We start from the raw sequence: 115,343 nt of genomic DNA, 5'->3' as shown, positions 1-115,343 counted from the left end.
TTCGCCTACCGCCACGATAATGAGAAGAATGCCTGGTACATTTCGCTTGATGTGCAGAATTTCATCTCCCGTCAAAACCAGGATGTGCTCAACTACAACTTTGACCCCATCCTCGGGGACTGGGTATTTGGCACCTTGGGGAGCATTGTGCCTGTCCTGACCTTTCAGCTCGACTGGTAGCCTGACCGCTTCCTAAGACGTGGGGTACTGTGACGAATTAAAGCGGCCCGGAATCTAGATTGGGGCCGGGCGCGGGCACCATTTTTCTTTTCTTTGTAGTGGCAGAAGTGCCATTTGAGCGACAACTTTGCAATAAAGGGAATGCAGGTTGTCCACCCACTATAAAACGTTGCCGGAAATTATTACCTTTATTACGTATTAATCCCATTTTACAAATTTTTTAAAGGTAAAATTCCATGAACATGAAACAAAAAAACGGCAACAGCGCGTGGACGGAAACGACGGTTTTAACTGCCCAACCCGAGCCACCGTAAGGGTACACCACCTGTAAATGGTGTGATGTACGGTATCCGCCAAAGGCTGAGCAACTTCCGGGTTGTTCAGCCTTTCGTCTTTGGGCTTGCGCCTGACCTGCCCCTTTTTGCCCCCCTCTGCCTAAAAGATCCGGTAAGCAATCCCGACGTAGAAAACGCTTCCCTTGATATCTAGTGGTCTGTCAAGTGTTAATTTATGGGTTGAGTGGGAGCGAATTTTGAGGCTAATCAAGGCGGATGTTCCCGCGCATAGCAGCGCTACGTAAGGGGTTATCCAACGAAGAGTAGCCTCAAAAGTCGCCGCAGGCAACCCCTAGTTTTAGCCTTGACAGACCACTAGGCCTTCGATAAGGTTCGTTACAGCCTGTGAATACCGAAGGCCGATCGTCCAGTCTTCAAAAACCTCGTATCCTATCCCCGCATTGACTGCCAATTCAAAGGTCTCGAAATTATCCAGGGCCAGCGATTCCGGTACAGACTCCGTTGAAGATATGGTTATGATGCCCAGTTGCGGGCCGAGTTCACTGTAAAAGTCCCCCTCCACCCATTTCAGCATCACCGGAATGTTGATGTACGACAATTTAAAACGGCCATTGCTTTTGGACTCTTCTCCCTGCAAAGACCAAATGACTTCCGGCTGCAATTTCAAAGATTTGGAAAGTTTGAAATTCACATAGCCCCCTATGGAATAGCCTTCTTTCCGGTCGCTTTCGGGGATCGCATCATCGCCAATGAGTTCGGCAAAGTTGATGCCGGCTTTGATGCCATACTGAGTTTTGTCCGGGTCCTGAGCGAAGCCCTGAAAAGCGAGGCCTAAGAACAGCAGAGTGGCGATGAGCGGTCGTGTTTGCCGCTGGAAAGAGGCGGGGGTGTGTTTTTGCATGTGTTGGCGTTTTTTGTGAGTAAATATACGGCACCTTCGGTTTTCTTTGCCAGACTTTTTGATGCCAACTGAACGACACGCCCTACTTTAGCGACCAGGAAATATTTGTACAATCCAAGGGTAATAAACTACAACGACACCGCCTACTTTGCCGGGGCAGCGATCTCAGAGAACAGCCGCTTTCTTTACATTTCTTCTTATCGCTATATTTATCAGTATGACTTAGAAGCGGAAGATACAGAAGGGTCAAAAGTTCTTGTTGCAGAATACGATGGGTTTGAATCTCCTGCTAATTTTGGTACCCGTTTTTTTTAGCACAGCTTGCACCAGATGGCAAAATTTACATTTCGACGCCGGGTGCTACGGACCGGCTCCATGTCATTCATCAGCCTAATAATAAAGGGGCCGGGTGCCAAATAGAACAGCATGGCATCCAACTGCCTGGCTTGAACTTCAGGACCATGCCCAACCACCCATATTATGGCCTTGGCCCTGAGGATGGCGGTGCTTGTGATACATTGGGCATAGACCTTCCGCTTCCGGAAGCCGAATTCAGCTATGTCGTTACGGACAGCAGCTTGCAGGCTATCGACTTTTATGATGGCTCTAAATTTCAGCCCTATGCCTGGCATTGGAACTTTGGTGATGGAGCGGTCAGTAATAGCCGCCATCCACAGCACAGCTATGTTTTTCCAGCTTTATATGAAGCCTGCTTAACGGCTACAAACGCTCAAGGCAGCCATACGTCTTGCCAGGAAATTGACCTTAGGACAACGAGCACTACTACCCTTAACAACGACGGTATTTATTGCCGGGCATTCCCTAACCCTGCCAGTACAATCTTGCGAGTTGAATGTCAAATACAACATACCGGGTTACTTCAGGTATTCAATATGCGGGGGCAGGAAGTTTATCGGAAATCTATAGCACATAATCCAGAGGGTAAGCTAATTATTGAAAACCTATCCGGTCAAATGCTTTACACAGAAGACCTGAACTTGAGCCCGGCACCCCGTAGCTGGCAATTAGATGTGGGAGGCTGGCCGAGCGGCGTATATGTGGTTCGCTTGCAAGTAGGAGCGGAGCAAATGGTGCGGAAGTTTGTAAAGGAATGAATCGTCAAAACAAAATCAACCAGGCAATAACCAGAAAACCTGCCCCCTGTAGAGGATAAGTACAGTAGCCTTTAAATGATCGGCCGTGCGTCAACACCGGGGACACGCTCTGACCGCCATAGTCTTGACGTAGGCAGTTCCTTCCCCCGGTGTTCTTGAATAAGCCTTAGATAGGATGCCCGGCGGAAGGAGAGCGCCGGGCCCCTAACACCGGGGGCTTTCCCTTCCCCCGGTGTTCTTGAATAAGCCTTAGATAGGACGCCCGGCGAAAGGAGAGCGCCGGGCGTCAGCACCTTTGGCTTTCCCTTCCCCCGGTGTTTTTAAACAAGCCTTAGATAGGACGCCCGGCGAAAGGAGAGCGCCGGGCCCCTAACACCGGGGGCTTTCCCTTCCCCCGGTGTTCTTGAATAAGCCTTAGATAGGACGCCCGGCGAAAGGAGAGCGCCGGGCGTCAGCACCTTTGGCTTTCCCTTCCCCCGGTGTTTTTAAACAAGCCTTAGATAGGACGCCCGGCGAAAGGAGAGCGCCGGGCGTCAGCACCGGGGGGCGGTCCCTTCCCCCGGCGTTCTCAAATAGCCTCGGAGAACACGTTGTGGATAAAATATACCACCCCTCCGGTTTTCAATGTCCCGGAATGTTTTATTTTTGTGGGCTATGAGATTGAAGCAGCTGGAAATAAAGGGGTTCAAGAGTTTTGCCAACGAAACGGTCATCAACTTCGAGGAGGACGTTATTGGCATAGTGGGCCCCAACGGTTCCGGCAAGTCCAATATCGTGGATGCCATCCGCTGGGTACTCGGAGAACAGAAAAGCCGGGAACTCCGCCTGGACTCCATGTCGAGCGTGATCTTCAACGGCACCAAACGGCGCAAAGCGGGCGGCGTGGCTTCGGTCTCCCTGACCTTTGAGAATACCAAAAACCTCCTGCCTACCGAGTATCATACGCTTACCATCACGCGTATGCTTTACCGCAGTGGGGACAGCGAGTACCGGCTCAATGGGGTCACCTGCCGCCTCAAGGACATTACTTCTCTTTTTCTAGATACGGGCATTGGCTCCAATTCCTACGCCATCATCGCCTTGGGGATGGTGGACGACATCCTGGCCGATAAGGATAACTCCCGCCGCAAGATGTTTGAGCAGGCCGCCGGTATTTCCAAGTACAAAGTCCGCAAGCGCGAGACCCTCAATAAGCTTAAGCATACTTCGGAAGACCTCGACCGGGTGGAGGACTTGCTCTTTGAGATTAACAACAACCTGAAATCGCTGGAAAAGCAGGCCAAACGTGCCCGCAAGTACTTCGAGCTGAAGGAAAAGTATAAAAGCTACAGCACCGAGCTGGCCATTCTCAAAATTGGCAGCCTCAAACAACAGCAGGAAGAACTGGGCAGGAAGCTGACACAGGAGGAGGACAACTACCGGCAGTACGATGTGGAAATCAATACCCGGGAAGCCGCCCTGGAACAGGAGCGCAAAGCCAATCTGGACAAAGAACAAGCATTGTCCGAACGCCAACGAGAGCTGAACAACCTGGTGGGGAACATCCGCGGTATGGAGAACGACAAGCGGATGCAACAGCAGAAGCAGCAGTTCCTGGAAGACAACCTGCAAAAGCTCAATCAGGAAACCGCAAACGCGAAAGTCCGCATCCGGCAGCTGGAGGAAGACATTGAACAGTACCGCTCCGAGCTGAATGGCGAAAAGCGTATCGAAGCCCGCCTGGAAGAAGAGTTGAATCAGGCAGAAGAACGCCTGGAGACCATCAAAAAAGACCATGGGCAATTGAAAGCAGGATTGGACGAGGTGGTCAGCCAACAGCAAGCCCTGGAGCGGGAAACCTTCGAGCTGGAGAAGCAGAAAGCCATCAATACCAATCAGATTGAAAGCAGTCAGCGTGAGCTCAAACGCGGATTGGAGGAAATCGACCGCTGGAAAACGGAGATTGTTGGACTACAGGACAAGATGAAAACCCTGGAGGCACAGCAAGCCGAACGGCAGGCCGCTGTGGAAAGCCTGGAAAAAGCCGAGGAGGAACGCCAACAGCAGCTCGAAAAAACCGATCAGGAACTCGACGACCTAAATAAACAACGCACCAAGGTCAACCGTACGCTCGATGCCCGCCGCAATGAGTATCAGCTGACCAAAAGCATGGTCGAAAGCCTGGAGGGCTTTCCGGAGTCGATTAAGTTCCTGAGCACCGCCAAATCCAAAGAGTGGAATTCGGAAACGCCCCTGCTGTCTGACCTCATCTACGTTAAGGAAGACTACCGGGTCGCCATCGAAAACTACCTCGAGCCCTACCTGAACTACTACGTGGTGCCGGACCTGGAAGCGGCTTATAAAGCCATCCGCCTGCTCAACAGCACCCAAAAAGGCAAGGCCAATTTCTTCCTGCTCGACGCCTTCGAGCGCTACGTGCCCCCGATGGCGATGCTGCCCGATACCCAACAGGCTTTTGATTTGGTGGAAACCGACCCGGCTTATCGCAAACTGGTGGCTCACCTGCTGGAAAATGTGTTGGTGACCGATCAGGAAGAAATTAAGGGCGCCATAGAGGACAGTGATTATGTGTTGCTCTCCAAAAGCGGGCGGTTCATTCAGCGGCGCTATAGCGTGTCGGGCGGGTCTATCGGCCTGTTTGAAGGCAAAAAAATCGGCCGCAAGAAAAACCTGGAAGTCCTCGAAAAGGAGATCCGGAAGCTGGAACGGGAGGAAGACAAGCTATCGTCTGCCTACTACAGCCTCAAGGACCGCATGGATCAGCTCAAGGCCCGGCGTACCGAGCGGGAAATTCAGGAAGCCCGCCGTCAGCTCAATCAGCTGATGCAGGAGAAAACAGCACATGCCACCCGCCTCGAAAACTTCGAGTCCTTCATCAAAGAAGCGGAGGATAAACTGCAGGGGCACACCGACCGGGTCACATCCCTGGACCGCGAAAACGAGGAGATGGATGGCTTGCTCCGGGTGAAAAAACGGGAAGTCAGCCTGCTGAAGGAGCGCATTGCCGACACCGATATCACCTACCGGGATGTAGCGGAGAAAATGAGTGCCGCTTCCACGGCCTTCAATGAAAAGAACATTGAGTTCATCCGGCAGCAGAACAAAGTATCGGCCCTACAGCGCGAACTGAGCTTCCGCGAAAAGCAACTGCAGGAAGCCACCACGACCGTTTCCGGCAACGCCCAAAAGCTGGAGCAATCGCAGCTCGAAATCCGGGAATTGCAGGATGCCACCGATGCCCTCCAAAAGCAGCTGCTGGAATCCTACGACCTGCGCAAACAGCGGGAAGCCAAACTCACGGAGGCGGAACAGACCTACTACAAAGCCCGGGGTGGCATTAACGAACTGGAAGATCAGCTCCGCAAGCTCAACAAGCAGCGGCAGGACGCACAAATTTTGGTGAATACGCTCAAGGATAAGGTCAATGATGTCAAGTACAAGGTAGGTTCCGTGGCTCAGCGCCTGCGCATCGAATTCAATATTGAGATCAACGACATCATCAATGAGGAGCCGACCCTGGGCATGCCGGAGGAGGAAATCGCTCTGAAGGTAGACCGCCTGCGTGGCCGTCTGGAGAACTACGGAGAGATCAACCCCATGGCGGTGGAAGCCTTCGATGAGATGAAGGAGCGGGCGGAGAACATCACCAAACAGCGGGACGACATCCTTCAGGCCAAATCAGACCTGGAAACCACCATAAAGGAAATCGAGGAAACGGCCACCCTGCAGTTTTTGGAGTCCTTCGAGAAGGCCCGCTTGTACTTTATCGATGTTTTTCGCAGCCTGTTCACCATAGAAGACACCTGCGACCTCATACTTATGGACCCGGACGACCCGCTCGAGTCCAAAATTGAAATCGTCGCCAAGCCCAAAGGCAAGCGCCCGCAGACCATCAGTCAGTTGTCGGGTGGGGAAAAGACGCTCACGGCCACCGCACTGCTCTTTGCGCTGTACCTGCTTAAGCCCGCCCCATTCTGTATTTTCGATGAAGTGGACGCCCCCCTCGACGATGCCAACATCGAGAAATTCAACAAGATCATCAAGAAATTCTCCAAAGACTCTCAGTTCATCATCGTCACCCACAACAAGCTGACGATGGCCGCTGTGGATACCATCTACGGTGTCTACATGGCCGAGCAGGGCGTATCCGGTGTCAGCGCAGTCGACTTCCGGGATTTCGAGCACTCCACCACCTTCGAGGTGAAGGAACAAGCTTAGTGGATTCCAATGTGCAATTTGGCTTTACACCCCTGTATTAAATTCCGGAAGACTTCGTAGAACCTGTCTGCCTGGCATAGCCAGGTAGAGTCACACCTTAGTATTCCCCTGCAACACTATGGAAGAAGGACTTCGTAGAAGTCGCACGTTCGTAACCCTTGCAATACCAAAGAAGATCGACTTCGTAGAAGTCGCATGTTATCCCCCGATCCCTGCAATTTTTAAGCATGCTAAAACCAGCAGTTTGTATAAAACTCCGGAAGACTTCGTAGAACCTGTCTGCCTGGCATAGCCAGGTAGAGCCACACTTTAGTATCACCTGCAACACTATGGAAGAAAGACTTCGTAGAAGTCGCACGTTCGTAACCTTTGCAATACCATAGAAGATCGACTTCGTAGAAGTCGCATGTTACCCCCCGATCTCTGCAATTTGTAAAAACGCTAATCAATCTTATCAATCACCTGCCGTTCAAACTCCGCCTTAGCCAGGGGGCGCCGCTGCTGATCATCCGTACAGTAGTATAGCCCAATGACCTGAAGGTTAGTAAGGCTATCATTGCGCGGGATGAGAATAATGTCCGCCCATTGGTAGCCCCCACAGTGGGCCGCGTAGTAGCTGATGTTCACCGTATCCGGTTCCAACCCTTCGGAAAGCGGCAATCCATGCTCAATGAACAAGCTGTCGGCAGCATCCACCCGCGGCACGAATTCATTTTTCCCATAGGGGAGCTCATAGGTCTCATCCAGAACCAGGAAAAAGTCATACTCATCCGGTGTGCTCGTAGCCAGGAAGGCAAAAAGGGCCACAGAAAACGGAATCGCGTAGGGGACCCGGACCTTCCAGTCAGGTGCGTACGCCAGGCTATAGTGGTAGGCCAAAATCAGGACCGGCAGCGCCAGATAATCCGTGTAGTCCACCACCCGGGCATAATGCAGCCCGGTCAGGCTATTCCAGCCTTCGATCAGTGGTTGGCTGAATGGCGTTTTCCAATACAGGAAAAACAAGGCGATGCCCCAGCAAATGGATTTGCGGTAAGCAGGGAAAAGCGCGATCCAAAACAGCGCAAAGGCAAACAGCCCGGCAAAATCGGATAATTTACCGGCAAGTAAGCCCGGAAAAGCGCCTTTCAGGAAAAAATCGTTGAGGAGTAACAAGCCCAGGCTCAGGAGGAATGCCGGGGACTGCAGGAGAGAAAGCTGCCGCGTCATAAGGTTGAGGGTTTGGTTACACCACTATAACGCGGCAACAGCTTAATTCGATGCTTTACTCCTCAGCAAAATGCGCCCTCACCTCCGCAGGAATGAGCTGCTGCGTCATTGGATTTTGGGCATCATTTTCGATGAAGTGCCAGTTCTTCGTCCCCTCGTCGGCAATCGCATACATGACCTTATCTACCAGGACTGTAAAGGTATTGGTGGCGCCATCGTAGGAGACGGCGTCCGTGCCATGCGTGCCTTCGAGGTTGCCTTTGATCATGCCCACCGTTTCCGGGGTTTTGTAAGCCTCTGAGGTGAATTGGATGGTCATCGTACCCATGTAGCTGACGGGGGCGTATCGCTCCGATTCAAAGGCGAACGGAGCACTGATGCGCTTGATGCGGTAGCCCGACATATCCACTTCCATCCCGTTGCCACTCATGTCGGCAAACATTTGCACCATCTCTTCTTTGGAGACTTGCTCAAAAAGCCGCGGATATAGGAAATCGACCACCGTCTCCCAGTCTTTGTCTTCGGTAGCGGTGAAGTATTGATTTAGCCGGGATTTGATATCCTGTACATCCTGAGCTTGTGCCTGAAGGCCCGTGGAGGCAGCCAGCAAAGCGATCCCAAGCAATAGCGTTCGCATGTTTATAATGTTTTAAGGTATTCAATAACAGCGGTGCGTTCACCTACTGATAATTTATCGCCAAATTCGTGGCCTTCATTGCTGTAGCCGGGGCGGTTGGTGTCAAATGCCCAGTCGCCTTTGGCTTTGTCCAGCTCCGTGTAGGCCCAGCCGAGTTTCTCGTGATCGTAATCCCGGCTGTCTCCTGACCGCGCCCAGATATCGGGCCGGTTTTTGCTGTCAAGCAGGGCAGCCACTGTAGGGACCGAGCCATTATGCAGGTAGGGCGCGGTCGCCCAAATGCCATCCAAAGGTGGTGCCACATATCCCAGCTCGGGCGCAAAGTACGACTTCGGCTCTGATTGCGCAAACCAGCTGCTGTTGTACCATTCCACGATGCCGCTGTTTTTGGCGTAGTTGGCGTACATGGGATCGGTTTTAACCAGCGCCAGAGAAACCAACTTATTGGGATAGGTCTCTTCATTGCCGTAGGTACCGTGGCATTTGCTGCAATTTTTTTCAAAAACCACCTGCCCTTCCGCAGCCAGTGCCTGATCAACCGGGCCGGGATAAGCTGGGGGCTCCAGGGTTTGCAGCCACGCCAGGACATCTTTAAATCCATTGATGGCTTCCCGTGCCGCCGTGCTGTCGGGGATGCCCAGCACAGAAGCCTGGAAAAGCAGCTTGGTGAAGTCGCCCCGCCCAATGCCGTTGTAGTACAGGGCGTTCTTTTTCTTAACATGCCAAAGAGGCGGGACATCGGTGGCGATGGTGTAGTCCATCATGTCGTAGTTGGGTGCCTCCCGGTAGGTCAGGTCAACCGGGTCGCGGTGGCGCATGCAGGCTTCTGCCAGGCGGAAAGCCGGATTGGCACCGGGCTGATTGGTCTGAATGTAAGGCGCCATAGCGTTGAAGTAGCGGGAGAAGTCCTCATAGGCCTCCCACTCGGGCTCGTCCTTTTTGTACTTGAAGTCTACACCCACCCGGATCACCTTGCCCATCGGCTTGAAGCTCTTTTGGTAGTCTGAGAAGCTGTTGCCCAGCCCCGGTACAATCTGCCCGTTGACTTCCCCGGCGTGGCAGGTGAAGCAATTGCCGTTCATCACGAGTGTTCCGCCTTTAGCTGCTTCGAAGGCACTAACAGGGTAGGGCAGGTTGGCATTGACACCACCTCGCCTCAGCACGGTATCGGTGGTGCCGGAGAGGCGCTTTTTCATCATCTCAAAGGGCACTCCGGAGCCGATGTAGGAGCCCCCTCCGATGAAGGCATAGCCCGCTTCCGGGTCGCCATCCATTTGTTGCGGGGAAGCTGGCAGGGGCTTTACTTTCCAGTCGTTGTCGGTGGCTGTGCCGGGCAGCGTACTATAGCGCTGACAGGCAGCAAGGGCGGCAAGCCCAAGGATAAACCAAAAAAATCTCATAGCACTTGATCGGTTTGAATTGCGTTGAACGGAGACAGAAACGACCTATGGTTTCTGTTGCTTCCGTCAAACTATACATGACGCGTTTTTCGTTTGGCCGAAGCCCAGACCAAAACGGTCAGTATATACTGCACTCGATGTCGGTTTGGATTCCCAAACCTCATCGACTACAGTATACCCAACGGTAAAGGTGCGGCCTTGGTTGTGGAATTATTACCTTTGTCTTTTTATTGACCCACTTATGTTGAACCCTCGCCTCACTTTAAACTGCCGCGGTACACTGCTGAGCCTCCAATCGCCTCAGGTAATGGGGATATTGAATGTGACGCCGGACTCCTTTTTTGACGGTGGGCGGTATACCCGTCAGGATGCCTTGCTGCGGCAGGCAGAACAGATGTTAAAGGAAGGGGCTGCGATTCTGGATATCGGTGGCATGTCCTCCCGCCCGGGCGCTGAGCTCATCTCGGTGGAGGAGGAGCTGCAGCGGGTAGTGCCAGCGATTGAAGCCCTGCATCAGGCTTTTCCGGAGGCCATTCTCAGTATTGATACCATCCGCGGACGGGTAGCGGAGGAAGCGGTGGGAGCGGGTGCTGCCATCGTCAATGATATTTCCGCCGGTGCTTTCGACGAATCGATGTACCCAACAGTAGCCCGCCTGCAGGTGCCTTACATCCTTATGCACATGAAGGGCAGCCCGAAGACCATGCAGGACAACCCGGATTATGAGGATGTGGTGCAGACGGTGCTGGACTTTTTTATTGCGGAGGTAGGCAAGCTGCGGGCCCTCGATGTGCACGATATTGTACTGGATCCCGGATTTGGGTTTGGAAAAACCGTGGAGCACAACTATCAGCTGCTCAAACAAATGCACCTGTTCAAAATTTTAGACTTACCGTTACTGGCCGGGCTGAGCCGAAAATCAATGATCAATAAAGTGCTGAAAACCAAGCCGGAACATGCGTTGAACGGAACCACTGCTTTAAACATGGTCGCCCTGCAGCAGGGCGCTAAAATCCTTCGGGTGCACGATGTCCGCCCGGCCATGGAAGCCATTAAGCTTTGGCAGCAACTCGAAATGGTATAGGCGTATGGAATGGCAATCTCAAACGCTTACCGAAACGGACATCAAGTCTGCAACCTTGCGCTACCTGAAGCACCACTACCGCTTTCGGCAAAGGCAGGGCGGCTGGGAATTGTCCTCTGATCTCCGGGGCAAGGGCGGGATTGTAGCGGATGGTTTCCTGTCCTTTGTGCAGCCTTCCGGCGAAGTGTTCCGGGCGACTTTCGAGGCAACTTCTTACGATACCAAGGCAGAGGTACGCTACCGCAAGCAAAAAATCCTGCTTTATTGGGATGCTGCAGCTGTGGCGGCTTGTTTCGCCTGTGGTTTGCTGCTGCTTGGTTTGTTCCGGGCCTGGTTTACGGTGGAAGCCCTGACGCTGACCGGGGCGATTGCTTTGTTCATTGCCTTTTTTACGTTTGGCTTTTTCGGGTTTTTGTTGCTGTTCCGTGGCTGGAGGCGGTACCGGTACATCTACGCCATTGAGCAATTTAAACGCTACCATGCTGATGAGCAGTGGGTGGCGCTGGGGGAGGATGTATTCGCCAATCTCACAAGCGATCCCTACTATCTGGAGCTGAAAAAGCAGTGCATCTATAACGGCATGGGACTGCTGATCGTGCGCCCGGATAAATCCATCCTGATGCAGCTGTCGCCTGCCCGGAAAGATGTTTTTGGAAAGAAACGCAGCAACATCGACTTCCTCAGGCAGGACGACCTCCAACGCATGTTAGACGAAGGGCGCTACCCGGAATGGATGGCTACGCTTAAGCCGGAAAACCTGCTGCGGTTCCAGCGGCGCTACAAATATCAAATGCTGATTGTAGGGATATGCCTCGCGATTACATCGGGCGTACTCTATCAGGAAATGCAGGAGCTTAAAACTATTGAAGAAGAATCCCCGGAAGCCTACCTCAGACGAATGGCTGATGTGCGGAAACGCAACGAAAGCTACACTCAGCCCATCACCTTTGTATTGGATACCCTGATTACCTGGCCCTATCCCATTCGGAAAGATATGGAGCCCTACCTGTCGCTGCAGCCTGCACAGCCGGAATCGGTGACCGTGCCTCCGGTCGCGCGTTCGGGGGCTTCCAGCGAGGGTTTTGTCGGGCATCTGGACGATGCTGCGCCTTACACCTACGATTGTTCCCGCCTGCGGCCCCTAACTTCGACCGGCTACATCATTCAGGAAGGGGTATACCAAAGCTACAGCGCCGTGACGGCCCGTATCCGGGAGCTGGAAGGCTTCGGTTTTACGGCAAGTGCCGTTTGGCTGGGCTGCTTTGACGAGCTGGAAAGCGGCTATGCTTTGTACTTCGGGCTGATTTTTGATGACCCTACTTCCGCCCGGTCCAGCCTGGAAAATTACCAGCAACGTTTGGGGGATAACGTCTTAAACCTAAATTTGCAGCTGCGATCGCTCACTCCATTGGAATAACTTATAAATTGAAATGCCTTTGATCACTACATCTTCTTATCGTCCAAGACCCTGGTTTCGCAACCATCATGTTAATACTATTTACCCGGCCTTTTTCCGTAAGGTCCCGGAAGTGGCCTACGAGCGCGAGCGCCTGGAGCTCCCCGATGGCGACTTTCTGGATATTGACTGGTCCTGCACGGGCAGCGACAAGCTCATTATCGGGCTGCACGGTTTGGAAGGCTCCGCTGACCGCCCTTACATCAGGGGCATGGCTCGCTACTTCAATGAACGGGGCTGGGATGCCCTGGGCTTGAATTTTCGGGGTTGCAGTGGTGAGCCCAACCGCTTGCTGCGTTCTTATCACATTGGCGAAACTGGAGACCTTCGTCAGGTGATTGATCATGCGCTGAGCCTTGGCCGTTACCGGCATATCGGTTTGGTAGGGTTTAGCCTGGGTGGCAATGTGATTCTGAAATACCTGGGCGAAGGTGGTTTCCACCCGGATGAGTTGGTGGGAGGCGTGGCCTTTTCGGTACCCTGCGATGTGAAGTCAGCCAATACCGAAATTGACAAATGGCACAACTGGCACTACCGGCAGCGTTTTATGCAAACCCTCAACGCCAAAATGGTGGAGAAAGCCAACCGGTTTCCCGGGCAGTTAGAGATTCCGGAGCGTATGCCCCGGGATTTCCGCGAATTTGATGACCAGTTTACCGGGCCCATCCACGGTTTTAGAGATGCGGAAGATTACTGGACCAGTTGCAGCAGTATCTACTTCATCCCAACGATTGAGCACCCGGCCTTACTTGTCAGCGCGCAGGACGATACCTTCCTAAGTGAAAGCTGTTACCCCTTTGATCTGGCCCGGGACCACAAATACTTCCATTTTGAAGCGCCAAAACGGGGTGGCCATGTTGGTTTTGTCACTGTCAACCGGGATGGGTACTACTGGACAGAAAAACGGACATTTGATTTTCTGAACCAGCATCTGGAAAATTAAAAAACCAGTCGGCCGGAGGCAAGAAGTAATCCGGCCGACTGTTATCATCAGGCCTGTTCCGGAGCCCAGCCTTTTTCGTAATCCCGGCCCCAGTACTTTTTCATTATTTTTCTGTCGGTGTACTTACCGGTTTTGGGGTCAATTTTCAAAATGGCGTCGCCCTCTCTTGAGGAGGTATTGGCATAGTGGCAAAGGTTGGTGCTGATGGAGCCCTCATCGATCGGGCAGGCGAGCTTGGCTTTACCGCGAATGGCTTCAAAAAAGTTGCGCACGTGTCGGTCGGTCAGGCTGCCGCCGCCGCCCAGCGCTGTACCCGCTTCATCTCCACCAGAGACTTTCTCCGTAACCAGTTTGCCATCTCTGTCATAATGTTTGTAATGGCCCCGGTCTACAAATACAGAGCCTTCCGTACCATAAATGACGGTTCCCCGCCCACCGCCGTAGGTCGGATTAGCGTTTCGGCTCTTGCCATCCCAGTTGATGACCTTACCCCCCGGGAATTTAAGGGTGGCGTACATGGTATCATACATAGTCCAGGGGTCGTCCCTGAAATGATTCTTGGCAGAGTTGACCCGTACTTCTTCCGGGAATTTCACCTGCAGCGCCCAGCGGGCGATATCGAATTCGTGGGTGGCATTATTGCCGGTTTCTGCTGTGCCCCAGCGCCAGTACCAGTGCCAGTTGTAATCGCCAACGATATCAATAAAATCGGTGCGTGGTGCAGGGCCCTGGAACAGTTCCCAGTCCAGATAGTCCGGTACAGGGATCTTATTAGCATCAGGCACCCGCCCCCGGTTGTTGGAGTAGAAAGCGGTGGCATGGTAGGCTTCCCCAATCAGCCCCTCGTGGATAGCCTGTATGATCTCCTGGCTTTCCAGTGATGACCGCTGCTGAGCACCCATTTGGACCTGCAGCCCGGTCTTCTTTTGCCAGGCGATTAGCATTTCCCCTTCAGCCGGATTGTGGCTGCAGGGTTTCTCAACGTAAACGTGCTTGCCACCCTGCATGCTGAGAATGGAGCCGGGAGCATGCCAGTGGTCAGGCGTGGCGTGGAATGTGGCATCCACCTCCTTGTTTTCCATGATCTTGCGCATGTCCTTTTCACCCTGCGGCTTTTGCCCCATCACCTTCGCCACTTTTTCAATGGCCTTATTCTGTCGTTGCTGATTGACATCTGAAACAAAAACGACCTGCGTATTTGGGGTTTTCGAAATGCTATCCAGCAACCCACCGTATCGACGCTGGCAACCAATAATGGCAACATTAATACGCTCATTGGCGCCAATAATCCGGTTGTAGCTCTGAGCCGTAGCCGTAAGCCCGCCCAGGGACAGCGCCGCTGCACTGGCGGAGGCTTGCTTGATAAAAGTTCTTCTCTGCATGATTTATCTGTTTTTTCTAATCTTGTTCACTTCCGGCCATGGCATCACCCCAACGCTGTCTGCCCAGGACTCAAAAGCCAGGCGCATTTCCTCTGCTTTTTCCGGGTGCTGGCCGGACAAATCCTTCAGCTCAGACCGGTCTTCTTTCAGGTTGTACAGCGCCCAGTCTTCCGGCCCGCCCCAGGATGGCAGCACCAGCTTCCAGTCGCCTTTGCGGATCGCCTTGCTGTCATTGTGTTCCCAATATATTAATTCTCTGTGGGTTTGGCGCTGTTCGCGGAAGACGGGGACCAGGCTTTTGCCTGGAGTAGGGTTGATGATGTTGCCCTGAAATTCCTCCGGGTAGGTGGCATTGGCAAGGTCGAGGCAGGTTGGCATGAGGTCGGTAATGTGCCCGAGTGCATTACTCTTCTGTCCGCCCTTGATCATGGCTGGGAAGTGGGCAATGAGCGGGGTGGAAATGCCCCCTTCCATCGTCAGAGATTTGAAGAGGCGGAAAGGGGTGTTGCTGACATTCGCCCACGCAAAACCGTAAGCGTCGAAGGATTTGGGCCCGCCGGTTTCCCCGCTTTGGTCGTAGGCAATATTCCAGTTGTAGACTTCCTCGTGGCACCCGCCGTTGTCGGATAAAAATACGATTAGGGTGTTGTCGAGTTCGCCCTGTGCTTCAAGTTGTGCCACCACTTTGCCAATCCCCTGATCCATGCGGTCAACCATCGCCGCGTAAGTGGCCATGCGCAGGTCCCAGAGGTCTTGTTCTTCATCAGAGAGCGTATCCCAGTCCGGTACCTTTTTGAGGTCCGGGAAAGCCGGGGATAAAGCCCATGCCGAATCTATAATGCCCAGTTCAAGCATGCGCTCGTAGCGCTGCTGCCGGATCTTAGCCCAGCCGGATTTGTACTTGTTGCGGTATTTGGCAATCTCTGACTCGGGAGCATGCAGTGGCCAGTGGGGCGCAGTATAGGCCAGGTAAAGGAAAAATGGAGCCGTGCTGTCTTTTTGCGCTGCGATAAAGTCTGTGGCATAATCCGAAATAGCATCGGTCATATAAAAGCCTTCACCGGGCGTGTAGGGCTCGCCATTCAGGGTCATTTCCAGTGGCGCTCTGCCTGGCCGGTAAGGGTCGAGATTGTAGTAACTCGAGGCACCATTAATAAAGGCAAAATACTGATCAAAGCCCCGGTCGCCCGGCCAGTGGGGGCGGTGTTCGCCTACGTGCCATTTGCCGGACAGGAGGGTGGTGTAGCCGGCATCTCCAAGCGCCTCTCCAAGGGTCACACAGTTTTGGTTCAGGTAGCCCTGATAAGCTGGCAGCTCGGGCAGATCCAAGGTCATGGAGCCCATCCCTGCCTGATGCGGGTATAACCCGGTGAGCAGGGAAGCCCGGGTGGGGCAACAGCGCCCGGCGTTGTAAAACTGCGTCATCAGCAGCCCGTTGCCGGCCAAACGGTCGAGGGTAGGGGTATTGATTTCTGAACCCATACAGCCGAGGTCGGAATAGCCCATGTCATCGGTCAGGATGATGATGATGTTCGGGCGCTCGTCGGTTTGTGTGGTATCGGAGGCCTTTTCCTGACAACTGCCCAATAACAAGAAAAGGCCTGCAATCCAGCAAAATCTATAGTGCATCGGTTCCGGTTTTTAGTTTGTGGGCACCAGCAGGAGGGCATCAGCGGCAACGGGCCCGTTAGCGGTACCGGCATTTAGCGTAAGCTGGCATTGCCCGCCCTGCTCAAAGCTGTAGTTGCCTAAATCGACCCAGTCTCTTTCGTGTGCCTGAAGATCAATCGTTTTTTGAGTTTGACTCTCCTGATGAGTGATGGTGACGGGCAGCGTGGTTGCCCATTCGGCTTCCATGCCACGTGGCCGGCTCGGAACATAGAGATACAATTGGTATTTCCCGGGCCTTTCCACAGGGGTCTGAAAGGAGAATTGAGATGCCTCACTCTCTTTCGGGTCCGTCATGGCGTAGTTCGTTTTGTACTGTCCCATCCACCGGCTTGTGTCCTGCCAGGTGCCCACTGCTTCCACCTGACCGGCATCAGTATTGTCCACCAGGATGTCCGGGCGGGTACCGTTGAGCAAGGGATCGGTATTCATGAGGTCCACGATCTTTTGATGGTCGACTTCCTGCACGGTTTTTTGCCCTTCAATCGCGAGCTGCGCAGCAATAGCCGTGACCTGCCCCATAACCATGAAAACCGGCTCCATCCGGATAGAGCCATAGGCGATGTGGGAAGCAGACAGGGCAACCGGAACCAGCAGGTTGGTGCATTCAGAGGCTTTCGGCGTTAGTGCGGAATAGCCGATGGGGAAGGGCGGAAAACCACCGACTTCCACATTGCCTTCGTTCTTGACCATCGCCTTGCCATCTTTGTGGATGACTACGCGATCACAATTGTGGGAGTCCATGGTGTAGGCGGCCAGCCCGATAGGATCCTGAAGGACTTCATCCCCCAGGCAATGGTGTTCGGTCATGACTGTTTCTCCAATCATACGTCGCGCTTCACGCACGTACATCTGATGGGGGAAATTTCCGTTATCGGTAAACTCATCCTTGGCCCAGCCCCAGGTATTCAGGTCGTCCTGTACGCGCTTGGGAACCCTGGGATCGGTAGCCAGGAAGTAGCAAAGTCCTTTGATGTAGTCCTCGTGGTCCTGCCGGATAGCTTCGCGCGCTTCGTAGGAGGCTTCGGGGTAGTCCCAGTTGCCGCCGATATGATCGGTGGAGAAAGCACCCCGGTTGTTGATGTCGGTTTTGTGGTTGGGCATGCGGTTGATGATGAAATAGGTACCGGCATCGTGCCGCTTTTTCCCTTTAGCTTCTCTCGATTCCAAAAGGCGAAGGAGCAGCGCATACTTTTCCGGATCGTAATCATCCGGTCGGGTCTCGGAAAAGGGTACCTGATTGTCGGGGTCATCCGACCAGCAGAGGCGGAAGTTATACGCCTGTACTTTTTTATCGCCGGTGCCATCGGGGGACAGGGGCTCGTCATTAATGCCCCAAAGCAGCCCGCTTGTGGAGTCGCCAGGCACTACATAAGGATCAATGCCATCCTCAAACTGATGGTATTTACGGAGCTGAACGCCATTCAGGGTCTCGTTGTAGGTGCTGTTGGCTTCTCTGCCAATCGTGTAGGAAACGCCCGCCGCTGCCAGCAGGTCGCCCTCATAGGTGCAATCAATGAACATCCTGGCGGAAACCTGCTTGCTCGCGCCACCGGCTGACAGGTCTTCCACGGTGATACGTTGGATGTTGGTCCCTTCTTTTGCAGCAGATTGCAGGCGGTGCTCCCGCCATACGTCCACTTCCACCTCAGCGATGTATTCCTCAAAGGTTTTTTCAGCCAGAGAAGGCTCAAAGGTCCAGGCTTCAAAGATGCCGTAGTGATCGCCCAACCTGCGGTAGAAATCGCGGCTCAGCCCGGTGACGGCATGCTTGTTGCCAATATCCGTGGAGCCCAGACCGGAGGACGAGAGGCCTCCCAAATGTGTGCCGGGCTCAATGAGCAGGGTTTTGAGTCCGAGTTTGCCGGCAGCATGAGCGGCAATCACCCCGGCAGAAGTACCGCCGTAGATACAGAGGTCATATTCCGGAGATTCAGCAGTGGGCTCATTGCTACAGCCAAAGAGCAGCAGGCCCATAATTGGAAGGAGAAGAAGGAGTCGGTTCATCGCAATGGTTTTTTCTACTATCAAGTGGTTTGCCTGCGGGGCTTGTAACCTGAATAGCTGTAATTTACGGTTACCCTTTTGAGTTAGCATTAACCTGTAAAAAACAAGATCTATGTATAAAATAGGTATCGTTGGTGCCGGGGCAGTCGCCGACCTGCATGCACAAGCCATTGCCTCCCTGCCCAATGCACAACTAACGGGCTGCTGCGACGGAGGCTCCGGACGTGCTAAAGCGTTAGCAGATCAATATGGGGCTGTTGCCTTTGCCAATTACCAGGCACTGATCGAATCGCCGGAAGTCGATGTGGTGCTCATTGCCACCCCCAGCGGGCTTCACCTGCAACCAGCTATTTTGGCGGCCGAGGAGGGCAAGCCTGTTCTCTGTGAGAAGCCACTCGAAATCACCACCAACCGGATTGATGAGATGATTGCGGCTCATGACAGGGCAGGTACCATTCTAGGCTGTATTTTTAACTACCGGTATGATGCGGTTGTTGGGCAAATCCGGCAGGCTTTATCACTGCAACGCCTGGGTAAAGTTACCTACGCGGCTGTCCGGGTACCCTGGTGGCGCGATGAGGCTTACTATGCCGGTTCCTGGAAGGGCACGCAGGCCCTCGATGGTGGTGGCGCATTGATGAATCAGTCCATCCACATGGTCGACCTGCTGCAGCATTTGATGGGCCCGGTGCGGTCCTTGTTCGCCTACACCGATACCCTCGCGCACGATATTGAGGTGGAAGATACGGCCGTAGTGACCCTGCGCTTTGCCAATGGCGCATTAGGGCAAATTTACGGCAGTACCGCTGCCTATCCCGGGCAGCCCCGCCAACTAGACCTGATGGGGACTAAGGGTACCATTCAACAGGTGGAAGACAGCTTATCAGTCTGGGCTTTCGCCGAAGCTTTACCGGAGGATGAAACCGTCCGCTCTAACTTTGGTCAGGCCGGCACAAGTGGGGCTGCCGACCCGATGGCCATCCAATACGCGAATCATGCCCGCTGCATCGCTGAGTTTTTGACGGCTCTGGAAACAGGAACACCTTTTTCGGTTGATGGAAGGGAAGCCCGGAAGTCTGTGGAAATTTTGGAAGCGGTTTACCGGTCTCAGGCGGAAAATAAGCCGGTTCAGCTTTAGAGGTATGTCAGGACTTTGCCCTTAGGACTGCATCTGTCAATCTGTTGCATAATCGGAAAAAGCTCTGAGCTCAGAAGAGAGAAAGCCGATAACAATATTTTTTCTTGGAACGCCTTGATCCTCTAACATTTTCGCAACGTCCCATTCTGTCATATTCTGTTGCACCCACACTTTGTCACCTATTATGTCAAAGTGCAAGGGGCAGTCATGTACATAACGGTCCTCATCCCACCCAAGGGTGAGCACCTGATAATGGCGATTTTCTTTATCAACTATGAGTTGGTTGCCTCCTTTAATATTTGCGTATTTTATGGCAGCATATTTTTTTAGAATAGTGAGGATAGCAGATTCGTATTTTTCTATTTTATCCATGAATCTATGTTTTGAAGTTTTTCATTGTAAATAACGAGATTGACTTCCTCTTCCGTGATGACTTGTTTAAGTACAGGCTCTTCGAAAAACCGGCCATGAATACTTTTTGGAACGGCCAGATAAAGTTTTCGGTTTGGATCTGTTAATTTTAAAACGTTTTTGTAAACTACATACTTACCGATCGCTTCGTAGAGTGCAGTTATGAATGAAACATTGACGAAGGTCTTTATCTCAACTGCAATCCTTTCCTGGTCTTTTTGGGCTGCGATCAATCTTTCTGCACCCAGGTCTATTTGTACATGAACTTTACCGATTTTAAATGTCAGTGGGTCATCTGTAACAATCCATCCGTCATCCTCTAGGGCTGATCTAAACAAGTCATGAAAACTATCTCTAGCCATTGTTTGTAAAGCTTGCCTAATTTCCCAGCAATTCTGGTAAACCATAAAAAAGGAAAACCAAGTATTGCTTATCTAAGCTAATAAACGAAAAACTTGAAATATTTTTAAAAAGTTCCATTATCGACGCATTAAAGCCTGACTGATTTGTGCCCGTCGTTGTGAAATAGTGTACCTGTTCATTGAAGGACAAGACTGCTTTGATTTTGTGGTGGGCTATGAATTGTATGGAAAGAACAGGGAGGGAGTAATCCTTCAGTCGAATCTGATTAATCTTATTCCGGTCGCGGCACCACTTCATACAGCCCCACCTCCGGCCAACCTGCTTCCGTAATCGCCTTATAGTAGATGTCAAATGACTCCCGGTCACGGTGCCAGCGCCACTGTCCGAGGGGCGTGTGGACGGGGTAATTGTCAATCTCTTCCAGCATAGAAGCAGTCTCCTCCAGCCCGTCGTAAATCTGCCGTTGCAATTCCGGGGTACGGTATTCCGGTCCTTTGCACCAGAGCCGGTAGCCGAAGACGGCCTGTGCTGCGCCCCTCCTTTCTTTGGCAACAATCAGGGTACGGTTGAAGGTGTGGTAGAGCCGTTGTGCGGCGGCTGTATCGGGGATGAGCGGCAGGGCTTTTTCCACCCTTTTCAGGGTCTCCTTAGCTAGCTGGATACCGTACGCTTTTTCCGTAAGGATGTCCTGATAGTATTCGGGAGTGAGGTCTTCATTTGGCGAAAGCCAGGCGCTGTCTACTACCCAGGAGAGGTCTTTCCGCATGCCGGCAGTATCGGTTTTGTAGGCGGGGAAGGACAGGGCGTTGAGGATGTCTTTGTAATGGTGAAGCCGCTTGTTGACGTCATGCCCAATCCAGGTGTACTGATCATCCGGTGCAAACCATTCTCCGGTGGTGTGGGTCTGATAATGCCCTTTTCGGTGGTAGTTGAGGCGGGAGTGGTTGGCGGTGTGGGTGCCCAGGGTGTAAAAGGTGGAGAGGACGATGGACAGGGCGCTGTCAAAGGCTGGCTTAAGCAGTGGGACCACTTCTGCACCGTAAGTTTGCGCGATAAATGCGGTGGTCAGGCTGTCTGTATCCGTGCTGAGGTCTTTTGACAATTGGGAAAGGACGAACAGATTAAGCTCGCCTGGCGTGCCTACGGCTGCCGTTTCCTCAAAACGGTCGGTACGGGCACAGTAGCCCACTACGTTGTCAAACTGCGCATAGTGCCGGAAAGCATCGGCGAAATAATGCGGAAAGGTATTGGCAATCAGGTTTTCCCCGGCGTATTCCATACCGCAGTCGTATTCAATGACAACCGGAAAGGGAATATCCGTGACGTAATCCTGGTAAGGATAGGTCAGGAACCAGTCATGAGGCGTCATTTTGATCATGACGGTGATGTCGTCGCGCTTGATCTGCTTCAGCGCATCGAGGATGATGTCCCGTTCGAACTGATTGTAGATGAAGGTGCGGATGGTCAGCTTAAGCCTGCGCTGATCGATGAAGTAGCCGCCCAGGGAGTCGACCAGGGCCGCCAGCTTTTCGCTTTTGGTTTTCAGCTTTTCGGAATGCTGGTAAATCACGTAGCTGCCGGTTTCGATGAAGGTCAGTACGATTCCATCCAGGTTTGGGGACAAGTCCAGCAGGCTATCGTAATCCTGATATACCCACTGCCAGAATTTGGGGTCGTCGAGGTTCAGTTGTTGCTGCAGCCCGCCCTCAAATTTGGTAGTGTGATGAGTGAAGTCTTCATTAGCCTGTGCCTCCACCTTGAAGCGGTCGGGGTAGTAATCCAGGGGATAAAAAGCGTGGTCCCAAACGTAGACATTTTCAATGCCGCGTTCGTGGGCCGCATCAATGAAAAAGTTGGTGGCTTCCCGGTTTTCCGGCTTGCGAAAGTCCTTCAGGTCATGCACCAACTGGTAGTGGGACAGTTCGATGTGGTTGATGCCATATTCTACGGCTTTGTCCAGGGTCTTCAGTCCGTTCTCCCGGTGGGAAGACAGGATGTTCCAGCCCCGGTAGGAAAAGCGCTCCCCGGACTGCCCGTTTTCCGGGGCGGGCCGACAGCTTTGGAGCAGGGTTAGAGCCAGTATTATCAAGCTAAAGAACAGGATTCTTGGATTCATTGCTTTTTCTTTTGAGCCATGCGTTGTTTTAGGGTGGCTGGGTCGTAGGCGCCTACACTATCCGCCCAGGTTTGGTACTGCCGAGCCATGGCTTCCACTTTTTCAGGGTGTTCTGTGGCGAGATTATTGATTTCTGTGGGGTCCGACGGGAGGTGGTAGAGTTCCCATTCCCCTTTTGAGTCTTGTCCGGGCAGCCGGCGGGCGGAGACAAGCTTCCAGTCGCCGTCCCGGACTGCCCGGTTGAACTGATGCTCCCAGAACAGGATTCTGCCGGCGTTATCTGGTATGCCTTTGAGCACATTGGACAGGGAGTGCCCGGCAGTGGGCGTAATGCTGCGCTGACCAATCTGAGTAGGGTAGGGAGCCTCTGCGATATTCGCTAAGGTTGGCAACACATCAATAATATGCCCCACGGAAGTCCGGTCGATTTGACCTGCTTGTATCTGCTCCGGCCAATGCGCAATAAATGGCGTGCGCATTCCACCCTCATGGAGAAAAGATTTAAACAAACGATAAGGGGTATTACTGACATTCGCCCAAGGCAATTCATAGGCGGGGAAGGAAAAGGGGCCACCAACCTCCCCGTCATTTGGGTAGGTGATCCACGGGCCCAGGGGGTCTTCCTGACAGGCGCCGTTATCGCTGAGGAAAAGTATGAGGGTGTTGTCGAGCTGGCCGCTTTCGCGTAATGCCTGCACCACTTTCCCTACGCCGAGGTCGAGCCGGTGCATCACTGCCGCATAGAGTTCCATTTTGTCTGACCATTCACTTCGGGCGGCTCTGGAAAGGGTATCCCAGTCCGGAACGGTAGGGTAGGGCTCGGTCAGTTCCACCTCAGACCCAATGACCCCCAATTCCTGCATCTTTTTTAGCCGGTTTTCGCGGATCGGCGCCCAGCCATCATCGTAAATTCCATCGTAAAAATCCCGGTCTTCCGGGCGCACGTGCAGGGGCCAGTGTGGGGCATTGTAAGCCAGGTACATGAAAAAAGGGTGTGCCCTGTCGTGCCTTTGGATGAAAGCTGCTGCGGTATCTGAAAACGTATCAGTGGCGAAGAAGTCGGGTGAAGTTCGGTAGGTGCTGCCGTTGCACCGCATTTCCAGCGTATCCTGATTTTTCGCCCAAGGCCAGTCATTGAAGTAGCTCATCGCGCCCTCGACGAGCGTGAGGTACTGATCGAAGCCCTTATTGCCTGGCCAAGAAGGTTCGGTATTGCCGACGTGCCATTTACCAACCTGATAGGTGGCGTATCCCCGTTGTTGCAGCACTTCGGCAATGGTCGTAGCATTTTCATTGATCCGGCCCCGGTAGCTGTCTAGCCCTTTGTCCTGATTCTGATGCCCCATGCCCGCCTGATGCGGGTACAATCCGGTAAGGAGGGCAGCACGGGTAGGACAGCAGCGTGCGGCATTGTAAAACTGGGTGAGCCGAAGCCCGTTGTACGCCAGGCTGTCGATGTGCGGGGTGGCGATCTCGCTCCCGTAGCAACTAAGGTCAGAATACCCCATGTCATCCACCAGGATGAGCAGGATGTTGGGGGGAGAGGTTACCGTTTCTGTTGCCGGTGTGCAGGCATTTAGCAACAGCAAAATACTGCTGAATGCAAAAAGCCGATTTGATCTTCGAAGTTTTTCATCCATGAATTTTAGTAGTTTTGATCAGGGCAACCCAGTTACTTTGACGGTGATACGACCCTTTTTCTTTTTGAAGGCTTGTGACTGCATGCGGACTTCAGCCCGAAGTTATTCTTGGTCAGCAGGTCCCAGCGGGGAGAATTCTGTGCCCGGTTCCAGAGTGCATCCACCCCAATGGTACGCTCCAACTCGTAGTAGTCCTGATTGCCCAGGTCAATGGCAAAGCGGGTTCGTTTCCACTCCAGAATAAAGGAGCCGGCGTCCATATTGGCATGATTGTCGTTGGCACTGCCGCCTTTGGCAGCCAGGTAGAGCCCATCGGGTTGCCTTGGGGCAAAAACGACCAGTGGGGCATCGCCCTGGGCCAGCCATACAGGCTCCCGCTTGATTTCGGGCGCATCTTCGGACAGGCGTAACAGATTGAGCAGGTATAGGGTGGAAAACCGGCCCTTTGATTGCTGCTCAGGTGGCGGGATGTCCGCTATCGCCTGCTCAAGGGCTTCTTTCGGAGGTCGGAATCCTCCCCGTTGTCCAAACCAGCTTAGCAGGCCGATATGCTGAAAGTTATGGTACCCTTTAGTACTGGCATCAAAGTAATTGTAGTAATCGCCGGAGGGTCCGGCGGTCATTTCGCTGAATTCGGCACTGCGGGCGACACCCGGCACTTCCAAAAAGTCGAACCCGGTGCCCACGGCTGATTCAAAAGCGGAAATCGTAAGGGTCAGGTAGTTAGTGGCGTAAAACCAATAACCGGGGCCCTCGTTGTAGGCACCATCGGGCTGATAGGGCAGGAGGCCAAGCGGAAAACGCTCCACAGTTCTGTTCAGGGTATAGGAAGCCAGGTCGGGTTCTTCTTCAAAAATAGCCAGCGCTGCTATAGCCAGTCCACCGTGGCAAACCAGGTTCCAGTTGTGCTCCGAGACCCACCACCAATTTTCCCAGGTGATGCCTATGCCGGGCTTGATGGCTTTTTCGAGCAGCGCATTTTTAGAGGCTTTCAGAATATCCGGAGCCATATCTTTTCCGCACCAGTCTAGGGCGAGCCCCACGGCCGTGGCCATCTCGGCGGCATCCAGAAAGTGGCTGGGATTCCAGTCAGGGAAGTGGGCCACGGTCAGGAGTTCGGCTTCCAACCGGTGCAGGTATTCCGGTTGCTGCTCCATGCGGTAAGTCATAGCGAGTGCGAGCATGCGCTGAAGTGCTTCCCGGGAGACACTGAGCAGCCTTCTGCCTCGTTTCTGATAAGTCAAAGGCGGAAGTTGAAGACAATAATCTGCATAGGCTTTGATGTGTTGGTAGATTTGCTGAATGTGGGCATCGGTTGTCAGCTTTTCAGCGAGCAACTGCTCCGTTTCAATATCGAAAATGAGTCTTGGCGTCTGAGGTTGGAGGTGTTCCCGCAGCCACGCTTTGCTAATGGACTCATCGGTGACGACTTGGCCGTGAACGGTGGCCGTGCAAAGACTCAGTATCAGGCTTAACCCGATACCGAAAAGGCAGGAAAAATAGCGTTTTACAGCTTTATGCATCATCTTTGGCAGAACTTCGCTTTACTGAATATTTTGGTTTTTGAACTTCGGGATGTGTTTCCGGATGACGTCCATTTTGTACTCTGGCGCCTCATCGTAGAACCCGTAGTAATAGTAGAGCAACAGGTCTACGTCCATATTCAGGATGTCGGGCAGTGCAGCGTCCATTTTGTCGACTTCGGCTTGGCTCATGCGCTGATTTTCTGCCAGCATCATGGTTTTAAGGTCATTTTCCCGCCCTGCTTTGAGGTAGCGCTCCCCGTATTCAGGTAGTACTTTGGTGTCCCGGTTAGTGATGTTTTCGGTCTTGGTGAGGGGGTAGGGTTTGCCATCGGTGCCGAAGTAGTCGAGGTGGCGGATGGTCGCCGAAACGTTGACAACAGTATCGTCCCGGCAGGCCTCATCGAAGTGGACGATGGTGAGGTCGGGTTGCTGCGCCTTTAGTTCAGCATTGATATCAGAAAAGAAGTCCGCAAAGTCCTCCATGTATTTGACGTAGTCGCGCCTTCCGGGTTGTCCTTAAGTGCCAGTTCGGAAAAATCCTGCCATTCCCACCAGGTGGATTTGGGCTCATCCCAGATGATGCCGTCCAAGTCAAACTGTTCCAGCATCTTTGAGGTGGTTTCGATGAAGTAGTTTTTGACTTCCGGGTGGTAAAAGCTGCTGAGTATGCCATGCGTTTTGCGCACAACGGGGGTGCCGTCTTTCCTGAGCACCGCTGTTTCCGGATGATGATAACCAAAGAGCGGCGGTTCGATCGGCTGCCCGGCGGTAATGCCTGCCATGCGCGAAGGTACGGCAAAGACCTGCATGTCCCGTTGATGAGCTTCTTCGATAATGAAGCGGATATTGCCTTCATTGTATTTGATATCACTTTCGGTGATGCCAATGCATACAATATCGGTGCCGAGGCCTTTCATCTCATCCAGATCGTGGCGTATATTTTTAGCTACGATCGTGGCTTTGGCAGTGAGCACTTCCGGCAAAGTAGTTGGAAATTGGGCGCTTTTTATATCTGAGCCTGCCGCTGTAGGGTCTTCCACAAATGGATAGCGAAGGTGCAGGTTCCGGATGCGGACATCAGAAATGCGGTCTGGTTCAATGGAGGTAAGCAGGATGCGGCCATCGGTTTCGCAGCTCACCTGATTAATGCTGACGTTACGGATGCGCCCCACTGGAGATTCGGGCGTTCTTTTGGCGATCATCAGCTGAATGGGGCGGTTCAGCACCAGTGGAGCTTTGGTACTCCCGGTGATATTGCTAACCAGCACATCTTCCACCGTGCCTCCGTCCCGTACGTAAATAGCAAATAGTCGGGAAGCGGTCCGTACAGCGCAGTTGCTGAAGGTGATCCGGCGATAGTCGGCGTAGGATTCGGTGCCGAGCTTCAATGCTGCGCAGAGCGTTTCCAGGGTGCAGTTGGTTACGGTCACGTCCTCGCAGGGCTGCCCGTCTTTCCAGGTTTTCAATACAATTGCATCATCGCAGGTGGTAATGTCACAGTTGGTGACCCGCACCCTCTGACTGCCGGTAATGTCGATCCCATCGGCATTAGGGGCAAAAAGGTCATTGATGATCCGTATGCCGTCCACCACCACGTCCTGACTGTGCATAATATGGCAGGTCCAGTTGGGCGAATTGGTCAGGGTAATATCGCGAATGGTAATATTTTCAGAATCGGCGACCTCCAGCAGGGCATTGGGGCGGGGCGTTTTGGCTTTGATCCACTGAGGTGGTGGAGCGGCCGGGGTTTCCCAATAGAACTTCCCCTGTCCATTGATGGTGCCTTTGTCTTCGATGAGCACGTTTTTTACTCCAGTGACGGAAATGAGGTGCCTCCGCTGTATGACCTTCCCATGTTGATCAGTCCCTTCGTGGGTGGCGTAGGCATCGAGTTGGTCGGTGCCAAGGAGGGTGGCACCACCCTGGAGTTCGAAGATGATATTGTCGCGCAGTTCTATCCCGCCAGTGAGGTATTTGCCAGGTGGTACGATCACCCTTCCGCCCCCGGCTTCTGCAGCTGCATCAATGGCAGATTGAATGGCCAGAGTGGTCAAAGTTATGCCATCGCCCACTGCGCTGTAATCGGTAATGCGGAAAGCACCATTTTGAGCCCCTGCCTGATTGAAAACCGTTGTAAGCAGCAGGGCAATGAAAAGGAATAAGTGGGATCCGGGGAAAGTATGGGGGCACTGTCCATTACACGTTGGCATATTGTAATTTTTTCTAAGGTATAATTCGTTACATCTTTAGTTGACCCGGTGGATCAGGTTTGATGAACACAGTTTACCTCAGAGTGACCTTTTTTAGCCTCCCTTGTAATGCCTGCCATGCTAGTGGTCTGTCAAGGCTAAAACTAGGGGTTGCCTGCGGCGACTTTTGAGGCTACTCTTCGTTGGACAACCCCTTACGTAGCGCTGCTATGCGCGGGAACATCCGCCTCGATTAGTCTCAAAATTCGCTCCCACTCAACCCATAAATTAACACTTGACAGACCACTAGGCTGCCCTCTTCAATTCATAAACGAAACAAAGGGAATCCTCAAATTGCCGTTCTTCCAAAAACTCAAACCCAGCATAGTTGTACTTTCTGCTCAACCGGGGGGTACGACTTTGTCTGTACATCTCAAGAAACACTATAAACTAGTCCTCTACCACCTGACTTCCCCACCAATTCCCACCGTCAAAATCCGGGGAAAGGATTTGCAGCCGTTCCTCCTCCAAACGGGGCAGGAGCTCGTTTTCGATACTTTGCAGGTAAGCTTGCTCATTTTGGGCATCGTATAGCGGGTCTTTTCTGGGGAACAGTGCGCCTACGCTGTTTAAGTAATCAAACAACTCTTTGTGCAGGCGTTCTGCAATTTCAGGATGCTTCATCACCAGTCCTGTTAGCACTTTTCCAACCGCTTCATCCATGGTTGCCACCAGCCCGGCGTAGATGGGGTTGTCCTGCACTTGCCGGATGGGCAGGAAGTGGCCCGTTTTATAGCCGTTTGGTTTGATGCCCTGCTCCTCGGCTTTTGTCCGGTATTTTGCCCACCTTTCCTGTGTAGTTTGAATAGGGGAGTGGACGGCGTAAAAGGACAGAAAAGCGAAGAAAGGCTTACCCGGTAGTATCGGGATGATGGCTGCTCATGAAGGCAACAGTCTCGTCTGCGAGGCGTATGGAGAGATTTTCACCATCCTTTTGGTTGTCAAGGTTAGGATTGGTCCAGGGCGAAAAGTACCCGCCGATGGGCGAGCCTTTTTCCCAGCCGCCTTTGTTGATGTCGAAACCGTGGTCTTCCGGCCATGAACCCTTGCTGCCCAGGTGCCATTTGCCAGCGAAGAAAGTACGATAGCCTGCCGTTTGCAATACCTCTGCAAGGGTCGTATCTGCCGAATTTAGCGCCTGATCATACTTGGCCGGCAAAAGAGCAGTAAAACGCCCGGCGCCCCTCCATATCGTATCTGACCACGCTCCTATATAATCAGTAATGCCATGCCGTGCCGGAAACTTCCCCGTCATGATACTGGCCCGGGAAGGGCTGCAGACCTGACAGGTAGCATAGCCATTGGTAAACTTGAATCCTTTCTTCGCAATCCGGTCAATATTTGGCGTTTCATAGTATTCAGAGCCATTGTAACTAGCGTCTTTCCAGCCAAAATCGTCGGCGAGGATAAAAACGATGTTGGGTGGCGTCTCTGATGCGTTGGTAGAGTTTTCCTGATTGCAGGCGACCAGGACGAGCCCTGCAAATACCAGGAGCCATAGGTGAGATCTTTGTTTCATGCCTGAGTAGTTTTGCTATGTTTGGTAAAAGGTACTTAGATTTTCCCAAAACGGCTCTTCAAAAGACGGACAATGAGCCGTTACTCTCACCAGGTGATGGAGTCCCGCCGCTCCCGCTGTGCATATTCAAATTCAATGAAGTCTTCGAGGACCACCCGGGTGTGGTTCATGATGCGCCAGGTGTTTTCGCCTCTTTCCTCCAGCACCCGGGCCACATCAATGTAAGTCTGGCAAATGGCGTGGTCATCAGCGTGGGTAAGCCTCAGCCCCGGGCGCCAGTCGACGCGTTGGCCCATATCCAGCAGCGCCTGGAAAATAGCCTCGTTCCGGGTCGTCTCATAAGCGGCAAATATGCCGGCGTAGAACGCGCCATTGGTCCAGTCGTAATCCTTGTTTTTTGGATTTTCCAGCTGCCAGAATGTGGCTTTTTCCATAGTGCCTTTGATGTGTTTCACATCGAAAGAATTTTGGGCCAGCAGAGGGGGAGAGAAAAGGAGGAAAAAAAGATGGAATAGGTAAGTTTTGTCTTTCATAAGTAATGTTTCATCAAATTGGAAAGTGCTCTTGTGTTTCTATTTATACTCTAAAAATGCTGAGACTGAAGTATTTTGATCCGCCATAAACCGAATCCATCTAGCTTGGAACTCATCGGGGAACTCATGGGTGTACGTTTCGCCGGGTGCTACCGTGACGCGCTGATATTCCATCCAGGGACCATGGCCAATGGGCTCCACTTCAATGGTAAAGGTAACAGGCTCAGCCGATTGATGCGAAAGCTCAAGGCTGCGGCGGTCGTAAAAACCGATGAGGTAGGGGTCGGATGGGACTCCAGCCTCAACTTCGGTGTTTTTCCAGGGACCGCCCTGCCCCGTGGGCTTGCCCAGTTGCCAAAGGTCGTCAATGGCGCCGGCCCAAACAGCGGCTTGCTCATCACCCGAGACGATCATATGCTCATTGCCTTTCCCGGCTGCCGGGTCAATTCCTGTCATGACCAGTAAGCCCCGGTAGCTGGCGTAATCGTGGATGCGGAAGTTATGGGATGCCACTGGCCGTACCTTGGCAAAGCCATCGGCGTTTTCAGCCGGAAGTTCGTAGAAAGTGCCGTGGAGGTTGAGCAGGTCACGTTCGGTGGCAACCTCCCGGGCGATCCTTAAGACTCCCGCATTCGTTAATTCAGAAAATTTGGGGTCTCCGAGTGGGAACTGCCATCGCCTTCCGGAATCGTCGACCACCAAAACGGAGCTTTCCTCCACCATAACGACATTTTTGGGGATGGCAAATTGCCCGGTGATAAAGTCCAGCGTCTTCGGATCTTCTTTAGGTTGCAGCTCCAGCTTTTCGTTGAGTTCGTAGTAGCGGTAATCATCAGCCTGCGTGCCTGAAAAGTTGGTGGCGGCCACGCCCAGGCTCCTGCTGTTGTCGCCCAGCCCGTAGAGCAATCCGCCGAGCACATTGGATTGCCCGGGGCCTTCAATGCCACCCTTTACTTTTCGTTTATTGAGAAACTCTTTTTTGGCCGAATCATCGCACCCAAAAACCAGTTGGTCTTTCCAGCGGGCAAAATCGCCGATGACTTTCAGGTAAGCCGAACGCGGTCGTACTCCTGCACTGTTACCAGCCGTGAAGGTCTTCGGAAAGCGCCAGAACATCCCGTGCATAGTCATCAGGTAGTCGGGCTGCCCTTCAGTGCCCACATCGCGTATCCGGGGCCATTCGGTATTCCAGCCGTGCGCGCCATCGTAGCTGTGGCTGGCTTTGGGCAGGCGGTAGAAGCTCCACCCGGTTTTAGCATCGCGTGTACCGAGGAGGACAGACTTGTGGTCCCATCCGGTAGCCCAAATAGGATCAGTCTCAGGATTTTCATTGCCATTAATGCCACCCGGACCGGTCACTTCCACAAATTGGGCTCTTCTAACGGTTTTCCAGTCTTTGCCATTCCACTCCGCGAGGACGCCGGAGGGAATGTCAAACTGCTTCAGCGCCTCTTCTGAGGGCTCCCCGTTATTGGAGTAGACCAGGACGCCTTGTCCGGAGTACAGTCCTTTGCCGTGGGCACCGGGCAGTAAAGTGCTGTATTGGTCGCCTTTCAGCCCATTCGCATCTTCGTAGAGTTCTTTCACCTCCAGGGAGTGGACATCGACTTCGTAGAACCCTTCCTCCATAGTACCGTAGTAGATTTTATCTTCCGGCTGCTCCAGGTGGCGCGCATTGCCGGTATGCCTTCCCGGCATTTGTGGGTAAGGAATCGTCCTGACCTGTCCTTGCTGGTCAATCGCATAGGGCCCGATGAACAGCTGCTGGCTTTCGGGATGGATCATACGGTTGGCGGGGGTACCACCGATGCTTTCTTTGCGAACGATCTGCTCCAGGTCGGGCGTAATTTCGTAAAGCTGGTCCGATGAGCCATTGGGCAGATGAGGCCCGTAGGTGATGACCCATAGCCGGTCGGCCCAGGGGACAACTGCTCCGGTGCCGCATTCGCCTTCGTTGTTGTAGTAGGCGAGGTGGGGGTAGATGCCGCTGAGTTGAGGCAGTGGACTAGATTTCTTAGCCTCCTCCGTGCAGGAATTAAGTAGGAATAAAAAAAGGAGCAGTGTTGTTATCCGGTAGGTCATATTCATTCCATTATTTGGTCACAATAGTTTTTCCTGTCTCTCCGAGGTTGGTTACTGATCCAATCTGTAATGTACCGGTATGACTAAGAATAATAGGGGCCTGGGATCTTCTTTGATGCTGAAGGTGAGGTTGTTTAAGAGCAAGCCTTCTACCTGGAGTTCGCATTTTTTCTGATGGGTTTTTGATCAGCAGACCGTTCAACTGTTTCATGGATTTATTTCAAAAGTCAATCTATTACCCTCACCAACGGTTTGAACCTCCTTAAAGCGTTTCTTTAACCCTTCTCCTAACTGAAAGGACTTCAAGCTGGCCTCCCCATGCAATACTTTCAGGTCTACCACCCAGTTCCCATGCTCATTTGAAATAAGGCAAGTGCCCCAGGCAGACCCGTTCGACCAAAACCACTTACCGGCCTTGGGATGGAACTGCATCGACTGATCCACCGCTGAGAACTGAAAACCACTCTGTGCCAAAATACCTGCCCAGGAAGCCATTGCCCGCGCGTAGTGGTGTCCGCATTCTGCCTCATCAAAGGGGTTGCGTTTGCTGCCGTCGTAGCGGCTTCTTATATTCCGGATTACCTCCAGCCCTTCGGCTTCCATTCCTTCGTAAAGCATGCCAATAGCGGTCGTGTACTCAAAGCCGGTCATCACTTCTGACCAGTAAGGGAAGGGCACTTCAGGGCGGCCACCTTTGGGGTAACTCACCATCAGCAGGGCGTTCTCATCGCCCATAGCGTAGGACCGCATATTGTTGAAATGTTCGAACAGGGTTTCCCGCTGATTGTAGTGCAGGATACTTTGCAGGGTTTTGCGTATGTTTTCGGGCTTTCCGAGATAGCCCAGCCCCACCACATGTGCCATATACTGCCTCACGAGTTGGTCAATCAGACAGCCTTCTTCCAGTTGGTACTTTGGGTGTTCCAGATCTTCACTGCCCATGCCGCCCATTAACCCTTTGGCGATGTCATCGAGTGATTTCGGAACTTGTAGCCGGTGGATATAATATTCTCCGTTGAACAGATTTTCGTCCGTCCATTGGCTGCCGTATTCGAAAAGCGTTTGGCACTTTTTCGCTAAGTCTTTTTCACCCAGGTAATCCGCCATCTCCTGCATGGCTTTGAGCGCACCGAGGTACCAGAACTGCATCTGCGGATTGGGGCCGAAGTACTCCACATCCATGGTGTTATGCTGCACGCCTTCCATCACACCATCCTGATCGCCGTCCCAACCTCCTTTTATCCAGGCAAAGGTAAAGGCAGACTTCACCTGTGACCAGTGCCTTTTGAGGAAGGCGTCATCTCCGGAGAGTTGCCATTCCCGGTAAAACTTCATAATCGTACCCATTTGCCCGTCGGCAGCGGCTTTGCGGTAGAGGTGGGCACTGTCAAGGGATAAATTCACCCGAAAGCTCATGAAGCCGTCTTCACGCGTGGCATGCCCAAACTCCACTTCCCGCATGCTGCGTGCCAGATCTGCAAAAGTAAAGGCAGTGGCCTGTTCATAATTCCAAACGTGGGTGCAGGAACCGAAGCAGGAACCAAAGCGGTCGAATACCCCTTCCCAGCCAAACATTTTCCCATCTTCAGTCCGGAAGACCGTTTGCGAGCGCAGGGTACTTAGGTTAAATAGAGCAGCTTCCTTCACCGTTTCGCTATAATCGCTTGCGATCAGCGCCTCCACAAAAGCAAGGGTTTTGTTGGTGAGCTGTGGCAGTCGGGGCAGGGTTTGTTTGATAACCGCCCAGGCGTCCGCGTACTGCGTGGTGTAGTAATTCCCGACCCTGACCACGGGCTGCACCTCGCTCCAGCTGCCCCAGGACTGCCGGTTGGGGAAGTGCCAGGTGAGGTAAAAACGGAAGACCCTGGTTTGCCCGGCTGGCACTACCTGTTTTACGGCTAAGGAAGCCATGGGATCGGGGTCGGCAGATACTGTTTTTTCCGTTAGCATTCCATCAGCACTGAAATCATCCCAAAAGTCGAGGATGCCGCGGTTCCAGGCATTCTTCGCGGAACTGGTCCGATAGCTGACCTGATCCATTGGTGCGGATGTAGTCAGGGCCATTGTGCCCCAGGCCGGATGGAGGGTGTCTACGTCATTGGAATGCATAAAAATACCTGAAAATCCATCAGCTGTCCGGTAAGTGTTGGCATTACTTTTAGCACCTGTCGGGATATAATCACCTTTCCAATCGGTACTGTACTCCCTTCCGTCTTTGCCGATAAAGTTTCGAATACTTCCTGCAATGGCCACTTCCATATCCTGTCCGGTGGGATTGTGTACTTCCATTTCAAAAACGGCCATTGGGATGCCCGAATCATCGGAATCGCCCGGGATGAAGGGATTGTAGCCCACGATTTTGACCGTGGCGGGAAAAACGCTGTCTTTAAGGTTGACGATGCCGAAGGGGTAGGAGGCTTCAAAGGAGGCTTCGCGGAAACGGGGCAAGCCGTGGTGGTTAACGGGTCGCCCTTCCGCATGTTGGTACTCCGAATCGTAGAGGGGGCCCATTAAGCCTTTGGTTATGGCTTTCCCTCCTTCGGGCTTGGCGTAAATAGCGAAAAAAGGCGCATCATTCCCATCGGTAACGGTACTGTAGCCCTTCGCAGGCACATTCATAATCTCCCAATCACGCAGTTCCCTGCGGCCACCAAGGGATATGGTCAGCAGGATGATGGTAAGCTACAGGAATTATTCGCAGAACTATAAAGCAGAAAGATAGCCTGGTTTTCAATCTCGGTTTCAACGAATGTGATACGGCCCAATTAAGGGTTTTGATTAGTGATGATTTTGAGTTTTACCATGACCAAAGCGGACTCCTGGATTCAAAGGAAAACTTCATCCGGAACATCCCCAACCTGTGTAATATGAACTACAAGCCCACTCGGGTTTTGGTGGATGGAAGCATGGAGGTTTTTCCATTGTATTCCAAGGGGGAGCTGTACGGTGCCATACAAAAAGGGGTGCATGAGTTCTACGGAGAAGAGCCAGGCAAGCCTAAATATTTGACGAGTACGGCTAAATTTAGCCATGTTTGGATCCTTGAAAAGGACCAGTGGAAGTTGAAACGGGTACTGAGTTACGACCATAAATCCCCAGGGAAGTAAAACAAGCAGATCATCTTGTAAATCGTAAACTTATAACCTTTCCCTTTCATTTCACTTTTCAAATGAACCGTTAACGCTATGATTAAAACAGAGCACTTCGAAAAAGTGGAGGTCAAATCATCGGAGGAACTAAGGCAGTGGCTACTGAAAAACTACCCTCAAAGTGAAAGCGTTTGGCTCGTAACCTACAAAAAATCAGAAGTTGGGAAATACGATTCACGGGAGGAGGTGCTGGATGAGCTTTTATGCTTCGGCTGGATTGATGGCATCCGCAGAAAGCTCGATGAAACACGTACCATGCAGCTTATCGCGCCCAGGAAAGCGCAGCATTGGGCAAAAACATATAAAGATCGTGCGCAAAAACTAATGGATGAAAACCGTATGCACGAGGCAGGCCTTCAATCCATTCAATCTGGAAAAGAAAGCTGGCTTTGGAATTTTATGGACGATGTGGATAATTTGGTAATTCCAGACGATCTGAATGCTGCATTACAACAATTAGAGGGAGCAAAAGGCTTTTTTGACCAAATCAATGACTCAAGTAAGCGGTTCGTCCTGCGGTGGATCAAACTGACTAAAACGCAGAAAACCAGAATGAACAGGATCAATAAAATTGCACATCTTTCCTCCATTGGAGAAAAACTGCCTGGGAGTTGATTTCCTGCCTGTTTCAAGGTTGCTTTAAGTTTAGAATTTGCCCTCTCTCTTCCAAGTCAACCTTAATTTTGGCATACTCCACATCCTGCACATCAATGTTGTTTTCAATGGCATGTTCAGCAATCACCGCAGCGCTCTGACCCAGATATTTCTAAAGCTTACCAGATCGCCGTGATCCTGGAGCATGATAGGTGCTTCGCCATGAGGGATGTAATAGGGCGTGCCTTTGTAAACTGTACTACCATCAAGTTCAACGGCGTTCTGCACGACGATCCCGTTATGGATTACGGTCAATTTGGCTTTGTTTTCAACAGCGCCGTTCTTTTTGAATGTGGGAGCCGTAAAGATGATATCGTACGTTTGCCATTCCCCTTTTGGACGCGACGCATTGACCATTGGAGAGTACTGCTTATAGACCGAGGCCGCTTGACCATTACTATAGGTTCTGTTCTCATGGGAATTCAGTACCTGTACTTCGTACCGTTCCATAAGAAAGATACCGCTGTTGCCTCCTGCCTGACCTTCTTTGTTATTATCAGCCGGAGCGCGCCATTCAATATGTAACTGAATACTCCCAAATTTCTTTTTGGTGGAAATGTAGCCTTTTCCGGGGTTTACAGTCATCGCCCCTTCATCCAGCGCCCATTCTACCTCCCCACCGTCTTTTGAAAGCCATTCTGAGAAATCTGTTCCATCAAAAAGGATAATTGCATCCGAAGGCGGAGCGCCGTATGTTTCTCCGGGGGTAACAACTTCGGGTTCATTGTCCCAGAATTCCGTCATTGCCGGTTTGACTTCTGATCTGTCGATTTTTTGGGCAACGGCAGCTACCGAAAAGAAAATGGTGGGAACGAGAAAAATAATAAACTTGATCCGCATGGTTTGCTACTATTTTAAATGGTGAATCGATAACCACATGGTTTCTAATCAATGATAACTTTAGGTTCTTTCAGGGGGGGGCATGATTTAGCAAAGCTGTCAAAATACTATTTTTTTGAGCTTACCGCTTTTTTTCTCCCCTAATTGGCCAAAAGGGGCTTGGCTCATGCTCCTCTAAAATAATGGCTTCAAACTCTTCTACCAAATCCGCACGCTCGTAGTGCCAGTTGTACAACTCTTCGGGGTCTTCTTCGAGGTTGTAGATTTGCAAGGGGCCACCCATCCATTCCTTTACCCCTTTCCATTTGCCCATGCGCACCGCAAATTTAGCATTAGGCTGGTCCATATAGGGAAATTCCCAGTATAGGAATTCACGGGCCAGCGTATCGGCTTTGCCTGTAAGCAGGGGCACCCAACTTTTACCATCTGTTCTTTGGGGTGGATTTTCTGCCAATTCTCCCGCCGTAGCCATGAAGTCGTAGTAGGCCACAGGCTCTGCACTGACCTTTCCAGCCTCAATAACACCTTCCCATTGGGCGATGAGTGGCACCCGAATCCCGCCCTCAAACAAGTCGCGCTTCATACCCCGAAAAGGGCCATTGGAGTTGAAAAATCGCACATCGTGGTAGAAATGGCGCTGCCCGTTGCCACCCCCGTTGTCGCTCATAAACACGATCAGTGTATTTTCGGCAATGCCCAGGGAGTCTACTAAATCAAGCAATTGCCCCATTTGCTGATCGATGGTGTGGATCATGGTCGCCCAGCGTTTGTCGCCAACGAGCCAGGGCTTATCCTTATAGATTTCCGCCGGTTCGTAGGGCATGTACAGGTGGGGTAATTGGGTGGGGATGTAAGCAAAAAAGGGCGCATCCGTTGTTGCCTCTTTCCGAATAAAGTCCCTGGCCTTATCAAAGTACCAGTCGGCGGAGCTGTATTGCTGTGCTTCGGAGAGTGGTACAGGGATTTCCTGCTCATTTTCCCACAGGGAATCCACATAATAATGGTGTGCCTTACGCTGATCAAGAAAGCCGTAAAAAGTATCAAACCCCTGCTGGTTTGGGATGCCTGAAGTGCCTGCCTCCGCCAGGCCCCATTTGCCAAACAGCCCGGTGCGGTAGCCAGCGTCTTTCAGCAGTTGCGCCACGGTGAAGGTGGAGTCGTTAAAATTGACCAGCTCGCGCTGCAAAGAGCGATTATTGCGCACCAGGGTGTGCCCGGCGTGCAGCCCTTCCATCAGTGTGGAGCGGTAGGGCGCACAAACGGGTGAACCGGTGTAAGCATTAGCAAACACCAACCCCTGGCTCCCTTTTGTGCAGATATCGAGAACGCTTTCCTGACCTCCTGCTAAATGAAATTCTCCGATTGTCCTTGACTCGGAGGGATGCCAGTCCAACTCCTGTAAGCCTTCAATGGTCATGATCCGCACCCGAAGCATTTCAGTGGCTTCCTCGCTGTAGGGCAAGGTAGGGTGAGCATCGGGATGCAGTGAGATAAGGTATCGCCCCGCTTGCAGATCGGGCTGGTAGCGGGCGAAGCCTTGTGCTGCTGTGCCTGCCCACATGCGGTAGCTGCCATGCCCTTGGAACCATGGTTGTCTTTAATGAAGTCCTCAATATCATTCACGGCATCGAAAAAGATAGTAACACCATTGATGTGATAAGGCTCGTAGTACGACTGCTGTGCCGAAACGATGCGGTGCAGGGTGAGGGGCTGGCCTTCGCAGAGTAATGAAGCTTGCATGCGGTATATGCATCCGTTCCGCCACTGGTTCTCGGGAAGATCATAGATATAAACGGGTTCGGCTGCTGTCTTTTTCAGTACAAAGGTGCGCACCTGGCCGCTTTTCAATTTGTACACGAGTGTATCCTCCAGTCCATTTCCACAGCTTTTAGGTAGCCGTCTGATACGTAGGAATAGGTATGAGCTACGGACACGCAGGCAAAAGAACAGAAAAGGAAGATTAGGGTAAAATACCTGCTTTGTGTAAAAAGTATTTTGCCCATCTGTTCCGGTTTTGAAAGTTGCATGTAATTGATTTTTAATGTTTTGTAAGATTTAGCCTGTTGGTTCCGGTCGTAAGTTCGATGGCGCCCGTTTCCGTAATCAATTCGCCAGTGGTGCCTGCTGGTAATTCGATGGTTCCACGTAGCTTTCCATCTTTAAGAGTGAGTTTCAGGCCGATGCTTCCCCTGGGGTGGGGGTGGGTGCACTGTAGCGTTTGGTCTTCTCCCAGCTGAGGCGCGACCCGTACGGCCTCAAACCCGGGCGCAGCTGGCTTTACACCCGCAGCAATGGCGTACAAATGGTAGTTTGGGCTCGCCCCCCATGCGTGGCACTCTGAGCGGCTGCGCAAGGTGGTTTCCGGCCAGGTGGTGACCCCGGCGCGAAGCATCGTTTTCCAAATGCCCAGATTATCAAGGTATTCCTGCCCTAATCCGGCGGCCCGTAGGGCTTCAAACTGATAGAATTGCCAGTAGACTGTGGGTTGTGTCAGAGTGGTGTCGGTCAGGGCGCGGCGCATGAGCTGAGCGGCGGCTTCCCCTTGTACAATACCGGTGAGTATAGCAAGGTGGTTGGTATGGGTAGAGTAGTGGATGCCCTCCGGGGTGTCGGTATAGAGTTGACGACTGCTGTTCCAATAGTACTTCGGGATTGCTTCTATAAGGCCCTCGGCTGCGCTCTGATACTGATTGTAATAGTGGAAGTCGCCGGCGTAAGTTTCCAGCTCCATCGCCCACTGCAAGGCAAGTAATAAATGGAGGTCGACCAGTGCAGCATAGCCGTTGTCATCAGAGGGCGCTTCGCCTCTTGGGAATGCCCAGTCCACGAAGTTGTGGTAATCAGGCCGCCGGACGGTACCATCCTCTCGCAGCCGGTCCAAAAAGTAGCCCAGTAAAATGCGGGCAACCGGCAGCTTCTGCCGGATGAATGCCTGGTCGCCCGCGTACATCATATAGTCGTGCAGCATCCCAATCCAGTACAGGCTGTAGTTGGGGATGTAGTAGGTGGAATTGGTCGGGTAGCGGGCTGACAAAAAGCCCTCGCTGTTGAGTGACCAGGAAAATTGCTCGATAGCGTTTTTACCCAAACGGGCATCCCCGAACAGCACATAGCTGATCAATGCCTGCACCCGGGTGTCGCCTCCAAACTGACTCTCCTCGTAGTAGGGGCAATCCATATAGGTATCGTGAGCACAAAGGCAGATGGTCCGCTCTCCAACCTCAAGAATCTTGTCGAGTGTATCCTGCTTCCACTTTTACGCGCTTGCAGGAGATGAGGCGCATGCCCAGCGGCTTGTCCCGGTCATGCTCGGCGGCTTTGAACTCCGGAGCATAGCTATTGCCGTGTATCATGCCTCGTCCGGTAAGGGCGATGTCGGTAGCGCTCTCGGCGTAGATAAACGCTTTGCGGCTGTAGCGTTCCGTGTAGGAACGGATGGTCCGCTGTTCCATATCCGGATAGTCCCGCAGATAGGGGCTGCCAAGTAAAGTGTCTCCGGCTGTAACGTGGATTTCAACGCCACTTCTGAGGACAAGCGTCCCGCTTAAAAAGGTGCCGCCGCTGATGAGTACCCTTCCGCCGCCAGCTTCGTGGGCTGCGTTAATGGCAGCCTGAATGGCCTGGGTATTCACCGTGGCTCCGTCTCCTTTTGCACCATACTCCTGTACGGCAAAAATCGTCTGTGCCTGAGCCAAAAGGGAAAAGGGCAGGGCGAGGGTGGTAAGTAGAATCAGAGTTCTGAATCGCTTCATGATCAGGTGTTAAAGTCCGCGAATGGCAATCCCGCTCAGAAAAGTGGTGCCGATTTCCGGTTCCAGTTCAATCCTCAGTCCTTGTTGCCCGGTGGCTTTCGCCTGAAAGGTAATAGCGGTAGCCTGAACGTCTTCCAGTTGCACAGCAGAACGTACCCTTTCTCCGTTGGCGCTGATGTGGAACAGGCGATCTGCAACCACTTCGGCTTCATTCCCCTCAGCGCCAAGATTGTAAGCCAGCTTTTCCCGGCCGGACTTGCTGTACACCTCGGCAAAGTGGAGGGTGACTTTGTACCAACCATCCGGCACATCTGCCCGAAAAGTAGTGAAGGTATCGCGGTGGGTCTGGTAAACGGGCTCGTTATCGGAACCGAAAATCTCTTTGTCACTGCCCACCCGGAAGCCTTTCCAGCTCATCAGCGCAGCACCATCCACAAACCCGAAGGACCCCGGCTGATAGGCACGCTCGGGGAGCCAGGTTTCTTTGGTGAGCATATCCGTGTAGTGAAAGTGCGCCCCCAGGTTCATACGCAGGTCAATATCCTTGATGGAAAGATTGCTGAGGTTAGACGGGATGGCCTGTGCATAAAACTCACTTTGCCGGGACAAGCCTTTGCCTGCGCTGACCTCAATAAGGTTGGTGCCTTCCCGGAAAGGGACCCCTACCACGGTGTGGTAATTGTCGGTTTCGAAAGTGCCCAAGACATTACCATTCACCACCACTTCAACGGCCGGCTGATTGGAGAAAATCCAGACCGGTTGGGTGAAGGTGTTGGTTTCATCCGCAAAACCGACTCGGTAGCGCCAGTCCTGACTGCCAATTTGCAGGTAAGGCTGTTGCGATAAAGCTGCCTGATAGTAAAGGTAACTGTCTTTTGGAGTACGGTCATGGTGCAGTATGCCTTTGCTGTTGATATGAGGCACCGGGTCTTTTCTGCCCTCGGATCCAAAGTCGGCAAAGTTCCAGATTGCTCCGCCCATCACGTGCGGGCGGGCGATGATCTGCTGGTAATAGCTGGCGTGGATCATCGTTTGCCATTCCACGGTAAAGTCAAAGCGTTTGGGGTTCGCAGCGTGGATGCGTGGGTCACTGCCGCCTCCGTATTCGGCCACGATAATGCCCTTGTCCGGATGGTCTTCGTGAAAACGGTCGAGGAATTCACCAGCCTTGGGCATATTTTCGGAGTACCAGCCGTAGTAGAGGTTCCAGCCTACCACATCCGTGATGTCATTCATGCCCGCCTCTTCGTACAGCTCATAGTTGCCATGATGGGCGATAGTCGTCCATCTGGTGGGGTCTTCTGCTTTTGCGACGCCATTGAGATGGTGGGTGAGCTTTTCCACTGCTTTCAGGTAGTCGGCTTCGGTAATACCGGGATTGCCTTTTAGCCCGTTTTTCAGGCGGAGCAGCACCTCATTCATAAAGCCCCACATAATGACACTTGGATGGTTATGGTGCTGCCGGATCATCTCCTGCAGGTTGCGGGTGCTGACTTTAGTAAAGTCTTCGGAAACGGTGATGGAATTGACGATGGGGATTTCTTCCCAGACCAGAATGCCGAGTTCGTCACAAGCCTCAAGCAGGGCCGGGTCTTGCGGATAATGCGCAATACGAATAAAATTGCCGCCCATGGCTTTCAGGATTTCCATGTCCCGGCGGTGGAGCTGGTCTGGTAGGGCATTGGCCAGTCCCGGATAGTCCTGATGCCGGTTGGTGCCGATAAGGTCAAGCGGCTCCCCGTTGAGTAGAAAAGCCCGGTCCTCGTTCATCTCAAACCAGCGGAAACCGTATTTGCTGGTGTAAAGGTCAATGTTTTTCCCTTTTTCATCGAGGAGCGTGACTTCCACCCGGTACAAATTAGGCTGTGCCGGCGACCAAAGATCGGGCTGACTGACCATGACCTCCATTTCTGCAATGCCAGGGCTGTTGCTGCCTAGTTTAATCGGTGTTTCTGCTTTCGCGACCAGTTCCCCGCTCTTATCGAAAACCAAGGTTTGGAGAGCGAGCTTGGCGCTTTTGGCTGACTTATTAAGGACACGGGCTTTTACCTTTAGGGAGGCCGATCGTTTAGACACCTTCGGAGCGCTTAGGTAAACCCCCTTTGTACTGCCATCCATCCGGTCGAAGTGCCGCTCTCCTTTACGGATGAGGTAGACATCCCGGTAGATACCCCCGTAGAAGGTGAAATCTCCCGACATAGGCGGAATAGCCGGATCGTGCCGGCTGTCTACCCGTACGGTGATGGTATTCTCCGCATTCAGTTGGACATAGGGCGTGATATCCACCGCAAAAGCCGTATACCCACCTTTGTGCTCGCCTGCCAGTTGATTGTTGACATAAACCTGGGCCCATTGATAAGCACCTTCAAACTTGAGCAATAGTTGATCCTGCCCGGTTTTCGGCAGGAAAACCCGCTTTTGGTACCACCCCACTGACCTTAGGTAGCCGTCCGCATCGTCGAAGGCGTCGAGCCGGTTCCAGGTGTGGGGCGTATTGACGGTAGTCCAGGCACCAGAGTAGTCCGGCAGGGCGCTAATGCTTACATTTTCCTCCAGCAGAAACTTCCAACCTGCATTGAAAGTGGATTCCTGGGCAGAAAGAAGGGTAGTCAACAAAAGGCTGCTCAAAAGCCCAAGCCAGGTATATTTCATCTTGAATTGTTTTTCGGTGATTGGTTTAAAATGATCAAGCAGACCGTCAATCTCTGGGTGCCGCTTTCCCCGCCGGCCAGTAAATGGAAGGGGAGCGGGCTTCTGCAAGATAGGTCTCTATGGTTTTGACAATTTTTTTGTTTTTCCGGCTGACATCGTTGTTCTCCGTTGGGTCATCGGTGAGGTTGTACAATTCCAGTTTGCCATTCAAACCGTGCCGTACTGCTTTCCAGTTCTTCCATCGCACCGCCTGGTCGAAGCCTTTCTCATGAAACTCCCAGTACAGGAAGCGGTCGGAAACCGGCATGTCTTCCCCAAACAAAACCGGGGCGATATTCATGCCGTCAATGTCCTTAGGTGCTTCAGCGCCCGAGACAGCCGCCAGGGTAGGGAGTACATCCGGGAAATACCACGGATAATCGCTGACCTTTCCTTCCGGGACGCATCCAGGCATCCAGGCAATCATTGGGGTACGAATGCCACCTTCGTACATGTCGCGTTTGCGCCCCCGCAGCGCGCCGGAGCTATCGAACAGACCGTCGTAGCGGTTGGCGGCTCCGTTGTCTGAGCAGAAGAATACCAGGGTGTTTTCTGCAATGCCATGTGCTTTGAGCAGGTTCAGCACGCGGCCCATATCGCTGTCGATCATGCTAATCATACCGGCAAAGTGTTGCTGTTTGTCTGTCCAGTTTTTGTCTCGGTAAAGATCAACGTATGGCTGTGTGGCGGCGATTTCGCTATGCGGCAGACAGTAGGGCAGGTAAAGGAAGAAAGTGGTATCATGATGCCGGTCGATAAAGTCCAGTGCATAGTCCGTGAACAATGGGTGTGTATGCTGCTCCCGTTGCCCATTGGTATTGCCGGACAGCTTCAGCGTGTCCTGATTTTCCCAAAGGAATTCCGGATAATGGCTGTGTGCCCGGCGCTGATTGAGAAAGCCCATCCATTCGTCAAAACCCTGTCGGTTGGGCTCGCCGGTGGTGGTTGCCTCTCCCAGTCCCCATTTGCCAAACATCCCCGTGATGTAGCCGGCCTGTTTGAGCACTTCTGCAACTGTTGTGTCTTCAGGCCGTAGCGGAATCCGCCTGGGCTTAGGGAGCTCAGGGACTTCCACCGCTGAAAAGTTGCCCCGGATTAGCGTATGCCCGCTATGCTGACCGGTCATTAGTACGGATCGGGAAGGTGCACATACCGGCGCACCAGCATAAGCCTGCGTAAAACGCGTGCCTTCCCGTGCCATTTGATCCAGAAAGGGCGTGGGGATGACGTCCTGCCCGTAGCTGCCCAGGTCCCCGTAGCCCAGGTCATCGGTCATTACAAAAATAATGTTTGGGCGGGGCTTGTCCGGCTGAGCTGTAGCGGAAATACTCAGCAAAACAAATAGTGGAAAGATCAGTCTGCTCAAAGCTTTCAGTTTTTTAGGAGGTAGATTACAAATGGCTGGTGTCATCTTCCTGTCTGCCAACATTACAATTTCTTAGTATTTTGACCTCAAAATAAAAGAGTATGAAACAGGACTGGATAGCCGGTAAGGGCGCCATCGTTACCGGTGGTGCTTCCGGCATTGGGCGGGGCATTGCACTGGAAGCCGCCAAAGCGGGCGCCAAAGTGATTATTGCCGACCTCAATGAGGCCATGGGGCAGGAAACGGTGCAAATGATTGAAGAAGAAGGCGGGCAGGCGCTTTTCATTCCCACAGATGTGACCGACAGCCGGTCCCTGGAAACCTTTGCCACTCAGGCCGCTGCCTATGCACCGGTCTGCTACCTGGCGAACTCGGTGGGATTGCAAACTTACGGCACCGTAGATACGACCTCTGAAGCCGATTGGGACCGCACTATCGATGTCAACCTGAAGGGGATGTTCCTGGCCACCAAAGCTATCCTTCCGCTCATCCGCAAGAATGGAGGCGGAGGCATCGTACACATCAGCTCCATACAGGGCAAGCGCTGCCAGAAAAATGTGCTGGCGTATTCCACATCCAAAGGTGCTGTGATCGCTATGACCCGGTCTATGGGCATCGACCACGCCGCCGAGGGGATTTACATCAATTGTATTTGCCCGGGCTCCATTGATACGCCTATGCTGAGGTACGGTGCCGGTGAGCACGGCCCGGCAGACGAGGTCATCGCTGAATGGGGGCGCAATCATCCCATAGGCCGGGTAGGGCAGCCGGAGGAGGTGGCTAGAACCACGCTTTTCCTGTGGAGCCCGGATTCTAACTTCATCGTCGGGCAGGCCCTGGAGGTAGACGGTGGTTTGGGTAGTGTAATATTTTGATTTTTCATTCACTTTATCAGAAGTATAGTCTTTAATAACGGGCAGGCCCTTAACATAGACGGTGGGCTGGGCAGTGTTATTTTTTAAGCCTTCAGGAACTTCCGCCGGGGATCGTTAGTTTGGTAGAAAAAATTAACTTTGCGCCAAACGAATCCAAGCTCAAATGGACTTTCTTAAAGAACTGGAATGGAGGGGGATGTTACACGATGCGACCCCCGGCATCGAAGAGGTATTACAATCGGGTAAAGTTGCCGGCTATATTGGCTTTGACCCCACCGCCCCTTCACTGACTATCGGCAATTATGTGCAGTTGATGCTGCTGACCCTGTTTCAGCGCTCCGGGCATCAGCCGGTTGTGCTTATGGGGGGCGCTACGGGCCGGATTGGCGACCCTTCCGGAAAAGATAAGGAACGCGAGCTGAAGTCTTACGATGAGCTGGACAACAACCTGCAGCATCAGGTACGGCAGATGGAAAAATTTATCAACTTCACAGAAGGCGATAATAAGGCAATTCTGGTCAACAATCTGGACTTCTACAAGGATATGAATATCCTGGATTTTCTGCGCGATGTGGGGAAGACCCTGACCGTGAATTACATGAGCTCTAAGGAGTCCGTAAAGAAACGCCTGGAGACCGGGCTATCCTTTACCGAATTCAGCTACCAATTGCTGCAGGCTTACGATTTTCAGCTGCTGTTCAATAAGCACAACTGCATCCTGCAAATGGGCGGTTCTGATCAGTGGGGTAATATCACGAGTGGTACGGAGTTCATTCGCCGTAACCTCAATGAGAAAGCTTACGCCGTGACTACGCCATTGCTGACTAAAGCTGATGGCAGCAAGTTTGGCAAGTCCACCGAGGGTAATATCTGGCTGGACGGAGAGCTGACCACGCCTTACCAGTTCTACCAGTTCTGGATCAACGCTGCGGATACCGATGTCCCTAAATTTACCCGCTACTTCACCTTGCATACGCGGGAAGAGATCGAAGCCCGGGAAGCCGAGCATGCAGAGAATCCACAGGAACTCAAGCGCCTGTTGGCTGAAGAGCTGACCATCCGCATCCACTCTGAGGAGGCCTACCGCTCGGTGCTAAAGGTGACGGAACTGCTTTTCAACCGAAAGGCAGGCAAGGAGCAACTGCTTGATTTGTCGGAAAGCGAGCTGAAGACCGTAGCCGCAGAGATTCCAAGCTTTACCTTGCCGAAGGATGCTTTGGCAGGCGGAGCCAATATCGTAGACTTACTGGCAGAGCACACCCAGGTGGTGGCTTCTAAAGGAGATGCCCGCCGCGCGATCAAAGGCAATGCCATCAGTGTGAACAAGGAGAAAGTGAGCGATCACGATGTGGTTATTACCCATGAGGCACTGCTGCATGGCAAATACCTCATGGTCGAAAACGGTAAAAAGAATAAATTTATTCTTGAAGCAGAGTGATGGAAAGCACTGGGGTTGAGTAGGTTAGCTTGACCCCGTTTTGCCTTCGCTCTGATCCTGAAATCCCAAATTCATATGCTATGCCTGGTCCAGGAAAAATTCCGATTTATCAGATTGATGCTTTCGCCAGCCAACGTTTCAGAGGAAACCCCGCTGCCGTTTGCCCACTGCCTTCCTGGCTGCCGGATGCTACCCTGCAGGCTATTGCTGCTGAGAATAATCTATCGGAAACGGCTTTTTTCATTCCCGGAGGAGAAGCGGACTATGAACTGCGTTGGTTTACCCCGGCTATTGAAGTGGACCTGTGCGGGCATGCGACCCTGGCTGCCGCACACTGTTTGTTTACCCACTTAGGGCACCCGCATAAAAGTATCACCTTCGGTTCCCGCAGCGGCTTGCTCACGGTGACCAGGGAAGGGGAGGAGTACATGCTCGACTTCCCGGCAGATAATATTGAAACCGTGGTAGCCCCTCGAGCCCTCAAAGAGGCACTGGGCACGGAGCCCGTGGAGGTGCTAATGGGGCGGGACGATTTTCTGGTCGTCCTCGAATCAGAAGCAGATGTCGCTCAGCTTGCTCCCGACCTGCGGTTGCTGAAAGAAGTCCGTTGCAGGGGCGTAATTGTGACGGCACCCGGCAGTACCACCGATTTTGTTTCCCGCTGTTTTTATCCGGCTGCGGGCGTTGACGAAGACCCGGTTACCGGTTCTGCACATACGACGATGACCCCATACTGGGCAGAACGGCTTTCGAAGCAGGAGCTCACTGCCCGTCAGCTGAGCAAAAGAGGCGGTCATCTGCGCTGTACTATGCTGGGAGAGCGGGTGGCCATTTCCGGTCCGGCTGTTACCTATATGGAAGGTGAAATTTTTATTTAGAAAACCGCTGATGCTATGCACCTGAGCGAAATCCTTATGCACCTTGGCGAGGACCGCCACAACTACTTTAACGCGGTTTCTCCGCCGGTCATGCAGACCAGCAATTTCGCGTTTGATTCACTGGATGATTTTCGGCAGGCTATCGCTCAGGAGGCTCAGCAACCGGTCTACTCCAGAGGGGTTAATCCTACTGTTGCCATTTTGCGCAAAAAGCTGGCTGCCCTGGAGCACGCTGAGGATGCGCTGGTTTTCGGCAGCGGAATGGCCGCCATTTCGGCTGCAATTCTGGCACATTGCAAGGCAGACGGGCACGTTGTATGTGTAGCCAAGCCCTATTCCTGGACCCACAGTATACTGGTGAACTACCTGCCCCGGTTTGGAGTGTCCCACACCTTTGTGGATGGCACTGGCCCGGAGCAAATCGAAGCCGCTATTCAAAGCAATACCACTTTGCTTTACCTGGAAAGCCCCAATTCCATGACTTTCGAGCTGCAGGATCTTGAGGCTTGTGCGGCTATCGCCAAAAAGCATGGCATTCCTACCTGCATCGACAACAGCTATGCTTCGCCGGTATTTCAAAACCCCATCGACTTTGATATCGATATGGTCGTCCACTCCGGCACCAAATACCTCAACGGGCATAGCGATGTCGTATTTGGAGTGCTCTGCGGCAGCTATGAAACCATTGGGCGAGTCTTCGCCGGAGAATACATGACCCTGGGCGGCATTCTTTCCCCACACGATGCGAGCCTGGTCATCCGCGGGCTGCGGACCCTTGAGCTTCGCATGCAGCGTACCCACGAGAGTGCTTTGGAAATCGCCCGTCAGCTGGAAGGCCACCCTGCCGCAGGCAAGGTCCTGCATCCCTGGCTGCCCTCATTTCCTCAGTACGAACTGGCCCGGAGGCAGATGACCGGAGCCGGAGGCTTGTTTTCCTTTTATCTGGATGCTGATACTTTCGGTCAGGCGGAGCGCTTTTTTGAAGGCCTGGAGCGTTTCCTGCTGGCGGTTTCCTGGGGCGGGCACGAGTCGCTTGTCATGCCAGCTACTGCCTTCTACGGCGTGCCGGGACGAGAGGACTCCACCACGCCCTGGAACCTGGTCCGTTTATACATCGGATTGGAAGACCCAGCCTGGCTGTGGGAGGGGCTTGAAAAAGGCTTTCAGTATATGAGAGGGTAAGCCTGTAACATTTTGGCAGGTTTATGCGTAAACTTTTGCGGTGGGGTCATTACCTTTAGATGACCCAAGCAAAGAAAATACTATGAAAAATCTACCCTCTATCTGGTTAGCCCTCCTGGTGATGGTTGGACTGGTCAGTTGTTTCCCGGACCGATTTGAAGTGGCAGAGCCTGACAACTGGAACCCTGCCTTCGGGGTGCCACTTATTAATACTTCATTCAGTATCAATGACTTGCTCGATGATCTTGATGATGGTAGCCTGATCCAAACCGATTTTGGTAACCGGCTTACCATTGTCTACCAGGACCGTATCGAAGCGAGACCGGAGTTTGAGTTAGACCCACTACCAACTATCCCTGTACCCATCGCCGAAAAAGAACAAACGGTGGAGTACCAGGCACCTGGCAACTACCGGTATGAAATCATCCGATTGAAAGCCGGTCAGTTTGCCTATACTGTGCTTAATCCATTCCCTGAATCAATTGCGTTTACCCTCACTTTCTCAAATTTACGGCTGGACGGCAACAGCCTGTCAGTGGCGGCTACGCTTCCTCCCGCCGATATGAATGGCGCTTCGGAAACAGTTGGCACGCTGGATTTGACAGGCTACGAACTGATTCTGGATGAAGACATTGAGACTACGTATACCGCCAACCGCATCAGCGATAACAGCCCGGTTGACCTTCCGCCTTTTCTAACGTCCATCAGCGGGATGGACTATAGCTACATACAGGGTTACTTTGGGAAATTTGATGTAAGCCTGCCCGGGGATTCTCTGGAGTTTGCCTTTCTGGACAACTGGGAAGCAGGCGAACTCGAGTTTCTGGAGCCGGTTATCAGCCTGACGTTTTACAACACTATGGGCATCCCTCTGGAGCTGCGGTCAGACACTTTCGACCTGCATACTTACCGCAATGGCATTGTAGCGCTCGACAACCCCATGCTTAACAGTGGGCTGCTGTTTGCCTTCCCCTCTATTGAGGAGGTAGGAGAAGCCAGGCCTACGATGCTCCGTCTGGACGCTGAAAACTCTAACATCGTATCTGCTATATCCGGCGTGCCTTATCAGCTGGATTATGCGTTCAGCGCAGTGGCTAACCCTTATGAAAACAACCTCATTACCAATCACCTTACGGATTCCGTTAAGGTAGGTATTGATGTTGAAGTGGACATCCCGCTGTACGCCCGCGCCAGGGGCTTCCGGATTGTCGACACCTTTGAAGTCGACCTTTCTGACCTTGAAGATTTGGACCGCCTCGGGTTCAAAATGGTGGCTGACAATGGCTTTCCGCTTGAGTTAGGTATGCAGTTACAGTTTATGGACGGCAGCGGAATGGTGTTTGATTCCCTTTTTCAGGAAGGCCCGCGCCTGGTGGCAAGTGGCAACCTGCGCCCCGATGGCACTGTCTCCACGAGTAAAGAATCTATCCTGGAAAGTGACCTCAGCGGCACTCAGCTGGAGCAAATCCTGAGGCGGACCACCGACGCCCGGATCATTGCTACACTCGAAAGCCCCAATGAAGGCGCTGATGCTGCCCGTATGCTGAATACTTATATCCTTGGCATCAGGCTGGGTATCCTTGCCGGGCTTTAACCTCAAAAACCCCTCGTTATGTATCGTATAATTATCACGGCATTACTGCTTTTGATGGGTTGGGCGCTTCCTGCCCAGGAATACGGGCTGTACCAAATGCGCGATGTTTGGAATGCCAGCCATCTCAATCCCGGCTTTTTCCCCCGCCAGGAATTCATTGTATCACTGCCGTCTGTGCATACCAGTTTGAATGCGATTGGCATCAATCAGGAGCGGTTATTCGAGTACAACAGTGCAGAAAATACTAATTACCTGAACCTGGATGGTGTGGTAGGCGAGCTGGAGCGCGATTTGGTCCTGAAGAACTCTACTATAATTGATGGATTGGGCGTAGGCGGCAGGGTTGGCAAATTATTCGTCAGCCTGTCCACGAGTAGTGTGCTGGACGCTGAGTTTACCCTTCCGGAAGCCCTGCTGCAAACCGTATGGGAAGGGACTGAGCAATACCTCGATCAGCCCCTCAATATCGGTCCATCAGTTGATATGATCGCGTATCAGAAAATCGGATTGGGGCTAAATTATGAAGTTAACCCCCGCCTGGCTATAGGCCTGCGTATCAACCGTTTGATGGGTGCTGGAAGTTTTGTGACCAATCGAAGCGGTCTGACCCTTACGCAGAGCAGCGATATTTACCAAACTACAGCAGAGTTGGACTATGAAGCCTTTTACTATGGTGCCGGGCAATTCAACCTGCTCGATCAGACCATAGAAGGATTTGAAAACTTTGGTGATGCGCTGGACACGGATGGCGTGGAGCCGGAAGGCGGTGCCGGGCTGCGGCGATTTACCAATGGGAACACTGGCTGGTCATTCGACCTGGGCGCTGAGTATCTCATGGGCGACCGGCTGACCCTGTCTGCATCCTTGCTCAACCTGGGCAGTATCCGGTGGGAAAATGCCACACAACAAGTTAACCTGACCGGCACTGTCAACTTTGAAGGCGTAGATGCGGCTAACCTGGACGAGGGAGAAGACTTTGAAGTGGTGCCTGGTATTGATACGGTGGGCACCTTTGAAGCCACCTCAAATGTCGCTTACACGCAGGCGCTTGCACCCCGCACTTACCTGGGCGCGAATTATCAGCTTTTTCCTTTTTGGGATGTCGGTGGGTTATTGTACAACGAGTTTTTTACCGGTGGTACCTTTACGGCATTGTCCCTGAGCACCCGGTTCTCCTTAGGGCGTATACTCAGCGTAGGCGGCGTTTACACTATGCAAAACGGTACTTTTAACAGCCTGGGCGCCAATGCAGCCCTTAAACTGGGACCGCTTCAGGTTTATGCCATTGCTGACAACCTGTCTGCTGTGACCAACGAGGAGCGCCTCGACGGGGCAAACTTCCGGGCAGGGCTCAATCTGACGTTCGGGCGCAAGCAATCAGATTTAAAACTGGCTGCTGCCCGTGGTTTGGATTCAGAAATGCCTGATCCTGTCCATGTACCTGCCGCCACTCCGCCGGCTGAAGCACCAGTAGCTGCTGAATCTGAATCGCCCGCCAAGGCAATAGTCGACGAGACACCGGAAGAGGTCTCTGCGGTTAATGGTAATCAAGTCGCTTCGGAAGAAGGAGCCACACCTGCGGAGCCTGAGCCCGCTACAACCGAGATTATAGCCACCGATAACCCTGAGCCATCCGCACAGTCACCGTTGCTCACCTACCCTGATGAAGAAGACAACTACCCGGAGAACCACCCCGCTAACGCAGACGGGCTAAAGCTATTCCCCTTCAGGCTTGAACTACGGGACAACCAGGACCTGGGACTGGTCGAAGCGGCAAGCGTAGATGTTTACCGGATAGAACAAGGAGGCTACTACAAACTCATCCAAACAGAAGAAGCCTTTGGTGGACGGGTGAATATGCAGCTTTCTGCCGAACGTGCTCCGTACCAGGCCGTAGTGAAATCTGCCGGCTACGATAGCCTGACTGTAGACTTCCAGCCGGAGCGGAAGTCTTCCCTAAATCAGGTTGTTTTCCTGATTGCCGCCGAAAAAGAAGCGATAAATGATGTGCCAGGCTCAGAAGCGCCGGCAACTCCTGAGCGCCCCGAAATGCCTGCTCAGGCTATGCCTGAAGTGGAAACAGAGGCGCCCGCTCCCAAACCTGAACTCCGGGAATCAGCGCCCGAAACCCTTGTCCCTGAAGAGATGGAAACACCGGCACCCGAACCGATGCCCGAACAGGCACCGCTAATGGAAACAGCGCCTGAGCCCGAAATGCCAGCAAATGCATCGGAGCCTGCCGTTGATAGTGGACCAGAAGCAGCTGATACTGCCTCTGATGGAGCAGAGAGCGGGTACCCCATCGCCTACGAGCCACCCTACGCTACTTACCTACTGACACAGCGGACGAGTCTGCGGGAAGCCCCCAACTCCAGTTCGGGAGTGATTTCCCGTATGCCGGTATACACCGAGCTGAAATTGCTGGAAAAAACAAATGAATGGTGGTGGAAAGTTTCTATGGGTGGTTGGGATGGTTATGTAAAGGCGGCCCTGCTTAAGTTACGGGATTAGTTTTTACAGTCTGCACCGATTGTGTATCTTTAGGAACATAATTTTCAGTGCAAACGATATGGACAAACTGGTAATATTGACCGGCGCCGGCATGAGCGCCGAAAGCGGCATAAAAACCTTTCGGGACGATGACGGTCTTTGGGAAGGGCATGATGTCATGGAAGTGGCTTCCCCTCAGGGCTGGCGCAAGAATCCTGAGCTGGTACTTGACTTTTACAATCAGCGCCGGCGGCAACTCCATGAAGTGGAACCTAATTCCGGACACGAAGCCCTCTCTGCTTTGGAGGATATTTTCAACACCACTGTGGTGACCCAAAACGTAGACGATTTGCACGAGCGGGGCGGCAGCAGCAACGTACTTCATTTGCATGGAGAACTTTTCAAGGTGCGCAGCACACAGCATCCGGAATTGGTCTACGACTGGAAAGAAGACCTGAATATTGGCGACACCTGTGAAAAAGGCCATCAGCTCCGCCCACATATTGTTTGGTTTGGAGAAGCTGTTCCTATGCTGGAGGAGGCTGCGCTGGAAGTTCTGGATGCAGATATCATTTTGATCATTGGCAGTTCCATGCAGGTTTATCCTGCTGCCGGGTTGGTCGGTTTCGCTCAGAAAGCCCGGAAAATCTACTACGTTGACCCTAACCCTTCCATCAATTATGAACTGAGCCTGATTGCCGATCTGAAGGTGATTGATGCGCCCGCTACACAGGGGGTGCCTGCTGTGGTGGAAGATTTGATGAGGGTATAATCTATTGAGTTTACCGACGAAATCCAACTAAATATATGAAATCCTATTGGTGCCTTCCTCTACTGGCTTTGGCTCTCCTGGCCGGCTGCTCAAAAGACAAAGAAATGGACAAAATACTGGAAATCTCTTCTCCAGGTGGCGACCTTCAGTTACAGTTTACGCTTACTGAAGAAGGGGAGCCGGTCTACTGGGCCCGGTATAAAGACACCGCCATTTTGGACACCTCTGCTTTGGGATTTGAGCTGGTAGATGCACCAAGCCTGCGCACCGGCTTTGAAATGACAGACTATTCCACCCGGGCGCTGAATGACGTTTGGGAAATGCCCTGGGGCGAGCAGCGGGAAGTATCCAATCACTACAACGAGCTTACCGTGGAGGTCCGTGAAATGCCGCCGCCCAATCGCAGGATGCGTCTGATCTTCAGGGTTTACGATGACGGCTTTGGCTTCCGGTATGAAGTCCCGGAACAGGAAGGATTGGAAGCCCTGGAAGTTGCGGAGGAGCGTACCGAATTTCAGCTCACCGGCAACCACACGGCCTGGTGGATTCCCGGCGACTGGGATATTTACGAACACCTGTACAACGAAACCTCCATTTCCGGTATTGATGCGCTGAGCAAGCGGGACCATCCCAATCTGGCGCAAACCGCCATACCTGTCAATGCGGTGAATACCCCGGTGACGATGCGGACGGCTTCCGGCCTGCACCTCAGCTTCCACGAAGCGGCCCTGACGGACTACGCAGGCATGACGCTTATGGTGGACAATGACGCCTATAAGCTCACCAGTAATTTGGTCGGTTCTGAGCGCACGCCCTATAAAGTAAAGCGGAAACTGCCCTTCCATACCCCCTGGCGCACGGTACAGGTCAGTCCCGATGCCGCCGGCCTGATTGAGTCCAACCTGATTGTAAACCTCAATGAGCCCAATCAGTTAGGCGATGTGGAGTGGTTTAAGCCTACCAAGTACGTGGGAATCTGGTGGGAAATGCACCTCGGCAAGTCCTCCTGGGACATGGCAAGTGGCAAACACGGCGCCACCACCGAAAATGCAAAGCGCTACATCGACTTTGCTGCTGAAAACAACATCGGAGCCGTCCTGGTGGAAGGCTGGAATACCGGCTGGGAACACTGGATCGGCTTTGAAGACCGGGAGGGCGTTTTTGACTTTGTGACACCTTACGAAGACTATGACCTGGAGGAGGTGGTGCGCTACGCTAAAGAGAAAGGTGTGGAAATGATCATGCACCACGAAACCTCAGCCGCCCCACGTACCTACGAGCAGCAGCTCGATACCGCTTACGCGCTTATGCAACGCCTGGGCATTCATAGCGTAAAAACCGGCTACGTGGGTAAAATCATCCCGGCAGGAGAATACCACCATGGCCAGTGGATGGTCAACCATTACCGCAAGGTGCTGGAAACGGCAGCCGAATATGAAGTGGCCGTCAATGCCCATGAGCCGATCAAAGCTACTGGCATACGGCGTACTTTTCCGAATGCGACTTCCCGGGAAGGCTTACGTGGGCAGGAATTCAATGCCTGGTCGGTGGAAGGCGGTAACCCTCCGGATCATCTGCCCACGGTTGCTTTCACCCGGATGCTGGCTGGTCCAATAGATTTTACGCCGGGGATTTTTAATATGAAACTGGCACCTTACAAGGAAGAAAGCCAGATCAACACCACTCTGGCCCATCAGTTGGCGCTCTATGTGGTGATCTACAGCCCGGTACAGATGGCGGCTGACTTGCCGGAGCATTACGAAGACCATCCGGCATTCGAGTTCATCCGGGAGGTTGGCGTAGATTGGGAACAGAGCAAAGTGCTCAACGGTGAGGTTGGCGACTACGTGACTATCGCCCGTCAGGAGCGCGGTACTGATCGCTGGTTCCTGGGCAGCATTACCGATGAGCAGGAGCGTTCCCTTGAAGCTTCACTGGATTTTCTGCCTGCGGGGTCCAATTACAAAGCGACCATCTACCGGGATGGAGAGGGCGCTCACTGGGATGAGAACCCCTCTGCTTTCCTCATCGAGTCCTTTCTGGTAGACCGGAGCACAACCCTGAAGCTGGACTTGGCGCCGGGTGGCGGGACAGCTGTTTCGCTGGAACCCGCTACGGCGGAAGACGAAGAGCGTTTGCAGACTTACCGCTGAAGGGCCCGGCTCCGCAAGGAGTAATCTCTTCGTGCCCCGGCAATTACATTTCGTACCGTATTTGTCAAAGAATCGGTTATCTTTGGCCGTATATGAATTTCCCGTATTTCATAGCAAAGCGTGTTGCCGGCTCCGGTCAGGCATCCTTCTCCCGATTGATTATTCGGATCGCAGTAGTGGCTATCGCTCTGAGCGTAACGGTCATGATTTGCTCTAATGCCCTGATTGCTGGTTTCAAGCAGGAAATCCGGGCTAAAATCTTCGGCTTCTGGGGGCATATCCATATCACCGATACAGACATTAACCGGTCCATGCTCGAAGCTTTTCCTATCAAAAAAGATCAGGATTTTTATCCGCATCTGGATACAATCAAAGGCGTTTCCTACCGCATGCAGGAACCCTTCATGGGCAAACGGGTGGAACGGACGTACACCACAAAGGGTGGTATCCGGCACATTCAGGTGTTCGCCATCAAGCCAGGGATCATCGAGGCGGGCAAGGGAGAAGATCAGGATATCGAAGGCATTATCCTTAAAGGAGTGGGGGAGGACTTTGACTGGGCTTTTATGGACCAGTACATTAAACGAGGGAAACGGTTGTCGCTCCCTGAGGATGAAATGTCTCGGGACATCCTGATTTCTGCCCAAACGGCCAAACGCCTGCAGATCGATACCGGGGATACCTTTATTGTACACTTTGTGGAGAAGGGCGAGCAGTTGCAGCGCCGTTTTTACGTTAGCGGGGTTTACCGGACCGGGCTGGAAGAGTACGATCAGAAGTTTGCTCTGGTGGACATCCGGCAGATACAGCGCCTGCTGGGCTGGACAGAAGATCAGGTTAGTGGCTTTGAAGTCTTTATTGATGATATTGATGACCTGGAGGCCTATACCGATTACATTTACTACGAAGAACTGCCACCTGACCTATACGCTGAAAGCATTCGCCGGAAACTACCGGAGATATTCGACTGGCTGGACCTGCAGGACATCAACGAGGTCGTCATCTTATCACTGATGGTAATTGTAGCGATCATCAATATGGTCACAGCGCTTATGATCCTGATTCTGGAGCGTACCAATATGATTGGCACCCTTAAGGCGCTGGGGACTTCCAACTGGAGCATTCGTAAAGTGTTCCTGTATTATGCTGCCTACATTATCATAGTGGGGCTTTTTTGGGGCAACCTCTTCGGCATAGGGCTGTGCGTATTGCAGGATCAGTTTGAGCTCATCCGGCTTTCAGAAGAAAACTACTACCTGAGCACGGCTCCGATTGCACTGCAGGCACTGCCGATTTTGCTCATCAATTTAGGGACGCTCATCATCACCCTGGTCTTTTTGCTGTTGCCGTCCTATCTGGTCAGCAATATAAGCCCTGTTAAAGCCATTAGGTTTAAGTGATGAGAAATTGTATGTTTGTGGATGAAGTCCGATTCCTCAAATTGACCAAGAGCAGCCATGATCCGGTACTATACCAAAGAGGACAGAACGCTACGGGAGCTTGAAGAGCCGCAGTATGGCTGCTGGGTGAACATCTCCCCGCCATTCAGCCACGAGGAACTGGAAGAGCTTTCCCAACAATTTGATATTCCACTCGACTTCCTGACCGACTCCCTTGATATTGACGAACGGTCGCGCTACGAGCGGGAGGATGACATCCGCCTTATTGTGGTGAATACCCCTATCCTGAATGAGATAGAGGAAGAGAACGACGCCATTTATATTACTGTACCGATCGGTATCATTCTGACACCGGATCAGTTTATCACCATTACGGCCTACGAAAATCCGGTCCTGCAGTTGTTCCTGGACGGAAAGGTCCGCGGCTTCAACACCAATGACGAAAGTGCGTTTGTGCTTCAAATCATGGAGCAGAACGTCTACCGCTTTCTGACCTGCCTGAAAAAACTCAACCTTAAACGGAACCTCATTGAGAAAGAGCTGTACGACTCCAGCCGAAACAAAGAACTCAAGCAGCTCCTCAGCATCGAAAAAAGCCTGGTTTACTTCGTGAACTCCCTCAGCGCCAACGAACTGCTGAAAATGAAGATGAAGCGTACGGATTTCCTTAAAATCCGGGATGACGAGGACAAATCAGATCTCTTTGAAGATATTATCATCGATAACAGTCAGGCCCTTGAAATGGCAAACATCTACACCAATATCCTGAATGGGACGATGGATGCCTATGGATCGATTATCTCCAACAATCTCAATATCACCATCCGGCGGCTCACGCTGATTACCATTATCCTGATGGTACCTACGCTGGTTGCTTCCTTTTACGGGATGAACATCCCCCTGCCTCTGGAGGGACAACCCTACGCCCTCCCCATCATCGTCGCCGTTTCGATCAGCCTTAGCCTGCTTGTCACCTGGTACTTTCAACGCAAGCGGCTGTTTTAGTGCCCGATAGAATCTTGTTAATTCTTATTCGTTTTTTTGGTATGTGATGCATTAGCCGTACCTTGTGTGGTAGATTCACCCCCCTTCACAGAAAGAACACCCAGATACCCCATTTCGGGGGCACATCCATCCATTCGACCAGCATAAACAGCATTAAGGCCGTTGCAAATGTGACGGAAAAACGAGGTATAAGCCGGAGGGAGTTTTCCGGTATATTGAATTCGATAAACAATGAGGCTACACACGATTTACTTCACAGCCCTGGCTGTTCTGTTGCTGGGGCAGATGCAGGCACAACCTGCAAAATGGGAAGGTGGCTTCCTGGCTGGCCTTTCGGGCTATCAGGGAGAGCTCACCGAAACGATATTCCCGGAACTGGACGAAACGGGAGGACTGTATGGATTCCTTGCGCGGTACCATCTGCATCCGGAGTGGGCCATCCGTACTCATCTTACCTACACTGAACTCAGCGGGGTAGATCTGCCCCGTTTCACCAACAGAAACTATAGCTTTCAATCCTCAATAGGCACCGCAGCCCTCGCGGTAGAGTGGGAGCCCTTTGGGCAACGCCGTTATCCGGGGCCACGGCAGTTCAAACGGATTTTTTCTCCCTATCTGTACATCGGCGGCGGCTGGGCAGGATATACGGCAGAAGCGAAATTTGACCGTGCCAACACGGAGTTTAAATCAGAGGAGATTGCCAAAGATCAGGCTGAGGGCTATCCGAAACATGCTTTCCTGCTTCCTGTGGGCGTAGGGCTTAAAGCCGATGTGACCCGCAGTATGGTGGTGGGCTTTGAATTTGGCACGGCCACGGCATTCTCTGACTATTTAGATGGTATTAGTGAAGCCGGGAACCCTGCCACTCCGGACTGGTTGCCTACGGGGGCGCTTACCGTTACCTTCCGGCTGTTGCCCAAAGATCAGGATAAGGACGGAATTGCCGATGAAGAAGACAATTGCCCAAAGATCAAAGGCAACTGGTCGGCATTTGGCTGTCCGGATGAAGATGGCGATGGCGTTGAGGACCTCGAAGACTTGTGTTTGGGCGAGCCTGGCCCTCGAAATCTCAATGGCTGCCCGGACACGGACCTCGATGGTATAGCAGACCGGGAGGACCGGTGCCCTAATACCCAGGGCAGCAAACAAACCCAAGGCTGCCCGGACTCAGACAGCGATGGGTTAGCAGATTTGGACGACCACTGCCCAAAGTTATCAGGTTCTTTGGGGCGTTTGGGTTGCCCAGTGCTGGATACGGATGCTGATGGCGAACTAACCGATGAACCGGTGGTTTGTCAGGGCAGCGTTGAAACTGAACAGCTTAAAAGTCTGGACGAAGCCTACAAGCCACTTTTCGAATGGCTAAAGCAACTGCGTATTCCCGCCAAAAAGCCTCTGCCTGAAAACCTTACCGTACCTGCAATTACACCCTCACCTGCTACCGGAGTGTTCAACTTTTGAATAATTTTTCAAAAGAATTTGTACCTTTCCCGTGACAGAAATATGCCCGGAGCAGTTTCCCTTGACCAAGTATTAACCAAAACGCATATGTCTTCCAGAAGAAAATTCATAGAAAAAGTGCTAGGGGGCGCCATTGGGCTAACCGTTGCCCCTTCCTTGCTTCGGGCTGAAAGTGAGAAAAAAGCCGAAGCCCCGGTTGTAATCTCTACCTGGAATAATGTCAATGCGAACCGGGCAGCCTGGGCGGCCCTGACTGCCGGGAAGTCCGCTTTGGATGCGGTGGAAACAGGCGTGATGACCGTAGAAGCGGACCCTGAAGACATGTCTGTGGGGTATGGAGGACGGCCGGACCGGGACGGGCGAGTTACACTCGACGCGAGTATTATGAACGCTGCGGGAGATTGCGGTTCGGTTTGCTTTCTGCAGGATATCAAGCATCCCATTTCAGTAGCGCGCAAGGTCATGGAGGAGACGCCGCATGTCATGCTTGCAGGCGCAGGTGCCCGTCAGTTTGCACTGGAGAATGGCTTTCAGGAAGAAAATCTGCTCACACCGGAAGCGGAGCAAGCCTGGAAAGACTGGCAAAAAGAAGCTAAATACCAACCCATTATCAATATTGAAAACCACGATACGATTGGTATGCTTGCTATGGACAAGCAGGGAGATATCTCCGGAGCCTGTACCACTTCCGGGCTCGCCTTCAAAATGCATGGCAGGGTAGGAGACTCGCCGATTATCGGCGCAGGCTTATTCGTCGATAATGAAATTGGTGGTGCGGTGGCTACGGGTATGGGAGAAGCAATTGTCAAGGTGTGTGGCTCTTTTCTTGTCGTGGAACTGATGCGGCAGGGCCGTACAGCAGAAGAAGCCTGCAGGGCAGCGGTGGAACGCGTGGTAAAAAAGCAGAAAAACTACGAAGAATTCCAGGTGTGTTTTCTCGCCTTGCGGAAAGACGGCTCTTATGGAGGCTATGCTTTGCATAAGGGCTTTACCTATGCGGTCTCCAATGAGCCCGATCCAAAGATTACCAAAAGTTCTTCTTACTTATCCCGTTAAACGTAGTTTAGGATTTTTTTTCGGGGCTGCTTGTTTCCGTGCAGCCTCTTGCTGCTTTATGCCATGTCGTCGCTTACTTCAATCATTGCACACTTCGGGGAGATTCGTGGATTCTTTAGGTATGACCAATTTTCAATGTTGTATATAAGGCTGATTAATAGTGTGTTGTGTTGTGTTGTGTTGACCAGGGTGATAAAAGGCACCCTAATGTCAGCTAAAATTATCATAGATAAAATACACTAATCTAAAACCAAACGCCTAAATTTGGTCTCGCTTGGAAAACCCGGACATTTGCTGTGCGCAAAGGTGATGGTCTGGGAGTAAAAATCTCCTCAGTGGATGTTTTTCTTTCAAGCGTTAGTGGTTGTGCAGAACTACAGGAAATAAGAAGGCGTACTTTACGTTTTGGATTATGACCTGCTGTTGACGTTCAGCCACCAAGAGCTTTAGAGGTACAGAACTACATATTGTTGGATTGAGGTTGGAATACCGGGGCTCCCGCCATTTCCTTATGACCTTATATGTGCGCTGTTTATTCACCGTTATTAGTGAATAGCACGCTACCCTCACCTGTTCAATTGTTTGTACTGCACTTCCTTACGCATCTTGGACTTTATTATATGTTATTTTTTATAATTAATGACAGATCATTCGTTTTTCGAGCGTATAAATTTTCTAAATTTGCGCATCTCAAAAACTCATCCCATGACGCGACTTAAGTACAAGCTATTGTTCCTGGTTCTCACAGTGGCTGCCAGCCTTAATGCTCAGCAGCTTTCCTTATTTACGCAGTACCGTGAGAATGCCACGGTGATCAATCCTGCTGCTGTTGAGAGCGACTTCCTCGCCTTTGGCCAAAACATTTCCTTCGGCGCTTCCTATCGTGCCCAGTGGGTGGGTCTGGAAAATGCGCCCACCACTCAGACCCTGCGAGGTTCCTATATACATACACGCGGATCAGGCGTTACGTTCATGGCCGGCGGCCATGTGATCAATGACCAAACCGGGCCAACCGGGTTTACCGGGGCCTATGGCCGTATTGCCGGTATTGTTTCCGGTGATCCGGAGACGGGTGGTTTTGTCGTGGGGCTTAGCGCCGGCGCGGTGAATTTCCGCGTTGATGCTTCCCAGATTCGCTTGCGCGAACAGGGAGATATCGTGGGCACGACTGATCAGTCCCAGTTCTTCCCGGACGTTGGCGTTGGTCTTTATTACTACCGGATGGTAGGCCGTAATGACAATATGATCTACGGTGGATTGTCTGTCCCTCAGGTGTTCGGTCTCGACCTGACCTTTCAGAATGAAGAAGGGGAGTACAGTACGAAGCGGGTGCAGCACTATTATGGTATGTTCGGCTTTTATGCCTTCCTGAATGACAATAGCTTCCTTGAGCCTTCGGTATGGATTAAATACACTGAGGGTGCGCCGACAAACGTAGATTTTAACCTACGCTACTTTACCCCGGTCAACTTTTGGGTAGGCGCTGGTGCTTCAACAGCGGGTAATGCTCACCTTGAAACAGGTGTGATGCTGGGTGACCTTGCTGGTTACGAGAATACCTTCAGAATCGGCTATGGTTTTGACTATTCCTTCAGCTCCTTTGGGCCCTCGGCAGGTGCCACCCATGAAATCAACCTGACGATGTCGCTTTATCGCTAGACCTAATGGCCGAACAACAACAAACACTTATACTGCTATACTCTAACGGACCAACACCAGGTATGGTGGCCCACTAAAAATTGTGAAAGTCCCATGAATTTTCAGATCATACTTCCCAATTTCCATATCCTCATGAAAAAAAGACTTCTTTCCCTTGCTTTGTTTTTCTTTTTCGGGGGAGTACTTGCGTTGCAGGCCCAAAATGTGGCTTACACGATGTACTTTGAACAGCCGGAAAATCCGCCATGTCTTGATGAAGAGATTTGCATTGATGTCACGGTGCAAAACTTCTCCAACATCGCTACAACGGATTTCAACATTCTCTGGGACTCCACCGCTTTCGAATTTGTTCAGGTCACAGGGTTTAACCTGCCCGGTCTGAGTGCGGCCAACTTCACCGAAACCAGCGCCGGTTCCCTCAATATGATGTGGGAAGTTGAGGATTGCAGTACGATTAACGATGGCGAAGGGGTGACTCTCGACGATTGTGACAATACCTGCCGGCCGGTTATCTTTCAACTTTGCCTCCGGGCAATTGGCACCTACGGCAGCTCTACAACAGTAACCGTTGGCCCCAACCGCTACACCACTAAAGACAACAGTAACTGTGTCAATACACAAACTTTTGTGGAGCCGGCATTCGTATCTACATGCGTTCGCCCCTTTATCATTGATATAGGCAGCGGGCAGGGTAATGAGGGCGACCTCGTCTGTATTGACTTCTCCGTAACTGGTCTCGACAGCTTGTCTTCCTTCCAGTTCCCGGTGGTGTGGGACTCCACGCTGGCTACTTTTGAAAGCGTGATTATCCCGCAAAACCTGCCTAACTTCGGGCCAGGCAATATTGGCAATCCGGAATCGGCTATGGGGGTACAGGAAGGCAGCATTACAGTTTCATGGGGGGCTCCACCTCCCGCCAACCTGCTTTCCCTGGCAGACTCCACACTGATATTCCAACTGTGCCTCCGGCTTAAACCGGGGTCTTGCTCCAGAGATATTGATGTGTCCATTGCTGACGTGCAGCCCGGACAGCCTTTCTTCCGCCCGGAAGCAACGAATGATTTTATGAACGGCTTCTCCAACATCCAGGTTGGCCAAAATCCTGGAATTATCGAGGTGGGGACCTGCAATCCTGAGGGTGTGCAGGTGGTCGCTAACTGCGGCGCACCGGTAACCGTTAATGATCAGATTTGTGTAGCCGTAGAAGCAGGCAGCAACTTTCAAAACGTAACCGACCTGGGCTTCCTCATGCAGTGGAACACCAGCATTCTGGAATATACCGGCGTACAGGGCTTTAACCTCCCTGGGCTTAACGCTACGGGCTTTAATGAACTGAATACTCAGAATGGTATTTTAGGCTTTGAGTGGGATGGCTCTGCTCAAACCCGTAATGAGGGTGATGTCATTTTCGAGGTTTGCTTTGATGTGATCGGACTCGGTGGCAACAGCCCTTTCCAGTTTATCAATAATAATGCGGATGTTGGGCAAATCAGCAACGGCCCCAATATCGGGATCAACCCTACCAACTGCGAAGTAACCGTTAATCAGCCTCCGGGCATAGTGATGGAACTTACCGGTGGGCTGGAAGGACAGCCAGGGGATACACTTTGCTTTGACTTCACTGTAACTAATTTCACAGATGTGGAGGACATGCGGTTCAGTATCGTGTGGGAACCTGAAAACCTGGAATATCTGATTGGAGTTGGCCCTCAGAATGTTAACCTTCCCAACGGTGCTGCGGCACTGAATGCCCTGGGCTTCGGTAATGGTCAGATTCTGTTTGACAACTGGAACCCTCCTTCGCCTGTAACCCTGGCAGATGGGACCTCTATTTTTACCCTTTGTTTCCAAATTCCGGATGATGAAAACCTGGCTGGTACTTGTGACCTGGTTCAAATTGCCAGTGACCCGCTTGTGGCCGAGGTTATCACTTCCAGTTCCAATAACGAAGATGTCGGATTGACTGGCATCGGCGGCGACTACTGTATTCTCAGCCCTGATGGTTTCTGGCTGGTGGGAGGCCAGGTAGAAGGGGACCTTCGGGATACCGTTTGTGTACCCTTCCAGGTCGGGCAGTTTGAAGATATCACGGGGGCAAGCTTCTGTATCAACTGGGCGCCAGGCTCCCTCAACTTTACTGAATTTATTGATCCCGGGCTCATCCCCAACCTGAACTTTGATCTGGATGCTGAGCCGGTAGGTGCTGCCTGTATAGACTTTATGAGTGCAGAGCCATTGTTTGCAGTAGATTCAGCCATTATCTTTGAAATGTGCTTTGAACTGCTTGGGCCTGCCGATACCTGCTACTCCATAGCTGTCAATGAGATTCCCAACCCAACGGTGACCACCGCCAATGGGCCAGGCAGCCTGCTGGATTTACCCGCAGAACTCTGCATCAATGATAAACTTTTCCTTGATACCACAATCATTACGGCAGTAAGCTGTCCTGGTGTTTGTGACGGAGAAGTACAACTTGTCGTTTCCGGTGGCGTGCCTCCGTACACCTTCAGCTGGGAAACGGCGCCTCCGCAATTTGGCAATACCGCACGATTCCTTTGTGCAGGTGATGTGGTGGTGACCATCCTCGATAATTCCGGGCTCTCGCTTACCGACACCATTACTGTACCGGTGGGAGGAGCCGATCTTTTTGTAGATGTTGGCCCTGACCGTATCGCAAATTGCGGGGATTGCAGCACTGCCAACTTCATCAGTGCGATGGCTACACAGGTGTCTGAAAACCCGAATGTGGTATACGAATGGACCGCTTCTCAGGGCGGGCAAATCTGCGGTGCCACAGATAGCCGCTTCCTGCTGGCCATCGGGCCGGGGGTATTTACGTTTGAGGTTCGGGATGACAGCAGCGGCTGTTTTATTACTGATACGCTGGAACTGCTGGCACCTGCACTGCCATTAGTCGAGTTTGAGCAGGCAGATCCAGGACAAATTGACTGTAACAACCCCTCCATTATGCTCTCCGTAGTAGAGGAGGACAACGTGGATTATAGCTGGACCGGGCCAAATAGTTTCACTGCAGATACCAGGGAAATTATGGCCTCGGATTCCGGTACTTACGTGATTACGACTTCATTTATTGATAGCGGGTGTAGTGCTACGGATTCCATTACCATAGATATTGATACCACGCCTCCGTTCATTTTGGCCAGCCCTGGTACAGATTCTGTATTCGTCGGCTGTAATGATGCGGCCAACCTGAACGGCTTTGTAGCAGAAGATATCGCTGATTATACAGCCCGATGGCTGGATGATACCGGTATGGAAGTGGCCAGTGGAGAGACTTTCTCTACCACCACGCCTGGTACGTACTTCTTTGAAGTTATCAATAATCAAAACGGCTGTGCCGCACTGGATTCCACGGTGGTCTCAGCAGAGGCGGAGCTGCCTATGGTTATGATAGATCAGGACGCAGCCATCAACTGTAATGGAGATGAGGTGCAATTGAATGCGGTTGTCACCAACGCCAACCCCAATGCTGTGTTAGCCGACTGGAGTTCTCCCGATGGTGGTCAGTTGGCCCCTGGAACGGAAGACCTGCTCACGCCAACGGTCACCGTACCGGGTACTTTTAACCTCACCATTACCGATGAGGCAACCGGCTGCACGGCTACAGATATGGTTACCGTAGTTTACGATACTATCCCCCCTGCCGCTGTTGCTGCAGTGGATGGTCTGATCAGTTGCGACAGTGAGACAGCTTTGCTGGATGGCTCTGCTTCCGGACAGGGGCCAAACGTGACTTACAACTGGAGAAGCTTGTCCCTGGGTGATGTGAGCGATAATATCACAGAGCCGGTTGGCGCACCAGGGCTTTATGTGCTAACAGTACGCGACACACTTTCGGGCTGTGTAGCCACCGATACCGTCCTCGTTGTACAGGATACGATGCCTCCGCTGGTGACCCTGACCCCGGCTCAAAACCTGAATTGTAACAGGGATACGGTAACCTTTGCGGCAAGTGTGGACCTGGATCCGGGTACATTCACCATAGATTGGGGGAACAGTATTTCCATTATCGAGGGCGATACCATCGCCCGGGTAACAGAACCCGGAGTGTACACCATAACCGTCACCAATGATATCACCGGTTGTGAAACCGTTCTCACCCGAGAGGTCGATGACCTGGATGATGCGCCCGAAATCGTACTGGCCGAGGATGTGTTGTCTCTGGATTGCAACAACCTGCAGGTCATGCTGGATGCCACCGGCTCCACAGTCAGCGATAGTACAGTGACGGTGCAGTATCAGTGGTCTGCGATTGAAGGTAGCCTGATTTCTCCATTGAACGGGCAAACTGTACAGACGGATGAGCCCGGTATCTACGTGCTGACCCTCACAAATGTGGTTTCTAATTGTGCGGTGACAGATACCGTGGTGGTGGAAGACAATCAGGATACGCCAACGGCGGTGGTGGTTGAGAACCAAATCTTACTAGACTGTCTTAACCCGATAGATACACTGGATGGAACGGGCTCTGATACTGGCAATAACTTGATTTATATTTGGCAGGTAATTGATCAGGGTACTGTTGTCGACACGCTGGCCATCGGTCCGGATGCATTGACAGCCCAAGTCACCAATGAAGGGATATATCGTTTGCGTATCCTTAATTCTGAATCCGGCTGTTCCGCTGGTTCTTCACCTGTCCAGGTGACCGTAGAGGGAGAGACCCCAACAATTGTATTCGGCGAACCAACCGATATTGGTGTGATAGACTACGATTGCAATGTGCCTGATACCATTAATGTGGAGATAAGCCTTGCTAATCCTGAACTGTTTGAGGAAACTGATTTGGTTTACGAATGGTCTCCGGGCGTATTTTTTGATGGCGATGTTACCACAGTTGGTATTTTGGCGCCAGGTACTTATAACCTGATGGTTACAGATACGACTACAGGCTGTGTTGGTGAAAATGATTTAATCGTGAACGACATCCGCGAATTCCCCGATATCGAATTTGCCGATGAATCCCCGTCACTGACTTGTACCGCGTCGACCATTGCTCTTGACGCTTCTGGTTCTACTTTCCAGCCTGACACAACCGTTTACAGCTGGATGGATATCGATGGTATGGAGCTGGGCACGGACCCAACGCTTGAAGTCACCACACCGGGCCAGTACCAGTTTATGGTGACAAATACGATAAATGGCTGCTCAACGGTAGATACGCTTACAGTTAGTGAGGACACGAATCCGCCGGCTGTACAGCTGGAAGTACCCGAAGACTTTACCTGTATCACAGAGAATGTCCTGCTGAGTGCAGCACCAACGGGTGATGCGAATGATTTCACAACAGTCTGGAGTGTTGACAACGGTGGGACCATCGTGCCTAATGACGGCACCCTGACTGCCAATGTAGATGCCCCGGGTACCTATCAGTTGACGCTGACTTCCAATATGAATGGTTGTGATTCCACTGTGATCTTTGAAGTCGCTGCCGATACTACTGCACCGGAAGGCGAAATTGCCATGCCTGACTTCCTGGGCTGCCCTGGTCAAACCGTTACACTTGATGCCTCTTTATACGGTAACAACGGTGAGTTTGACATCGAATGGACAAGCATGGCGGGCAATATTACCCCGGCTACCGGTTCCTTCCTGGTGGATGTAGACGCTGCGGGCACCTACTTCCTGTCCGTAACAGACCCTACCAATGGTTGCGAAGCTATGGATACGGTAGCGGTGGAGCTTGATCCCGAAACGCCAATTGCTGTGGGTGCGGCTCCGGACAATATCCTGGGCTGTGGCGATACCCTTACCCTGGATGGTACCGGTTCTTCTGAAGGTATGATCTACGATTACGAATGGGTAGCAGTGGGCGGCATGGGGCTGCCTCCGGTGCCGGTTACCAATCTGACGGCTACGGTCGATGCAGTTGGCGATTACCTATTTATCGTGACGAATACGAATACCGGTTGTTCTGATACATCTGAAGTGGTTTCCATCCTGCCTGACGACAGTCTGCCGGACGCACTGGCACAAGTCGATAGCGTGTCTTGTGATGGCAATGCCTTCATTAGTGCAAATCTGCCGGATGGGGTGACCGGGCAATGGACCCTCAATAGCGGTATTGGCACACTACAGTCAGACTCCCTGAGTGCTACGGTGGTTACCGGACTGGGCAAGGAATTGGTAGAACTGACCTGGAGCCTTTCACAGGATGGCTGCCCTGACTTTAGCTCAAGCACTATTACGGTTGAACCACAATTGGCACCGGATGCCGCAAATGATATCATGACGGTCGATCAGGGCTCAAATCAGGCACAGGCAGTTCTGCTGGCCAACGATATCCTGACCGGCGTTCCAGGTGTCACTTTTGAATTCACCAGTGAGCCAACACTGGGCGATGTGACGGATCAGGGAGACGGTGATGTAACCTACACCCTCACCACCAACCTCTTCGGTCCTGCACAAGATGCCTTCGGCTACGTCATCTGCAACGCGGATTGTCCAACCCTTTGCGATAGCGCTTCCGTTGAGGTAAGTATACAGCGCGACAGCATGGAAATCGAAACGCCTAATGGTATCACACCAAACGGCGATGGTTTGAATGATGCACTGATCTTTGACCAGCTGATTTTGAACCCGGATGAATATCCGAATAACGAATTGATCGTCTTTAACCGCTGGGGAGACATCGTATTCCAGGCTCAGCCATACGGTAACGACTGGCAGGGCGAGAATATGGATGGCACCAACCTTCCAGACGGTACCTACTACTTTATCCTTCGATTGGATATTGGTGGTGGAGAGATCATCAAAGGCGACGTGACAATCCTAAGGTAGCATCCTGTTCCTGACTAAAGCAAAGCCCGCCCTTCGCAACAGTGCGAAGGGCGGGCTTTTTAATTCAATTTCCCAGGTAGCTAGCGTTACAAGCAGCACCTGTTGAAAGGCGCCGAAATATTTCGGAGCACCTTCCTGCTTGCTAATTGCCGAAGGGCAGTAATTCAGACCTCTATGCTGCCTCACCGAAAAAGAGGGAGCGACTTCGTATATTACCACCAGCAGCGCACAGCGTATTCAAAACGTTCCGGCTTTCAGCAGTCCAATCAATTTGCCGACGGTCAGTGAATCAGGCCCTTGCAGCGAACCGCCTTGCCTAAGATGACTGACTTCGTAGAATTCCAACCTATTACCACCAGCAGCGCACAGCGTATTCAAAACGTTCCAGCTTTCAGCAGTCCAATCAATTTGCCGACGGTCAGTGGATCAGGCCCTCGCAGCGATCCGCCTTGCTCAAGACGGCTGACTTCGTAGAAGTCAAACCTTACTAACCCCGGAAAACAATTAGCAGCCCGACTTCGTAGAAGTCGCATGTTCTTCCTGTGCAATAAGGCATAGATTTCCTCGTCTAATAATTGTATAACAACCCTACCGTTTAATAAACTTCAAATGCACCCAGGGCAACCCTTCCCGCTTGATACTAATAAAATAAGGCCCTGCCGCCCATTGGCCTGTCGGAAGCGGCCCGGCATACACCGAGGACTGTAAAACCCGCTGCCCCTGTGCATTAAAAACCTGAATCCCCTCAATCCTCACCGGGCTTTCGAGGAAGAGCTCCCCGTACGCCGGGTTAGGGAAAATCCGGAGTTGCTGAAGTTGCGCATCCTCAGTACTGCTAAGCATCACCTCAATTGGTTCAGAATACCCCCAGCAGAATGCCTCATTTTGAGCGCCCACCTGATAAGTACCCTCCTCGTTCGGCAGGAAATACGGCACTGTAGTGGTATCTACCGGTACGCCTTCGTACAGCCAGATAAATAAGCCACTGTTCGTCAGGTCGCAATACAGCGTGTCCTCCACCTGCTGAATACCAGGGGCAGGCAGGGAGGCTGGCACTTCACCCACGATGAATGCCGTGTCGCACTGTCCGTTGCTGGCAGTAATTTCGTACACATCAGCTGGTATCAATAACAGGCTCGTATCCGTAAAGCTGAGCCCAAGGTCAGTAATGGTGTAGACGTAACCCGGGCTTTGCTCCACACTAAGGATCAGGCTGTCTCCCTCGCAAAGTGGCGGGATGAAAGGCTGAAACTCCGGTGCGGGCGCGGCGGGCAACCGAGTAGCTTCCAGGACAGCAGACTCGGTTGTACAATCATCCAGAATGCCCAGGAAGCTGTAATTGCCAGGTGTGGGAAGGAGAAAGGACTCCATATCGGTATTCTCAATCAATACGCTGCCCGGTTGTTGCAAAAGCAGGATCGAATCAAAGTCCGGCTCCGCATCAAAGGCAATTTCCATGGGTACGCCGGGACAGAAAGTATAGGCTGCTTCCAGCCCTGTAAAGGCAGGCAGCTCAGTGATACTGACCGTCAGGGTATCGGAATAGGTCGGGAAGGTCCCGGTATTGTTGACCAGGTAGTACTGCCCGGGCTCCTGAATGGTCAGGCTTGCCATTGGATCATCGGGTAGGGGCGTACCACTGTTTTCCCACACCCAGCCCTCCCCGGCGATGGTGGCAGAGAGGGTGAGTGTTTCCTCTTCGCAAAGCTGCACGCTTCCGCTTTGGCTTAGGCTGGCTGAGAAGACCGGCTCGCTTTCAAAGCTCCAGCCCTCCGGTTGAAGGACATACAACCCATTTTCAGTATCAGAAGCGATAATCGTACCGGAAGGGAAAAACGGATAAACGCCCCAGCAGCCATCGTAACCCTGATAGTTGGTGTTCTGTGGATGGGTGTCGTAGTAGGCAAATGAGGTCACATTCAGCGGGTCACTAATATCAAAAACCTGCACCCCTTCGTGGTAGTAGGAAATAATGGCATAATCTCCCCGGATAAAAGGGTTGTGCGCGATAGAGCCGGTCGCCTGTGGTGCCAGCAATTCTGATTTGAAAAGGTCAACGACCTCCATTTCCAGCGGGTCGCTCACATCGACCATTTTCAGGCTGCGCCCAAAAGTTTCATCTGCGAAAACGAGGTGGTCTCCATCCCCATGAAGCCAGCTGGAATGGTTGTACCCCTGCTCAGGATAGTTGCTCAGGGTGCCCATGGTGACCGGAGTGGTGGGATCAGAAAGATCGTAAATAGAAAACCCGCTTGTACCATGGGAGCAATAAGCGATGTTGTCGCGGACGAAGATGTCATGAATGTACCCTCCGGCCGGCAGTATGGGATTGCCCAAAAGGGTAGGGGCAGCCGGGTTTTGAGTGAGGTCGAGGATGGTAACACCATTCGAAGGGTTGTTGCCGCCGGCTACGTACAGCCGCCCGTTAGCTTCGTCGATAAAGATGTTGTGGGCCCGGGTAAAGAATTCGGTGCTCTGGGAGACCTGAATCACTGTATCCGGCAGTTGGCGCAGGTCGAAGATGGTCAGCCCTTCGGAGCCCTGGTCTGCGCACATGTAGGCGTATTCGCCATAGGTTTTGTAATCCCGCCAAATGGAGTTGAGCTGACCGGGGAAACGGCCGACTTCCACGATCGCTTCCGGGCTGGTAATGTCAAAAAATACGGTGGTGCCCACATTGCCCAAAATGGCGTACTCCCGGCCATCCGGGGCGGTATATCCCCAGATATCATTGTAGCTCAGCGATCCAAGGGAGGGGAGGCTGTTGTCATCCCACACGGAAAGGGCGGTCATATTGAGGCTGTCCTGGGCCCGGGAGAAAAAAGGTCCGCTGCAAACAAGCAGCAGGATAAGCAGTCGTTGCATGATGATTTTTTTTATTTTGCAATTTGTTTAGGCTGTGTTGAGAATCCGTTTTTGGAGCGAATGCACCCAAAAGGTGAAATCTCAATATAGACTTAAGGAAGGAAAATGGACGCATGACTAAAGATAAACTTTTAGCGGTAAAAAACCTGCGAACTTCGTTCTTCACTGATGCGGGCGAAGTCCGTGCGGTGGATGGGGTCAGTTTTGACCTCTACAGGGGCGAGACACTGGGTATCGTAGGGGAATCGGGCTCTGGCAAGTCTGTCACGGCCTTATCGCTAATGCGGCTGATTCCTTCCCCGGGCCGGATTCTGGGAGGGACCGTTGGGTACTTCCCGGAAGAAACGCCCGCTGGTGTGAATTTACAGGAGCTGCCGAGGAAATCGATGCGGCACTACCGGGGCAGCGAACTTGCCATGATTTTCCAGGAACCTATGTCATCCCTAAACCCGGTTTTCCGTTGTGGCGAGCAGGTTGCTGAAGGGATGCGCCACCACCTGAAGCTTTCCAAAAGCGAAGCCAAAACCCGTGCCCTGGCCTTATTTGACGAAGTGCAGCTGCCAGACCCTGCCCGTATTTATCAGGCTTATCCCCACCAGCTGTCCGGGGGGCAGAAGCAAAGGGTCATGATTGCCATGGCTATGAGCTGCAAGCCGGGCGTGCTTATTGCCGACGAGCCCACTACCGCCCTTGATGTGACGGTACAGAAAGCGATTCTGGAGCTCATGGCGAAGGTGAAAACAGAGCTGGGTTCATCGGTCATTTTTATTACGCACGACCTGGGGGTGATTTCCGAAATTGCCGACCGGGTATTAGTGATGTACAAGGGGAAAATCGTCGAAGAGGGCAGGGTAGAGGACCTCTTTTCCAACCCTAAACACCCTTACACCAAAAGCTTGCTGGCCTGCCGCCCGCCGCTCAACTACCGGCTCAAGCGCCTGCCTGTGGTCAGTGACTTTATGGAAGTGAAAAAATCGGATGACGGTGCAGTGGAAATCCTGGAAAAAGCCGTCACCCTTGAGGCCGTAATCCGTGGGCAGCGGGTGCCTGCCATGGAACAGCTTCGCCGGAGCCGGGTACTCAAGCAACAGGAGCCCATCCTGAAAGTCAGTAACCTGCAAACATGGTTTCCGGCCAGGCACAACTTTTGGGGCAAGCCCAAAGACTTCATCCGCGCCGTGGACGACGTGAGCTTTGAAGTTTACCCCGGAGAAACCCTCGGACTGGTTGGAGAGTCGGGCTGCGGGAAGACGACTCTCGGGCGGAGCCTCCTCGGCTTGGCACCGGTGCGCAGTGGCCGGGTGGAATACAAAGGGCAATCCCTCCTCGATCTTTCAGAAAAAGACTGGAAGCCGTTGCGGCAGGATATGCAGATTATTTTTCAGGACCCCTACGCTTCCCTCAATCCCCGTATGACCATCGGTAAGGCGATTATGGAGCCCATGCAGGTACACGGGCTGTACAGCTCAGACGCTGAAAGGCGGGACCGGGTATTGCAGTTACTGGAAACGGTAAGCATGCCGCCTCAGTACTTTGACCGTTATCCGCACGAGTTTTCGGGAGGGCAGCGGCAGCGCATCGCTATTGCCCGGGCGCTGGCATTGAACCCCAAGTTCATTATTTGTGATGAGTCCGTTTCTGCTTTGGATGTCTCCGTACAGGCGCAAGTGCTGAACCTGTTGATGGAGCTCCGGGAAAAGTACAAATTCACCTACATCTTTATTTCGCATGATTTGTCGGTGGTCAAGTTCATGTCTGACCGCATGATCGTTATGAATGCCGGTAAGATTGTAGAGCAAGGATACAGCGATGAAATCTATGAAAACCCTCAGAACGAATACACGAAGAAGTTGATTCAGGCGATTCCGCAGGGGCGGAGCCGGCTGGTCTAGGGACTATATTTGAAAAAAAAACTTTCAATAAAAACGGGCTCAGCCGGTACGTGACCAGCTGAGCCCATTGTTTTTAGGAACGTGAGTCGTTCACCTAGTGGATGACCACAATCCGCTTAGTCGCTTGTCCTTCCGGGGTTTGAATACCCAGGAAGTAAGTGCCAGCGGCGAGGTTAGCGGTATTGAAGGTATAAGTGCCGCCCTTCACGCCTTCGTAGACATTGCGCTCGATCACTCTGCCGAACATATCTACCAGTGCTACGCGTACCTCATCTGCATATTCGTCCAGCTGCAGCTCCAGTTGGAAGGTCTCGTTGGCGGGGTTAGGGAAAACCGTCGCTTTGTTGTCCGCCAGAGTAATGTCTTCTGCGTCCACGCTGAAGCCATTCAGGTGCAGGCGAACCACTGCGCGGAAGTCGCCAGCCCAGCCACCAGTATAAAGCTGATCTGTGAAAGTCATGGTGCTTAAGCCAGGGTAAGCTTCATTGCCCGCGTAAGTGTACCATGGTGGAATACCGAGTGCGGCATTTACACCGTTATACTGTGCCATGAGCAGGTAGCCGGTATTGGCTTTCAGCTCGACCGGCTCAGGGAATTCCACGGTAAGGAGGTCATAAGGCTCTTCGTTACCGTTCAGGATGTAAACCGCCTGTCCTACAATCTCGAAGGTCGAGTAGTCGATTTCATCACCGGTAGCGCTTTGACCATCTCCATCGGGATCTGTGTCAAACAGCGTCAGGAAGAAAATGTCAGCATCGTTGAAGCCCGTGCGGATAGAATCCGGGTTGCCAAGGGAGAAAGTGGCATGTGTAGCCATTGCACCCTGGTCATTGGTCTCAAAGTAGTTGCCAAAGTCATAAGTCAGCAAGTCTTCGACGAAGCCCTCGCTGGTTGTGGCAATCCAGCTGTCCACCGGCCATTCCGGGATATTGCCATTGTCCATTTGGAAGGTGAAGTCCGTAACAGCAAACTGACGCCGCAGGGTATCCGCGGTCAAAGAGTTGGTGTACAACATCTCGTAGGTACCCACTTCAGCGGGTGTGTAAGGCTCAAACTCAAAGGTGTGAATGACATCAGGATTAATGGTATCCACCTCAGCGGTCAGCTTGGTTTCTGTGCCATCCGGAGCGATGATGTCAACGCTGGCAGAGACATCAAGGACCGGTTCCATCGGGTCCAGGTTCAGAAGGTCTACTGAGATGTTCTCAAAAGGAGTTACCTGAGCCAGCGGCGTCCCGTAGCGGTCAGGCCCCAGGTCACCAAAGAATCCGCGTACCTGGAAAGTCCCGATTACGGTTTCACCAGCATCCAATGCCTCAATGAAGCCGGCAGCTTCGCCCGGATCGTTCAGGAAAACAGATGGGATGGTTACCTCTAACCCTTTTTCGTCACCAGCCGCCATACCTCCGGTAGCATCACTACCGTCTGCATTAACAATGACCACAGCAATGGCACCTGCTTGCTGAGCGTAGTAGATTTTATCACTGAAGAAGCAACCTCCACGGCGGATCAAAACCATTTTGTCCGTGTAGTCGACCATGGTAGAGGTGTCGCAACCTAAGGTATCCATACCATCGCCTGCGATATCATCATCATCGACCCACATTACTTCTGCGGATACGGTGGTGCGGAGTGGTTGTGTACCCCATTCTGTAGAGTTACTTACAGAAGTGTAGTCTCCGATCGTCCGGGTCAAGCCTGTACCAGGCACTTCAAAAAAGACGTCGACCGGAATCGGAGAATCGTTTGGAATCTGTGCCATCAGTGGGTTGGCAGCCAAACTAACAAGGCAGCATATTGCCAGCAGTTGGTAAAGTTTTTTCATACTAAATGGTGTTTTATTTAATTTCTGGAATGAAAATAGGGATATGTTAGCTTACTGACAAAGTGTGGAGGTGTTAAATTTTAAATAGCGTGCAACTTTTTGCTCAAGGCATCCGTCATTGATGCAGAAATGTGTCCGAAAAACAGGCACTTTCGTCGATTCTGCTGGACATGCTGGTAGAAAATCTGTATTATTGCAGTGACTTATTAGAAATCTAGGAAATGAAAAAGCCAAACACCCGTACTGTACTCGTTTCGCTGGCACTGGCAGCTAGTCTTTCCGCTTACACTTTTCTCAATGTAGCTTCTCATCAGTTGAATATTGGAGAGGATACGGCTGTTGAGGAACTGGATTACGAAGACCGCATTGAATCAGAATCTGGTTCTGTGGTTCTGCCCGATGTGCGCCTGATCAAAAAGGCGTTTGAAGTAGGAAAGCGCTTTTTGCCGGCAAGCTAAGCCGCATTTTTTCACCACCCGACTAAAAAACGGATGCCCGACTTAACGAGCATCCGTTTTTTTTTATTGCTTGTTTCGAGCTTTAGCGCTTGCGCTTCGCCCGGCGACGGGCTATACCGCCCATTTTTTTGCCACGCTTGCCGGCTGTACCACCTTTGCCGCCCGGAGCACCCATGCCCATGCCCGGCATCTTGCTCATCTTGTGCATCATCTTCCGCATTTGGTCGAACTGCTTCAGGAACATGTTGATCTCCTCAATCGACTGCCCGCAACCACCGGCAATACGGCGCTTACGGCTCGTATTCATCAGCTCAGGGTTGGCGCGTTCCTGAGGCGTCATACTGAAGATGATCGCTTCCACCTTATTAAAGGCATTATTGTCAATATCGAGGTTCTTCGTCATTTTGCTCATGCCCGGAATCATGCTCATCAGGCTTTTGAGGTCGCCCATCTTCCGGATTTGCCCAATCTGTTCCAGAAAGTCATTGAAGTCAAACTTATTCTTCTTGATCTTCTTCTCCAGCTTCTTGGCCTGCTCCTCGTCGAACTGCTGCTCAGCACGTTCCACAAAGGAGATGATATCACCCATGCCTAAAATACGGCTGGCCATACGGTCGGGGTGGAAGACATCAAGCGTGTCCATCTTTTCACCGGTGGAAACAAACTTGATCGGCTTGCCCACGGTGTATTTGATGGAAAGCGCCGCACCACCGCGCGTATCGCCATCGAGCTTGGTCAGCACCACACCGTCGTAGTCGATGCGGTCATTGAAGGCTTTGGCGGTGTTTACCGCATCCTGCCCGGTCATAGAGTCCACCACAAATAGCGTCTCATTAGGCTGCACCGCTTCTTTGATGTTGGAGATTTCCTCCATCATCTCTTCGTCAACCGACAAACGCCCGGCCGTATCAATGATCACCACATCGTGGCTATGCGCCTGTGCGTGCGCAATGCCCTTGAGCGCGATCTCTACCGGATTTTTGTTCTCCATTTCCTTGTACACCGGCACCTTGATCTGATCGCCAATCACCCCAAGCTGATTGATCGCCGCCGGACGGTATACGTCACAGGCTACAAGCAGGGGGCTTTTCTTATTGTTGACTTTCAGGTGGCGCGCCAGTTTTCCTGAGAAAGTGGTTTTGCCAGACCCCTGCAGGCCGGCAATCAGGATGACTGATGGTTTGCCTTTCAGGTCGAAGGAAGCCGCTTCGCCACCCATCAGGCTGACGAGCTCGTCGTTGACGATCTTGACCATCAGCTCACCGGGCTTCACCGAACTCAGGACGTTTTCCTGCCCAAGGGCTTTCTCCTTGACGGTATCTGTAAAGTCTTTGGCAATTTTATAGTTCACGTCGGCCGCAACGAGAGCACGGCGGATTTCCTTTACGGACTGCGCGATGTTAATCTCCGTAAGCTTGCTCTCTCCTTTCAGGGTTTTGAAGGCCCCCTCTAACCGGTCACTTAAGCTATCGAACATATTCTATTACTTCGTTTATGATATTGTGAACTGGGTGCAAAAATAGTAAAAAGCTTCCATCTTGTCCATAATGTGTATAGCGGGTGTTACTTTTTCGCATTGCCTCGTCCTTATTGTACACTATTCAGCTAATAGAAACGGCACAAACGGGGTAAATGATTTGAGATTTATGGTTTCTGCCCTAAAAAGTCCGAATCCTTAAGTGACTTTTCGGCTGAAAAGGCTTAATTTAATGACTGATCTATAGAAGTCATAGCTCCCCGCACTTAGCACAAACAGTACAGGCTACCTGAATTAAGACGACTACATTGGGTTGCCTGTTCTGAAAACCAAATATTCAATAAACAAAACGAAGCTATGTCTTTTCCACTAAAATTGCTCCTGGCAATCGTAGTGTGGCTGGTGTTTTACTTGCTGACCTTCAACGGTTGCCATGAAGCGCTTTGCCATGCCTGCGACGAAGCCCCACAGGAAATCACGGAATCCACTGATGCAAACCGGGCTGCTGTTGCTGATTCCCCGCTTTATTTCAAATGGTCTGATACTGAAGCTTACATTAGCACAGGTATTGAGGCTTTTTTGCGGAAGCAGGTATTGGGGGGCGACTCCTTGCAATTACTGGAAATCACGGGGCTCTACTTCGAGGGTGAAAAAGCAGCGGCCGGTTCCGAAAACCTTGGCCTTGCACGTGCAAAGGAAGTAGCCCGGCTGTTTGACGGGCTGCTGGACAGTACGCGCCTGCAGTTGCGCGCCCGTCAGGTGAAGGCCCCGGCGGACGCCAAATCTGCACCTTTTGAGGGCGCATTGTTTGAATGGGTGGATCCCAAAGCTCAGAATTCTGTAGAACAACTTGATGACCGGGTGTCCATCCGTTTTCCCACAGGTTCTGCTGACCGGGTTTATGCTCCGGAAGTAGATTCCTTCCTGGTTAAGCTGGCCGAACGGCTACGGTCATCGGGGCAACCGTTGCGGATTACAGGGCATACGGACAATACAGGTTCAGCAGAGCAGAATATAAGCCTGGGGCTGGCCCGAGCAGAAGCGATAAAGCAGTTTCTGGTAAAAGCCGGCGTATCTGCCTCACAGGTTACCACGGATTCCAAAGGCGATGCCCAGCCAGTTGCCTCTAACGCTACGGAGGAGGGGCGCTATCAGAACCGCCGGGTGGAAGTCCGTATTGAACCGCAATAAAAAACCTCAGCAAAACGAAATCAACTATGGAATTCGGAACACTATTTCTTGCCACGCTTGAGCCTTGCTGGCTATGGTGGCTCATTTTATCTGCCCTGGCTTTTATACTGGGCGCTATCGTTGGCTGTTTGCTGTGTGGCAATAAAAAGAAGCTCCGGGAGCTGGAAGTTGACAATGCTGCACTACAGGCCCGGAGCACCAACTGGGAAAAGGACTACATGGGGCTGAAGTATCAGCACGAGCAGTTGGAGGGTACCCTTAAGGAAATCCGTGCAAAACTGAACAGCTGCGAAGCAGACAAACGGATCTTGGAATCCAAATTAGCGCAGGCCGGTGAAGGAGAGGGGAGGGTAGAGCTGTCAACGGGCCCTACGTTAGTAGTGGCCATGGGGCGCTCGTCCAACCCGGATGACCTCACAAAAATCGAGGGCATCGGCCCAAAAATCGAGGGGCTGCTTAATGCCGGTGGAATTTACACCTGGAAGGAGTTAGCAAATACGACCGTAGAGCGGCTGCAGGAAATCCTGGATGAGGCTGGCAAACGGTTTGGCCTGGCAAAGCCGGATTCCTGGCCCCGGCAGGCTGCATTGGCAGCAGCCGGGGAATGGGAAGCTTTACAAAAGCTACAGGATGAGCTGCAGGGTGGCATAGACAAAAGCTGAGGGAGACTAAAAAGCTGAAAATCATGAACCCTTACTTTTCCGGCCTGTTGTGGTGAAAAACAAAAAATCATGCGAATTGCCTACTTACTTTCACTCCTGATTTTAGCCGGGCTGTCAGCCTGCACTCCTTCCGGAGAAACGGACGATACACTTACGACAGCACCGCAGGTATACCCTAATCCGGCAGCCCCGGGTTTCAATGCAGGTGCATCAGATGAAAAGGCGATAGCCATCGCAGATTCGGTGATGGAGGCAATGGGAGGCCGGCGCACCTGGGACCAGTCCCGCTACTTCCACTGGAATTTTTTCAACCGGCGTACCCTGCTCTGGGATAAGAAAACCGGCAATGTTCGGATCACGATGCTGCCGGACAGCAGTACCGTCATGGCTTTCAACCTGAATACCGGAGAGGGGCAGGCCAGGGTGGATGGAGCGCTCATTACGGAGCCGGACAGCTTGAAAAATCTCTTACAACAAGGCAAAAGCATCTGGATTAATGATGCCTACTGGGTTTTTATGCCTTTTAAGCTCAAGGACTCTGGCGTAACCTTGAAATATCAGGGTGTAGATACCACGCAGGCCGGGAAAGTAGCAGATGTCCTGCAGCTGACCTTCGAGGAAGTCGGGGATACCCCGCAGAACAAATACCTGGTATGGGTGGATCAGGACGAGCACCTGGTGCGGCAGTGGGCTTACTTCCGCGATGCAGCGGATGAAGCGCCGGGCTTTGTAGTTCCATGGCAAAATTATCAGGAATACAACGGGCTGAAACTGAGTGGCGATCGGGTCGAGCGAAAAATCACCGGGATTGAAGTCCTCGGAAACCTGCCCGATGAAGCCTTCCGCCTGGAGTAGGCATCGTACAAAAAGTCTGGATTTAACACACCTGGGCGTCGCCGCTGACTCAAATTAATCTATATTTGGCCCTAATTAATAAGAAACATTAGCGCTATGCCTTCTATTTCCAGCCGGGGCAAAAATGTTCCCATGTCGCCTTTCCGAAAACTGGTCCCCTTTGCCGACAAAGCCAAAGATGCCGGTAAGCATGTGTACCACCTGAATATTGGTCAGCCCGATATAGAAACGCCATTGTACGCCCTGCAGAAGGTGCGTGAAAATCAGCTAAAAGTACTGGCTTACAGCCCGGCAGTGGGGCAATTGAGCTACCGTAAAAAGCTGGTGGAGTACTATCGTAAATTTGAGATCGCGCTTACGCCTGACGATATCATTGTGACGACCGGAGGTTCTGAAGCCATTCAGTTCGCTATGCTGTCTTGTTTTGACATAGGGGACGAAGTTATCGTTCCCGAACCGTTTTATGCCAATTACAATGGCTTTGCGCAGATTGGCAGCCTGAATATCCGGCCTATTACCTGTGATATTGAAGATGGTTTTGCCTTACCCCCGGTAGAAGCCTTTGAAGCCGTCATCACGGACAAGACCCGGGGCATTTTTATCACCAACCCGAATAACCCTACCGGTTGCTTTTACAGCCGGGAAGATCTAACACAGCTGGGGCGGTTGTGCAAAGCATACGACTTGTTCCTGTTTGTGGACGAGGTGTACCGGGAGTTTTGCTACGATGGTAAGGAATTCTACTCTGCCCTTCGCCTGGAAGGGCTGGAAGATCATGTTATCGTGGTCGACTCTATTTCCAAGCGCTACAGTGCCTGCGGAGCGCGCATCGGAGCATTGGTTACCCGCAATCAGGGTGTTTTGGAAGCCGCTACCCGCTATGCCAAACTTCGCCTGAGCCCTCCGGGGCTGGCACAGATTTTGGCGGAAGCCACCCTTGACATGGACGACAGCTATCTCGGTCAGGTCACTGAAGCCTACGATCGCCGCCGGCAGGTAGTCTACAATCGCCTGCAGGCTATGCCCGGTGTGGTGAGCTATCTGCCCGGTGGTGCCTTTTACTGCTTTGCAAAATTTCCGTTGCGCAGCGCTGAGCATTTCTGTCAGTGGCTGCTGGAGTTCTTTGAGCACGAAGGGGCTACCGTCATGCTTTCTCCGGGCGAAGGGTTCTACGCCACGCCCGGGCTGGGCCGCGATGAAGTCCGGATTGCCTACATTCTGAATGAGCAAGACCTCGAAAAAGCGATGGATTGCCTGGAGGTGGCACTGGAAACTTACAAAGCGGTGGAAGCAGCCATGGAAGCTACTCCTGCCTCATAAATTAGCGGGCTGGCCGAACAATTCTGAATAAACATCTATTGTGTTTACCGCAAGCACCCTGAAAGTTGTACTTTTGCGGTGCTCTAGAAGCGCTGTGCGCATGCCGGAACATGATTTTTGGCCTAATTTTTTGACTTTCAGTTATTTAATAGCACAGCATTGGTGAAAAAAGTTCAAGATCTGAATGGATAGGAATACGATAATAGGACTCACGCTCATCTTTATCCTGCTGATGGCATGGCAACAGTTTATGGCGCCCACTGAAGCGGAGATACAGGAACAACAAGCCCTTCAGGACTCTATTGCGCAGGTACAGGCGCGGGTAGACAGCCTCAAAGCAGTAGCTAAGGACACCGTGGAAGCCGTACAGCTGGTGGAAACCGTGGATGATTCTCTGGCCCTCCTTCGTCAGCAGGCGGCATTTGGCCCCTTTGCTGCTGCAGCGGATGGTGAAGAACAAACCCTGGTGCTGGAAAATGACCTGATGAAGGTGAATCTCTCTTCAAAGGGCGGGCGCATCACTTCTGTGCTCATCAAGAACCACAAAAAACTCCGCTACCTGGAGGATGGTTCTACCGAAGAAGTGCCGCTCTACCTCCTGGAAGATGAAAAAAATAAGTTTGAATACTTGCTGCCCATTGCTAACCTGCCTTCCGGCGGTGTGAGCACCGGAGGCTTGTATTTCGATGTGGCAGAGCAAAACGAGCAGTCCATCGTCCTGCGTGCGCCAACGACTACCGGTGGCTACTTCGAACAGTCCTATTCCATCGCCGATGGGTCCTATAATATTGACTACGATATCAAGCTCGAGCAGCTGAATAACGTGGTGTCTCAGGGCGTGGATGAAATCAAGCTGAGCTGGGTAAACTACCTGGACAAGCTGGAGCACAACGAAGACTACGAGCGCCGCTATTCCACCGTTTATTTCAAACCGATGGATGACGCCCCGGACTACTGTAGCTGTACCGGAGACGATACAGAGGAGATTGACGGGCAACGCCTGAAGTGGGTGTCCAACGCCAATCAGTTCTTCAACACGTCCCTGATTGCCGAGAATGGTTTCGATGGCGGCACTTTTGAAACGAAAATGCTGCCTGAAGAAGGCGAAGACCTCAAGCTGTTGGTTTCAGAAATAGAAATCCCCTACGGCCGCTCAGGCAGTGAGTCTTTTGCCATGCACATGTATGTCGGGCCCAATGAGTTCGACCGCCTCTACAATATGGGGCACGGTTTGCAGGATGTGATCCCCTTTGGCTGGAGCATTTTCGGGTCCATCAACCGATGGATTATCCGTCCGGTGTTCAACTTCCTGTCGAGTTTTATCGGAAGTGCCGGTATTGTAATCCTGGTGCTGACCTTTGTCGTGAAGCTCGTACTGTATCCATTGACTTACAAGATGCTTTACTCCCAATCGAAAATGGCCGCCCTAAAGCCCCGTATGGAGGGGGTCAAGGAGAAATACAAGGACGATCAGCAGCAGCAGCAGATGGAGACCATGAAGATGTACCGCGAATTTGGGGTGAATCCGCTTGGTGGCTGTATGCCAATGGTGCTTCAGATGCCGATCTGGTTCGCCCTGTACCGCTTCTTCCCGGCCTCTATTGAATTCAGGCAGGCGAGCTTCTTGTGGGCCAATGACTTGTCTTCATACGACATTTTCTGGAAACTGCCCTTCGAAATCCCATTCGGCTTCGGTGCGCACATCAGCCTGTTTACCCTGCTCTGGGCGATCACTACACTGATCTACACCTACTACAATACCCGGCATATGGACATGGGCGCCAACCCGGCGATGAAGTACATGCAGTACATCATGCCGATCATGTTCATGGGTTTCTTTAATAGCTTTGCTGCTGGGTTGACCTGCTACCTGCTGTTCAGTAACCTGATCAATATTACGCAGACCATTGTCACCAAGAATTACATCATCGACAATGATAAGATCAACCGGGAGCTGGAAGCGTACAAACAAAAGCCGAAAAAGAAAAAGGGTTTTCAGCAACGCCTGGAAAAAGCCCTGAAGGAACAGCAGGCTATTCAGGAACAGCAAAAGAAAAAGCGCAAAAAATAGCCTGATCATAAAGGCGCTTATGGAGCGGAGTAGGGGCGAAGATGCTGCTGCTCCGCTTTATTTTTGCTTTTATGGCTGTTAGGGAAACGGGCTGTGCCGTTCCAACACATTGTGAGGGCCTGGGCATTAGGCCTTCGTTGCAAGGAACCTGTGCTGTACCAGCAAGCAAGCACCCAGGACACCAGCCCGGTTGCCCAGGTTGGATACCTTGAGGGCGGTATCATTGCTCACCAGGCTCAGGGAGTATTTGTTAAGCGCACTGAGCAATGGCAAGCGGATATAATCGCCGGTAGCAGCAAGACTACCCCCCAGCACAACGAGTTCCGGGTTAAATACGTTGATCAGTGCAGCGATGCCGCGGCCAAGTTGTTCACCAATCTCTGCGATAAGTTCGATGGCTAATACATCATCTGACTCTGCTACCTGAATAATAGCTTCCAAGTCAATTGTCTTCAAGTGCTCCTGATTTTGCACCAATTGAGTGGTGGCACCGTTGCGGACACGGGTTTTAAATCGTTCCTCCAATGCCCATCCGGAAGCTTCGGTCTCCAGGCATCCTTTTTTGCCGCACTGGCAGATAATGTTGTTGTCAAAGACCGGCATGTGCCCAACCTCGCCAGAATATCCTGATTTGCCGTAGTAAAGCTGCCCATCCAGCACCATGCCCATACCGATACCATAATCCAGATTGAGGAACAAGACATTTCGCTCCTGCTCAACCACTCCTGCTGCAAACTCCCCATAGGCCATGGCCCGGGAATCATTTTCAAGTACTACCTGAATGCCAAGTTTGTCTTTGAGGACCTCGCTCAGAGGTTGCTCTTCAAAGTGGAAAAAGCTATAACTAAAGCCGGTAGCTGAGTTGACACGGCCGGTTAGGTTGACACCAATGCCCAGGATTTTTTCCCGAGACTGGCCTAATTCCTTCATGAAAGATTTGATGAGCAAGCAAAGGGCATCAAGACTTTCCTGAGTATTGGAAAGGGTGTAAGGAACTTGCTCCTTGATTTTCACAATGTTTTTCTGGAAGTCGGTTAGCGCAATGTTTACAAAGGTCCGGTGCACATCCACCCCAAGAAAATAGGCAGACTCGGCAGCCAGGTCGTAGAGGTTAGGCGGGCGCCCGCCGGTGGAGTTGTCCTTGCCATAGTCTTTGACAAACTGCTCCTCCATCAGCTCGTTGAGCAAGGCCGTGACTTTGGGAACCGAAAGGTGCAAGGCCCTGCGAAGATCGCCAATAGCAGAAGGGCCATGTTCTGCAAAGTAGGCCAGCAGGCGTTTTTTTTGGTGGATTGATTTATAGGCGACGCCGCTTATCGAATCATTGAATTGCTCCGTGAGAAACAGCTTGTTCATACCAGGGTTCCTGTTTGATCGTATTGGCAAGTTGAAGTGTTAAAGGATTAGCATTTTCAGCAACAGAATGCCTTCCTCAACTTTCATCACTCCATTTTGCGCACCTGAAGGGTCAGGTATTTATGGGCTCAACCAGCCCAAAGGTAAATATCGCAGCTTGTTTTTTAAAAATATCAAAAAGAAGGGTTTTATTTTCGTTATTTTTTATTTTTCCTACCCTTTTTTGAAAATTTTTACTCCAAAGGCTGTAAGCCTGTAGCTGTAATGGGTAGCCATTGACCCTATTTCGTTTGTCCAAAGCTCTAAATACAATAGCGCCACCGGAATCTGTGGTCCCGATGGCGCCATTGAGTTGGAAAAGGGGCAGTCGTTATTCCGCCGCCACAAACCCTTTAGGGTGCATGTAGCCACGGAAGCCATAGAAGGCCACAAACAAGAAGGACACCACTGGGATCCAGAAACTGGCCTGAATGTTAACGGACTCAGAGAGGATACCCATAATTGGAGGGAAAACCGCTCCGCCCACAATGGCCATAATGATAAAAGACGAACCCAGCTTGGTATGTTTGCCCAAATCGCGGACGCCCAGCCCAAAAATCGTGGGGAACATAATCGACATAAAGAAGTTGACCGCAAGAATGGCGTAAACTGCCGCTGCGCCACCCAGCATAATACCCATTAGGCAAAGGCCGGCGGCAATCAATCCGTAAACGCCCAGCAGGGTGCTGTCCTTAATATAAGACATTAGGAAAGTGCCAATGAAGCGGCCGATCACGAACAGCAGGGTGCCTGCTACCAGGTAAGCTCCGGAGGCTACTTCCTTACTCACGCCTGGCATCATTTCTGTAACAAAGTCGATGGTAATGCCCCAAAGCCCCGCTTGGGCACCAACATACAGCAACTGCGCAAGCACAGCGAGCATGAGGTGGCGAAACTTGAAAATGGCAGGGTCAAACTTCAGTTTATCGCCCTTGTCCGGCTCGGGCATTTGGGTGCGCCAGATCAGGAGGGCGACCACTAATACCGCCACGGCGATACCCACATAAGGTACGACCACTGCATTAGCGGCTTGTACTTTGGCCTCCTGCGTAGCCATGTCGCCTTCATTGCCGGAGAAGATAAGTAGTCCAGCCAGGTAGGGGCCGACTACCAGTGCAACGCCATTAAAGGATTGTGCAAAGTTGAGGCGCTGAGTGGCATTTTCTCTGGGGCCGAGAATGGTCACATATGGATTAGCAGCCGTTTCCAGAAAAGCCAGACCACTGGCGATGACGTAAAGTGCCAACAGGAAGAAGGCAAAGGTGAGCATCTTGGCGGCCGGGATGAAAAGCAGGGCCCCGATGGCGTACAGCAGCAGGCCCAAAATGATCCCTTTTTTATAAGTGTATTTTTCCATGTACAGCCCGGCAGGCACTGCAATCGTAAAGTAGCCCAGGTAAAAGGCCGTCTCTACCAACAGGGCCTGCGCCCGGCTGATGTCAAAGACCGGCTGAAAGTGCGAAATGAGTGCCGAATTAAGAATATTGGCGAGCCCCCAGAGGAAGAACAGACTGGTGACCAGTATGAAGGGGATTAAATGCGGATTCTTTTTCATGTAGGCTAGTTTTTTCGTTTCATTAGTTTGATGACCGGCCATTACAGCGGTTTGTAATGCGATGATAGGATAATTTTTGCATACAGGTGCAAAAAAGAGGCATAATGAATAGCACGCTAAATATGAAAATGCTTGAGAACAGAGCCTTTTTCAAATTGCTCGTCCACCCATTCAATATCCGCCCGAGAAAGCTCCAGGCGATAGTTCCCAATAACTCCTTTCCTGATCTTTGAACTGTCGGGGGCTGACGAGGCAGGCTTAAGCCGTTTGCTTTGGAATTGGTTTTCCTTTCGCTTCATAGAATCAAATGAAGCAATAGACAACGTCTTTTAAGTAGTGGTTCATCGATAGGCCATTCTAAAAACTCAAGCAGCTTAATGAAATTGTTCCATTCATCATCCATGAAGTTTTCATAAGTTATCGGGTAGTGTTTTTTAGGATCACCTTTGATTAAGGTATGATAAACCGTGGAATTGAATCTGATTATGGCTTCGATACCATATTGCGGATGCCTAATGAATTCTGAGAGCGATCCTCCAAAACTGCCTTTCCTGTGATACAGCTGATGGTAAAAAGAAACAACAGTATCTCGCTCATCTCTGAAAAGACAAATTTTCTTTTGCTCAAATTTTTGGATAATAGAAACAATTGCTTCCGGGGCTGCTGTGCCGATTTCTCTTTTATCGTTATAACCCAAATGTGTAAAATGAATACTGCCAAAGAAACGGGGGAGCCGAAAAACAAAGGTCTCCATATCATCTGTTTTCGACAAAGCATTAAAATAGAGGTGCAAGGCGTAGCGAATCCATGTTCTTCCTGATTTAGGATGGGAAATAAAAAAGTACTTAGAGGCTTGGGCTTTAGGATGAGTTAAGTCTTTCGGAATGGTTAGCATCATGTTAAGGTTTGAATAATAGGGTCAGCCTGAGTGCACAGGACTTTGGTTTGGGATAAATATCTGCGTTAGAATTGAGTTTTTCTACATTAAAGCTATATTTGATCTCATGATGACGAATCTGAAAACCCTATTGAAAAAGTGGTTCGCTGCAGAGGGGAATAAAACCTCAGCAGTGCCCAATTCTGTGATCCTGACCGGATTGCCCAGAGCAGGTACGACCCTGACTTGCAAACTGCTTAGTGAACAAGAGAATATCATTGGACTCAATGAACCCATCGCCTGGCGCGGCTTGCGTTCATATCAGGAAGGTTTGGAACGAATAAATGATCATTTGAATCGGTTTCGTCATACCCTTTTGACGGAGGGTAAAGCTCCGGTAAGGGGGAAAGACGGGAAAGTTACCGATAATCATTTTGAGCGTACGGAAGGGGCTCGTAAAAGAGTGATTCGTCGTGCAGAGGTCTATTTTGATAAGCCGTTGACCGCTGACTTTAAGCTGTTTGTTAAGCACAATTCGGTATTCACACAGCTGCTGCCCGACCTGATGAAGACTTATCCCTGCTATGCCATCATTCGCAACCCACTCGCCGTATTGGGGTCCTGGAGTACCGTTACCATTCCGGTTTCCAGAGGGACGATGCGGCACCTGGAAGTGTTGAACCCCAAAATGCAGCGGCAACTGGAGCAAATGGGAGGCCTGTTGGAGCGCCAACTGTTCCTGCTGGATTTTTATCTGGAGCGGTATGCTGAGCTTCAGCCCGATCGGGTAATCCGGTATGAGTCCGTTATAGACACGCAGGGGCAGGTGCTGGAAGGAATGATAGGACAGCCGTATGTGGCGCATACCATTTTGGAGAGCAAAAATGTGGGGACGGTCTATGATCGGGACCAGATGCTGAAAATGGGGGAAGCGCTTTTAAATTCAACCGATCACCACTGCTGGTCTTTTTACGAAAAGGAAGAAGTGGAGCAGTTATATCAGCTGTATGAACAGCAGCTTGGTTAACCTGAGCAGCCGTTAAAATAAGGTTACATACCAAACGAATTTCCAATGAGGCTTTGGCCTAAAAAAACAAAAGTCTGCCTGGTAACCATAACAAGCCCGAACTTCGTACCGGGCACCTTGGTCATGTTATATTCCTTCCTGAAATATAACGACTGGTTTAAAGGCGACATTCTCATCTACGCCTATGATTTATCAGATAAAGATCGCGACTACTTGCAACGGTTTCCAAATGTAAAGTTTATAGAGCCATTTCCAGAGGTCGTAGAGCGGGTGGAGGCGATACTAAAAGTCCGCCCCGGGCTCGCCTATAAAAAGATGGTTTTTTACTCCCTGAACCTCTTTAACCTAAAGGGGTATGACAAGTACTTCTACATAGATAGTGACGTTTTCTTTCAGGATAGCATTGAAGAGTTGGTCGACATGGACCATAGCCTAATGTGCTGTAAGGACTCTGTTTCTTATAAAGGTTTTGCCAAGGATGGGGATACGTTTGAGATGGTACAAGATATTGACCGGGGTGGCAATTTGTGGTTCCGGACATTTAATGCCGGTATTTTCTTTCTTGATAAAGCACTTGTTAACCGGAAAGTATACCAGTCACTCCTTGATTTGCTGGACCCCAAGCTTTACGAAGGGCTTGGAAGGCCAACAACAGATCAGTTTCTGCTCAATCATTTTTTTAGAAATGATTATCATATCTTACCTGGCATTTACAACTATCGGGTCAACCTGGCGGAGCATATAAAAACGCAGGAAGGTTTTAGCTTTGAAGATGTAAAAATCTTCCATTTTCCGGGTCAAAAAAACCCGTGGATGGCGGACCAAGTCTTAAGAATGGTACTTAAGAATAAGGTGTATTGGCGCGCCTTTCAGTTGTGGAATAAGCTGTACATGGAAATGTTGGAGGAATGGAGTGAAGGGTAGGGAATTTAGGTATAATCCGTCAGCTGTTTCAGGGAAATATTGCTAATTAGACGTGTCTCAATCATGATGAGGAGGAATGAACGAACCCGCTCCAAGCATGATGACCTAAACAGCGCTATGGCAGCACCCTATTGGGACATTGCCGAACCCTTCCACTTTAAAGGATCGAGAATTTTGTATAATGATAATAAGCCATACCTACAAATACTGTTTTTTTAGTGTGCCCCGAACTGCTTCGTCTGCCATCTCCAATTACCTGACGATCCATTTCAATGGAGAGAGAAGAGGCAAAAGGCATAACTCCTACCTGCAGTTTTGTGAAACAGCCACGCCTGAAGAAAGACTGTACTTTACTTTTGCAGGCGTTCGGCACCCAATGGATTCCGCTGTTAGCGAGTACTTTAAGAAAAAGAACGACCATAAAGGGAAGTTTTCCCGGGGGCGGCTCAGGACCGGGCGACCAGTCCATCCCGAAGCGATGGAACGCTACCATTATTTGGAAAAAACAGACGCTGACTTTTCTGATTATTTCCTGAAGTTCTATACGAAGCCTTACGGAATAGGCTTTCATGAGCAGACCCTGAAGTATATGGACTTCATTATCAAGTACGAATCTCTGGAGCCTGACCTGAAGCATGCTTTTTCCCTGACCGGTATTCCAACGGCAAGCATAGAGCTGCCCAAAGTGAACACTACTCGTAAAAGTGATCAGGACTTCCAATCATTCTACAGCCCTGAGGCACTGGAACGCGCAAGGGAAGTTTTTGGTTTCTTCATGGAGCAATACGGGTATGGCATAACAAGGGATCAATAAACTATACTATCTTTGTTGAAGTAAAGTCAGCCTGTTTCCTTTAACGCGTTGAATAACCGGAAAGCAAATTGCGATGTGGAAGTTTTTTAGGAGCATAAGATCCTGGTGGTACCTGGTCAAACAACTGACGCAGGTGGAAATCATAGGGATGTACAAAAAATCCTTTTTGGGGATGGCATGGATGTTTATTCTGCCCATTCTTGCTGTGATTATTTGGGTGGTCCTAAACGGAGCTGGAGTCGTTAACCCTGGAGAAACAGATATTCCATACCCGGCCTATGTTTTGCTCAGCACGTCGATTTGGGGCTTTTTCCTGGAAGCCTACAAGTCCACGAGCAATTTATTGACGAAGAACGGGCGTATGTTGATTATGTCCGAGGTGCCTTTCGAGCCATTGCTCATGCAAAAAATAGTGGTTCATCTGATTAATTTCATCATCCCTTTTGTAGTCAATATTATTGTCTTACTGGCATTTGGGGTACGTTTTTCTGCACTGGCACTGCTTTTCCCGATTTCCTTGGTCCCGCTTCTAATGCTCGGTATGGCCTTAGGCATGGTGGTCGCTATTTTTCGGATTATTATGGTAGATGTGGCCAACCTTATTGATGAAGGGATGAAGCTATTGATGTTTTTAACGCCAATTGTGTACACCCCTAAGATCACCTCCAACTGGTTGGAAGTTATTGTCAATTACAATCCACTGACTTATCTTATTGGTTTCAGCAGGGACTTACTTACCAGCGGCACTTTTTATATGCCCTTGCAATACCTTGTTTTTTCCGGTATTAGCTTTATTCTTATGGCACTTTCATTCCGGTTCCTGTTGAAATCAAGCTCCATTGTACTGGAACGCCTCATCAATAATTAATTGAACCAAAGCATATGGATGAGCACCTGTTAGAAATAAACCATGTCTCTAAAAAGTTTTGCCGCAGACTGAAGCGAAGCCTTTTTTATGGCATAAAAGATGTTGCCCGCCAAACTGTCGGCTTGCCGATAACGACGCAGTTGCGCCCGGAAGAATTTTGGGCCACCCATGAGGTCTCCTTTAAGGTCAAGCCAGGTGAGATTATTGCAGTAATTGGGGCGAACGGTTCAGGCAAGACCACCCTTATGCGGATAATTGCCGGGATTTACCAGCCAACATCCGGAGAGATTAAGTACCGGCAAGGATTAAAAGTAACGCCCATTTTTGCACTCAATGTTGGCTTGCGTAATGAGTTTACGGGTCTTGAAAATATGAAGCTGAAAGCGGCTATTTTCGGTATGACGGAAGCAGAACTGAAGCGAAAGCTGGACTTTATCATCGACTTTTCTGAATTGGAGTATGCACTTGATACACCGGTGGGGAACTACTCTTCCGGTATGCGGGCCCGGCTTTCTTATTCAGTGGCTATCGCTACGGAGCCGGATCTGTTTATTATTGATGAAGCCCTGGCAGTGGGGGACAGCCTCTTTAAAACCAAGTGTTACGAGCATTTAGGAGAATATGTACAAGAAAAAGAGCGTGCCGTCCTCTACGTTACGAACCGTATCCGTAAAGTAATGGCGCTGGCTAATCGAGTCTTAGTCATGCGGAGCGGGAAATTAATACAGGACGCTCACGATGCTAAAGACGCATTAGAGTATTACATCAATGATATCGTTGGCGATGATATGACTGAGCGGGTCAAGGAGATGAAGCTTAAAAAGATCCGGCACTTCGAAATGTAACTAATTCTTTCCGGTCGGAATAACTCTTCAAAACAAAATCGAAATGGCATTTTGGTCAAAGCCTGAGAAAAAGCCTCACTGTCTGATTACCATTACCACATCAGATTTCATTCCCGGGACATTGGTCATGTTGTATACTTTCTTCAAGTATAATAAGTGGTTCGACGGAGATATCATCATCTATGGCTATGGTTTATCCGATTCAGAAAAAAGCCTTTTGGAGCGTTTCCCTAATGTGCAATTTGCGGCGCCCCGGGAAGATCTGCTTCAGGCTATTGACAAAGTTGTGGCTGTTCGGAGAGATTTAGCACATAAAAAAATGGTTTTTTATTCTTTAAACCTGTTCATGCTCGAAGGGTATAAACGCTACATGTATATTGATAGCGATGTCCTGATCCAGGGTGATTTTGGGGAGCTTATGGACCTTGAGTACCCCATGATGTGTGTGCCGGACCGGGCTACTTATCTGGGGAAGGCTAAAGACGGCACTACTTTCCAGGTAGCACAGGCTCCAACGGAGGAAGACCACTTCTGGTACCGTACTTTCAACGCCGGTATCATGTTTTTTACAGATGAATGGGTGAATAAAAAGACCTATAAAGAATTGCTGAAGCTGGTCAACCCTGATTTGTATAAAAGCCTAAAGCGCCCCTCAACGGACCAGTACCTGCTCAACATGTATTTCCGAAAGGATTATCATGCGCTGCCCGGCACTTATAACTTCAGGTTAGGATTGGCGGATATCATTAAGGATCGGGAGGGGGACACGCTGGATACTGCCAAACTGGTGCATTATTCAGGTAAGAAAAACCCCTGGAAGCATATGCAAATGGAAAACAATCTTACCAAACAGCCGCTTTTTTACGAAGCTATGCTCAAGTGGATGGACGCCTACCAAGACTACTTCACATTTGTTAAGCAGATGGAGGAAGGACTAATCGATGTTTCTTTCTTCGGCAAGGTTACGCAGCGTTGAGCGCAGTTGCTCTGACTCCACCAGTGCCTGATAAAGTGCATCACCAACCATACCGTGTGCCAACGGGCTAAAGTGCCGGTCCCATTCCGCCAGGCATAAATCAATGGGACTGACGCCTTCTGCATTTTGAAACACTTGCGAGAGGTCAAGGGTGATGATACCTACTTCTCTGGCCATTGCCATCAGTTCATCTTTCTCCTCCAGGTCAAGATTGCGGTTTAATACCGGAATATATACCCAAACAGGGATAGCCCCCATTGCCTGGCAGGAGTCCCGGAAGGTCTCCAGCCCCCATTTGATGACAGCATCTGCCAACTCTTGAGCCTGTTGCTGTTTCGGCTCGGGTGTATTCGACAACTCCTGCAGTATTTCTTGCAGGTAGGGATATCCGGTTTTTACATTCCTGGTTCCCAGAATCTTAAGGTTTCGTATGAGGCGCAGGCGCTCCCGGTGGTGAGCCGTATAAATCACAATATCTGGCTGGTATCTGGGGATGAGCCGGTCTGTGGTCCCAATTTGCTGGGGCATGTGGTTATCTGGCATGGAAAAATTAAGAAGGTCGGCAGTGTCCCATCCCAAATCAGCGAATGGCTTTTCAGTATTCAGTTTGGATTCTACAATGGAAGCGAAAATCTGTTCATTCGGTACGCCTGCCCCCATTTCGATAGAGCCTCCGTTCAAAGCTATTCTAAGGTTCCCGGGACTTTGGTCCACGGTAAATTCATCATCACGGAATCCTGCGCTATTCGTTTTAAAGGGGGCCATTTTGAGCGTAGTATCCAGATTGGGTGTGATTCGCTTCAGGAAAATATCATTAGTAGGGGTATAAAAAGTGGTCTCAGAGAGATTTTTCCAGTTATCAGGTTTCTCCCGGTTGATTTCATCCAGCGGGCTTCCCATGAGGCTTTGATTTGGCAGTAGTGTTTCGTAATACCCTTTGAACATGTTTTCCTGGTCTGCAGCATTAAGCCTGGTTTCCAGCACGGGCGCCATGTCGAAGTTTAGTGTGCCCTGTATGCGCTGATTAATTCCCGGAAAAGCAAATATACATCCCAGCACCAGCATTGCCGTGATAAACTGAAGCTTGAATCGGGGTGGCCAGTAAAACCAGGAAGTGCCCTTCGGAATTTTGAAATAAAGGTATTGGATACCAATGCCAATTCCCGTTAAAACTGCAATTCCCAATACAATTGTTAAAGCCTGTCTGACAGAGACGGTGGTGAATAGGAGCATCATTTCTGCCCACTGCCGTATATCATTAGTGGTCCAAAAAGACCACAGCAGTGCAATGAACATAAAAGTCCCAATTACTGACAGAGCTACTTTTGCTGCATGTAAAGGCGAGAAAACGAGATGGTTTATTCTTTTCGGGCGGCGCGCAACTTGCATGGCTGCGTTGATCGCTACAACAATACCGAATACCCCCCAGAAAACAGCATCCTGAATGGTGAGGGGGAAACTGCCCCGAATCCAGAACCACTGATATCCGTGCAAAAACCAGTTGATAAAGAAAACAATAAGAATGGTTGCAATAATTGCAGGGGCCGTCCCTATGTGCTTGATTTTAAAAAAAATAGGGTAGTAAAAAACTTTCATGACGAAATCCCGCCAGTAAATATTAATCCTGCGCCAAAGATCACTAAAGTTTTGGGCAAAAAAGTAGTGTTGAAAAGTCGGAGGCAGGTCAAATCCAAAAAGGCAAATCACACCTGCTGAAAAGTGGAAGATCCCGGCAAGGCGTACAATCAGCGCATAACTTGCTACTAAAAACAGCAGCAAATCATAGACTGTAGCTATGGAAGAGGGGGGCGGTATGAAATAATAGTAGATAATCCGGTACAGGAACAAATGCAAGAGCCCGTTGGCGATCCATATAATACCCTTCTGGTAAGTTGCATATGCTGGTTTACGGTAGTAACTGTCCGTAAACACTTTGTAGTCTACAACCGGGAAAATAAAGAAGATCAGGTTGGGCAGCAAAAAGAAATAACTGAGCTGCATCCATATGCTCCTGGGCTGTTTCTGATGCTTCATTTCATGCAGAAAAGCAATCATGCGAAACATAAAAATACCACCAAGTACAGGAATGACCTTATTAGGAAATACCCCATTCAAAAACAGCATTGCGATTATCGCGGTGCACGCCAGGATGGTATATTGTTTGGTTTTCAGTGATACTGGCATCTGCGTGACCCCAAAAAGCCCCATGCCAAGCGCTAAAATCCAAATGCTCGTCTCTGCTCCCAGTATAATGAACAGCGCTGCAATGCAGAGAGAAAAGAAAAACGGCAATTTGTAGCGGATGGGAAGAACGATATGAATAGCGAACCCACCAATAATAAACGGCATTAATGCTGACAGTCCGGTTGAGCCCTCCAGTTTGAACAAATGGACCGCGACACCTGCGGCGGCAAGCGGTATTAAGATATTCAAAAACTCAGAAAGGTTGATATCTGCCGTGAGAGTATTGTTCGCTTTTCGCAGATACGTTGCTGTCCGGTTGAGCATCACAATAAATTGTTAAGTTGATTTTGCCTGGGTAAAAGTAAAGAGAAAAAACCACACAGCTTTAGTCACTGTAGAATATCAGGCTTTCTTCCCTTAGGGCGCCCCATATTAGCACCACATTGTAGCTTTAAATAGCTTGAGCCAGCTGTTCTTCATGGTAGTAGTCCATATAACAGCCTCCGAACCGGACCAGGCGCTCGAAAATAGCGGACCTTAAGCTTTCGTCGTACAGCTGGTTACGGTTTTTACTCTCAAGGGGGTGGTCAATATTGGCAGCTGAGGGCACAATCTTACCCAGTTCCGCCCCATTGCTTTGCACTATATCCTCATAGCGGATAAGCTGTTCTTTCCGAAGCAGGAGGTAAGGGAGGTAAAGTTCGTGCAGCAGGCGTACCTGCCGGTCCAGCAAGTCCGGAATGCGCTCTAATTCTTCAAACAGCGCGGGGCGCAGCCCTTTAAGCACAGTCAGGTTGCCTTTGGATACCGGCGCCTGAATGGTATTCCAGGAGGCAATGGTGGAGACCGGATTGCGAATGATGGTATACAGCGGATAGAGTAGGTTGAGGGGCTCCAGCAAAAAGGTAAAGTGCGCATTTTGCTTAATCACCAGCGTGAAGTCTTCCTGCAGGGGTTTCTCAAAGTGTATCCAATCTTTTTTTACCAGGCTGGCTCGTTTTCCCTCCTCCGCTTTCCCGAAAGGGTTAGAAGGAATGGCGCCGGCTTTGACTTTGGACAAAGCCTTACCCTCTGTGAGCAGGCTCTGCCGCATGGCTGCGAAAAACTGCTGCGTTTCCTCAAGTCCCTGTTCCTGGCTTTGGAACATACCCAGGTTCATAGGCTCGTGCAGCGTGATAGTGTTGGGCAACTGATTAAGCAGGAAGCAGCTTAGCGTTGTGCCGGAGCGTGGTGGCCCCGTGAGGATGATATTTTTACCTGTGCTATTGTCCATATTGGAAAAGCGATTGATCTGCCCAGAGCTCATCGGCCTGATGCAGGAGGTTCAACATGGATTGTTTCTCCTTTTTGATATCGTGGTTGGCTGTGATGGCTTTGCCTTGCTGTAGGAAAGGCTGCCGCTCGCTATCCGGCATTTGGAGTGCCCGCAGTATGGCTTCCATGAGGGCTTCTTCATTGTAATCCGGTTGTATGCAGGTCTTTTCGGGAATGCAAAAATCAATATTCCCAACAGCATAGGGACAGATGACGAGCTTTTCCAGGTACATACCTTCCAGGGCCGGCAGGTAGAACCCTTCTGCGCCCCGGCTGGCATCCAGCGGCAGATAAGCGACGATCTTTGCCCGGTTGAGCAGTTGGAGGAAATCCTGTCGGGTAGGCAGCAGGGGAGGGGTTTGCACTTTGATCTTCCACTTGCGCCACCGCCAGCGGTTTTTGCGTTTGAGGCGCTGTTCCAGCCGTTTGGCCAGCCCCGGGTTTTTTAACCCTACGATCAACAAGTCCAAATCCGGTTTGGAGTTAGGTTCAGGCAGTAAAGTAAAGTCGATGCTATCGGGTATCAGGAACACCGGGCCGTTTACGCCGTGGTCTTCCAGTATTTTTTTGCCGACAGAACTCTTGGCAATGCGTATGGCCGGGTGCTTTAGAAAAGCGTGCCTTTTGTCCGCCGGATTGGTATGCCTCGGTTGGGCGATGTTGAGAATGGGGACAGGCGGGTGTTGCCGTTCCGTATCGTTGAGGATATTCCAGTCGTGGCCGGAGAAGAAGAGTACATCGTCCGGAAGGATAGACCACTCTCCGATGCCCCGTTGGCGGAAAGGGCGCCAGACGTTGCCAGGGTTATCCACCCAAAGCGTTGAGGGGGGAAAGTAAACCTTGGGCTCAAACCGCTCTGAAGCCTGGAAATGAACGAACGCATCACGTACCTTCATCTGACCACCGCTCGTGCCGCCATTGGGCTTCGTCCAGGTCCGGTGAAATAGTACTCTGCGTTTGTCAGCCATAGATTTATCAGATTTTTCAGGGCATAAATTTAACTTTTTTAACTTAGGGCTCAGAAATAGATTTGCTTAATATGATATGGCTGGCTTCATTCCCTCGTTCGGGCAATACCTTTTTTAGAAATATTCTGTTTGAAGTTTACGGGTTGGAATCAAGTACGTTCCATCGGGAAGACAACTATCCGATGGACGAGAACTATGCCGCCTATCCCTTTGTGAAAACCCACCTGCTGCCTGATCAGTTGCCGGAGGAACACCGTGCTGCACCCAAGGTATACCTTGTTCGTGACGGACGGGATGCACTTGTTTCTTTGGCCCACCACCGAAAAGATATCATTGAACCAGGCACGGATTTCTACACCAACCTTCTGGAAGCAACGCTCGCGCTAGGTGGCAGTTACTTCGGTGGCTGGTCCGAGAATGTGAAGCAGTGGACGGCTGAGGCCGATGTTGTTATTCGTTATGAAGACTTAATCGAAGACCCGCTTCGCGAGGTGGAAAAACTCCGCAAAGTAATAGACCTTCCTGACCCCAACCGGGAGCGACTGCCAACCTTTGAGAAGCTGAAGTTTGGTCAGCCGCAGTATGGAAGTGGGACTACGTTCCTGGCCCGGGAAGAGGAGGTCGCAGCCCTTGCCCGGAAGAACTTTCGCAAGGGCAAAGCTGGTTCATGGAAGGAGGAGATGCCCGAAGACCTGCAGTCCCTGTTTGGCGAACTGCATGGATCGACGCTACAGGAGTTTGGCTACGGTAGGGGGGCTAATGAGGCTCCTGCCATGCAGCCGGTACGTGTACTTATGGAGGCCAATAAATTAGCGGATACGACTATGGATGGGGTCCGCAGGTATCAGGTAGAGCTTTTGCAGGCTTTGAATGCTTTACAATCGCAATTGCCCGAAAAGCTACTAGTCGATTGTCTCATTGGGGATAGCATTAAGCCGCTGCGTTCTGTTATAGACCTGATTAACACCGAAGCCAAAAGGGAAGGTGAATCGGAAAAAAAGCTATCCGATGAAGCTCTGCACCGTAGCGATCAGCCTTCAGGATATGAGCATATCCTGCTGCGGCTTAAAGCATGGCTGGCTGACAATCTCCCGCTTTTCATATATCAACCGCTCAGGCGGATATATACCCGGTTGCCCGCCCGTTCTTTTTTGAGCTGGGTGAGGGGGGCGGTGGGGCGGTATAAGGCAAGAGCGAGCCAACAGCGGATTATGCAGAACTATGACCTTATACATCTCCCTTTACCCCAGAATTACTTTTTCATCAAACCCTATACACTGCCGGTTATTGGTACAGTTCACGATTTGACCCATCTTATTTATCCTGCGTTTCACGAAAAACACAATATAAAACTGTCAGAAGCAGGCATGCGCTTTCTGGAGAAAAAAGCGGCTTGCCTGATTGCTGTTTCTGAAGCGACCAGTCGGGATGTCCAGGCCAGCTATGCCATCCCACAAGACAGGATAAAGGTTGTATACGAAGCTGCTAATGGTGATTTGTTCCACCCCGTGAGAACGGAACAGCGTTTACATCAGGTGCGGGAGCGGTACCAAATCCCTGAAGGGCCTTACCTGGTGAGCCTTTCAACCATAGAGCCACGAAAAAACCTTGCTAACACCCTCGCCGCTTTCCTGCAGCTTAAATCTACAGGAGCCTATGAAGACCTGACCTTTGTGGTGTGCGGAAAACGCGGATGGAAGGTAAGCACCCTTTACGATAAGGCGCACCCTTATGCCTCTTCCATTCACTTCACAGGTTATGTGGCAGATGAGGACCTTGCTACGGTGTATTCCGGTGCGGTAGCCCTGTGTTATGTAGCTCATTATGAAGGTTTTGGCCTGCCTCCTTTGGAAGCCATGCTTTGTGGCACCCCTGTACTTTTTGGAAACAACAGCTCTATGCCTGAAGTAGTGAGAGACGGTGGGGTCGGCGTGGATGCCGGCAGCGTAGGGGCAATCCGGGCAGGAATGGAAGAGGTTTTGCTTGCTGATGGAGCTGATCTGGGAAAGGCGGCATTGCGCCGGGCCAGGGCATTTTCCTGGCTGCGGACGGCCTATGAAACTTTTTTGACCTACCAGCAGGTACGTAAATAAAAATCAACGAAAAGCCTCTTTAACATTAAACAACTATGAAAACTCCAGTATCACAAAACCTCAACCGCAATCTAATCAGCGCATTTAGTATTTTCTGGGTGCTTTTAGTACTTATCGCATACTTTGGGTTCCATCCCTATTACTTCACCAGTCTGCTCATGATGCCCAATGCAGACCTTTTTGCTGCTAATACCGTTATTGCAGCAGGCGCCTGGGCATGGTGGGTTTTCAGTGGGAAGTCAGGGCGGACCCGGAAAGTGAACGGGCTTCAGGTTTACGGATTATTTTTGATCTTTCAGGTTGTCACGATACTTATCTTCAATAACCGGTACAGTATTTTTAATGACCCGGGCGGCCTTTGGCGCTTCATGGGGATGAACGTTCTGGTACACGGCTGTTTATTTTTACTCTATACCCTTGCTTACGTGGCCGGGCAGCCGGTGATGGCTTTGCTGGCCAACCGATATTCAAAAGGTACAGCAAGCTTACTCCGGGTGGCTACAGGTACCAGTTTTATCGGGTTAGGGGCATTTTTGCTGGGGGCTTTTCATCAGCTTAATACAATCGTTGCAGGAATTATAGCCCTTGGGGTTTTAGGATGGCGTTACCGGGAGAGTTGGAATCTTTGGCAGCGTACTTTATTAAAACAACAAGTCTACAAATACAAAAACCGTTGGTTGCAGTTACCTGTATTCTTCCTGTTGAGCACGCTTGCAGTCAATGGGATTGCGGCGATCAAGCCCTTCCCAACCGGCTTTGACGGTGCGGCCCTCTACATGAATACCACTCAGCTTATTGTGGAGTACAACGGGCTAACAGAGGGGGGGCAGGCCTACTTCTGGCAGCTTCTGCTGAGTCTTGGAGAAGTGCTTTTTGGCAAAGCTGTATTCTCAATTGGTATTGCCCACTTTTCTTTTTTACTCGTGCTGTTGGCTGCTTTCAGGCTGGCCCGGTTGCTGTTGAACCGGAGCTGGTCCTGGCTGGCAGTCTGGCTGGTTGCCCTAAACCCCAGCCTGAGTTTCCACTACCTTTACGATGAAAAGGTGGACCTGGGCTTTACCTTCATCACGCTGGCAGCAGCCCTTATGCTGATTGAGTTTTGGACGCGGGCTGCCCGGCCTGACGCTCAGGATGAATCTCCTGTCAAACTACCATTTGGCCTTTCGGCAACTCAGTGGATGTTGTTGCTTACAGGGTGGCTGCTGGGGTTTGCCTTTGGCATTAAGTACACGGGCTTACTCAGCATTGTAGCCATTTTTACGGTGATCGGTTACCGGTTTGGGAATTATTGGCTGGCGATGAGCCTGGTCACTGGTTTCTCCGGAGTACTATTCTTATTTGGGGGGAATAATTTCGGCTATTTTCCCTTTGGGGAAACAGCACCTTATGTGGTAGGGCTGATCGGTATTGGTGCCGCTGTTGCCTTGTTAGTCCCTGCCTGGATGAAAGGGGTAAACCTCAAATCCCTGCTGATGGCTTACCTGCTTTCCGGAGGAGCTGCATTACTGTGTTTCGCCCCATGGGGTATTCGCAACATGGCTGCCAATGGGGAGGTAGGCGTTCAGGCCCTTCTGGAGGCACCTTTTCCCACACCTGTGATTAAGGTACAGGCTCAGGCCATTGAAGTGGACTATCCGGAAAGGCTCATGGAAAACATAAAAAAACGCACTGCTGGCCTGGACATACAGCTTTCCGATGTCCAATTGGAGCAGATTAGCAACTACCTGGAGCAGGAAGAAATTACGGCTGCGGACAAATTGAACCGTGGCAAGCTTCTGCGTTTCGTGACAGATCAGGTCCTTTTACCGGAACAGCGGGAAAAAGCCATGGCGTTTGACCTCCGTGAAGAGGGCCTGGGCAACATAAGGCCAGAGATTGCTGAGACAACCGAAGAGACAAAAGATGATCTTTTATTCTCAGCCGGCGCCCTGGCAAAGAGAGAGGAGATACAACGCTATCTGGGGTATGAATCAGGGCTGCCCCTTTATGCCTCTCTGCCCTATGATTTAACCATGAATACCAATATTCTAAAGTCACAGTACATTGATATTGGGATTTTATTTCTGGTTTTATTCCCCATCTTGTTGTTTTCAGGAGGGAAAAAAAGTCTAGCTCCAAACCTGGTACTTTCTGTACTATCCATTCTATTATTTATGCTTGGGGTGTGGACGGTAGACCATCAGGAAGGGCTGGCAGTAGTGAAGGAGCAACTGCTGGGGAGCCCTCCGCCTGCTTACGAAAATTTTGTTACCGGCATATGGGCTTCCCTCAACGATACTGTATTGCTTGCAGCAAGGCCATTAGCGCCATTATTCGAGGCCGCATCCGGCATGGCTTTCTCTGGTGTTTTTGCAACACTGCTATTGCTGGGTGGTATTACCGGCTGGCTACTTAAGGCCCGCTGGGGAGGCAGTACTGAGAAAGCACGCTATCTGCTCTTGTTTACAGTAGCTTTTGGTGCGCTTTGGTTGCTCATAGGCAGCGGTATTTCCTGGTATGGTTTCCCGATGCTGGTTACCTTAATGATTTTCCTCGTTTATGGAGCGCAGTCTATTGGCTTTGAGTACAGAAGCGTTCGGTCATGGGCAGTAGGCGCCACCCTGGCTGTTTATATTTTAATGAGCTATGCTTTAGTTTTTATATCTGCTTTGCAGCCTCCCAAAAATGCAGGCCTTATTTATCAGGAACCGGTTCTGCGTTCTTTTGGAGAGGGGCTTAGCGCCAGTAAGACCCTGTCTTCATTCAAACCTTATTTAGGAGAAGCCATCGATTACATCAATCAAAATAAAGAAGATAAAGTCTACCGGGTGGGCACCTTCTTCAATTATCATATTGATTACAACGACCGCCGCGTACTGGAGGATAATCAGCTGGGTAAATACGACGAAATAATGCGGGCACTGGATGGGGCAGAGGATGCCTTTATCGATTTACTAAAGGCAGAAGGATTCCGTTATATCCTGTTCGATATGAATACGGCAAGCCTGGACCGTACCCCCGAAAAGACCCTGACGGAAAAAACCCGGCGTTTTTCGCAAATGCTCTTTACGTCACCCAAAGTCAGGCTGATTTTTACCGATAATGTAGTGAAAGGTGAACCCGGTGAAACGGTGCCGTTGGGTAAGCATCGTATTTCCGGACGGGCAGGCATCAGAGGGGAAACGGTTTACCGGGGAAGTTATTTGTTGTTTGAAATCAACTAGATGAGACCAGGGCAAAAGGATAGGGAGGGAAAAGCCAGTTGTGCCAGACCTTTCCCTCTTTGAAGAATTAGCTTTACTTTTTTAGCATAGCTTTTTGTTCGTCTGTCAGGATTTCTTCCTGTACTTGCCGGAGTATCTCCGCCCTTTTTGCTTTAAGGTTTTCTGGTGTAAGGTCGTTTTCGCTGATCAGTTGCCGTAAGGCTGTGTCCTGATCTGCAGAAAATTTGATACCCCGTTTGTCTAAACCTTTCTTGAGTTTAGTAAAAACGAATTCATCCGCAGATTGCCCCTGAGGAATAACCACTTTGGATTTATCAGGATTGGCCTGGGCGGCAGGTGCTTCCGTTTTAGCGGTTGTTTCTGTTTCACTATTATTGTCCGGCGCATCTCCTGAGCAGGAAACCAAAATAATGCCCAGCATGAATGCAAAAAACAAGACAAATGAATTTTTCATTATCGTTGGTTTTGTATGGATGATTAAATGAGCGTCAAAATAACTCAATTCCTAGCAATCAAACCGAATACAGCCGGGATTTTTACAGCCGTGCCATCTCTCAAAAGCAGGTTGGTGTTTAAATACCCGGTACCGTGCTGGTTTAACCGATATTGTTTTTGGTTAAAAAGCCGGTGTATCTCCTCCTCATCCACGCCATGGGGCGGTAAATTACTGATGAAAGTTTCCTGTACCGCATCCGGCAGCTCGTGAAAGGAATTGGTAGCGGAGCGGAAATAGTCCCTGATGTTTTTACCCACTTCGATCAGGTACAACGCACCTTTGTCGCCAATCAGGTGTAACAGGTTGGCAGCGGCTTGTTCCCGGTCAGCTTCTCTGATTTGATGAAGCACCCCCCGCATGTAAACATTCATGTCTCCATGGGCCTGATGCAGCTGCTGTGCGAATTCAGGGGAGGCAAGGTCCCCCACTTCAAAGAGCGTATTGGCAGCAGGTGTGTGTTGCTTTGCGATTTCTATAGCCCTGGGGGCTGCATCGATCCCAATTACTTTGGAGTAGAACCTGGCGAGGTACCTGGATTGCTCTCCGGTGCCACAACCTATATCCGCTACGGTGCCGACCCCCTCGAAAGCGGAGCCAAAAACACGCTGGTCTTCGAGCACTGACTGTTCGGGTGGGACATCCCAAAGCGCTTTACCACTGGCATAGGTTCTATGGTAGAATGCATCCCAGTATTTTCCGTACATATTCAGTATTTGAGGCCGGCAACCTGGCCGTTTGCAATATTAGGCTCCATTAGCATGGCTGTAGAAACGAATGCTCTTTTTACGCATGTGTATCTAAGCAGGCATCAGGCACACTTCTTCCATTTTGGCTTCGTCAGCGTGGCCGGTCAGGCTCTTAAACTTCTCAATCATTTCCGCGCTCTTTAGCGTCGCTATTGCTTTGAGGTACCGCTCGTGATTCTTAAAGAAATCACCGGCCAGGATCAGGTGCAGTATGGAGTAGGCGGTTTCAAACTTCCTGAAACCAAAGTTCCGGTCTACCGTAATATCAGAAAAGGCAATGGAGTTAGGCTCATAAAAGGTACAAATGAGTTCTTCCACCACCTGATAGCCACCGGAAATATCCTTGTAAGCTTCTTCAAGGCGCTCTTTGCCTTTGCCTTTCAGCATTTCATCAATCCCGCCTGAGACCAGCTTCGCGCTCATCATGCCGAGGTAAATGCCGCTGGAGAAGATAGGATCGAGGAAGCCACTGGCATCACCAACGATGGCAAACTGATCATCAAACTTTTTCTCACTGTAATAGGAGAAATCACCATTACTGGCCACTTCGTCAATCATTTTGGCACCCTCCAGGACAGACATCACCGCTGGTGAAGACTGCACTTCCTGCAGGTAGAGCGCTTTTTCCCAGCCATCACGTCCGTGCTGGGCCATCAGCCGTTTGCGCTCCTGTTTGGCATAGCTCATATTGAGCGCCACACCGATACTCAGGCTGTCTTTGATGGGGATCATCCAGATCCAGCCCAGCTTTTCTCCGCCCAGGTGGACAATTTTGATGTTGCCGTTAGCCAGACTGGCGTCCAGCTTCGTATCTACCCAGTGTGCTGAAAGGGCCTGCCGCACATTGAGCCGCTTAAATGGCTTTTGTGTGCCGAGTTTTCGTGCGACAAAAGCATTCTGCCCACTGGCATCCACTAAAAAGCGGGCTTCAAATATTTGCAGAGCACCGTGATCAATTTCAGCAGTGACTTTGACGCCCTGCGGCTCAAAATCCACGGCCGTTACTGTTGCGCCCTCGATAACGGTGGCGCCATTCTTTTCACTGTTTCTCAGCAACAGATCGTCAAAGTGGGCACGACGGGCATGAAAGGAAAGTGCCTGCGGACCATCAATGACCCGGTTGAAGCACCAATGTGATTCCTGGCTGGCATCCGCATTGGAAAACGTAACCCCGGGTTTTCTGGTAAAGCGGGCTTTCATTTCTTCCAGCAAACCCAGTTCTTCAAAGAGGTCGTAAGTGAAGGGAAGCATGGACTCACCAACGTGTTCGCGCGGGAAATGCTCTTTTTCCAGCACAAGAACGTCATATCCAAGACGGGCGAGGTAAGTGGCTGTGGACGAACCGCTTGGCCCGCCTCCAATAATGATAATGTCTGCTGAGGTGTTCATGATAAAGATGGTTTACAGCCCTATCGACTGAGCTATGATTTGTTTTTGTATTTCGGACGTGCCAGAGTAAATGGTGCTGCTAAGTGCATCTGCCTGCGACCGGTTAAAGTCACCATCAAGATATTGCTTTTCCCCTAAGCAGTTGCAAAGGGCTACTGTCATTTTTTTGTACAATTCACTGATGAGTAGTTTAGAGGAAGCTGCTCCTCGCGGATTAGCCTTCTTTTGGCTCAGTTGCCACGCCTGAGCGTACCCGTTGATCCTTACTGCGTCGAGCTGGGCCTGCCAGTAGGCGATTTCCTGCCGGACGGCTTCGCCGAAGGCGCCTGCATCAGTGTTCTTAATCAGCTTGGCCGCTTTGTCAAGCAATCGCTGCATATTGCCGATATGTGTAGCGCCGAGACAGCTCCGTTCCCACTCCATAGACCGGTTGAAGACCAATGCGCCACGGCCTACCTTACCAATGATAAAACGATTTTCAACAGGGGTTTGATCAAAAAAAACATCTCCCAGCGGGCAAGTGTGCAAGCCTGCCTTTTCAAGAGGGGCTCCGGTTGAAAAAGGGTGTTTTTTGCGATCGATAAGGAAGGCGGTAATGCCTCCCATGTGTGCCCGTTCAGGGTCATTGGCAGCGTAAGCGACCAGCACATCAGCAACCGGCGCATTACTGGAGAAGCACTTGTTGCCGTTCAGCATGAAATCTCCGGATTCAAGAGGCAGGGCGGTCGTTTGCATACTAAAGGCATTGGAGCCTGATGCCGGCTCGGTCATCGCATTGGCAGCAGTAAGTGCCCCATTGGATAAACCAGGAAGGTACTCCGCTTTGAGTTCTTCCGTCCCAAACAACCAGACCGGCACTGTACAAGCCAGCAGATGGGCGCTAATTGCAAAGTTGAAGCCGTTGTCTTCGGAATGATAACCCAGGGTTTCAAGCGCGAGGAAAACATCCATTGCATCCAGCCCGCGCCCACCGTATGTCTCCGGGATGGCGAGCCCCTGCAGCAGCTGCTCACCGGCCTTTTTCCAGGCTTCGGAGGGGAACGTTTTTGCATCGGGATCAAGTAGGGGAGCCAGCTCCTGCCTGATGAATTCGGCAAGAGATACCTGAAGCTGCTGCTGTTTTTCCGATGGTGCAAAAGAGTACATTATAGCAGTTGCTTTAGGGCCTGATAGTCGGTTTTTTGACTGGAAGTCTGTGGGATTTCCGGCAAGTGTACAAACCGGTCTGGCAGCATGTATTCCGGTATCCGGCCTGCCAGAAACTCTGTCAATAAGGTATGGGGCAGCGGGCCTTCCGGAGCTACATAAAACACCCATATCGCACTTACCGATTGTTCTTTTTCCAGAGCCAGACAGGCGGCCTGAGCGATAGCTTCATACTGGTGCAGGGCTGCTTCTATCTCGCCAAGTTCTATGCGGTACCCCCGTCGTTTGACCATTCTGCCCCGGCGCCCGCGGTACAGGAGGTCACCATTTGAATCTACTTCCACCAGGTCTCCGGTTTTGTACCACACCCGTTCTTCGTGTTCTACCATCGCCTGACGAGTCTGCTCCGGCATACCAAGGTATCCGGCCATTACAGAAGCACCACTCACCAAAAGCTCGCCACTACCAGTAAGCTCACTGCTAATGCTCCCATCCTCCTGTAGTATAGCGCACTGATCATAGGGGCAGGGCTGTCCGATAGGATAGGGGGCTTGCCGGTCGTCTGTACCGGTTGGCGGCAGCGGGTGCCAGGTGCAGACGTTGGTTTCGGTAGGGCCGTAGAGATTGTAAAATTTGGCTGTATGCCATATCTCCTGCAGGGCTCTAAGCGCAGGAATAGGAAAAACCTCTCCCGCAAAAAGTACTTGACGGAGTTTGCTGTGATCGTACCGGCCAGCTTTCCCGAACCGGGGCATCAATTGGAGAAGGGTAGGAGTGGCATAAATCGTAGTCACACCATATTCTGCTATATAGCTGCTGAGGAGCAAGGGGTTTTTGGACTCTGATGGCGTAAGGAGCAAAAGTGTACAGCCCGCACTCAGTCCGCCAAAGATATCAAAGATGGACAGGTCAAAGTGGAGGGGCGCAATGGAGGTGAGCGTATCCTCCGGCCGTAGTACAAAAGTATCACGAGCCCAATCCACAAACGCAAGAGCTGCTGTGTGCGTGACCATCACGCCTTTAGGTACGCCGGTCGAGCCTGAGGTGTAAAGCACATAAGCCAGCCCTTCAGGTAATTTTAAGCCGGATGCCTCTGCAGCAGACCGGTACAGAGCAAGGCCTTCGACCGTACCAGAAGGACTACTCAGTACCGGGAAAGGATTTTCGGCCATTTCTCTGGTCAAAATAACCTGAGCCTGGCTTTGCTCAATGATGAATTGATTCCTTGAATCGGGTGCATCCACATCCAGTGGCAGGTAGGCAAGTTCTGCCATTAAAATACCCAGGATGGCAGCGATCGCTTCCGGCGATTTGTCCAGATAAAGGGCTACAATACTGCCCTTGGGCAGAGAAAGTCTCTCAAGCGCAAGGGTTATCCCGCGTGCCTGAGCATAGAGTTGCCCGTAAGAGAGGTTTCTTTTTTCAAATGGAAATTGAATCGCAACACCTCCAGGGTTATTTGCAGCTTGCTGAAGAATGTCTTTATGCAGCCTTTGCACTAACTTGTTTCTGATTGACGAATGCCTCGATAATGTTTAGGGAGTCAAGGTTTTCCGCGGTCACCTCATGTGGCTCAAAGCTGATGTTGAAGGTTTTCTCCAGGTACTCTACCAGCATGAGGGAGGATATGGAATCCATGATACGGTCGCTAACCAGCATGGTGTCGTCTTGTAATTCCTCAGGCTGTAAAGGCAGGTTTAATTCATTCAGGAGGTAGTCCCGCAGTTGGGCTTTAATATGTGCCATGTTGTTTATGATTTGTTTTTAGCTCCTTTCGGTGTAGGTCTGAATACCCAAACAAATGTCGCTTTACTTACAAAAGTATTTATATTTCGTGAATTTGCAAAGGAAGCCAAGTTGCTTCTGACGGATAATTCGATTCGCCATATTTCAATAGGCAAAAAAAGAAATCCGGAAGAATTTAACAATGTATGGCTGTTGCCTCGTTGATCAACAGGGAGTCTTTTTCAGTATCGTAGCCTTACCGCCTCTTTCAGCTGAAACAAATATTGGAGCATGTATTATAAGGTAGGCAAAGACAACCGGCTTGATATGGCAGGCTATATTCATCCGGGTTAGTATCCAAATTTGGTCTAATGGGAACAAAACCGGGGCATTATCTGTATTTAAAGGTAAGCAACAGCGAATATTCTCTATTTTCATATTAGTGTAAAAACTAAAGGAAATTGGCGAATCTGTTAAGATTGCTTTAACATTTAACTTGTTTTCGTTAACTTTGCTTTGCAATAAACGCACAATCGAGGTGCCAACCTCTGAAAATATATAAGAATGTATATTTCGAAGAAGGCAACTTCTTCTTAATAACAGTCGGGTGATTTCTTACAAGAGCGGGTCTTTATGACGCCGCTCTTTTTTTGCCCGGTGGGCAGGGTTCCTGCCGTGGATTTGCCAAAAGGCATCGTAAATTCCTTGCAGAAACCAAAAAAGCTCTATTTTAGCCCATGCCTCTGTGACCAAATTTTACCAAAACAAACGTTAAACTAACCAAACTAAATTATGGACCAGTTTCAGCTCAGTGGGCTCGACATCGGTATTATGTTGGCCTATGCCGTACTGATTATCGGGTACGGTATCTACCATGGTAAACGCGATAGTTCTGAAGATTACTTCCTGGCCGGCAGAGGCATGACCTGGCCGATTGTGGGGATTGCCCTGTTTTCTGCCAATATTTCCAGTTCCACCCTCATTGGCCTGGCGGGAGATGCCTACAAAACCAATATCCACGTCTACAACTACGAGTGGTTTGCAGTGGTGGTTCTGATTTTCTTTGCCATCTTCTTCCTGCCGTTTTACCTGAAATCGGGTGTATACACCATGCCCGAGTTTCTGGAAAAGCGGTACGACCGGAAATCACGGTACTATTTCTCCTTCATCACCATCGTCGGTAATGTCATGGTGGATACAGCGGCTGGCCTTTACGTCGGCAGTATTGTGCTGAAGCTGTTGTTTCCGGCATTGCCGTCCTGGCAGATTATTCTCATGCTGGCCATTGCCGCAGCGGCCTACACGATACCCGGTGGGCTTAATTCCGTAATCCAGACCGAAGTTATTCAGGCGATTCTTCTGGTCATCGGCTCTTGTTTGCTGACCTACTTTGCCTTTCAGGAATTCGGTGGCGGATGGGGCGATATGATGGTTGCCCTCACGGAGCGCCTGCAATCAGGCAGCGTAGCCAGCGTGGAAGCCGCCCGGGCTGCCGGGCATTTTGCGCCCAGTACTGCTGAGGAAGCCTTCAGCCTGGTCCGGCCGGGCAATGATGAGTTTATGCCCTGGTACGGTTTGCTTACCGGTGTGCCGCTGCTCGGGTTTTACTTCTGGGCCAACAACCAGTTCATGGTACAGCGGGTGCTGGGTGCCCGCGACCTTAACCACGGCCGCTGGGGTGCCCTCTTTGCCGGATTGCTCAAACTGCCGGTCATCTTTATCATGGTGGTACCGGGTGTGCTGGCCCTGCTGGTCTACAACGAACTCGATATTTCCGGTTTGAATTACATTACCGCAGATGGCACCCCTTGTCAGGACCTTTCTGAGTGTGCCAACCTGACTTATCCGGTATTGCTGATGCAACTGCTGCCTTCCGGTATCCTCGGGCTGGTCGTCGCTGGTTTGCTGGCCGCGATGATGTCTTCCGTATCTGCGACTTTCAACTCCGCCTCCACGCTAATCACCATGGACTTCGTGCGCAACATCAAGCCCGATATGACCAGTAAGCAGTTGGTTCGTGCCGGGCAGATTGCAACGATCATCCTGGTGGTGCTGGCCGCTGCCTGGGTACCCTTTATTGAGAAGGTGTCCGACTCGCTCTGGCAGTACCTGCAGCTGGTGATCAGTTATACAGCGCCTCCGGCAGTAGCCACCTTCGTACTTGGCCTGTTTTGGAAAAGAGCCAGTGCCAGAGGGTCAATTGTGAGCCTGTTGTTTGGCTTTGTCTTCGCGGTGATTATGCTCATACTAAAGGTCTACGTAGGCGGGCTGCCCGAAGGTGAAGCCCCGGCTGGCTGGATTGCCGCCCTTACCGATATCCACTTCCTGACCATGGCTTTCATCATGTGGATCCTTTGCCTGATCGTGCATGCTCTGGTGAGCCTTTCTTCTCCCGCTCCAACTGAAGAGCAGGTCAACAGCCTGACCTGGAACCGCCGATTGTTCCGGGAAGAAACCGAGGAACTGCGCAGCCTGCCCTGGTACCAAAACTATCGTTACCTGGCAATTATCCTGCTGTTGATTACGGCGGTGGTGGTGGGGTATTTTTGGTAGTGGGTGATCTGCCGCCGGCGTACTGGTTGTTGGCGGCAGATTTAGGAGGAAACAAGAATTAAGCTTTAGATTGATCAATAAGAACTGACACTTAATTTTTCAAGTTTTCTAAACTCTATTGCATAGTTCACAATAAAAAAGTATATTTATGTGAGCAAAATTAACATGAAACAGTGGTCCTCTGATTTCTCTCTGTGTTAATAGACTCTCTCCTTCGTAACCAACAATTCTTATCATATGAAAACTTTTAAGTATTCTCTAATCCTTTTTTCAAATCTACTATTTGGTACTATGTGTTTTGCTAGTAATCCATGCTTGGTAGGTGATCCTAACACCTATATTACAATAAATGCGCCTATGGGTTCTACGACTGCAACACTTAGTGATTTTATTAGCCCTAACGGTCCTCTACCTGCGGGGGGGGCAACTTAATGTTTTGGTGAACGATGACCTTCTTATTGATGTTGACTATGCATTTGAGGCAGGATCAAATATCATTTTAAACCATAACGTAATTGTTTACATTAACGACGGCAGTATATTAAACAACATTGCTCCAACCCTTACAATTACGCAATCTACAGTTCTTCCTTGTGGCGGTAGTTGGCGTGAAATCAGAGTTGATGAACCTTCCGCTGGATTGATCATTAAAAACTCAAATGTGTCAGGTAGTATTAATGGGGTAATAGCAACTGAAAGCACATCGCTTCAGATAACCAATTCAAGTTTCACAGATTTTTCGAAATTTGGTTTTAGAATTTCGGGGCTTCCTAACCAAGTCGAAAGTCCTAGCAATCAACTAACCTTTACCGGCAATTCATTTACTGACATCAGAAGACCTTTACATTTAGAATACATTGATGCCCCAATAAGTATTGGTCAGGATAATAGCTTTATAACTGCACCACCATTTTTCCCTCCATTTACTTCGGATGAATTAACAGCCATAACAATCAATGACTGTAGAGCTGTATCTATCGCAGAAAATAACTACATAGAGAGGTACTATGCAGGAATATTTACTTACGGTGCCCCGGGAACTAATAATCATTTAGTAATTGATGGTTTAGAAGTCAATGGTCTTTTAGCCAATTTTATAAGTGATTCACATGCCATATGTACTCGTTGCCCGTTTGACCAACTGACTGGGATTGGTGCAGGAGTCAATTTAAGGGTACAAAATTCATCTTTTCAATCTGTTAAAGAGACAATACGTGCTTGGGTTCCAGATGGTGGATATTTTCACATGTTGGATAATGAATTTACTAATAATGGAATTTATAATCCTACGTTGGATTTAGGAATTGGGTATTTAGCTGTTATTAACGGAAATAGCCTTGGTTCAATCCAAATACATCGCAATAGAACTACAAATAAGGCCTTTGGTTTAGGCGTACAATTAAATACGCCATTGTGGCATGCAGGAAGGACGGCGCTTACAATTGAAGGCAATGATTTTACTACAGATATAGATGCTTGTTTAGAATTATCATTACTGTCTGGAGGGATCATTAAAGATAATATTTTTAGATCTCTAGGTACGGATGTTATTTATTCTATAAATACAGATCGGATAGTTATTTTGGATAATCACGTAACTTCTACTTTAGGCAATGGCCAAGGTGACGGAGGGATTTTCCTGAATAACTGTCAATCTTGTTTCTTATCCTGTAATTACACTCAAAATGGAGGTGCAGGTCTTTCTTTCTTTGAAAATTGTGATGGTGCAACCATTCTAAGAAATACCATGAATAACCATATACGTGGGTTGAGTGTTTACAGTGTAGATGGAGTTGGGCTAGTAGGGCAACAACCTTATCATGAGAATGTATGGAACGGAGGCAGTACTGCAGAAGCTTCATTAGAGTCAGTTTTTGTTCCAAACATCCCATTCTTTTTTAAAATAGCTAACCAATTTACTGTAGGCTCAAATACGGGTAATCTATGGCCCTCCCCAATCATTCCGACTCAATCTAGCAATGGTACCAGTACTGATTGGTTTCATCTTGATCCGAATGGCTCTCTACCCCAGGCCTGTTCAGAGTCAAATGAAGAGCCGATAGAACGAATGACAGCTTTTGATAAAGAAGGTATCATTGGTGAAGGTGTCATGTTCCCCATAAATTCGGAAGGGAAATATAGAGATGCAACTTTTAACTTATATCGTAAGTTGACGGATTACCCCGAATGGCTAGATGCAACTAACCAAAGCTGGTATAATAGTGTCAACACGACTTCTTTTCAAAGTAGATATGCAGTTTATAATAAACAAAAGCACCTGGAAGACCTCGTTGAACTTGCAAACTTCAGTACGATAAGAGACGAGTTATCGGATGCTTTAGTTGAAATTGCTCAATGTGATAATGGTTCGAATAATAACAATAAAGCTTTACGTATTGCAGATGCTCAACAAAAGCAGGACTTACTTATCGAAGCAGAGCAAGTATACCGAAATGCATTGTTATCTGAAATAGAAGCTATTCAAAGTGATTTGGAGAATTGGGTGCCTGAAGAACCTGCTGATGATCTATTAAAGCAAGTTTTGACAATTTATTATGACAATTTATATGTGCCATTTAATGATTACCCGCAATCAGATCAGGAAATTATAGCGAGCACTGCGGGACTTTGTGTTACAGAATATGGTGAAGCTGTTTATTTGGCGAATGCTATCGCAAACACTTTATTCGAATATAATGCAATTGAGGCTTGCTCTGGACAATCCGCTTTAAAAAAGGCTAACGTCCCATCGGTAGCTGAGGGAGTGAATCAAAAGCAGTTATCAGTATATCCCTCCCCTTCAAAAGGATTTGCTACTGTTGATGTTTCTGTTAAGCAATCAGCCTCATTGAGGGTGTATAATCTAATTGGGCAAATTATCGAAAGTCAAATGCTTGCAGAAGGGGATCAAAGTTTAAGATTAGACCTAAGTACACAAAACGATGGGATGTACTTGATTGAAGTACAACTGAAAAACGGGGAACGTTATGTTGAAAAATTGCTCTTGCAACGATAAAAGAGCTTTTACCCATAGGACTGATTATGCACAGCTAGTCCTATGGGTTTTTCTCTTTTCTTTAATATTGCCACGAGTTGGGGAATCGCAGAATCATGATTATATCTGGTACTATGGATATAATAACGATTGGGAATTTCCGACATTTCATGGAGGAGAAATTAGTTTTATCACTAATCCTCCAACGGCTTCACCAAAATACAGACCCGTAAATATGCAATTATATGGTCATGTAATGGCAGATAGTACCGGCACAGAAGTGTTGTACTACAGCAATGGTCTTCATATTTACAATAGAGAGAATGAGATTATGCTCAACGGGGATACTATCAACTACAACACCTGGTGGGAAATATGCTATCCCAACCCTTATATATCTTCACTATCAGGTTTGTCCATTCCTTATCCTGGGCGGCAAAACGAATATTTATACCTTCATCAGCCCATCGAACCAAGGCTTGACACTGTTTTCCTTCCTATGGATGGTGTCTCATACACCCATATTGATATGCAAGGGGATAACGGATTAGGAGAAGTTTTATCCAAGAATAACAAGCTATTTGATGGATACAGCTCTCCGCTTGGGCTGACCAAAACGGCTGACAATTCGGGATGGTGGCTTGTGCATGGTACTTTCGCAGACTCTATTTACTACACTTATTTGATAGATAGCCTTGGTATACATCTGACTAGTGTAGATACCTTACCAGCAAGTTATTATAATTTGTTTGATTTGCCATTATTCCATGACTACCGGCACGCTGGATTTTCTCCGGATGGAACTAAATTTGCAGTCTTCGACAATATGCACGGCATCATACTTTTAGATTTTGACCGATGTGCTGGGGAATTGTCAAATGCTCGTTTTTATGGGATAGATGGAGCAAGTGCTTCTTCAAGTCTAGTGGCTTAAGACATAAATAATTGATAATTTTAAACGTTCTTTGACAGAAAATACCATGGGAAGAGGCCAAGCACCGGCTGCCCCAATCCCGATGACTCTACTACAAAAGGAGATATTGCAGGATATAGGGCGCCGGCATACGACAAGCCAGCAACTAGCCAAGCGCATCAAGCTATTGCTAATGGCCAATCAAGGACAAAGCAATTCCCACATCAAAAGGGAACTGGATATTTCACTGAATACGGTAAAATCCTGGCGCAGGCGCTGGGAGGCAGACTATGATAATTTGGTATCCTATGAATCGTATTTGGAGAATCAAGAAGTGAGCCCCTTGGATTTACGCAAACGTTTAATCAGTACGTTAAAAGACTCGCCTCGTTCGGGAGCGCCGAAAACCATCACCTTAGCCCAGGAAACAAC

At 50.7% G+C, this 115,343-nt stretch carries 83 protein-coding genes (1 of these 83 running past the window's edge); 42 read left to right on the top strand and 41 right to left on the bottom strand.

Translation table 11 applies throughout. The features are described 5' to 3' along the window. A protein-coding gene (locus IX84_RS25160) for a TonB-dependent receptor (RefSeq protein WP_044227561.1) crosses the window boundary here: on the top strand, positions 1–180 show its 3' end. It extends 2,166 nt beyond the left edge of the window; the window shows 180 of its 2,346 coding nt (coding positions 2,167–2,346); the start codon falls outside the window, past its left edge; its stop codon occupies positions 178–180. A gap of 633 nt (positions 181–813) precedes the next feature. On the opposite strand, the gene IX84_RS25155 is transcribed toward IX84_RS25160, so the two are convergent. Further along, positions 814–1,377 (bottom strand): porin family protein, encoded by a 564-nt coding sequence (locus tag IX84_RS25155; protein ID WP_044227558.1) that lies wholly within the window; start codon positions 1,375–1,377, stop codon positions 814–816. A gap of 461 nt (positions 1,378–1,838) precedes the next feature. Here IX84_RS25155 and IX84_RS32250 point away from each other — a divergent pair, with 461 nt between their 5' ends. Together IX84_RS32250 and smc are read left to right on the top strand one after the other, a co-directional pair. Next, the gene (locus IX84_RS32250; RefSeq protein ID WP_072013682.1) at positions 1,839–2,492 is read left to right on the top strand and encodes a PKD domain-containing protein; all 654 of its coding nucleotides are present in this window, start codon (positions 1,839–1,841) and stop codon (positions 2,490–2,492) included. Positions 2,493–3,146: 654 nt separating this feature from the next. Further along, the gene (gene smc, locus IX84_RS25135) at positions 3,147–6,710 is read left to right on the top strand and encodes a chromosome segregation protein SMC (RefSeq protein WP_044227919.1); all 3,564 of its coding nucleotides are present in this window, start codon (positions 3,147–3,149) and stop codon (positions 6,708–6,710) included. A gap of 441 nt (positions 6,711–7,151) precedes the next feature. On the opposite strand, the gene IX84_RS25130 is transcribed toward smc, so the two are convergent. The 3 genes from IX84_RS25130 to IX84_RS25120 are packed head-to-tail and all read right to left on the bottom strand — an operon-like array spanning position 7,152 to position 9,956. After that, entirely contained in the window at positions 7,152–7,919 is a 768-nt protein-coding gene (locus IX84_RS25130) for a hypothetical protein (RefSeq protein ID WP_044227546.1), read from the bottom strand. Between the two features lie 55 nt (positions 7,920–7,974). Beyond that, positions 7,975–8,556, bottom strand: coding sequence for a hypothetical protein (locus IX84_RS25125; protein ID WP_044227543.1), 582 nt, complete (start codon positions 8,554–8,556; stop codon positions 7,975–7,977). A gap of 2 nt (positions 8,557–8,558) precedes the next feature. Beyond that, the gene (locus IX84_RS25120; protein ID WP_052516392.1) at positions 8,559–9,956 is read right to left on the bottom strand and encodes a c-type cytochrome; all 1,398 of its coding nucleotides are present in this window, start codon (positions 9,954–9,956) and stop codon (positions 8,559–8,561) included. A 307-nt stretch (positions 9,957–10,263) separates the two neighbouring features. On the opposite strand from IX84_RS25120, the gene folP reads away from it, so the two are divergent. From folP to IX84_RS25105, 3 genes are read left to right on the top strand one after another with little or no spacing between them, the layout of a single operon-like run. Next, a complete protein-coding gene (gene folP / locus IX84_RS25115; protein ID WP_238578337.1) occupies positions 10,264–11,040 on the top strand; it encodes a dihydropteroate synthase in 777 nt (258 codons plus the stop codon). A gap of 4 nt (positions 11,041–11,044) precedes the next feature. After that, the gene (locus IX84_RS25110) at positions 11,045–12,457 is read left to right on the top strand and encodes a hypothetical protein (RefSeq protein WP_044227538.1); all 1,413 of its coding nucleotides are present in this window, start codon (positions 11,045–11,047) and stop codon (positions 12,455–12,457) included. Positions 12,458–12,470: 13 nt separating this feature from the next. Further along, positions 12,471–13,439, top strand: coding sequence for a YheT family hydrolase (locus IX84_RS25105; RefSeq protein WP_044227536.1), 969 nt, complete (start codon positions 12,471–12,473; stop codon positions 13,437–13,439). Between the two features lie 47 nt (positions 13,440–13,486). On the opposite strand, the gene IX84_RS25100 is transcribed toward IX84_RS25105, so the two are convergent. From IX84_RS25100 to IX84_RS25090, 3 genes are read right to left on the bottom strand one after another with little or no spacing between them, the layout of a single operon-like run. After that, positions 13,487–14,821, bottom strand: coding sequence for a Gfo/Idh/MocA family protein (locus IX84_RS25100; RefSeq protein ID WP_044227533.1), 1,335 nt, complete (start codon positions 14,819–14,821; stop codon positions 13,487–13,489). Between the two features lie 3 nt (positions 14,822–14,824). After that, complete coding sequence (locus IX84_RS25095) at positions 14,825–16,450, bottom strand: arylsulfatase (protein ID WP_052516391.1); 1,626 nt, start codon at positions 16,448–16,450, stop codon at positions 14,825–14,827. A gap of 12 nt (positions 16,451–16,462) precedes the next feature. Continuing rightward, a complete protein-coding gene (locus IX84_RS25090; protein ID WP_052516390.1) occupies positions 16,463–18,496 on the bottom strand; it encodes an FAD-dependent oxidoreductase in 2,034 nt (677 codons plus the stop codon). A gap of 112 nt (positions 18,497–18,608) precedes the next feature. On the opposite strand from IX84_RS25090, the gene IX84_RS25085 reads away from it, so the two are divergent. After that, a complete protein-coding gene (locus tag IX84_RS25085) occupies positions 18,609–19,634 on the top strand; it encodes a Gfo/Idh/MocA family protein (RefSeq protein WP_044227528.1) in 1,026 nt (341 codons plus the stop codon). Between the two features lie 36 nt (positions 19,635–19,670). Here the strand turns inward: IX84_RS25085 and IX84_RS25080 are convergent, their stop codons facing one another. The 12 genes from IX84_RS25080 to IX84_RS25030 all read right to left on the bottom strand — a co-directional run bounded on the left by IX84_RS25080 (position 19,671) and on the right by IX84_RS25030 (position 34,734). Beyond that, positions 19,671–20,006 carry a XisI protein gene (locus IX84_RS25080; RefSeq protein ID WP_044227525.1) on the bottom strand — a complete coding sequence of 112 codons (336 nt, stop codon included), beginning with the start codon at positions 20,004–20,006 and terminating at the stop codon, positions 19,671–19,673. Beyond that, on the bottom strand, positions 19,994–20,407 hold the full coding sequence (locus IX84_RS25075; RefSeq protein WP_044227522.1) for an element excision factor XisH family protein: 414 nt from the start codon (positions 20,405–20,407) through the stop codon (positions 19,994–19,996). Before IX84_RS25075 ends, IX84_RS25080 begins: the two co-directional genes overlap by 13 nt. Before the next feature lie 272 nt (positions 20,408–20,679). Beyond that, positions 20,680–22,524 (bottom strand): hypothetical protein, encoded by a 1,845-nt coding sequence (locus IX84_RS25070; protein ID WP_044227519.1) that lies wholly within the window; start codon positions 22,522–22,524, stop codon positions 20,680–20,682. Beyond that, positions 22,521–24,164 carry an arylsulfatase gene (locus IX84_RS25065; RefSeq protein ID WP_052516389.1) on the bottom strand — a complete coding sequence of 548 codons (1,644 nt, stop codon included), beginning with the start codon at positions 24,162–24,164 and terminating at the stop codon, positions 22,521–22,523. The genes IX84_RS25070 and IX84_RS25065 overlap by 4 nt, the downstream gene beginning before the upstream one ends. A gap of 32 nt (positions 24,165–24,196) precedes the next feature. After that, positions 24,197–25,690 (bottom strand): hypothetical protein, encoded by a 1,494-nt coding sequence (locus tag IX84_RS25060; RefSeq protein WP_052516388.1) that lies wholly within the window; start codon positions 25,688–25,690, stop codon positions 24,197–24,199. 18 nt (positions 25,691–25,708) lie between these two features. After that, complete coding sequence (locus tag IX84_RS33120) at positions 25,709–26,173, bottom strand: hypothetical protein (RefSeq protein ID WP_152605233.1); 465 nt, start codon at positions 26,171–26,173, stop codon at positions 25,709–25,711. After that, the gene (locus IX84_RS25050) at positions 26,128–27,900 is read right to left on the bottom strand and encodes a glycoside hydrolase family 28 protein (RefSeq protein WP_044227513.1); all 1,773 of its coding nucleotides are present in this window, start codon (positions 27,898–27,900) and stop codon (positions 26,128–26,130) included. Before IX84_RS25050 ends, IX84_RS33120 begins: the two co-directional genes overlap by 46 nt. 429 nt (positions 27,901–28,329) lie before the next feature. Then, a complete protein-coding gene (locus IX84_RS34375; RefSeq protein WP_052516387.1) occupies positions 28,330–28,641 on the bottom strand; it encodes a hypothetical protein in 312 nt (103 codons plus the stop codon). 148 nt (positions 28,642–28,789) lie between these two features. Beyond that, the gene (locus IX84_RS34370; RefSeq protein WP_052516386.1) at positions 28,790–29,458 is read right to left on the bottom strand and encodes a sulfatase-like hydrolase/transferase; all 669 of its coding nucleotides are present in this window, start codon (positions 29,456–29,458) and stop codon (positions 28,790–28,792) included. Positions 29,459–29,544: 86 nt separating this feature from the next. After that, positions 29,545–29,991 carry a glycoside hydrolase family 88 protein gene (locus tag IX84_RS25040; RefSeq protein WP_044227510.1) on the bottom strand — a complete coding sequence of 149 codons (447 nt, stop codon included), beginning with the start codon at positions 29,989–29,991 and terminating at the stop codon, positions 29,545–29,547. A 39-nt stretch (positions 29,992–30,030) separates the two neighbouring features. Continuing rightward, a complete protein-coding gene (locus IX84_RS25035; protein WP_044227902.1) occupies positions 30,031–32,073 on the bottom strand; it encodes a hypothetical protein in 2,043 nt (680 codons plus the stop codon). A 207-nt stretch (positions 32,074–32,280) separates the two neighbouring features. Beyond that, entirely contained in the window at positions 32,281–34,734 is a 2,454-nt protein-coding gene (locus IX84_RS25030) for a non-lysosomal glucosylceramidase (RefSeq protein ID WP_262501669.1), read from the bottom strand. Positions 34,735–34,763: 29 nt separating this feature from the next. Here IX84_RS25030 and IX84_RS25025 point away from each other — a divergent pair, with 29 nt between their 5' ends. Next, entirely contained in the window at positions 34,764–35,180 is a 417-nt protein-coding gene (locus IX84_RS25025; protein ID WP_081968937.1) for a nuclear transport factor 2 family protein, read from the top strand. Positions 35,181–35,258: 78 nt separating this feature from the next. Beyond that, on the top strand, positions 35,259–35,837 hold the full coding sequence (locus tag IX84_RS25020; protein WP_044227507.1) for a YdeI/OmpD-associated family protein: 579 nt from the start codon (positions 35,259–35,261) through the stop codon (positions 35,835–35,837). A gap of 123 nt (positions 35,838–35,960) precedes the next feature. Here the strand turns inward: IX84_RS25020 and IX84_RS25015 are convergent, their stop codons facing one another. From IX84_RS25015 to IX84_RS24985, 7 genes are all read right to left on the bottom strand, one after another. After that, positions 35,961–36,716: a 3-keto-disaccharide hydrolase gene (locus IX84_RS25015; protein ID WP_052516383.1), complete on the bottom strand. Its 756-nt coding sequence runs from the start codon at positions 36,714–36,716 to the stop codon at positions 35,961–35,963. A gap of 121 nt (positions 36,717–36,837) precedes the next feature. Further along, the gene (locus IX84_RS25010) at positions 36,838–38,178 is read right to left on the bottom strand and encodes a sulfatase-like hydrolase/transferase (protein WP_160213931.1); all 1,341 of its coding nucleotides are present in this window, start codon (positions 38,176–38,178) and stop codon (positions 36,838–36,840) included. Then, positions 38,130–38,456, bottom strand: a complete 327-nt coding sequence (locus IX84_RS33615) for a hypothetical protein (protein ID WP_160213929.1) — start codon at positions 38,454–38,456, stop codon at positions 38,130–38,132. The genes IX84_RS25010 and IX84_RS33615 overlap by 49 nt, the downstream gene beginning before the upstream one ends. Positions 38,457–38,754: 298 nt before the next feature. Beyond that, positions 38,755–39,921: an alpha-L-rhamnosidase-related protein gene (locus IX84_RS25000; RefSeq protein WP_238578341.1), complete on the bottom strand. Its 1,167-nt coding sequence runs from the start codon at positions 39,919–39,921 to the stop codon at positions 38,755–38,757. A gap of 16 nt (positions 39,922–39,937) precedes the next feature. Continuing rightward, the gene (locus IX84_RS24995; protein WP_052516380.1) at positions 39,938–40,468 is read right to left on the bottom strand and encodes a glycosyl hydrolase family 28-related protein; all 531 of its coding nucleotides are present in this window, start codon (positions 40,466–40,468) and stop codon (positions 39,938–39,940) included. Positions 40,469–40,477: 9 nt separating this feature from the next. Then, positions 40,478–43,120: a glycoside hydrolase family 2 gene (locus IX84_RS24990; protein ID WP_052516379.1), complete on the bottom strand. Its 2,643-nt coding sequence runs from the start codon at positions 43,118–43,120 to the stop codon at positions 40,478–40,480. 46 nt (positions 43,121–43,166) lie between these two features. Beyond that, on the bottom strand, positions 43,167–44,525 hold the full coding sequence (locus IX84_RS24985) for an arylsulfatase (protein WP_202965293.1): 1,359 nt from the start codon (positions 44,523–44,525) through the stop codon (positions 43,167–43,169). 101 nt (positions 44,526–44,626) lie between these two features. Here IX84_RS24985 and IX84_RS24980 point away from each other — a divergent pair, with 101 nt between their 5' ends. The 14 genes from IX84_RS24980 (at position 44,627) to IX84_RS24915 (ending at position 69,289) form a co-directional block, all read left to right on the top strand. Then, positions 44,627–45,400 carry an SDR family NAD(P)-dependent oxidoreductase gene (locus IX84_RS24980; protein ID WP_044227500.1) on the top strand — a complete coding sequence of 258 codons (774 nt, stop codon included), beginning with the start codon at positions 44,627–44,629 and terminating at the stop codon, positions 45,398–45,400. A 163-nt stretch (positions 45,401–45,563) separates the two neighbouring features. Continuing rightward, entirely contained in the window at positions 45,564–46,838 is a 1,275-nt protein-coding gene (gene tyrS / locus IX84_RS24975; RefSeq protein ID WP_044227496.1) for a tyrosine--tRNA ligase, read from the top strand. An 80-nt stretch (positions 46,839–46,918) separates the two neighbouring features. Beyond that, on the top strand, positions 46,919–47,716 hold the full coding sequence (locus tag IX84_RS24970; protein WP_044227493.1) for a PhzF family phenazine biosynthesis protein: 798 nt from the start codon (positions 46,919–46,921) through the stop codon (positions 47,714–47,716). Positions 47,717–47,731: 15 nt separating this feature from the next. After that, positions 47,732–48,898 (top strand): trans-sulfuration enzyme family protein, encoded by a 1,167-nt coding sequence (locus IX84_RS24965; RefSeq protein ID WP_044227489.1) that lies wholly within the window; start codon positions 47,732–47,734, stop codon positions 48,896–48,898. Positions 48,899–48,980: 82 nt separating this feature from the next. Further along, entirely contained in the window at positions 48,981–50,492 is a 1,512-nt protein-coding gene (locus IX84_RS24960; RefSeq protein ID WP_044227487.1) for a hypothetical protein, read from the top strand. A gap of 18 nt (positions 50,493–50,510) precedes the next feature. Next, the gene (locus IX84_RS24955) at positions 50,511–53,003 is read left to right on the top strand and encodes a DUF5723 family protein (protein WP_044227485.1); all 2,493 of its coding nucleotides are present in this window, start codon (positions 50,511–50,513) and stop codon (positions 53,001–53,003) included. 58 nt (positions 53,004–53,061) lie between these two features. Next, complete coding sequence (locus IX84_RS24950) at positions 53,062–53,754, top strand: SIR2 family NAD-dependent protein deacylase (RefSeq protein WP_044227482.1); 693 nt, start codon at positions 53,062–53,064, stop codon at positions 53,752–53,754. Positions 53,755–53,789: 35 nt separating this feature from the next. Then, entirely contained in the window at positions 53,790–55,907 is a 2,118-nt protein-coding gene (locus IX84_RS24945; RefSeq protein WP_044227480.1) for a glycoside hydrolase family 97 protein, read from the top strand. 92 nt (positions 55,908–55,999) lie between these two features. Then, a complete protein-coding gene (locus IX84_RS24940) occupies positions 56,000–57,307 on the top strand; it encodes an ABC transporter permease (RefSeq protein WP_044227477.1) in 1,308 nt (435 codons plus the stop codon). 57 nt (positions 57,308–57,364) lie between these two features. Further along, positions 57,365–58,312 (top strand): magnesium transporter CorA family protein, encoded by a 948-nt coding sequence (locus tag IX84_RS24935; protein ID WP_044227475.1) that lies wholly within the window; start codon positions 57,365–57,367, stop codon positions 58,310–58,312. Positions 58,313–58,543: 231 nt separating this feature from the next. Further along, complete coding sequence (locus IX84_RS24930; protein ID WP_044227471.1) at positions 58,544–59,773, top strand: DUF6089 family protein; 1,230 nt, start codon at positions 58,544–58,546, stop codon at positions 59,771–59,773. Positions 59,774–59,860: 87 nt separating this feature from the next. After that, positions 59,861–60,829: a N(4)-(beta-N-acetylglucosaminyl)-L-asparaginase gene (locus IX84_RS24925; protein ID WP_044227881.1), complete on the top strand. Its 969-nt coding sequence runs from the start codon at positions 59,861–59,863 to the stop codon at positions 60,827–60,829. 705 nt (positions 60,830–61,534) lie between these two features. Then, positions 61,535–62,488, top strand: coding sequence for a PorP/SprF family type IX secretion system membrane protein (locus tag IX84_RS24920; protein ID WP_044227467.1), 954 nt, complete (start codon positions 61,535–61,537; stop codon positions 62,486–62,488). Positions 62,489–62,620: 132 nt separating this feature from the next. Beyond that, a complete protein-coding gene (locus IX84_RS24915; protein ID WP_160213927.1) occupies positions 62,621–69,289 on the top strand; it encodes a T9SS type B sorting domain-containing protein in 6,669 nt (2,222 codons plus the stop codon). A 588-nt stretch (positions 69,290–69,877) separates the two neighbouring features. Here IX84_RS24915 and IX84_RS24910 read toward each other — a convergent pair. Beyond that, complete coding sequence (locus IX84_RS24910) at positions 69,878–72,154, bottom strand: choice-of-anchor B family protein (RefSeq protein ID WP_044227461.1); 2,277 nt, start codon at positions 72,152–72,154, stop codon at positions 69,878–69,880. Between the two features lie 113 nt (positions 72,155–72,267). Here IX84_RS24910 and IX84_RS24905 point away from each other — a divergent pair, with 113 nt between their 5' ends. Next, complete coding sequence (locus IX84_RS24905; RefSeq protein ID WP_044227458.1) at positions 72,268–74,046, top strand: ABC transporter ATP-binding protein; 1,779 nt, start codon at positions 72,268–72,270, stop codon at positions 74,044–74,046. Between the two features lie 94 nt (positions 74,047–74,140). Here the strand turns inward: IX84_RS24905 and IX84_RS24900 are convergent, their stop codons facing one another. Further along, the gene (locus IX84_RS24900; protein WP_044227456.1) at positions 74,141–75,871 is read right to left on the bottom strand and encodes a T9SS type A sorting domain-containing protein; all 1,731 of its coding nucleotides are present in this window, start codon (positions 75,869–75,871) and stop codon (positions 74,141–74,143) included. Positions 75,872–76,092: 221 nt separating this feature from the next. On the opposite strand from IX84_RS24900, the gene IX84_RS24895 reads away from it, so the two are divergent. Next, positions 76,093–76,329 (top strand): hypothetical protein, encoded by a 237-nt coding sequence (locus IX84_RS24895; protein WP_044227451.1) that lies wholly within the window; start codon positions 76,093–76,095, stop codon positions 76,327–76,329. A gap of 82 nt (positions 76,330–76,411) precedes the next feature. Here IX84_RS24895 and ffh read toward each other — a convergent pair whose 3' ends face one another. Beyond that, positions 76,412–77,806 carry a signal recognition particle protein gene (gene ffh / locus IX84_RS24890; protein WP_044227448.1) on the bottom strand — a complete coding sequence of 465 codons (1,395 nt, stop codon included), beginning with the start codon at positions 77,804–77,806 and terminating at the stop codon, positions 76,412–76,414. 357 nt (positions 77,807–78,163) lie between these two features. On the opposite strand from ffh, the gene IX84_RS31515 reads away from it, so the two are divergent. The 5 genes from IX84_RS31515 (at position 78,164) to yidC (ending at position 83,905) form a co-directional block, all read left to right on the top strand. Next, complete coding sequence (locus tag IX84_RS31515) at positions 78,164–78,997, top strand: OmpA family protein (protein ID WP_052516378.1); 834 nt, start codon at positions 78,164–78,166, stop codon at positions 78,995–78,997. 26 nt (positions 78,998–79,023) lie between these two features. Continuing rightward, entirely contained in the window at positions 79,024–79,659 is a 636-nt protein-coding gene (locus IX84_RS31510) for a helix-hairpin-helix domain-containing protein (RefSeq protein ID WP_052516377.1), read from the top strand. Positions 79,660–79,728: 69 nt separating this feature from the next. Further along, complete coding sequence (locus tag IX84_RS24875) at positions 79,729–80,514, top strand: hypothetical protein (RefSeq protein WP_044227445.1); 786 nt, start codon at positions 79,729–79,731, stop codon at positions 80,512–80,514. Between the two features lie 96 nt (positions 80,515–80,610). After that, positions 80,611–81,834, top strand: a complete 1,224-nt coding sequence (locus IX84_RS24870) for a pyridoxal phosphate-dependent aminotransferase (RefSeq protein ID WP_044227443.1) — start codon at positions 80,611–80,613, stop codon at positions 81,832–81,834. Between the two features lie 184 nt (positions 81,835–82,018). Then, positions 82,019–83,905, top strand: coding sequence for a membrane protein insertase YidC (yidC, locus tag IX84_RS24865; RefSeq protein WP_044227439.1), 1,887 nt, complete (start codon positions 82,019–82,021; stop codon positions 83,903–83,905). A 126-nt stretch (positions 83,906–84,031) separates the two neighbouring features. On the opposite strand, the gene IX84_RS24860 is transcribed toward yidC, so the two are convergent. The 3 genes from IX84_RS24860 to IX84_RS24840 all read right to left on the bottom strand — a co-directional run bounded on the left by IX84_RS24860 (position 84,032) and on the right by IX84_RS24840 (position 87,753). Then, positions 84,032–85,261, bottom strand: coding sequence for an ROK family protein (locus IX84_RS24860; protein WP_044227436.1), 1,230 nt, complete (start codon positions 85,259–85,261; stop codon positions 84,032–84,034). A 370-nt stretch (positions 85,262–85,631) separates the two neighbouring features. Next, a complete protein-coding gene (fucP, locus tag IX84_RS24850; protein ID WP_044227870.1) occupies positions 85,632–86,855 on the bottom strand; it encodes an L-fucose:H+ symporter permease in 1,224 nt (407 codons plus the stop codon). Positions 86,856–87,150: 295 nt separating this feature from the next. Then, entirely contained in the window at positions 87,151–87,753 is a 603-nt protein-coding gene (locus tag IX84_RS24840) for a sulfotransferase domain-containing protein (protein ID WP_152605232.1), read from the bottom strand. 106 nt (positions 87,754–87,859) lie between these two features. Between IX84_RS24840 and IX84_RS24835 the strand changes: the two genes are divergently transcribed. From IX84_RS24835 to IX84_RS24810, 6 genes are all read left to right on the top strand, one after another. Continuing rightward, positions 87,860–88,759 carry a sulfotransferase gene (locus IX84_RS24835; protein WP_044227425.1) on the top strand — a complete coding sequence of 300 codons (900 nt, stop codon included), beginning with the start codon at positions 87,860–87,862 and terminating at the stop codon, positions 88,757–88,759. A 45-nt stretch (positions 88,760–88,804) separates the two neighbouring features. Continuing rightward, complete coding sequence (locus tag IX84_RS24830; protein WP_044227422.1) at positions 88,805–89,683, top strand: glycosyltransferase family 8 protein; 879 nt, start codon at positions 88,805–88,807, stop codon at positions 89,681–89,683. Positions 89,684–89,864: 181 nt separating this feature from the next. Continuing rightward, on the top strand, positions 89,865–90,497 hold the full coding sequence (locus IX84_RS24825) for a sulfotransferase family 2 domain-containing protein (RefSeq protein WP_044227419.1): 633 nt from the start codon (positions 89,865–89,867) through the stop codon (positions 90,495–90,497). Between the two features lie 73 nt (positions 90,498–90,570). Beyond that, complete coding sequence (locus IX84_RS24820; protein WP_044227416.1) at positions 90,571–91,365, top strand: ABC transporter permease; 795 nt, start codon at positions 90,571–90,573, stop codon at positions 91,363–91,365. A 14-nt stretch (positions 91,366–91,379) separates the two neighbouring features. Next, entirely contained in the window at positions 91,380–92,210 is an 831-nt protein-coding gene (locus tag IX84_RS24815; protein WP_052516375.1) for an ABC transporter ATP-binding protein, read from the top strand. 43 nt (positions 92,211–92,253) lie between these two features. Further along, positions 92,254–93,186 carry a glycosyltransferase gene (locus tag IX84_RS24810; protein ID WP_044227413.1) on the top strand — a complete coding sequence of 311 codons (933 nt, stop codon included), beginning with the start codon at positions 92,254–92,256 and terminating at the stop codon, positions 93,184–93,186. Here the strand turns inward: IX84_RS24810 and IX84_RS24805 are convergent. The 3 genes from IX84_RS24805 to IX84_RS24795 all read right to left on the bottom strand — a co-directional run bounded on the left by IX84_RS24805 (position 93,145) and on the right by IX84_RS24795 (position 97,652). Beyond that, entirely contained in the window at positions 93,145–95,619 is a 2,475-nt protein-coding gene (locus IX84_RS24805) for an MBOAT family O-acyltransferase (protein ID WP_152605231.1), read from the bottom strand. The two genes, IX84_RS24810 and IX84_RS24805, sit on opposite strands and share 42 nt — an antisense overlap. A 202-nt stretch (positions 95,620–95,821) precedes the next feature. Beyond that, positions 95,822–96,643: a sulfotransferase gene (locus IX84_RS24800; protein WP_044227408.1), complete on the bottom strand. Its 822-nt coding sequence runs from the start codon at positions 96,641–96,643 to the stop codon at positions 95,822–95,824. After that, positions 96,633–97,652 (bottom strand): glycosyltransferase, encoded by a 1,020-nt coding sequence (locus IX84_RS24795; RefSeq protein WP_044227406.1) that lies wholly within the window; start codon positions 97,650–97,652, stop codon positions 96,633–96,635. Before IX84_RS24795 ends, IX84_RS24800 begins: the two co-directional genes overlap by 11 nt. Positions 97,653–97,723: 71 nt before the next feature. Here IX84_RS24795 and IX84_RS31505 point away from each other — a divergent pair, with 71 nt between their 5' ends. Both IX84_RS31505 and IX84_RS24785 read left to right on the top strand, forming a co-directional pair. Beyond that, entirely contained in the window at positions 97,724–99,745 is a 2,022-nt protein-coding gene (locus IX84_RS31505) for a glycosyltransferase (protein ID WP_052516374.1), read from the top strand. 35 nt (positions 99,746–99,780) lie between these two features. Next, positions 99,781–102,948: a hypothetical protein gene (locus IX84_RS24785; protein ID WP_044227404.1), complete on the top strand. Its 3,168-nt coding sequence runs from the start codon at positions 99,781–99,783 to the stop codon at positions 102,946–102,948. Positions 102,949–103,021: 73 nt separating this feature from the next. On the opposite strand, the gene IX84_RS24780 is transcribed toward IX84_RS24785, so the two are convergent. The 6 genes from IX84_RS24780 to IX84_RS24755 all read right to left on the bottom strand — a co-directional run bounded on the left by IX84_RS24780 (position 103,022) and on the right by IX84_RS24755 (position 108,471). Continuing rightward, the gene (locus tag IX84_RS24780) at positions 103,022–103,450 is read right to left on the bottom strand and encodes a hypothetical protein (protein ID WP_152605229.1); all 429 of its coding nucleotides are present in this window, start codon (positions 103,448–103,450) and stop codon (positions 103,022–103,024) included. Then, positions 103,447–104,148: a class I SAM-dependent methyltransferase gene (locus IX84_RS31500; RefSeq protein WP_052516373.1), complete on the bottom strand. Its 702-nt coding sequence runs from the start codon at positions 104,146–104,148 to the stop codon at positions 103,447–103,449. The genes IX84_RS24780 and IX84_RS31500 overlap by 4 nt, the downstream gene beginning before the upstream one ends. A 93-nt stretch (positions 104,149–104,241) precedes the next feature. After that, complete coding sequence (locus IX84_RS24770; RefSeq protein ID WP_044227399.1) at positions 104,242–105,579, bottom strand: NAD(P)/FAD-dependent oxidoreductase; 1,338 nt, start codon at positions 105,577–105,579, stop codon at positions 104,242–104,244. A gap of 12 nt (positions 105,580–105,591) precedes the next feature. After that, positions 105,592–106,725: an acyl-CoA dehydrogenase family protein gene (locus tag IX84_RS24765; RefSeq protein ID WP_044227396.1), complete on the bottom strand. Its 1,134-nt coding sequence runs from the start codon at positions 106,723–106,725 to the stop codon at positions 105,592–105,594. Continuing rightward, positions 106,725–108,224: an amino acid adenylation domain-containing protein gene (locus IX84_RS24760; RefSeq protein WP_052516372.1), complete on the bottom strand. Its 1,500-nt coding sequence runs from the start codon at positions 108,222–108,224 to the stop codon at positions 106,725–106,727. Before IX84_RS24760 ends, IX84_RS24765 begins: the two co-directional genes overlap by 1 nt. Next, the gene (locus IX84_RS24755; RefSeq protein ID WP_044227394.1) at positions 108,208–108,471 is read right to left on the bottom strand and encodes an acyl carrier protein; all 264 of its coding nucleotides are present in this window, start codon (positions 108,469–108,471) and stop codon (positions 108,208–108,210) included. The genes IX84_RS24760 and IX84_RS24755 overlap by 17 nt, the downstream gene beginning before the upstream one ends. Before the next feature lie 771 nt (positions 108,472–109,242). Here IX84_RS24755 and IX84_RS24750 point away from each other — a divergent pair. From IX84_RS24750 to IX84_RS24735, 4 genes are all read left to right on the top strand, one after another. Beyond that, positions 109,243–111,003 carry a sodium:solute symporter gene (locus IX84_RS24750; protein WP_044227391.1) on the top strand — a complete coding sequence of 587 codons (1,761 nt, stop codon included), beginning with the start codon at positions 109,243–109,245 and terminating at the stop codon, positions 111,001–111,003. Positions 111,004–111,352: 349 nt separating this feature from the next. Next, complete coding sequence (locus IX84_RS24745; protein WP_044227388.1) at positions 111,353–114,019, top strand: T9SS type A sorting domain-containing protein; 2,667 nt, start codon at positions 111,353–111,355, stop codon at positions 114,017–114,019. Continuing rightward, positions 113,991–114,932 carry a hypothetical protein gene (locus IX84_RS24740; RefSeq protein ID WP_152605228.1) on the top strand — a complete coding sequence of 314 codons (942 nt, stop codon included), beginning with the start codon at positions 113,991–113,993 and terminating at the stop codon, positions 114,930–114,932. The genes IX84_RS24745 and IX84_RS24740 overlap by 29 nt, the downstream gene beginning before the upstream one ends. A gap of 82 nt (positions 114,933–115,014) precedes the next feature. Next, a partial coding sequence (locus tag IX84_RS24735; protein WP_160213923.1) for a helix-turn-helix domain-containing protein occupies positions 115,015–115,343 on the top strand: 329 nt, incomplete at its 3' end.

This window comes from Phaeodactylibacter xiamenensis (genome assembly GCF_000759025.1).
GTDB lineage: Bacteria > Bacteroidota > Bacteroidia > Chitinophagales > Saprospiraceae > Phaeodactylibacter > Phaeodactylibacter xiamenensis.
The sequence above is the reverse complement of the archived record's forward strand: the minus strand, read 5'-3'. Positions and strand labels throughout refer to the sequence as shown.

What these genes read in the sequence shown, in the direction of transcription:
- IX84_RS25155 (WP_044227558.1), bottom strand. Translation starts at nt 1,377, where the DNA reads ATGCAAAAACACACCCCCGCCTCTTTCCAGCGGCAAACACGACCGCTC.
- IX84_RS32250 (WP_072013682.1), top strand. Translation starts at nt 1,839, where the DNA reads ATGCCCAACCACCCATATTATGGCCTTGGCCCTGAGGATGGCGGTGCT.
- smc (WP_044227919.1), top strand. Translation starts at nt 3,147, where the DNA reads ATGAGATTGAAGCAGCTGGAAATAAAGGGGTTCAAGAGTTTTGCCAAC.
- IX84_RS25130 (WP_044227546.1), bottom strand. Translation starts at nt 7,919, where the DNA reads ATGACGCGGCAGCTTTCTCTCCTGCAGTCCCCGGCATTCCTCCTGAGC.
- IX84_RS25125 (WP_044227543.1), bottom strand. Translation starts at nt 8,556, where the DNA reads ATGCGAACGCTATTGCTTGGGATCGCTTTGCTGGCTGCCTCCACGGGC.
- IX84_RS25120 (WP_052516392.1), bottom strand. Translation starts at nt 9,956, where the DNA reads ATGAGATTTTTTTGGTTTATCCTTGGGCTTGCCGCCCTTGCTGCCTGT.
- folP (WP_238578337.1), top strand. Translation starts at nt 10,264, where the DNA reads ATGGGGATATTGAATGTGACGCCGGACTCCTTTTTTGACGGTGGGCGG.
- IX84_RS25110 (WP_044227538.1), top strand. Translation starts at nt 11,045, where the DNA reads ATGGAATGGCAATCTCAAACGCTTACCGAAACGGACATCAAGTCTGCA.
- IX84_RS25105 (WP_044227536.1), top strand. Translation starts at nt 12,471, where the DNA reads ATGCCTTTGATCACTACATCTTCTTATCGTCCAAGACCCTGGTTTCGC.
- IX84_RS25100 (WP_044227533.1), bottom strand. Translation starts at nt 14,821, where the DNA reads ATGCAGAGAAGAACTTTTATCAAGCAAGCCTCCGCCAGTGCAGCGGCG.
- IX84_RS25095 (WP_052516391.1), bottom strand. Translation starts at nt 16,450, where the DNA reads ATGCACTATAGATTTTGCTGGATTGCAGGCCTTTTCTTGTTATTGGGC.
- IX84_RS25090 (WP_052516390.1), bottom strand. Translation starts at nt 18,496, where the DNA reads ATGAACCGACTCCTTCTTCTCCTTCCAATTATGGGCCTGCTGCTCTTT.
- IX84_RS25085 (WP_044227528.1), top strand. Translation starts at nt 18,609, where the DNA reads ATGTATAAAATAGGTATCGTTGGTGCCGGGGCAGTCGCCGACCTGCAT.
- IX84_RS25080 (WP_044227525.1), bottom strand. Translation starts at nt 20,006, where the DNA reads ATGGATAAAATAGAAAAATACGAATCTGCTATCCTCACTATTCTAAAA.
- IX84_RS25075 (WP_044227522.1), bottom strand. Translation starts at nt 20,407, where the DNA reads ATGGCTAGAGATAGTTTTCATGACTTGTTTAGATCAGCCCTAGAGGAT.
- IX84_RS25070 (WP_044227519.1), bottom strand. Translation starts at nt 22,524, where the DNA reads ATGAATCCAAGAATCCTGTTCTTTAGCTTGATAATACTGGCTCTAACC.
- IX84_RS25065 (WP_052516389.1), bottom strand. Translation starts at nt 24,164, where the DNA reads ATGGATGAAAAACTTCGAAGATCAAATCGGCTTTTTGCATTCAGCAGT.
- IX84_RS25060 (WP_052516388.1), bottom strand. Translation starts at nt 25,690, where the DNA reads ATGATGCATAAAGCTGTAAAACGCTATTTTTCCTGCCTTTTCGGTATC.
- IX84_RS33120 (WP_152605233.1), bottom strand. Translation starts at nt 26,173, where the DNA reads ATGGAGGACTTTGCGGACTTCTTTTCTGATATCAATGCTGAACTAAAG.
- IX84_RS25050 (WP_044227513.1), bottom strand. Translation starts at nt 27,900, where the DNA reads ATGCCAACGTGTAATGGACAGTGCCCCCATACTTTCCCCGGATCCCAC.
- IX84_RS34370 (WP_052516386.1), bottom strand. Translation starts at nt 29,458, where the DNA reads ATGAAACAAAGATCTCACCTATGGCTCCTGGTATTTGCAGGGCTCGTC.
- IX84_RS25040 (WP_044227510.1), bottom strand. Translation starts at nt 29,991, where the DNA reads ATGAAAGACAAAACTTACCTATTCCATCTTTTTTTCCTCCTTTTCTCT.
- IX84_RS25035 (WP_044227902.1), bottom strand. Translation starts at nt 32,073, where the DNA reads ATGACCTACCGGATAACAACACTGCTCCTTTTTTTATTCCTACTTAAT.
- IX84_RS25020 (WP_044227507.1), top strand. Translation starts at nt 35,259, where the DNA reads ATGATTAAAACAGAGCACTTCGAAAAAGTGGAGGTCAAATCATCGGAG.
- IX84_RS25015 (WP_052516383.1), bottom strand. Translation starts at nt 36,716, where the DNA reads ATGCGGATCAAGTTTATTATTTTTCTCGTTCCCACCATTTTCTTTTCG.
- IX84_RS33615 (WP_160213929.1), bottom strand. Translation starts at nt 38,456, where the DNA reads ATGCAAGCTTCATTACTCTGCGAAGGCCAGCCCCTCACCCTGCACCGC.
- IX84_RS24995 (WP_052516380.1), bottom strand. Translation starts at nt 40,468, where the DNA reads ATGAAGCGATTCAGAACTCTGATTCTACTTACCACCCTCGCCCTGCCC.
- IX84_RS24990 (WP_052516379.1), bottom strand. Translation starts at nt 43,120, where the DNA reads ATGAAATATACCTGGCTTGGGCTTTTGAGCAGCCTTTTGTTGACTACC.
- IX84_RS24980 (WP_044227500.1), top strand. Translation starts at nt 44,627, where the DNA reads ATGAAACAGGACTGGATAGCCGGTAAGGGCGCCATCGTTACCGGTGGT.
- tyrS (WP_044227496.1), top strand. Translation starts at nt 45,564, where the DNA reads ATGGACTTTCTTAAAGAACTGGAATGGAGGGGGATGTTACACGATGCG.
- IX84_RS24970 (WP_044227493.1), top strand. Translation starts at nt 46,919, where the DNA reads ATGCCTGGTCCAGGAAAAATTCCGATTTATCAGATTGATGCTTTCGCC.
- IX84_RS24965 (WP_044227489.1), top strand. Translation starts at nt 47,732, where the DNA reads ATGCACCTGAGCGAAATCCTTATGCACCTTGGCGAGGACCGCCACAAC.
- IX84_RS24960 (WP_044227487.1), top strand. Translation starts at nt 48,981, where the DNA reads ATGAAAAATCTACCCTCTATCTGGTTAGCCCTCCTGGTGATGGTTGGA.
- IX84_RS24955 (WP_044227485.1), top strand. Translation starts at nt 50,511, where the DNA reads ATGTATCGTATAATTATCACGGCATTACTGCTTTTGATGGGTTGGGCG.
- IX84_RS24950 (WP_044227482.1), top strand. Translation starts at nt 53,062, where the DNA reads ATGGACAAACTGGTAATATTGACCGGCGCCGGCATGAGCGCCGAAAGC.
- IX84_RS24945 (WP_044227480.1), top strand. Translation starts at nt 53,790, where the DNA reads ATGAAATCCTATTGGTGCCTTCCTCTACTGGCTTTGGCTCTCCTGGCC.
- IX84_RS24940 (WP_044227477.1), top strand. Translation starts at nt 56,000, where the DNA reads ATGAATTTCCCGTATTTCATAGCAAAGCGTGTTGCCGGCTCCGGTCAG.
- IX84_RS24935 (WP_044227475.1), top strand. Translation starts at nt 57,365, where the DNA reads ATGATCCGGTACTATACCAAAGAGGACAGAACGCTACGGGAGCTTGAA.
- IX84_RS24930 (WP_044227471.1), top strand. Translation starts at nt 58,544, where the DNA reads ATGAGGCTACACACGATTTACTTCACAGCCCTGGCTGTTCTGTTGCTG.
- IX84_RS24925 (WP_044227881.1), top strand. Translation starts at nt 59,861, where the DNA reads ATGTCTTCCAGAAGAAAATTCATAGAAAAAGTGCTAGGGGGCGCCATT.
- IX84_RS24920 (WP_044227467.1), top strand. Translation starts at nt 61,535, where the DNA reads ATGACGCGACTTAAGTACAAGCTATTGTTCCTGGTTCTCACAGTGGCT.
- IX84_RS24915 (WP_160213927.1), top strand. Translation starts at nt 62,621, where the DNA reads ATGAAAAAAAGACTTCTTTCCCTTGCTTTGTTTTTCTTTTTCGGGGGA.
- IX84_RS24910 (WP_044227461.1), bottom strand. Translation starts at nt 72,154, where the DNA reads ATGCAACGACTGCTTATCCTGCTGCTTGTTTGCAGCGGACCTTTTTTC.
- IX84_RS24905 (WP_044227458.1), top strand. Translation starts at nt 72,268, where the DNA reads ATGACTAAAGATAAACTTTTAGCGGTAAAAAACCTGCGAACTTCGTTC.
- IX84_RS24900 (WP_044227456.1), bottom strand. Translation starts at nt 75,871, where the DNA reads ATGAAAAAACTTTACCAACTGCTGGCAATATGCTGCCTTGTTAGTTTG.
- IX84_RS24895 (WP_044227451.1), top strand. Translation starts at nt 76,093, where the DNA reads ATGAAAAAGCCAAACACCCGTACTGTACTCGTTTCGCTGGCACTGGCA.
- ffh (WP_044227448.1), bottom strand. Translation starts at nt 77,806, where the DNA reads ATGTTCGATAGCTTAAGTGACCGGTTAGAGGGGGCCTTCAAAACCCTG.
- IX84_RS31515 (WP_052516378.1), top strand. Translation starts at nt 78,164, where the DNA reads ATGTCTTTTCCACTAAAATTGCTCCTGGCAATCGTAGTGTGGCTGGTG.
- IX84_RS31510 (WP_052516377.1), top strand. Translation starts at nt 79,024, where the DNA reads ATGGAATTCGGAACACTATTTCTTGCCACGCTTGAGCCTTGCTGGCTA.
- IX84_RS24875 (WP_044227445.1), top strand. Translation starts at nt 79,729, where the DNA reads ATGCGAATTGCCTACTTACTTTCACTCCTGATTTTAGCCGGGCTGTCA.
- IX84_RS24870 (WP_044227443.1), top strand. Translation starts at nt 80,611, where the DNA reads ATGCCTTCTATTTCCAGCCGGGGCAAAAATGTTCCCATGTCGCCTTTC.
- yidC (WP_044227439.1), top strand. Translation starts at nt 82,019, where the DNA reads ATGGATAGGAATACGATAATAGGACTCACGCTCATCTTTATCCTGCTG.
- IX84_RS24860 (WP_044227436.1), bottom strand. Translation starts at nt 85,261, where the DNA reads ATGAACAAGCTGTTTCTCACGGAGCAATTCAATGATTCGATAAGCGGC.
- fucP (WP_044227870.1), bottom strand. Translation starts at nt 86,855, where the DNA reads ATGAAAAAGAATCCGCATTTAATCCCCTTCATACTGGTCACCAGTCTG.
- IX84_RS24840 (WP_152605232.1), bottom strand. Translation starts at nt 87,753, where the DNA reads ATGATGCTAACCATTCCGAAAGACTTAACTCATCCTAAAGCCCAAGCC.
- IX84_RS24835 (WP_044227425.1), top strand. Translation starts at nt 87,860, where the DNA reads ATGATGACGAATCTGAAAACCCTATTGAAAAAGTGGTTCGCTGCAGAG.
- IX84_RS24830 (WP_044227422.1), top strand. Translation starts at nt 88,805, where the DNA reads ATGAGGCTTTGGCCTAAAAAAACAAAAGTCTGCCTGGTAACCATAACA.
- IX84_RS24825 (WP_044227419.1), top strand. Translation starts at nt 89,865, where the DNA reads ATGATAATAAGCCATACCTACAAATACTGTTTTTTTAGTGTGCCCCGA.
- IX84_RS24820 (WP_044227416.1), top strand. Translation starts at nt 90,571, where the DNA reads ATGTGGAAGTTTTTTAGGAGCATAAGATCCTGGTGGTACCTGGTCAAA.
- IX84_RS24815 (WP_052516375.1), top strand. Translation starts at nt 91,380, where the DNA reads ATGGATGAGCACCTGTTAGAAATAAACCATGTCTCTAAAAAGTTTTGC.
- IX84_RS24810 (WP_044227413.1), top strand. Translation starts at nt 92,254, where the DNA reads ATGGCATTTTGGTCAAAGCCTGAGAAAAAGCCTCACTGTCTGATTACC.
- IX84_RS24800 (WP_044227408.1), bottom strand. Translation starts at nt 96,643, where the DNA reads ATGGACAATAGCACAGGTAAAAATATCATCCTCACGGGGCCACCACGC.
- IX84_RS24795 (WP_044227406.1), bottom strand. Translation starts at nt 97,652, where the DNA reads ATGGCTGACAAACGCAGAGTACTATTTCACCGGACCTGGACGAAGCCC.
- IX84_RS31505 (WP_052516374.1), top strand. Translation starts at nt 97,724, where the DNA reads ATGATATGGCTGGCTTCATTCCCTCGTTCGGGCAATACCTTTTTTAGA.
- IX84_RS24785 (WP_044227404.1), top strand. Translation starts at nt 99,781, where the DNA reads ATGAAAACTCCAGTATCACAAAACCTCAACCGCAATCTAATCAGCGCA.
- IX84_RS31500 (WP_052516373.1), bottom strand. Translation starts at nt 104,148, where the DNA reads ATGTACGGAAAATACTGGGATGCATTCTACCATAGAACCTATGCCAGT.
- IX84_RS24770 (WP_044227399.1), bottom strand. Translation starts at nt 105,579, where the DNA reads ATGAACACCTCAGCAGACATTATCATTATTGGAGGCGGGCCAAGCGGT.
- IX84_RS24765 (WP_044227396.1), bottom strand. Translation starts at nt 106,725, where the DNA reads ATGTACTCTTTTGCACCATCGGAAAAACAGCAGCAGCTTCAGGTATCT.
- IX84_RS24755 (WP_044227394.1), bottom strand. Translation starts at nt 108,471, where the DNA reads ATGGCACATATTAAAGCCCAACTGCGGGACTACCTCCTGAATGAATTA.
- IX84_RS24750 (WP_044227391.1), top strand. Translation starts at nt 109,243, where the DNA reads ATGGACCAGTTTCAGCTCAGTGGGCTCGACATCGGTATTATGTTGGCC.
- IX84_RS24745 (WP_044227388.1), top strand. Translation starts at nt 111,353, where the DNA reads ATGCGCCTATGGGTTCTACGACTGCAACACTTAGTGATTTTATTAGCC.
- IX84_RS24740 (WP_152605228.1), top strand. Translation starts at nt 113,991, where the DNA reads ATGTTGAAAAATTGCTCTTGCAACGATAAAAGAGCTTTTACCCATAGG.